86 protein-coding genes, 2 pseudogenes and 4 riboswitches (2 of these 92 running past the window's edge) are annotated in these 115343 nt (G+C 37.1%); of the genes and pseudogenes, 30 read left to right on the forward strand and 58 right to left on the reverse strand.

Annotated elements, in window-relative coordinates:
• The 9 genes from ACFSO7_RS02160 to ACFSO7_RS02200 all read right to left on the reverse strand — a co-directional run.
• Positions 1 to 1598 carry the 5' portion of a bifunctional 2',3'-cyclic-nucleotide 2'-phosphodiesterase/3'-nucleotidase gene (locus ACFSO7_RS02160; protein ID WP_377875083.1) on the reverse strand. 892 nt of this gene lie to the left of the window's left edge, so the window shows 1598 of its 2490 coding nt (coding positions 1–1598); its start codon is at positions 1596 to 1598; the stop codon falls past the left edge of the window.
• A 631-nt stretch (positions 1599 to 2229) separates the two neighbouring features.
• Positions 2230 to 3396 (reverse strand): HD-GYP domain-containing protein, encoded by a 1167-nt coding sequence (locus ACFSO7_RS02165; RefSeq protein ID WP_377874927.1) that lies wholly within the window; start codon positions 3394 to 3396, stop codon positions 2230 to 2232.
• A gap of 15 nt (positions 3397 to 3411) precedes the next feature.
• Entirely contained in the window at positions 3412 to 4041 is a 630-nt protein-coding gene (locus tag ACFSO7_RS02170; protein WP_377874929.1) for a response regulator, read from the reverse strand.
• On the reverse strand, positions 4034 to 5584 hold the full coding sequence (locus tag ACFSO7_RS02175) for a sensor histidine kinase (protein ID WP_377874931.1): 1551 nt from the start codon (positions 5582 to 5584) through the stop codon (positions 4034 to 4036). The genes ACFSO7_RS02170 and ACFSO7_RS02175 overlap by 8 nt, the downstream gene beginning before the upstream one ends.
• A gap of 189 nt (positions 5585 to 5773) precedes the next feature.
• Complete coding sequence (locus ACFSO7_RS02180) at positions 5774 to 6535, reverse strand: hypothetical protein (RefSeq protein WP_377874933.1); 762 nt, start codon at positions 6533 to 6535, stop codon at positions 5774 to 5776.
• Positions 6536 to 6557: 22 nt separating this feature from the next.
• Positions 6558 to 7079 (reverse strand): HMG-box domain-containing protein, encoded by a 522-nt coding sequence (locus tag ACFSO7_RS02185; RefSeq protein WP_377874934.1) that lies wholly within the window; start codon positions 7077 to 7079, stop codon positions 6558 to 6560.
• 19 nt (positions 7080 to 7098) lie between these two features.
• Positions 7099 to 7659: a signal peptidase I gene (gene lepB / locus ACFSO7_RS02190; RefSeq protein ID WP_377874935.1), complete on the reverse strand. Its 561-nt coding sequence runs from the start codon at positions 7657 to 7659 to the stop codon at positions 7099 to 7101.
• Between the two features lie 134 nt (positions 7660 to 7793).
• A complete protein-coding gene (locus ACFSO7_RS02195; RefSeq protein WP_377874936.1) occupies positions 7794 to 8576 on the reverse strand; it encodes a hypothetical protein in 783 nt (260 codons plus the stop codon).
• Between the two features lie 34 nt (positions 8577 to 8610).
• Complete coding sequence (locus ACFSO7_RS02200) at positions 8611 to 9369, reverse strand: hypothetical protein (RefSeq protein WP_377874937.1); 759 nt, start codon at positions 9367 to 9369, stop codon at positions 8611 to 8613.
• Positions 9370 to 9886: 517 nt separating this feature from the next.
• Here ACFSO7_RS02200 and ACFSO7_RS02205 point away from each other — a divergent pair.
• Positions 9887 to 10105, forward strand: a complete 219-nt coding sequence (locus ACFSO7_RS02205; RefSeq protein ID WP_377874938.1) for a DUF1659 domain-containing protein — start codon at positions 9887 to 9889, stop codon at positions 10103 to 10105.
• 41 nt (positions 10106 to 10146) lie between these two features.
• Complete coding sequence (locus tag ACFSO7_RS02210) at positions 10147 to 10362, forward strand: DUF2922 domain-containing protein (RefSeq protein ID WP_377874940.1); 216 nt, start codon at positions 10147 to 10149, stop codon at positions 10360 to 10362.
• Positions 10363 to 10434: 72 nt separating this feature from the next.
• Here ACFSO7_RS02210 and ACFSO7_RS02215 read toward each other — a convergent pair whose 3' ends face one another.
• The 3 genes from ACFSO7_RS02215 to ACFSO7_RS02225 all read right to left on the reverse strand — a co-directional run bounded on the left by ACFSO7_RS02215 (position 10435) and on the right by ACFSO7_RS02225 (position 15150).
• A complete protein-coding gene (locus tag ACFSO7_RS02215; protein ID WP_377874942.1) occupies positions 10435 to 10635 on the reverse strand; it encodes a hypothetical protein in 201 nt (66 codons plus the stop codon).
• 172 nt (positions 10636 to 10807) lie between these two features.
• A complete protein-coding gene (locus ACFSO7_RS02220) occupies positions 10808 to 12241 on the reverse strand; it encodes a S8 family peptidase (RefSeq protein WP_377874943.1) in 1434 nt (477 codons plus the stop codon).
• A 374-nt stretch (positions 12242 to 12615) separates the two neighbouring features.
• Complete coding sequence (locus ACFSO7_RS02225; RefSeq protein ID WP_377874945.1) at positions 12616 to 15150, reverse strand: phosphodiester glycosidase family protein; 2535 nt, start codon at positions 15148 to 15150, stop codon at positions 12616 to 12618.
• Positions 15151 to 15508: 358 nt separating this feature from the next.
• Between ACFSO7_RS02225 and ACFSO7_RS02230 the strand changes: the two genes are divergently transcribed.
• A complete protein-coding gene (locus ACFSO7_RS02230) occupies positions 15509 to 16855 on the forward strand; it encodes a hypothetical protein (RefSeq protein ID WP_377874947.1) in 1347 nt (448 codons plus the stop codon).
• 95 nt (positions 16856 to 16950) lie between these two features.
• On the opposite strand, the gene ACFSO7_RS02235 is transcribed toward ACFSO7_RS02230, so the two are convergent.
• A complete protein-coding gene (locus ACFSO7_RS02235; protein WP_377874949.1) occupies positions 16951 to 18192 on the reverse strand; it encodes a polysaccharide deacetylase family protein in 1242 nt (413 codons plus the stop codon).
• Positions 18193 to 18852: 660 nt separating this feature from the next.
• Between ACFSO7_RS02235 and ACFSO7_RS02240 the strand changes: the two genes are divergently transcribed.
• Complete coding sequence (locus ACFSO7_RS02240) at positions 18853 to 21849, forward strand: Ig-like domain-containing protein (protein WP_377874951.1); 2997 nt, start codon at positions 18853 to 18855, stop codon at positions 21847 to 21849.
• A gap of 565 nt (positions 21850 to 22414) precedes the next feature.
• Positions 22415 to 23206, forward strand: a complete 792-nt coding sequence (locus ACFSO7_RS02245; RefSeq protein WP_377874952.1) for a S1 family peptidase — start codon at positions 22415 to 22417, stop codon at positions 23204 to 23206.
• Positions 23207 to 23371: 165 nt separating this feature from the next.
• Here the strand turns inward: ACFSO7_RS02245 and ACFSO7_RS02250 are convergent, their stop codons facing one another.
• Complete coding sequence (locus ACFSO7_RS02250; RefSeq protein WP_377874954.1) at positions 23372 to 24949, reverse strand: hypothetical protein; 1578 nt, start codon at positions 24947 to 24949, stop codon at positions 23372 to 23374.
• 121 nt (positions 24950 to 25070) lie between these two features.
• Positions 25071 to 25155: riboswitch (cyclic di-GMP riboswitch) on the reverse strand.
• Positions 25156 to 25335: 180 nt separating this feature from the next.
• Here ACFSO7_RS02250 and ACFSO7_RS02255 point away from each other — a divergent pair.
• The 3 genes from ACFSO7_RS02255 (at position 25336) to ACFSO7_RS02265 (ending at position 29571) form a co-directional block, all read left to right on the forward strand.
• On the forward strand, positions 25336 to 26835 hold the full coding sequence (locus ACFSO7_RS02255; RefSeq protein WP_377874956.1) for a CAP domain-containing protein: 1500 nt from the start codon (positions 25336 to 25338) through the stop codon (positions 26833 to 26835).
• 702 nt (positions 26836 to 27537) lie between these two features.
• On the forward strand, positions 27538 to 28893 hold the full coding sequence (locus tag ACFSO7_RS02260; protein ID WP_377874957.1) for an arsenic transporter: 1356 nt from the start codon (positions 27538 to 27540) through the stop codon (positions 28891 to 28893).
• Between the two features lie 21 nt (positions 28894 to 28914).
• Entirely contained in the window at positions 28915 to 29571 is a 657-nt protein-coding gene (locus tag ACFSO7_RS02265; RefSeq protein ID WP_377874959.1) for a DUF2642 domain-containing protein, read from the forward strand.
• Between the two features lie 296 nt (positions 29572 to 29867).
• On the opposite strand, the gene ACFSO7_RS02270 is transcribed toward ACFSO7_RS02265, so the two are convergent.
• The 3 genes from ACFSO7_RS02270 to ACFSO7_RS02280 all read right to left on the reverse strand — a co-directional run bounded on the left by ACFSO7_RS02270 (position 29868) and on the right by ACFSO7_RS02280 (position 32136).
• On the reverse strand, positions 29868 to 30593 hold the full coding sequence (locus ACFSO7_RS02270; protein WP_377875085.1) for an amino acid ABC transporter ATP-binding protein: 726 nt from the start codon (positions 30591 to 30593) through the stop codon (positions 29868 to 29870).
• Between the two features lie 33 nt (positions 30594 to 30626).
• Positions 30627 to 31274, reverse strand: a complete 648-nt coding sequence (locus ACFSO7_RS02275; protein WP_377874961.1) for an amino acid ABC transporter permease — start codon at positions 31272 to 31274, stop codon at positions 30627 to 30629.
• 79 nt (positions 31275 to 31353) lie between these two features.
• Positions 31354 to 32136: a transporter substrate-binding domain-containing protein gene (locus tag ACFSO7_RS02280; protein ID WP_377874963.1), complete on the reverse strand. Its 783-nt coding sequence runs from the start codon at positions 32134 to 32136 to the stop codon at positions 31354 to 31356.
• Positions 32137 to 32474: 338 nt separating this feature from the next.
• Here ACFSO7_RS02280 and ACFSO7_RS02285 point away from each other — a divergent pair, with 338 nt between their 5' ends.
• The 3 genes and pseudogenes from ACFSO7_RS02285 (at position 32475) to ACFSO7_RS02295 (ending at position 34795) form a co-directional block, all read left to right on the forward strand.
• Complete coding sequence (locus tag ACFSO7_RS02285) at positions 32475 to 32957, forward strand: sigma-70 family RNA polymerase sigma factor (protein WP_377874965.1); 483 nt, start codon at positions 32475 to 32477, stop codon at positions 32955 to 32957.
• 146 nt (positions 32958 to 33103) lie between these two features.
• Positions 33104 to 33856 (forward strand): annotated as a pseudogene (locus ACFSO7_RS02290) (HAMP domain-containing protein); the annotation flags it as partial.
• Positions 33848 to 34795, forward strand: a complete 948-nt coding sequence (locus tag ACFSO7_RS02295; protein WP_377875087.1) for a methyl-accepting chemotaxis protein — start codon at positions 33848 to 33850, stop codon at positions 34793 to 34795. The pseudogene ACFSO7_RS02290 and the gene ACFSO7_RS02295, both read left to right, overlap by 9 nt.
• Positions 34796 to 35212: 417 nt before the next feature.
• Here the strand turns inward: ACFSO7_RS02295 and ACFSO7_RS02300 are convergent, their stop codons facing one another.
• The 3 genes from ACFSO7_RS02300 to ACFSO7_RS02310 all read right to left on the reverse strand — a co-directional run bounded on the left by ACFSO7_RS02300 (position 35213) and on the right by ACFSO7_RS02310 (position 38752).
• Positions 35213 to 36901: a M3 family oligoendopeptidase gene (locus ACFSO7_RS02300; RefSeq protein ID WP_377874967.1), complete on the reverse strand. Its 1689-nt coding sequence runs from the start codon at positions 36899 to 36901 to the stop codon at positions 35213 to 35215.
• Between the two features lie 102 nt (positions 36902 to 37003).
• Positions 37004 to 37870 (reverse strand): arginase family protein, encoded by an 867-nt coding sequence (locus tag ACFSO7_RS02305; protein WP_377874969.1) that lies wholly within the window; start codon positions 37868 to 37870, stop codon positions 37004 to 37006.
• A 189-nt stretch (positions 37871 to 38059) separates the two neighbouring features.
• Positions 38060 to 38752 carry an ArsR/SmtB family transcription factor gene (locus ACFSO7_RS02310; RefSeq protein ID WP_377874971.1) on the reverse strand — a complete coding sequence of 231 codons (693 nt, stop codon included), beginning with the start codon at positions 38750 to 38752 and terminating at the stop codon, positions 38060 to 38062.
• Positions 38753 to 38822: 70 nt separating this feature from the next.
• Between ACFSO7_RS02310 and ACFSO7_RS02315 the strand changes: the two genes are divergently transcribed.
• Positions 38823 to 39296 (forward strand): DinB family protein, encoded by a 474-nt coding sequence (locus ACFSO7_RS02315; protein WP_377874973.1) that lies wholly within the window; start codon positions 38823 to 38825, stop codon positions 39294 to 39296.
• Between the two features lie 324 nt (positions 39297 to 39620).
• Here ACFSO7_RS02315 and ACFSO7_RS02320 read toward each other — a convergent pair whose 3' ends face one another.
• From ACFSO7_RS02320 to ACFSO7_RS02330, 3 genes are all read right to left on the reverse strand, one after another.
• Positions 39621 to 39806, reverse strand: coding sequence for a hypothetical protein (locus ACFSO7_RS02320; RefSeq protein ID WP_377874975.1), 186 nt, complete (start codon positions 39804 to 39806; stop codon positions 39621 to 39623).
• A 16-nt stretch (positions 39807 to 39822) separates the two neighbouring features.
• Entirely contained in the window at positions 39823 to 40737 is a 915-nt protein-coding gene (locus tag ACFSO7_RS02325) for a hypothetical protein (RefSeq protein WP_377874977.1), read from the reverse strand.
• Between the two features lie 146 nt (positions 40738 to 40883).
• Positions 40884 to 42128, reverse strand: coding sequence for a hypothetical protein (locus ACFSO7_RS02330; protein WP_377874979.1), 1245 nt, complete (start codon positions 42126 to 42128; stop codon positions 40884 to 40886).
• A gap of 459 nt (positions 42129 to 42587) precedes the next feature.
• Here ACFSO7_RS02330 and ACFSO7_RS02335 point away from each other — a divergent pair, with 459 nt between their 5' ends.
• Positions 42588 to 43064, forward strand: coding sequence for a YbaK/EbsC family protein (locus tag ACFSO7_RS02335; RefSeq protein WP_377874981.1), 477 nt, complete (start codon positions 42588 to 42590; stop codon positions 43062 to 43064).
• A gap of 46 nt (positions 43065 to 43110) precedes the next feature.
• On the opposite strand, the gene ACFSO7_RS02340 is transcribed toward ACFSO7_RS02335, so the two are convergent.
• A complete protein-coding gene (locus tag ACFSO7_RS02340) occupies positions 43111 to 43620 on the reverse strand; it encodes a CBO0543 family protein (RefSeq protein ID WP_377874982.1) in 510 nt (169 codons plus the stop codon).
• Between the two features lie 150 nt (positions 43621 to 43770).
• On the opposite strand from ACFSO7_RS02340, the gene ACFSO7_RS02345 reads away from it, so the two are divergent.
• Positions 43771 to 44634, forward strand: coding sequence for a processed acidic surface protein (locus ACFSO7_RS02345; RefSeq protein WP_377874983.1), 864 nt, complete (start codon positions 43771 to 43773; stop codon positions 44632 to 44634).
• A gap of 340 nt (positions 44635 to 44974) precedes the next feature.
• Here ACFSO7_RS02345 and ACFSO7_RS02350 read toward each other — a convergent pair whose 3' ends face one another.
• Entirely contained in the window at positions 44975 to 45526 is a 552-nt protein-coding gene (locus ACFSO7_RS02350) for a flagellar basal body L-ring protein FlgH (RefSeq protein WP_377874985.1), read from the reverse strand.
• Positions 45527 to 45691: 165 nt separating this feature from the next.
• Here ACFSO7_RS02350 and ACFSO7_RS02355 point away from each other — a divergent pair, with 165 nt between their 5' ends.
• Positions 45692 to 46333, forward strand: a complete 642-nt coding sequence (locus tag ACFSO7_RS02355; protein ID WP_377874987.1) for a spore coat protein — start codon at positions 45692 to 45694, stop codon at positions 46331 to 46333.
• Between the two features lie 160 nt (positions 46334 to 46493).
• Here ACFSO7_RS02355 and ACFSO7_RS02360 read toward each other — a convergent pair whose 3' ends face one another.
• The 7 genes from ACFSO7_RS02360 to ACFSO7_RS02390 all read right to left on the reverse strand — a co-directional run bounded on the left by ACFSO7_RS02360 (position 46494) and on the right by ACFSO7_RS02390 (position 54411).
• On the reverse strand, positions 46494 to 47696 hold the full coding sequence (locus tag ACFSO7_RS02360) for a Ger(x)C family spore germination protein (RefSeq protein ID WP_377874989.1): 1203 nt from the start codon (positions 47694 to 47696) through the stop codon (positions 46494 to 46496).
• Positions 47697 to 47740: 44 nt separating this feature from the next.
• Entirely contained in the window at positions 47741 to 48844 is a 1104-nt protein-coding gene (locus tag ACFSO7_RS02365; protein WP_377874991.1) for a GerAB/ArcD/ProY family transporter, read from the reverse strand.
• Between the two features lie 70 nt (positions 48845 to 48914).
• The gene (locus ACFSO7_RS02370) at positions 48915 to 49148 is read right to left on the reverse strand and encodes a hypothetical protein (protein ID WP_377874993.1); all 234 of its coding nucleotides are present in this window, start codon (positions 49146 to 49148) and stop codon (positions 48915 to 48917) included.
• Positions 49149 to 49338: 190 nt separating this feature from the next.
• Entirely contained in the window at positions 49339 to 50934 is a 1596-nt protein-coding gene (locus ACFSO7_RS02375; protein ID WP_377874995.1) for a spore germination protein, read from the reverse strand.
• Positions 50935 to 51104: 170 nt separating this feature from the next.
• Positions 51105 to 51887: a transposase gene (locus ACFSO7_RS02380; protein WP_377874997.1), complete on the reverse strand. Its 783-nt coding sequence runs from the start codon at positions 51885 to 51887 to the stop codon at positions 51105 to 51107.
• A 360-nt stretch (positions 51888 to 52247) separates the two neighbouring features.
• On the reverse strand, positions 52248 to 53606 hold the full coding sequence (locus ACFSO7_RS02385) for a DL-endopeptidase inhibitor IseA family protein (protein ID WP_377874999.1): 1359 nt from the start codon (positions 53604 to 53606) through the stop codon (positions 52248 to 52250).
• A gap of 256 nt (positions 53607 to 53862) precedes the next feature.
• Complete coding sequence (locus ACFSO7_RS02390) at positions 53863 to 54411, reverse strand: glutathione peroxidase (RefSeq protein WP_377875000.1); 549 nt, start codon at positions 54409 to 54411, stop codon at positions 53863 to 53865.
• A gap of 169 nt (positions 54412 to 54580) precedes the next feature.
• Between ACFSO7_RS02390 and ACFSO7_RS02395 the strand changes: the two genes are divergently transcribed.
• Both ACFSO7_RS02395 and ACFSO7_RS02400 read left to right on the forward strand, forming a co-directional pair.
• The gene (locus ACFSO7_RS02395; protein ID WP_377875002.1) at positions 54581 to 54889 is read left to right on the forward strand and encodes a YciI family protein; all 309 of its coding nucleotides are present in this window, start codon (positions 54581 to 54583) and stop codon (positions 54887 to 54889) included.
• A gap of 221 nt (positions 54890 to 55110) precedes the next feature.
• Entirely contained in the window at positions 55111 to 56052 is a 942-nt protein-coding gene (locus ACFSO7_RS02400; RefSeq protein WP_377875003.1) for an aldo/keto reductase family protein, read from the forward strand.
• Positions 56053 to 56112: 60 nt separating this feature from the next.
• On the opposite strand, the gene ACFSO7_RS02405 is transcribed toward ACFSO7_RS02400, so the two are convergent.
• Positions 56113 to 56862: a glucose 1-dehydrogenase gene (locus ACFSO7_RS02405; RefSeq protein WP_377875004.1), complete on the reverse strand. Its 750-nt coding sequence runs from the start codon at positions 56860 to 56862 to the stop codon at positions 56113 to 56115.
• 230 nt (positions 56863 to 57092) lie between these two features.
• Between ACFSO7_RS02405 and ACFSO7_RS02410 the strand changes: the two genes are divergently transcribed.
• Together ACFSO7_RS02410 and ACFSO7_RS02415 are read left to right on the forward strand one after the other, a co-directional pair.
• A complete protein-coding gene (locus ACFSO7_RS02410) occupies positions 57093 to 57569 on the forward strand; it encodes a VOC family protein (protein ID WP_377875005.1) in 477 nt (158 codons plus the stop codon).
• Positions 57570 to 57994: 425 nt separating this feature from the next.
• Positions 57995 to 60238, forward strand: coding sequence for a YcdB/YcdC domain-containing protein (locus tag ACFSO7_RS02415; protein WP_377875007.1), 2244 nt, complete (start codon positions 57995 to 57997; stop codon positions 60236 to 60238).
• Positions 60239 to 60351: 113 nt separating this feature from the next.
• On the opposite strand, the gene ACFSO7_RS02420 is transcribed toward ACFSO7_RS02415, so the two are convergent.
• From ACFSO7_RS02420 to ACFSO7_RS02430, 3 genes are all read right to left on the reverse strand, one after another.
• Positions 60352 to 61530 carry a hypothetical protein gene (locus tag ACFSO7_RS02420; protein WP_377875009.1) on the reverse strand — a complete coding sequence of 393 codons (1179 nt, stop codon included), beginning with the start codon at positions 61528 to 61530 and terminating at the stop codon, positions 60352 to 60354.
• Positions 61531 to 61724: 194 nt separating this feature from the next.
• Positions 61725 to 62600 (reverse strand): sugar phosphate isomerase/epimerase, encoded by an 876-nt coding sequence (locus ACFSO7_RS02425; protein ID WP_377875010.1) that lies wholly within the window; start codon positions 62598 to 62600, stop codon positions 61725 to 61727.
• A gap of 216 nt (positions 62601 to 62816) precedes the next feature.
• Entirely contained in the window at positions 62817 to 63572 is a 756-nt protein-coding gene (locus ACFSO7_RS02430; RefSeq protein ID WP_377875012.1) for a hypothetical protein, read from the reverse strand.
• Positions 63573 to 64012: 440 nt separating this feature from the next.
• Here ACFSO7_RS02430 and ACFSO7_RS02435 point away from each other — a divergent pair, with 440 nt between their 5' ends.
• Positions 64013 to 65167, forward strand: a complete 1155-nt coding sequence (locus ACFSO7_RS02435) for a sulfite reductase subunit alpha (protein ID WP_377875014.1) — start codon at positions 64013 to 64015, stop codon at positions 65165 to 65167.
• A 1393-nt stretch (positions 65168 to 66560) separates the two neighbouring features.
• Here ACFSO7_RS02435 and ACFSO7_RS02440 read toward each other — a convergent pair.
• Both ACFSO7_RS02440 and ACFSO7_RS02445 read right to left on the reverse strand, forming a co-directional pair.
• On the reverse strand, positions 66561 to 68099 hold the full coding sequence (locus tag ACFSO7_RS02440) for a penicillin-binding transpeptidase domain-containing protein (RefSeq protein WP_377875016.1): 1539 nt from the start codon (positions 68097 to 68099) through the stop codon (positions 66561 to 66563).
• Positions 68089 to 68649, reverse strand: coding sequence for a sigma-70 family RNA polymerase sigma factor (locus ACFSO7_RS02445; RefSeq protein WP_377875018.1), 561 nt, complete (start codon positions 68647 to 68649; stop codon positions 68089 to 68091). The genes ACFSO7_RS02440 and ACFSO7_RS02445 overlap by 11 nt, the downstream gene beginning before the upstream one ends.
• 225 nt (positions 68650 to 68874) lie before the next feature.
• Here ACFSO7_RS02445 and ACFSO7_RS02450 point away from each other — a divergent pair, with 225 nt between their 5' ends.
• From ACFSO7_RS02450 to ahpF, 4 genes are all read left to right on the forward strand, one after another.
• Positions 68875 to 69246, forward strand: a complete 372-nt coding sequence (locus ACFSO7_RS02450) for a VOC family protein (protein WP_377875020.1) — start codon at positions 68875 to 68877, stop codon at positions 69244 to 69246.
• Between the two features lie 298 nt (positions 69247 to 69544).
• Complete coding sequence (locus ACFSO7_RS02455; protein ID WP_377875022.1) at positions 69545 to 69952, forward strand: nuclear transport factor 2 family protein; 408 nt, start codon at positions 69545 to 69547, stop codon at positions 69950 to 69952.
• A 339-nt stretch (positions 69953 to 70291) separates the two neighbouring features.
• Positions 70292 to 70861: an alkyl hydroperoxide reductase subunit C gene (gene ahpC / locus ACFSO7_RS02460; RefSeq protein WP_377875024.1), complete on the forward strand. Its 570-nt coding sequence runs from the start codon at positions 70292 to 70294 to the stop codon at positions 70859 to 70861.
• Positions 70862 to 70874: 13 nt separating this feature from the next.
• Complete coding sequence (ahpF, locus tag ACFSO7_RS02465) at positions 70875 to 72404, forward strand: alkyl hydroperoxide reductase subunit F (RefSeq protein ID WP_377875026.1); 1530 nt, start codon at positions 70875 to 70877, stop codon at positions 72402 to 72404.
• Between the two features lie 147 nt (positions 72405 to 72551).
• On the opposite strand, the gene ACFSO7_RS02470 is transcribed toward ahpF, so the two are convergent.
• The 7 genes and pseudogenes from ACFSO7_RS02470 to ACFSO7_RS02500 all read right to left on the reverse strand — a co-directional run bounded on the left by ACFSO7_RS02470 (position 72552) and on the right by ACFSO7_RS02500 (position 84359).
• Entirely contained in the window at positions 72552 to 78257 is a 5706-nt protein-coding gene (locus tag ACFSO7_RS02470; protein ID WP_377875027.1) for an S-layer homology domain-containing protein, read from the reverse strand.
• A 136-nt stretch (positions 78258 to 78393) separates the two neighbouring features.
• Positions 78394 to 78594 carry a hypothetical protein gene (locus tag ACFSO7_RS02475; RefSeq protein WP_377875029.1) on the reverse strand — a complete coding sequence of 67 codons (201 nt, stop codon included), beginning with the start codon at positions 78592 to 78594 and terminating at the stop codon, positions 78394 to 78396.
• A gap of 503 nt (positions 78595 to 79097) precedes the next feature.
• A complete protein-coding gene (locus ACFSO7_RS02480; protein WP_377875089.1) occupies positions 79098 to 80045 on the reverse strand; it encodes a methyl-accepting chemotaxis protein in 948 nt (315 codons plus the stop codon).
• A pseudogene (locus tag ACFSO7_RS02485) lies at positions 80040 to 81224 on the reverse strand (HAMP domain-containing protein); the annotation flags it as partial. The gene ACFSO7_RS02480 and the pseudogene ACFSO7_RS02485, both read right to left, overlap by 6 nt.
• 434 nt (positions 81225 to 81658) lie before the next feature.
• Positions 81659 to 82693, reverse strand: coding sequence for a hypothetical protein (locus ACFSO7_RS02490; RefSeq protein WP_377875031.1), 1035 nt, complete (start codon positions 82691 to 82693; stop codon positions 81659 to 81661).
• Positions 82694 to 82731: 38 nt separating this feature from the next.
• A complete protein-coding gene (locus ACFSO7_RS02495; protein WP_377875033.1) occupies positions 82732 to 83874 on the reverse strand; it encodes a hypothetical protein in 1143 nt (380 codons plus the stop codon).
• A 65-nt stretch (positions 83875 to 83939) separates the two neighbouring features.
• Positions 83940 to 84359 (reverse strand): HXXEE domain-containing protein, encoded by a 420-nt coding sequence (locus ACFSO7_RS02500; protein WP_377875035.1) that lies wholly within the window; start codon positions 84357 to 84359, stop codon positions 83940 to 83942.
• Positions 84360 to 84603: 244 nt separating this feature from the next.
• Between ACFSO7_RS02500 and ACFSO7_RS02505 the strand changes: the two genes are divergently transcribed.
• The gene (locus ACFSO7_RS02505) at positions 84604 to 85158 is read left to right on the forward strand and encodes a DUF3231 family protein (protein WP_377875037.1); all 555 of its coding nucleotides are present in this window, start codon (positions 84604 to 84606) and stop codon (positions 85156 to 85158) included.
• A gap of 319 nt (positions 85159 to 85477) precedes the next feature.
• On the opposite strand, the gene ACFSO7_RS02510 is transcribed toward ACFSO7_RS02505, so the two are convergent.
• The 10 genes from ACFSO7_RS02510 to ACFSO7_RS02555 all read right to left on the reverse strand — a co-directional run bounded on the left by ACFSO7_RS02510 (position 85478) and on the right by ACFSO7_RS02555 (position 103071).
• The gene (locus ACFSO7_RS02510; RefSeq protein WP_377875039.1) at positions 85478 to 86545 is read right to left on the reverse strand and encodes a hypothetical protein; all 1068 of its coding nucleotides are present in this window, start codon (positions 86543 to 86545) and stop codon (positions 85478 to 85480) included.
• Between the two features lie 727 nt (positions 86546 to 87272).
• Positions 87273 to 87911, reverse strand: a complete 639-nt coding sequence (locus ACFSO7_RS02515) for a hypothetical protein (protein WP_377875041.1) — start codon at positions 87909 to 87911, stop codon at positions 87273 to 87275.
• A gap of 69 nt (positions 87912 to 87980) precedes the next feature.
• Positions 87981 to 89057 (reverse strand): hypothetical protein, encoded by a 1077-nt coding sequence (locus ACFSO7_RS02520; protein ID WP_377875043.1) that lies wholly within the window; start codon positions 89055 to 89057, stop codon positions 87981 to 87983.
• Between the two features lie 120 nt (positions 89058 to 89177).
• A riboswitch (cyclic di-GMP riboswitch) is annotated at positions 89178 to 89263 on the reverse strand.
• A 113-nt stretch (positions 89264 to 89376) separates the two neighbouring features.
• A complete protein-coding gene (locus ACFSO7_RS02525) occupies positions 89377 to 91374 on the reverse strand; it encodes a sialidase family protein (RefSeq protein ID WP_377875045.1) in 1998 nt (665 codons plus the stop codon).
• A gap of 170 nt (positions 91375 to 91544) precedes the next feature.
• Positions 91545 to 91629: riboswitch (cyclic di-GMP riboswitch) on the reverse strand.
• Between the two features lie 210 nt (positions 91630 to 91839).
• The gene (locus ACFSO7_RS02530) at positions 91840 to 93366 is read right to left on the reverse strand and encodes a stalk domain-containing protein (RefSeq protein ID WP_377875047.1); all 1527 of its coding nucleotides are present in this window, start codon (positions 93364 to 93366) and stop codon (positions 91840 to 91842) included.
• Between the two features lie 211 nt (positions 93367 to 93577).
• On the reverse strand, positions 93578 to 93946 hold the full coding sequence (locus ACFSO7_RS02535) for a VOC family protein (RefSeq protein ID WP_377875049.1): 369 nt from the start codon (positions 93944 to 93946) through the stop codon (positions 93578 to 93580).
• 53 nt (positions 93947 to 93999) lie between these two features.
• Positions 94000 to 94860, reverse strand: coding sequence for a helix-turn-helix domain-containing protein (locus tag ACFSO7_RS02540; protein WP_377875050.1), 861 nt, complete (start codon positions 94858 to 94860; stop codon positions 94000 to 94002).
• Between the two features lie 268 nt (positions 94861 to 95128).
• Positions 95129 to 97381 (reverse strand): S-layer homology domain-containing protein, encoded by a 2253-nt coding sequence (locus ACFSO7_RS02545; RefSeq protein ID WP_377875051.1) that lies wholly within the window; start codon positions 97379 to 97381, stop codon positions 95129 to 95131.
• Positions 97382 to 97880: 499 nt separating this feature from the next.
• Positions 97881 to 98486 (reverse strand): TetR/AcrR family transcriptional regulator, encoded by a 606-nt coding sequence (locus ACFSO7_RS02550; protein WP_377875053.1) that lies wholly within the window; start codon positions 98484 to 98486, stop codon positions 97881 to 97883.
• Between the two features lie 211 nt (positions 98487 to 98697).
• A complete protein-coding gene (locus ACFSO7_RS02555; protein WP_377875054.1) occupies positions 98698 to 103071 on the reverse strand; it encodes an S-layer homology domain-containing protein in 4374 nt (1457 codons plus the stop codon).
• 305 nt (positions 103072 to 103376) lie between these two features.
• On the opposite strand from ACFSO7_RS02555, the gene ACFSO7_RS02560 reads away from it, so the two are divergent.
• Positions 103377 to 106505, forward strand: coding sequence for an S-layer homology domain-containing protein (locus ACFSO7_RS02560; protein ID WP_377875055.1), 3129 nt, complete (start codon positions 103377 to 103379; stop codon positions 106503 to 106505).
• A gap of 136 nt (positions 106506 to 106641) precedes the next feature.
• Complete coding sequence (locus ACFSO7_RS02565) at positions 106642 to 107766, forward strand: hypothetical protein (RefSeq protein WP_377875057.1); 1125 nt, start codon at positions 106642 to 106644, stop codon at positions 107764 to 107766.
• A gap of 304 nt (positions 107767 to 108070) precedes the next feature.
• Here the strand turns inward: ACFSO7_RS02565 and ACFSO7_RS02570 are convergent, their stop codons facing one another.
• The 3 genes from ACFSO7_RS02570 to ACFSO7_RS02580 form a co-directional block, all read right to left on the reverse strand.
• Positions 108071 to 108346, reverse strand: coding sequence for a hypothetical protein (locus ACFSO7_RS02570; RefSeq protein ID WP_377875059.1), 276 nt, complete (start codon positions 108344 to 108346; stop codon positions 108071 to 108073).
• Positions 108347 to 108537: 191 nt separating this feature from the next.
• The gene (locus ACFSO7_RS02575; protein ID WP_377875061.1) at positions 108538 to 108858 is read right to left on the reverse strand and encodes a hypothetical protein; all 321 of its coding nucleotides are present in this window, start codon (positions 108856 to 108858) and stop codon (positions 108538 to 108540) included.
• 733 nt (positions 108859 to 109591) lie between these two features.
• On the reverse strand, positions 109592 to 113140 hold the full coding sequence (locus ACFSO7_RS02580) for an S-layer homology domain-containing protein (protein ID WP_377875062.1): 3549 nt from the start codon (positions 113138 to 113140) through the stop codon (positions 109592 to 109594).
• 68 nt (positions 113141 to 113208) lie between these two features.
• A riboswitch (cyclic di-GMP riboswitch) is annotated at positions 113209 to 113290 on the reverse strand.
• A 361-nt stretch (positions 113291 to 113651) separates the two neighbouring features.
• Here ACFSO7_RS02580 and ACFSO7_RS02585 point away from each other — a divergent pair.
• The 3 genes from ACFSO7_RS02585 to tnpB form a co-directional block, all read left to right on the forward strand.
• Positions 113652 to 114800, forward strand: coding sequence for a hypothetical protein (locus tag ACFSO7_RS02585; RefSeq protein WP_377875064.1), 1149 nt, complete (start codon positions 113652 to 113654; stop codon positions 114798 to 114800).
• A gap of 308 nt (positions 114801 to 115108) precedes the next feature.
• On the forward strand, positions 115109 to 115303 hold the full coding sequence (locus ACFSO7_RS02590; RefSeq protein WP_377875066.1) for a hypothetical protein: 195 nt from the start codon (positions 115109 to 115111) through the stop codon (positions 115301 to 115303).
• Positions 115300 to 115343, forward strand: partial view of an IS66 family insertion sequence element accessory protein TnpB gene (tnpB, locus tag ACFSO7_RS02595; protein ID WP_377875091.1) — the 5' portion only. 310 nt of this gene lie beyond the right edge of the window; only the first 44 of its 354 coding nucleotides appear in the window; its start codon is at positions 115300 to 115302; its stop codon lies off the right edge, out of view. Before ACFSO7_RS02590 ends, tnpB begins: the two co-directional genes overlap by 4 nt.

The following is a 115343-nucleotide window of genomic DNA, read 5'->3' on the forward strand; positions in this document are numbered from 1 at the left end:
TTAGCATCGTTAATCGTACCATCTAATTTATATTTTGCAGGCTTAGTTACATCCACTTGGAAAGTAACACCATCAATGATATCAAAGTTGTACACTTGGAATGCAGGGTCTAATAATGCTTGTTCTTCCTTTTTATTCGGATCGATTTGGAAGAATTTCGCTGCTGTCATTTCCATCCATTCTTTTACCGTTGAACCTTTTACTAAAATCGCCTTCATTGTGTTGTCATAAAGGTAAAGGTCACCAGCTGAACGGATTGTTAAGTCACCTTTTTTAATTTCAGTGAACTCATCTACACCGTTACGTCCTGCTTTGAATGGTGCACCAACAGAAAGGATTGGTGTGTCTTTGTATTCTGGTAAAAATTGATTAATGTACTTTTCTGTGTACCATTTTTGAGCTGCTGTTACGACTTGGATAGATGGGTCATCTTGTACAAGTGCAAAATAGCTGTGAATTGGCGCAGTAGTCGTACCTAATTTACCCATTGTGTACTCAATTGTTGCTTCATGGTCTGCTTTAATTAAGTCAACTAATTTTTGATCTGCTTGAACTAATTCTTTTTTCGCTGTCGCATCATAGATTCCTTTTGTTGAAGATTGAGAATCTATTACAGACCATTTTCCATCAACCTTTTTAATCGTTAAGTCGATAATACCTAATTTTTCTCCACCGTATGCAGCTTGTACAGCTGGCACGCCATTGATTGTTCCTTTTGCATTGTCAACTCCAGGAAGTGGGTTACCATCTTTACCTTTAAATAAGGCATCTAGAGATTTCACATCTGCTGCTGGGAATACTTTATGTGTATGTGAGAAAGTGATTGCATCAATACCTTTAACTTTACTTAAAGGATAGATTGCATCTTCTGCACCTTTGTTTGCTTCTGCAGAGCCGTTAAATCCAGAGTGTGTCATCGCAATAACGATATCCGCACCTTCAGCACGCATTTTAGGAACCATTTTTTCAGCTGTAGCAACGATATCTTTCGCAATTACTTTGCCTTCTAAATGAGCTTTATCCCAATCAGTGATTTGAGGAGCAACTAATCCTAAATAACCGATTTTGATTTTTTGATCAACACCATTTTCATCTTTTACTGTTTTTTCAACAATTTTGTATGGAGTGAATTGGTTAACATCATTATCTGGGTTATTGTCTTTGTCATCTTTGTAAACGTTCGCATTTACAAAATTAAATTTCGCATCATCGTAAAACTCGTCTAAGAAATCTAGTCCGTAGTTGAACTCGTGGTTTCCTAGAGTTGCCATGTCATAGCCCATTTCATTCATAACCTTGATGACTGGGTGAACTTGACCATCTTTTAACGGGTTCACTTTCGCAAAGTAAGTAGCAAGTGGCGTTCCTTGCATTGTATCTCCGTTATCTACTAATACAGAGTTTTTCACTTCTTCACGAGCTTGTTTAACTAATTGAGCTGTTTTTGTTAAACCATATTTGTTTTGAACAGCACCAGAGTAGTAGTCAAAGCTTAATAGATTTGTATGTGTATCAGTTGTTTCCATAATACGTAATTTAACTACGTCTTTATCCATTACTTCAGCGTAACTAATCGTTGGAGCGACTTGTGGAATCATGATTCCTAATGCTAAAGCAGCACTCGCAAGCGCTTTCTTTTTGTTTGAAATTTTTTTCAAGTGTGTTTCCCCCTATCGGAAATTTACTACTTTTTCATATTAGCATATTAGGAATCTAAAAAAAATACATTTAACTTGGAATATTGTAAAAAATTAAACTTAATTGTTAATTATTTGTAAAATTCGTTAGTTGTTTGTCAGAATATTTCTATTATTATCTATTGAATTTGAAATGGGATTGTGCCTTTTGGGTTACTACTTCACCGGGGGTCAGTCCCTCACTGCTTTAAAGCGATGAGGGACTGACCCCCGGTGGTTTAACGCGATAAAGGATTTTCCTTTACTGTTGGTGTCCTGATTAGTTTTAGTTCTTTTTTCATCGTATGGCTAAATAAGTGATTATTGGATAAATTGCGTTTACAATGTGGACAAAGCCACACTCCATTGTTATTACTACTATATGAATATTTTACACAGCCTTTGCAGTATTTTTTAAACAAACCCTTTTCCTCCGTTTTTCTTTATCTTTTTCCATCTTAACATCCTGCATGGTAGTGACGGTATTCGTATTCAGAATGGATTAAAGGTAATAATAAAGAATGATAGAAGAACTATACTTTAGGCTGACTCCCTATATAACATGCGAAAGTTTATAGTCCATTGTACTTATAGTATCTCTTTCTTGCAGGACCTGAATTAATGCTTGCAATATTTTAGGATCTACTTTTGTTTTTTCCAGTTCCTTTATTTCTAATAATGCTTCCTCTGTCGTCATGGATGGGCGATAGGCTCTTGGTTTAATCATGGCTAGGTAGCATTCGACTAGCCCTAGTACTTGTGCAAGCGCTGGTATCTTATTTCCTTCAAGTCCTAACGGATATCCCGAACCATTTGTACGTTCATGATGTTTCAAAAAAGCATCTCTTACCTTTTCCAACGACTTAAAATCTCCAAGTAATCGATGTCCAAAAATGCAATGATTTTGGACAAGCTTAAACTCATAGCTTGTCAGTTTTTCATTTTTCTCAAATAAATAATCCGGCCATTGGATCCTACTGACAAAATGCAACAAAGAGAGCAGTTCGATCTCCCAATCCTTTACATCATTGTTTGGTAGTCTCTTAATTATTTTTTTCATAATCATAGACATTTCTGTAATTTCGTTTCTAGTTGTCTGAGATTTCGTCTCAACAATAGGAACTAAGGCACTTAATACTTCAAAAATATGCTCCTTCATCTGTTTTTCTTCATTAAAACTAGTAATGCTTTTGACATTTCCAAAATGCTTGACCATCATAGATCCTATTAAAATACTCGCAAATCCGAATAAGATTTGGCATATAATTAATAAGGCATTCTCTTGAACAAACAAACCACTTTGGGAATTTTGAATACCAGTAAAGCTTATATATGAAAAAATATAAACCGCACTCCATACTTTGTAAGCCCTTCCACTTTCAAGTAAAGCTAAAACAATGGGAAAGTAGGAAAGATACATCCACATATATGGAAAATCTAAAGGATCGTACAGAGCAACAAATGTGAAGAGGACATAAACCATGACTGCGGAAATATGTTGTGAATGCACACTGAATTTATTTATTTTTTTATGTAAAAAAAAGAAAGCCCAGTGGAAAATCATCGTAAAGGTAAAGCCAAAAAAAATCATTTTAGTCATTTCACTTCGTAATATAAGATAACAAACGAATCCACTAATAGCTCCCACGCTCATAAGAATAGCCATGAAAAACAGTGTACGATCTCCACGATATTTTATTTCTTCATTAAATGTGGTCACTTCAAAACCTACTTTCTATGGGGTAATTTCTAATAGCCCATTTTTCAAGGCATATAAAACAGCTTGTGAACGATTGGGTTGTCCCGTCTTCCTCAATATGCTGCTGACATGCGTTTTAACCGTTGCTTCTGAAATAAATAGTTTGTCTGCAATCTCTATATTACTTAAATTATCGACAATACAACGGAACACTTCCTCTTCCCTCTCGGTTAAATTTAATCCGCTGTCTGATTTTTGGGACTGCATTTGTTTATGATTCACTTTTGGCTGGAAGCAGGAGTAACCAAGTAAGACCATTTGCATCGTTTGTAATATTTGATTGGGAGGGGTGTCTTTCATAATGTACCCATCGACTTCCTCATTGAGAGCGTTATAAATATCTTCACTATCATCATAGGCTGTTAGGATAATAATCCTTACCCCCGGTACTAAAGTTTTTAATGTTTGGCATTGGCTAATAATTGATTCACCTGGCATTTTCAAATCTGAAATAATTAGATTTGGTTGACATTGTTTGGCAACTTCAATAAGCTCTGTTCCATTAGAAGCTTCCCCAACGATTTCATATGAATCATCACTCCCAATGATCATCTTCATCGCCTCACGAACAATTTGATGATCGTCCGCAATCATTACTTTATGCATAATTCTTCATTCCTCCCCTAGGAATAATCGCTGTGATTTCCGTACCATTCCCCACCACTGACCGTAATGTAAAATGTCCACCAAGATTTCCTACTCTCTCTTTTAGTCCGCTTACCCCATATGACCTTGATGAATGTTCTTGATGACTTGATTGTTGAAATCCTACCCCATCATCTATTACTTTTATCGTCCATTGCACCATAGTTACCTCTACAAGTATCGAGATGAGGCTTGCACTCGCATGTTTTAAGATGTTATTAACAGATTCTTCAATAATCCGATACACAGCCTCTTCTATCTCAACAATCTCATCAACAATATTCCCTTGGCATTCAATGTTTATTTTTACAGAAGAGTTATAAGTTAACCGCTTAACTAATTGGTGAATAGCATCAAAAATATTAGTATCCCTTTGCTCTCCTTTTAAATGGGCGATAAATGATCTGACCTCATTTTGGCAGGACGAGGTTTGTTTTTCCATTGCTTCTATTAAATGATTTAGTTCATCAATTCTACCCTTTGAAAGATTACTCTTAATTTGAAAAATCTGTGCGGATAAGAAAAACAGCTGTTGCGCTAATCCATCGTGCATATCCTGTGCCATTTTATTACGCACTTCATCTTTCATCGATGAGGCAAGTTCTTGTTGAAGGACTAATAAATGCAAATGATTTAAAAAATAGGACAATAACATTCTTAGTAAAATAAAATCAAAGTGGCTAAATTGATTTTTCTTTTCGAGCGGAATAAGTAAGCCACCTATATTTTCATTAGCTTTGTGGACGCGTAGTGGATAAAACAGAAAGTTTTCTAGATCTCCAAGATAACTTTCGATCAAAACATTCTTCATTTTACGTTCTACTCTATAGGAATCATTTGATCGTAGTATCCTTGTGTAATATTGGATGTACCAATCATCTATGAAACTATTATTTTCATATAAACAAATATAACAACGATCCATTTTCATTAACTTCTTGATGTAAGTCTCAGTTATGTTATATAAAAGTTTCACAGATTGAATGGTGGCCAATTTTTTTGAAAAATGAAGGATGAGTGTTAACTTTCTAAAAACAGCACCAGCACTTCCCAAAATCGTGGCCATTAATAAATAGAATAAAAATCCCCAAAAAAAGTAAAGGGAAGATATCCCTTCAATAAGAGGACGTTCTTGAATTTCGAGTGAGAGAATGGTAGCAAGTATACAATAGATAAAAGTTGAGACAAGTGACGCCTTTTTCGAAAAGAGCATACTTCCGATAAAAAAGGTCGTAAAAAGATAATAAAGTTGTCCCAAATCTAATGAGTAGCAAACATTTAATATAACGAGACTCACAATCTCCAATACTACAACTGTGCGCCAGATCGTTTTTTTCATCCAATTGAAATGAAACCATGTCAGGAGGATATTAAAACCAATTAGCAGCGTCAACCCAAAGGAATATTTCTGATCCATTCTAAAATGGTATAGAAATAACGCCAATAGGATGACCCACCTTGTACTAATCAATTGCAGAATAAGTTTTTGTAAAACACGAGACATATTATTCTCCTAAATTTTCCAAATTATACTGTATTCTAGCACTAAAGAACCACGATAATCAATCCGATTTTTTGTAGGTAATTAGCTTTAAATGTCGAAAAGAACATTTAAACACAAAAAAGCCCACCAAACTTGTTGGTGAACCATTATTTCCGAATATTTTTGTCTACTCACGTCAAAAACTGGTCATTATTTTTTGTTTACTTCTGGTTTTGTCGACTCTTCATCTGGAGTTTTTACATTTACAAATTCGCCATTTGTCTGTTCTTTTGTTTGTTCTTCAGGTTTTGGCGTTATTTCCTCTTCTTTCTCATTTTCAATAGGTGGGAGTTCCTTCTCCCTTTCTGTATGAGTACCGTCAGCATTATGAGGTTGTTCCGTCTTTTCTGGCTCTTGAACAACTGTTTCTCTAGTTTTTTGTGCGGGAATATCTTTTTTCTCTTCATGCACTTTTAATTTTTCCCGCTCTTTTTTCTCTTCAAGTTCTTCTAATTGTTGCTGTCTTCTTAAGTTCTCCTGCTCAATATTTAATTTCGCTGCTTCTAATTGTGTTTCCAGTTGTAATCGATAATCTTCCTTTTCTTTCTCAGCAGAAAGAAAAATTTGTGATGAGAGCTGTTGATAATGATTTTGAAGTGATTGACGATATTGTTCAGTTTGGCCAGCTGTAAAATTTGTTAATTCTGGCTCAAGTTTTTTTACATTCCATTCAACCTCTGATTTTAGCCAATCATTTTTTAGTGCTAGCTCTTGTTCAACTAAACTATCAAGAGCATTGAAGCTTTCGTTTTTTTCGTTCGAATACAATTGGTCAAGTCTCTCACCCAGATCTAATTGGGCAAATGAAATATTGTAGGTCATAATAGTCATAGCTCCTACGATTGTAAATACTGCTAATATGTTCGGTTTATTATATTTGTTTCTCATTTTTATTCTTTCACTTCTTTTCATTAACAATAGACTCACCTCAAAACTATTGTCCAGATTCTTCGTTTTCAAGTTCCGCACTTGGATTACTTTCTACATTCTCTGTTTCCATTTCAACAGTCGTGTTTTCAGTCGGACCAGCTTGTTTTTCATTGTCTTTCATGTTTGTGCCACCTAAGTCTTGTTCATCTGAAGGATTTTTAAAGGGGACACTTCCGTTTTCAGTCGAAACGATTTCATTTTCTTCTACTGGCATTTCTATTAATTGACTATTAATCTCGGCAATTTTTTGGTTATATAGGGCCAACTCTTGCGCTTTATACTGTTCCACTTCACTAATAGCCCTTTGTTTGTCTTCGTTTAATTGCTTAAGTAATCTTTCCTTTTCCGCATTTAGTTCACTTTCCATATTGGAAACGGAGTTATTAACAATTGCGTTTACTTCCCTATTAAACCACTGTGATATACTAAGCTTCACATCTTCATTCGCGTATGCTGCCGTCATTGAAGAAAAAAGACTGACACATATTAATAAAGCACCGATAACTAGTTTTCTATTTTTCTTCAACTTGTTCACCTCAACTAATTTACAATTCTAAAGGCTTCATAATTTTGTAAAAAGGAAATATGGAAAACTTTGCATACCCCTTCACTAGGCTATCTGGCTGTGGGCCAATATTCGGGTCCCGACTATCCAGACTTTCTCCTGGGGTACGATTATCACCCATAATAAACATATATCCTTTTTCAACAACGACTGGTTCCATATCATTTGGAGTCCCTAATGCATAGACCTCTGGAATAGCCATATTGTTTACATATAGAACACCCTTTTGAATTGCGACAACATCACCAGGGATTCCAATCACACGTTTAACAATTTGGTAGCCCCCTTCTTCAACGATAACAACATCACCATAGGAAGGTTTGGATATAAAAGTAGACAACTTATTGACGAATAAAAAACTGCCATCCTTCAACGTTGGATCCATGGAATGGCCTGAGACTCTTGTAATACCGATGCAATTAGTTACAACTAAATATATCACTACTAATGTAATTACGAATTTTATCCATTCTTTTACACTATTCTTCTTTACTGAGGTGACTGACTCATTTTTGCCGACTTCCGTTTGTGTTAATTCCATTTCCACTTCACTCGCTTTCGCACCGTTAGTTAATTTTAGACGCACGTTTATTTTTAAAATATTTAATAATAAAGGTTCGGCTAAAATAATTGGGAAGTCTGAAGCCCAGGGAGGGGCTTCAGACTTATGGAATATTACTTGTTAATTCCGCTTACTAGAGCATCAAGTTCTGCTTTAGCAGCAGCTTCGATAGATGCACCTTTTTGTGTGATTTCACCTTTTTTCAATAATTCTAAAGCAGCAATAGATTCTGTGATTTGAGTACGCTTAGCACTGATTTGTGCATCAAGGTTAGCTTTCATTTCGTTAGTTGCAGCAGTTTGTTCCGCAGCTAATAATCCTTCTAATTCTGATTTTGCATCCTTAATTGCTTGGCCTAATGATTCAATCGCTGCATTTTTAGTTGCAGATACTTGATCATTTACAAACGTTAATGATGTAGAACCCTGAGCCTTAACAGCATTTTCAATTTCAGTTTGAGCTTTCTTGGCTACGCTTGTAACTACTGAATTTGTTACACCATTTGTCTTATTTACAAATTGGTCGAATTGATTGCTCATACCTGAAGAAATGGCTCCCTTTTTTGTATTGATTGCATCAATATGACCTTGTGCAGCAGTATTAATTGCACCATTTGCACGAGTTACCTCATCTGTTCCAGCAGTTTTAACATTTTGTACAGTATCACCTTTTAATTTATTCTTTTCTGCCTCTAATCCTTTCGCTAGGCCTACTCCATATTTAGTAAGTTCAGTAGCAGATTTTCCAGTTGCAGCATTAAACTGATTGTTATACCAAGATTGTAATTGCCCCCCAGCATCCGTGTTAGCAAATGCTGTACCTACTCCGCTTACTAATCCAAATGCTACTGCTCCTACAACGATTTTACCTTTTAAAGTTCCTAATGCGATTTTCATGTTTTCATTTCTCCTTTTAATTGTTTTATATTTTTTAATTTTTAATATTGTTATTTACCATTTGTTGCAGATCCTTTAATGCGGCATTTTCGATATTTTCACCTTTTGTGGCTATTGCTTCTTTTTGGTTAGTCTCAGCATTTTTTACTGCTGCTTCCACTTCTTCTTTCTTTACATCAATTTGCTGATCAAGATTTTTTTTCATCTCTTCAGTAGCAGTTTGCTGCTCGTTAGAAAGTTGTTTATTGAGATTTGTTTGTGTTAGTTCAATAGTCGTGTTCAATGTGTCTACAGCTGATTGCTTCTTTGATTCTATCCCTGTTACTGTTTCAGAAACTTTACCATCAAGCTCGTTTTCAACTTCTGATAAAAAAGAGTTAGCCTGATTAGTGATGTAAGCGTTGACTTCAACATTTTTTGTTTGGATATAAGAATCAAAATCTTTTTCTACCTGTCCGCCAATTAACTGTTCTTGTTTATCCCATACTTGACCAAGATAGATTCCGTTATAATTTTGAATTCGTCCAATCTTTCTATTTACCTCACTAGATGCCAAAGTAGTTATTCTTGTATTCGTATCGGTAATCAACTCATTCTTCTCTGCCTCAATCCCTGGCACTAACGATTTAGAATAACTATTTAACTCTGCTGTAGCGGATTGCTGAGTCTGTCCTAGCAAGTTATCATACCAACTTTGAAGCTTGCCTCCTGCATCCTGATTCGCCATGCCGGATCCAATTGAGATGGCGGAAACTGCTACAGCTGCCATTACTGTTATCTTTAACTTACTCATCACTACCCCCTCTTTTCGCATTTGCTTTTGATATTTGCTTGATGAGTTAATATTATCACCGTGTGAAAATTTACCATATCGAGCAACAGGGGGAAGTTATTGAATATTGGGAATGATTTGACGTCTCATACTGAAGGAGGAGTTCAATCAACCTTATGATTTTAGTAGTGAAATGGCTTGGTTGGTAGTTAACGTAGTGGACATCTATTAAATAGGAAATGGCTTGGTTTATGATGTCCGAGCTATTCAAAATTAGCCCGATGGATGCGGTGGGAAGTCTATATAATTTCGTCAATTGTGACAAAGTCCGATAGAATTGTGAACTTGTCCGATAGACGCCACTTTTTGTCCGATAGTAGGGGAGTGACTGTCCGATAGAACCCAATTATTGTCCGATAGATTAGTTTTGGCACAGAATTTATTTAGTAATTAGTGCATTTTTACAAAAATCCCCCTCCTTATCCTGTCTTTTTCCACCTAAACCTTATATATAGAAGGTGAAAGGAGGTGAGACAAGATGGCACAGTCAATGTTAATAGAATCAAGCTTACGTTTAGTGTATGAAACGGGGTTGAATGAGAAGGGTGAGCCGATTTACAAAGGGAAGACATACAACAATGTGAAGAAGGAAGCTTCTGTGGAGCAACTTTTTCAAGTAGCACAAGCAATTGGAACGCTTTCCGTTGATCCGATTCACGCAGTAGAGCGTAATGATCGCTCGGATATTACGGCTTAATGGCCAGGGTTTATTTTTCAAAAAGGAGGAGGTGAATGAGAATGGCAAAAACACTTGAGTTACAGTTTAGTACAGAGCTTGGCGGGACGGCACGTATTGCTGTGGACAACCCGAAGGAACCGATTGATGAGGCTGCTGTTAAGCAGGCGATGGAGAAAATTCTTGCGGCTGGTGTTTTCTTTACGGCTACTGGGAAATTTGTTGCTGTGAAGGGTGCACGCGTGATTGAACGTAATGTGACCGATTATGAAATCTAGTAATCTTAAGAAGGCCAGTTCCAGTAGTGGAGCTGGCCTTTATAGGTTCAATCAAACGTTTGATTGTATGGACTAATCATCCCCGCCTCCACCTGAATCACTATCACCACTGTCATAGTCATGGTCATCATAATGCGAAGAGTGATGATCATAATAATCGTGATCTCTATTTCCCTTTCCCCTTCCTGGCAAAAGGACTAATCCTATCACTGCTGCAATGATTCCAAAGAGCTCGTTTGCAGTGAAATATAGAAAAACACCAAGAATAATCAATAGAACCCCAATGACCTTTTTCAGAGTGATTCCCCCTAACAATTTAAATACTAATAATTATTCTTCCCTTCGATTATTTATCCTTTTTTTCGAAAAAATCGTTCAAAACCCACAGATTCAAAACAAAAAGAGCCAAGCACACGAATGACCGCTGCTTGGCTCTTTCCCTTAATTAATTCAAAGCTTCAAATGCATTTAAATGACCTGCGCCAAAGTTTCCTTTGTCTGTACCTTTTACTGGATCTACTGCTGTTTTATACAGTAAATCTTGTAATTTAGCTGGTGACATTTTTCCATGCTTAGCGATTAACAATGCCGCAACAGCTGATACTTTCGGAGTCGCCATGGATGTTCCGATTGACCAATACCAGCCACCGTCATCACTTGCACTTAAGTTGAACTCTGTTTCGAATAGGCGTTTGGCAATATATTCGTTAAATCTGCCTTCTGCGTCATATTGATCATATAATCTTGCATCTCCACCAACAGCTGCGATGTCAATAAATCCTGGGCCATAGTTAGAGTAGTTGGCTAATACGTCGTTTTGACCAGTTGCTGACACAGTTACAACTCCTGGAATTGTACCTGGAACTTCAAAACCAGCACCAACAAAGGATAATCCATCTCCACCATACTCTGCATTTAGGAAATCGGTAACAGCCGCTTTATTCGTTGCATTAATGCCATCATTTCCAGCAGCTACGACGACTAGAGATCCTTTTTCTGTTACATATTGCACAGCACGTTTGTATGCCTTGAAATCTGCAACGTCGTTTCCAAGACGTTGTTTCTTACCTGTTTCCGGATCCGTATAAAATGCTTGTCCGAGGACGTCGAATCCACCTAAACTCATTGAAATGACATCAACTCCGTCATTTGCAGCAGCAATCATCGCTGCGTAAATCCAAGCAGATTCTGCCGAACCAGTACCAAACACGCGGTAAGAACGAATTCCAGTGTCAGGAGCAACACCTAACATCGCACCGTTCCCAGCAATAGAACCAGCTACATGGCTTCCATGACCATGCTTATCATCGAAAGCATTTGGGTCTCCTGTTTCGCTAGGCTCTGTTCCTTGGAATCCACCAGCTGGAACAAAATTCTTAGAGCCTGGCAATAGATTTTTTACTAAATCGCTATGGTCACGGTCAATGCCTGTATCAACAATACCGACCACTACATTGTGAGACCCAGTTCCAAGCTTGTAACTTTCCCCATTATTAGTAATACGTTGAATATCCCATTGTTTACTCCATAAAGGTGCTTTAGTAGTGTCTACACTTGCCGCAGCTACTCCCTCTTCAGCGATTCTGTGGGATTGTGGTACATTCCATGTAATGGATGGGTTTGCTGCACTAACATTTGCTAAGCCTTTTAATTTTGTAAAAGCCGTTGTTGAAGCTTTCACTTGTGCGAATCCAATTTCTGGGACTGTATAAACGACTTCCCCACCTAAACTATTTACTTCTTTTGCAAAATTAGCTGGAATACTATTTTGATTAAATAATACAGAATAGTATTCTGTTTGTGCTCCAGTTGCTAATGCTGCTGGAATAAAAGATAGTAGAAGTACGAGACTAAGTACAACTGATTTGAACTTTTTCATCCTTTTTTGCCTCCTATCAAATATTGACTTTCAATAAACTGGCATCCCCCTTTTTCAGAATAGAGTAATCATTCTAACAATTTATATATTTGTTCTTTTAATCCGGATTCCTTCTATAATCGTCCTACAAAAAACAACATGATTAGCGGCAGGATTCGATTTACTATTGATCTTAATCCTTCGAGCCAACTTTATAGCAAAAGTGGTTAATAATGAATTTGGTTCGTACCACCCATCCAAGTCGATTCAATCAATCGTTTGATTAAATAATGATTAAATCTACTCTTTGTGAGAAAATGTCTGATTTGCTCGAAACTTTTTTAGTTTATAACAGAAAAAAGAGCTACCGCCCAAAAGGCGATAACTCTTCGATTTTATTTCACTTTAAAAGCCCAATAGAAATCTTTCTGTACTGGTTTATCTCTTGTGGAGCGAACGAATTCGGTTACGACAATTTGATACTCCTTGCCTATTTCGTATCCTCCAAGTGGTGCTTCGATAAATACCGTCATCGGTTCAGTACCAGGTGTGACGGTGACTGGGAGACGGTTACCTTCCAAATCTTCAACGTAAATGTTTGTATTGTTTACCGTTGCTGGATTTAGTTCAGCATTAAAGGTAACGGTCCATTTTTTATTTACATTTACGATTGGTGTTTTCGTATCAGTGACAAAGTATTTTTCTTGGTTTGGTAATTCATACACGGCTTGTAGTTTATCTAAATAGATGGATCCTTTATTTTGCTTGGCAACATTAGGTTCTGCTATATAGACTCGATCAAAGGATAATGGGTATTTCACAGTGGTTGGAATCGTTGCCTGAACGTATTTCCAGCCAACCCAGTTTAGACCACCATCTTCTGTAAAATTCACTGTTAATTCTTTACCAGCCGCATCATATAGGCGACCTCTTAACCAGTGGTTTCCACCGTCACCGTATACCCAAAGTCCAATCGCCACAGGCTTTCCGCCCAGTGGGATTCGTTTTGCTGCAACCGCATAGGATGCAGTTGTGTCCTTTTTATTGCCAATGAAATTGTAGCTTAGCTTTAAGGAGCTTTTACCTTGTTTTGGCTTTTGAACGGTATTAAAAGCAAGTGTCGTTTCTGAACGAATGCTTTCCGAATTCCATTCTGCTGCTGATTCAAATCCGCTGATTAGTCTCGGCTGGTTACTAACTGTGACTGGGATTGTAACAGTTTTGCTGCCTAAAGTTCCAGTAATGGTTCCAGTACCGTCTTTCGAAGCTGAACGGAAGGTTCCATCTGGATCAATCGTACCAATGTCTCCAGTTACAGCCCAAGTAATGTTTGTCGAGTTAAAAATCACTGGTTTTCCGTCGACGTCAAATGCATTTGCTGTTACTTTTTGCTGCTCATCTTTTCCGATAAATAACTCACTTGGAGCAATTTCGAATTTGCTTGGTGAAGCAACTACCGTTACTGGCACTTTTACTTCTGTCGTTCCAAATTTCACACCAACAGTTGTTGTTCCTTCTGATAAAGCGACAAACTTATTATTTTCGATTTTTCCAATGATACCATCGGCAGTTAATTGGACTTTTTCATAATTTATAGGAATTAGGTTATTATAACTATCAAGAGCGTCTGTAATGGTAAAATCGACAGATGCACCGATAGCCAGTTTCCCTTCTATGCTTTGAGCTGCTTTAAATGAGACCGCATCTCCATAAGGAGCGTTACTGACAGCTTGTAAAATAGCGGAAACCTTCCGTTGCACTCCATCCTGTGGCTTATTGATTAGAGAAGCATAACGACTACCTGGAATTCTCGCTGCTAGAGTCGTAGAACCACCACCATCTAAATTGATAGCTTGATAGGCTCCAAGACTAACTAAATATGTAGCGAATTCCTTTAATGTCATTCCTTCACTGTATCCAGGAGTTCTGCCATCCACTGTGACAAAGAAGACCTTGTTCTTTGTAGAGTCTACTGCTACAGCTGTTCTTGCTGTTCTTTGCGTAGCACGAGGGCTAGCCGGATCAATCGTCATGTTGACTTTTCCGCCTTGAACGAGCAATGGACCGCTCGCTAGCATGAAGGAGGCGTCTTTCCATTTCTCTTCGACATCAATTTTAATAGAGACAGGGTCTCCTACCTTCATGTCTCTAATCTGTGCAACTTTCGTACCGTGGGCGGATAGGACAAATCCATCTTTCGGAATGACGGTACTTGACTCTCTTCCGTATGGTCTAATTTCTGTTACTACACCTGATATTGTGTCGCCAAAGGTTGCACCAGGATCAAGTGGTTTATCTAGTTTCTTTACGACTACTTCTAAGCCCATTGGACTTGTGCGTGTTTCACCGAAGCGGAAGCCGCTCGTATAAAGAATACTTTCATTTGTATTCCGATTACGGTTAAAAGAATCGATTTGTACAGTTTTATTATTATGCGTAACAGCTATATTCAGATTGAATTTATCAATTAAACCTTGTTTATTTTTATCAATACCGAAGGCTGCAGGAGTAAACATAAAATCATTATTGAGATTCGATACCGCTCCTAAACTCTCAATCTGATTGTTTTTTGCTAGTAGATAAGCTGGAGCACCAGTTGACATATTAAAAAATGATGCATTCACAGCCCCAACAACATGATGATTTTCAACAGTATTCGTCTTGGACAACTCTGTCACTGAGGATACTTTATTTATTGGATTGGATACTCCATAGTCGATCGTTGTGTAGGGATCTTGCAGATCAATATCAACCGTATGGATTGTTTGGCTTTTATCGGAGACAGTTGTAGAACGTTTGACTAGCTTAATACCGGGGGTAAGCTGTTGTTCCGAGCTTGAGCTCGTAGCCGCATGAACCGTTCCAACTGTACTAAAAGCTTGACTGAATACAAGACATAGTAAAGTCATGGAAACTATTAACTTCTTCATTACTGTAAAACAACTCCTAACTTCTATTCTGGCAATATACTTAATTTGGAAAAAAAGAGACTACTCTTCCCATTATAACGTAGTTTGCTATAAAACCAAGTAATTCGACATTATTTTCGTAATTTGGTAGTTTAGTTGATACTTTTTTCGACCCTTATAGGACATATGTAGGATTAAAAGTTCAAAAGTGGTGATATAGGAAAGTGATTGAAAATAGGATAGTTAATGGATAACTTTTCAAATGAAGGTTTTTTGTTCTTTATAAAGAATTTTTTCTATGAATCATCATGTGATTAGTGTATAATTATGATTATTATAACCAACTTTCATTCTATATAGCGAAAAAGGAGGGCTGGAAATGGTACCTAGAATATCAAGATTTATGAGAATGAAGAAATATCAGCGTAAGCGGGCTTTAAAAATATTTATGATAAGTGTGACTAGTTCATCCATTTTGTTAGGTGGCTCAAAAATGATTAGTCCAACGTATGGACAATATGTTGATACAGATCAGCAAGAAATGGAATTTCAAGCTTGCTTTATTTTTCCACAAACGGTCCTAGATCTTAAAGAGCAAGCTATCATGCTTAGTAAGGAGATGGAACAAGATATTAGTGCCATCTTGGCAAAAGCAGCAGAAATGAATGTAGCAGCAATCACCTTAACGATTAGTGGAGGAACTTCCGGCACTGGAGGAAACGACATCTCCCCTCCTTCGTATTCAGGAGACACTTCTTCAATTGAAGGACTCCAATCTCTTCAATCCCATTTTGATTCAATCATAAGTGCGTACGAAAGTAACATTTCCGCAAATCAACAGCAGATTAATGAATATCAAGGAATAGCATCACAACTGGAAGGAACGATTGGACAACTAGAAGCTTTAGCTTCCGAAATTTTCCCGAATGCAAAAGCACAAGCTGAAGCCAAAAATGCAGAAATCAAAGAAATCATTTCATTCCTAGATGAATCTGAAAAAAAGGCACTTGAGGAGTGCACATATGAACCTGACTTTTTTTCAAAAATTACTACTGAATTAAAAGGCTACTCAGCCACCAACGAAGATAAAATTGCCTCCCTAGATAGAGAAATTGAAAAAGCAAATGGCCAAATTGTCCAGGTTAAGGATAACATCCAGAAACTTAACGCAAACATTAGTAATCTTGAAAGCGCGAACCAAAGTCTAATGAGCGCCATAGTGGACATAAGTAATCGAATGTCAGATATCGCACAGCAAATTGAGGAAAGAATCCAGGAAGAAGAGAAATTGAAAAAAGAAAAAGACGAAAAGGAGAAAAAAGAAAAAGAAGCTAAAGATAAAGAGGAGAAAGAAAAGGCAGAGAAAGAGGCAAAAGAGAAAGCGGAAAAAGAAGCGAAAGATAAAGCAGAGAAGGAAAAGGCAGAGAAAGAGGCAAAGGAGAAAGCGGAAAAAGAAGCGAAAGACAAAGCAGAGAAGGAAAAGGAAGCTAAAGATAAGGAAGATAAGAAAGAGGAAGGCAAAAAAGAAGAGACTAAACAAGAGGAATCGAAAAAGGAAGAACCTAAAACAGAAGAACCTAAGCAAGAGCTACCTAAAACAGAAGAGACTAAAAACGAAGAACCTAAAAAAGAGGAACCTAAACAAGAAGAACCTAAAAAAGAGGAACCTAAACAAGAAAAAGCTAATCCAGAAGAGCCAGAGCAACAAGAGCAAAAATCAGAATAATTTAAAACATATATCTACTCAAAGAAAAAGAAACGGACAGAATGGGCGAAAACGCTCTCTGGCCGTTTCTTTTATATTACTCACCTAAACACATATTAATAAAATCCATTAATCTTTCTAATAAAATCAACATAAGAGTGATTAGGTCCTATTCCCTGCCGCTTTAATTTATAAGGGTGATCCCCTAGTTTAACATTTCCGGTTTCGGTTGTGAAAGCTAATCGGATACCAGCCACTTTTGCTGCTTCAATCGTCTCATTATCATATTGACCAAAGGGATACGCTAAATATCTAATCCTTGTTGGATCGTCGTAAATTTTGCCAATATAGTTCTTCCCTTCCACAAGATCCTCTTCTATTTCATCTTGTGATTTGGATATTAAATAGGGAATCTGTGTTTCCCTTTCGCGTAAATGCATCAACAGTGTATGATGTTGGAAATCAAAGACGTCCGTTGTTTGCCTCATTTGTTGAAAACCCATATGCTGCAGTATTTGCGGGTCCCATGGTAGCTCAGCTGACCTCGTTTTTCCACCAATCACAAATGAAACAGCTTTTTGATTATTTTTTTTCAAAATCGGGTAAGCATACATTAATTGTGATAAATAGTTATCATCGAAAGAGATTACAGCAACCTTCCCCGTTAAATTCTGTTTGTGAAGTAAATAATCCTCTAACTCATCTAAAAGAATAGTTCTCCAGCCGTTATTCTTCAAATAATTCATTTGAAGCTCAAACGATGAAACTTTAATGACCATCGCATTTGTATTGAAAGGTGTGTCCTCTGGTTCCTCAAGCATATGATGGTACATCAAAACAGGTATTCCTGTGTCCTCATAAACATTACTGCCATGTATATATCCAGATTGACCCGCCACATTAACTAAATACCAATCCCCTATTTTCTTTACAATCGGGTAACGAATATTTGTATTAATGACAGCAATCGGTTGGCTACCTTTTGCTGTTTCTTTAAAAATGAAAGTTGACTTTTTCGTAATGACTACTTTGTTTGAATTTTTCCAAAGTGTAGGTAAGATAAGCCCTTCATTTAAGACATTTTTTATATAAGCTTCCTTTTTCACGATTCCTGTACCATTTCCGAAAGGAAGATAATAATTAACTTCATCCTCATCTAAAACTTGGTACGTCTGACCTGTTAATAATTGACCGATGATGACCGATTTGCCATCGATTTGGTCGTATACCGGGACTGTTTTTTCGGTGGTAATTTGATTTATGTTTTCCGCCCCGTATGCTATTTTTTCAATTGATAGCATGGAAAAAACGATGACAAAACAGATAAACAATACTTTGAAACTACAATTCTTCCACATTTCTCCTCTAAAACCCTTTCTCTCTATCTAACTATTTCTAATATATAGAATCCTATCTCAATATTATAAACGAAAATCGTAATTATGCACTTAATTTTATAGAAAATTGTCGGATTTTGTCACAAAGAACATAAAAGTGGAAAGTACCCACTTATCGTTGAAAAGTAAAAGATAAACTGGTGTGAAGTTTGTTCTTTAACCTTCATGACAGATTGACTTTTGACTTCGAGTATTTGGTGCCTGGAGCTAGATAAAATTAAAAGGCATCAATTTTATATAAGGATGGCATTTGTACACTAAGGTTTGATATTGGGGACAACGTGATCTTCCATTAAATAATTTAAAAGCTTTCTTCAATTTAAATTTGATTACTTCATTTCATTTTATTTTACAAAAACTTTCTTAAATTATGCTCGGAATGACATTCATACAGCAGCTTATATAAGAGAAACTTAAAAAATTATCATTGATACGAATAATTAGAAAGCAAACTGTGGACTACTAAATGACAGATATGTTTTCGTCAGTTTAACTTCATTATTCTTTTCAGGTGGTGGTTCATTGCGCAAATAATTTGACGGTATTTTTGTCTACTTTGCACATAAACATTTATTTTTTGGGAATCATGTTATTGAAAACTTTGAAAGAAGGTGGATTATAGTGTTGCAAGTTATTCGTCACGAATTAAAGCAAGAAGGTAATCAAACCACGATTTATCTATACTTAGATCCAAGTTTGACCGAATTCGCTCGGGAGTTAGGCGAAAAAGGCTCCGATGAGGATTTAAATCGTTCCATAGCTAGTTACGTTAAAAAGAAATTTCCAAACCTAAAAGATGCAACAGTAAAGGTTATGGTTGGTTCCATGCTTGTTACAACGTTTGCAATGACTCCTGCTCTAGGCCTCTTCAAAGGTGACAAAGCAGAAGCCGCTGAACTAACAGCGCAAACAACTGCTGCTACAGGTGATTTTACAGACCTAACTGGAGTAACAGACCAAGAAACATTAGCTGCGATTAAGGATTTAAAAGAACGTGGCATGATTCAAGGCTTTGAAGATGGAACATACAAGCCTGGTGAAAAAATTAATCGAGGAACATCTGCACTTATGTTCTATCGAGCACTAGGATTAAAACCAACTGACACAGTAAAGTTCCCTGAAATTAATAAGGATTCAACCTTTTATGAAGCTGCACAAGCACTTGGTCAAAAAGGTGTATTTGAAGGATATAAAGATGGAAAATACCATGGTGAGCAAGCTCTTTCATTAGAACAAGCTGCTAAAGCATTAGTTAGCGCATATGGCTTAAAAGCCGTACCTGGAGCTGCAACACCAGACACATCTAAAGTTTCTACTTCCTTAAAAGAAGCAGTCACCGTCGCTTTCCAAAACGGAGTATTAACCCAAGCTGATATCGATCGTGCCAAAGACCAAGTTGATCGCGCCGACTTTGCGAAGTATGTAAAGCGTGGCTTAGATGTATATGAACAAGCAAATCCAGCGGTTGTAGACGTAGCGTCCGCTACTGTGACTAGCCCTACAACAACAGTTGTTACATTAGATAAAGCAAAAACAGGACTAACAGCTAAGAACTTTGCTGTTAAAGTAGATGGCAAAACCATTACACCTACTAATGTTGCTGCAAGTGCAGATGGGAAAACTTATACCCTTACTCATGAGGATTTAAGTGGGAAAGCCGGAAAAATCAATATTAACGGAAAAGACTTTGAATTTGATTTTGGTGCGCCATCAGTAAAAGAAGTAGCAGCAATTAATGCAAATGAAATACGTATCTCTTTTAACAAAGAGCTGGATAAAGCATCTGCAGAAACGATAGCCAATTATTCAATTAACAATATTGATTTAAAAGGCGGCGATACAGCTACACTTCAAGATGATAAGAAAACCGTTATTATTAAGCTTGCAGCAACTGGGGCAATTGGTAGTGAACTATTAACAAACAATACCCATTATCAAATAACGGCTAAAAAGGACATCCTACTTGCTACTGGTGATAAGCTAGGAGCGGATCAGGCGAATATTCTAGCCTTTAATGATACAGGTAAGCCAATTGTTACATCTGTAAAGCCATCCGAAAATAAAAGTATTACTTTAAGCTTTAATGAAAGATTAGACCCGGCTACGAAACCAACTGTTGTCATTAATGAACGAAATCTTACTGCTGCAAATGTGACCGTTAATGCAGATGGTACAGTTACTTTAGCTGCTAATGATCCAGTCATAGCAGGTCTAGAAAATAATAAATCCTACACAATTGTCGTTTCGGGGGCAAAGGATCTAGTAGGAAATACAATGGATCTTTATTCAACAAACTTCAATTATTCCATTGTCAATGTCGCTCCAGCTGTAAGTTCTATTAAAGTTGATGGCGAAAATGTCTTTGAAATTACATTTGACGAAAATCTAAGTGCAGATCTTGCTAATGGCTCTACCTTAAAGGTGTATAAAGGAACAACCCCACTGACTCCAGATGCAGTGACAGATGTCAATAATGATAATAAAACGTTTAGAATTACATTACCATATGGCTCTGTTTATGCTGCTGGTGAAGACTCTTCTGACATAAGGGTTGTCCTCGAAGGATATAAGGATGCTCAAAATAATGTCGGAGTTAATAAAGAACAGACCGTTTCATTTGTGAAGGATACCATTAAACCAACAGTCCAAAAAGCTGAATACAAAAACGGTGATGTCACATTAACATTCTCTGAAGCACTAGGAGCTAAAGCTGCTGCTAGCTATTCGGCTAATATGTTTGTCACTGACTTAAATGGAGTTCGTTATGATGTGAGAACAACTTTATCAGCATCTGGTGCAAAAGAATTATTGGCACCAAATGCGATTACAGCAGGAGCTAAGACACTTGTTCTTGATGCTTCCAATTTACCTGATGGCGCATATACATTAAATGTCCAAGCAGGGGCATTCTCAGATCAAGCGAACACTCCTAATGATAATGCAACACAAAATATTTCCTTTACAAAGGGAGCAGCAGCTACAACTGATACAACTGCACCTGCTGTAGTTAACGTTGCTGAAAAGAGTGGAACAAAAGGAGTCTTCACTGTTGAATTTGATGAACCTGTTAAAGGTGGCGCTGTTGTAGGGTCAGCAACAAACCCTGCTAACTACCTAATTAATGGTTCAGCAATCCCATCTGATTCAACTATTTATTTAAGTACGGATAAGAAGACAGCAACGGTTACCTTACCTGCTGGTTCAATAACAAGTTCTGGAACTAAGTTAATTACGGTTAAAGATGTTCATGATTTAGCAGGTAATATGATGAACCAAGTGACTGTAACTGCATCCTTAACTGATAATTTAAAACCAGAGTTAAAATCAGCTTCCATTAATGCTGCAAATAGCCTTGTATTAACCTTCAGTGAAGCATTTGGCACAGCTGCAGGTCAGCCGGTTGATGCTGGTGACCTATTGATTAAAGTAAATGGTGCAACAGTTCCTGATGCACAAGTCACAAAAGATACAGCCGATCCAACAAAATATGTCATAACATCTCCAACCATGAGCTTTGCTACAGGAACAGTTGAAGTTGAAGTAAAAGCAGATGCAGATGCGGTAGATATTAGCGGTAATACGATTAAAACAGGTACAAAACTAACAGCAACACGATAATGGGACATGGGGACAGTAAACTGTCCCTCTTGTTCATAACTATTTTTGTCTGATGAAATGATAAGAAATGAAGTCCTGTAGAGAGAAATTCTACAGGGCTTTCTTCTTTTTCTATGTACGAATTGTTACAATATAAAGAGATGAACCATGATAAGAAACATTTACTATAAACGATAATCAAATGGTTAAGAATTACTCGATGAACCATCATTAGTTGAAAAGTGGAGAAAAAGCATAAGGGCTTGTCGTTCCAATTGAACATGCGAAGGATTTACTAGATTAATAAAGGACTTGTTGGAATATTCCCGCAGATTTTTCTTTTTATGGAAGTATTTGATTTTGCAAACAATTAATCAAAGCAATCTCACCTCCTTTATTCTTTATTATGCACAGAGAAAATTGATGAATCTAAAGGAAGCTTGCCCCATATTTGCCAAATAATTAAACATTTATTAGAAGAACGTTCAACAGCGTAATTCCATATTGGACTTTTCTTTTTTAATGCATGAATACTGAAAGGATTGTTACAATAAGAGTAGAAGAGTCTTGAAAGGAATTTGTACAAATGAACAATGATGCAAATGAAAAGGATTTAATTGATGATGAGCCACCGTTAGAGGATTTTTTTCTGGTTGAGGAAGTGGATGAAAAGACTATTCGGCGTAGGAAGCGAAGGGGCTTTTTTCTAAAAACTGGTGCTATTGTTTTGGCGTTTGTGTTTTTAATAAATGGTTTAGCCATTTGGACTGATGTCATTAATATCCCGGCGCTTGAGTTTGTTAAAACGTCATACCGGTTATCCCAAAAAGAATCGATTCAAACTGCTAAACAAGCTGTTGTTAAAATTGAAGGTAATGGTGTCAAAGGCACTGGCTTCAATATAAATGAGGATGGACTCATTATTACGAATTCACATGTTGTTGAAAAAATGATCTCGATTAATATTTATTTTCAAAATAATAAGGTTTTTAAGGGTCGGGTGATTAAAAATAGCCCTGAACTTGATATAGCCATTGTAGAAATTGATGGTGAGAATCTACCTATATTGAAGCTTCAAGAGACACAAAAATGGAAAGAAAACGATCATGTCTATATTATTGGCAATCCCCTTGCCTATACACAAATTGCTAATGAAGGAAGTATTAAAGGGATGGCCATGATGAATGACCGATCCACACCTGTCATGACCATAACTGCTCCAGTATATAGAGGGAATAGCGGTAGTCCCGTGTTGACTGAGGATAACGAAGTCATTGGGGTTGTGTACGCTACTACTGTTCCAAAACTCTTGGGAAATGAAAAAGCTTCAGGTCTGGTTGTTCCGATTGAGCTAGTGAAGGATCTTTTAGAAAAGTAGGAAAAGATAACCTAAGGATTATAAATTCAGAACCAAAAAATCCCCCACAATTAAGGATACACTAATTAATACGAAAATTCTAAATAAGAAAGGCACTCGCCTATTAGACTCTGCTAATAAGGGAGTGCCAATTTAATGTAGAGCTACTTAGACAGAGGCAGACTTCTAAATCATTTTTTTATTCAGCCCTGCTCTTTGCTCTTCTCTATTCTTTAACTCTATTTGATATTTAACCAACTCTGTTACATCTAATTTCTTTTTCCTGCTCTCATTAACAATCACATGCATGCTTTTTGAAGTATTAATGTTTTTTTTAACAAAATCAGCTATCACTTTCTTGTCTACATTCTTCTTCGTTAACATTTCTACAGCATCCGAAACCGTCTTTACTATATCACTATACTTTTTCGCATGAAATAACTTATTGACAATGGCTTGATACTGCCCTATTACGTTACCCACTTGCCTTGAGTCTGGCTTGCCATTGAACATTCTGATGGATTGGGCTGTCTTGTTTACCTTTGCTAGTTCTTTGGTTGCTTCTTTCCAATCCTTCAGCTTTCTTTCCATTACGCGTTCAGCCAGATTAGCTTGATTTTTTAAAATTACTGCTTCCGCCTTTGCTTTGATCTCTGCTTGTACCTTGGCTTTAGCTTCGGCTTTCGCTTTGATTTCAGCTTTAATTTTTGCTTCAGCATCTGCTTTTATTTTAGCTTCAAGCTCTGCCTTTGCTTTGGCTTCAGCTATTTCCTTCGCTTCCTGTTCCGCCTTTGCTTTCGCCTCGGCTTCTGCCTTTTCCTTCGCTTCTTGTTCTGCTTTAGCTTTTGCCTCAGCCTCTGCTTTCGCCTTGGCCTCTTCTTCCGCTTTCGCTTCAGCCTCTGCTTTTTCTTTAGCATCCTGTTCTGCTTTCAATTTTTCCATCTGGTTTATCTCTTCTTGGCTCGGGCCACTTGGTATGGTAGGGGGAAGCTTAACCCCTACAGGTGGCATTGGTTCTTCAATTGCATTAGGGTCAGTGGTTTCTTCTTTCCCATTTTGGTCTTCAGATTGAATAGACGAAATCAAAAAATCCATTTCATCAATTACGACTATCATGCCCTCTACCACATTAATTGAATAGTCTGTTAGTTGTTGTTTCCCATCTTTATCCCAAAATGTGACTTCTGTTGCCCCTTCATTTTTAAAATTATTTTTACACTCCTCTAACGTCCTATCTAATTCAACTTTCTTAAATCGGAATATAACCTTTAAAACGATATCGCCTTGATCCGTTGTTAAATAAAGAACTGTATCAGTAGAAACAACTATTTCATCCGACAATATTTCATTTAAATCATTTTTAACAACTATATTCGTATAGTTACTCTTCTCGAGATCCAATTTTATTTTTTCGACTGTTTTTCCAAAGGGACCCACATCAATTTGAACTTCCTTTTCTAGTTGAAATATGTATTCTCCGCCATCCATTATGACTTTAAATCCATCTTCAATCACTACATCATCTGAAACATCATTACCAGATAAATCTTTAACAACAATAGCGATATTTGGATTTAACTCTTTCCATTTCCCTACTGTCATAATGCCTTGACTATTATCTAAAATGATTTTTTTTGTTGGGGATTCTTCATTAGCAAAAGCCGAAGCATTAGAAAAAATAATAGCCGACAGTATACCATTGACTATCATCTTTTTTAAAAAATTTCGTCTTTTTTTCTTTAGTCCATCGTTCAAAAAAATCATTATTCGGTCTCCCCAACAGATTATTCTTCGTGTATAGAAATAAAAAAGCCTATCACTTACCCTAAGTAAAAATCTAAATTCAGGGATGAATGATAAGCAGGTATTTTTATTCTATTAAAATAAAGGCAACCCGGCGATCATTGTTCCATGACTTTAGACCCGTAGCTTTGCGTCCCTTCCTTTCGAAAGGTTTGCCAATTTATAAGCGGAAGCAAACTTGTAAGCCCCGACATTACGATAATTACTTTCATTCTACCATTACTACCCTATTTAAGAAAGTGTTTTCAGGAAGAAAATCCCATACAAAATTTTACATTTAACTAGAGTTATTTTTCCGATAATTGTCATGTTCATAGTATAATAGAAGGAATGAGAGGTGAATAAAATTGAAAAAATGGTTGAACATATGGCTCACCTCGGCACTTGCCATATTGATGATCGCAACAGTAGCAAGGAATGAGCCAATAAGCCTTCCCTTGAAAGATACGAAAATGTCTTGGAGCTATTATCCTGAGGGCTCGCCAAAGGGATTGGTTGGAATTGCATCACCAGTCATTTCCTATCAAATTAACATCAAGGGTGCAGATGATGATTATCAACTCCAAATGCTCCTTAACGGAAAAAAAGTGAAAGCATCCTACGATCCAAAAACAGGTCTCTTAACCTATAAACCAAATAAACTATCTGGAAAACAAACCGTCAATGTCCAATTAATCGTCTATGAGGAAAAAGCCCTCGACATTTCCTGGAATTTTACTGTCGACACAAAGACGATCAATCCATTTTTGGAAAAAGATATGAATGTGTTATCGACAGTCCAAGAGGAAGCCGTTCAGCAAATCAATTCCTACCGAACGACATTGAAATTGAACACCATTTCAAAAAATCCAGTCCTTCAAAAGTCATCGCAAGCTCATTCGAATTATCTTGCAGCTCAAGGAGATTCCGGGCATGATGAATTTTTTGGAGTACCCGGATTTACTGGAGAAAACCCATGGAATCGTGCTGCCTATTTTGGATATTTAGGGACTGTTGGTGAAGGCATTACGTATAAAAAAGTGTCAGGACATAGTGGCATCGTCGACTTGATGGATGCACCTTACCATCGATTAAGCATCATCGACCCTTTCGTTGAAGAAGCAGGGGTAGGATTTAACAAACAAGGTGATATCGTTGTCAATTACGGAAATCCTACTTTAATGGACAAGCCATCCCAAATTGTCCTTTATCCACATAATGGTCAGAATAACGTGAAGAACAGCTGGTTTGTTGCGGAAACTCCCAATCCGCTACGTTTTTATCAGCTTAGTGACATTTTTGTCGGTTACCCGATTAGCTACGCCTATTTTTCAAAAAACAAGAATGATCAATTAATTGTCGAAAAAGTGTCTTTGACAAATGTGGCAGGTAAAGCTGTGCCATTTTATCCAGTCACTCCATCGATTGATGACCACGGACAACATCATGTGTTTATCATTCCAAAAGCGCCGCTTCAGCCAGGTACCAAATATAAGGCTGTCGTAAGCGCCAAAGTAAAGACAGAAAATGGAACAAAGGATGTCTCTAAAATCTGGACCTTTACAACGGCTGGGAAACTGGCTATCAAAGATATTTATTTCATCAAACATGATCGAGTCAATTTCATTCAAGTCGACACTTTAAGTGGCGACGATCCGAACCAAATTGTCACCATAGAGAAAAACGGCAAGAAATACCTGGAAAATAGACATCATCAGCAGGTCACCTACAAAACGATTACACCAGGAACCTATGTATTGAAAATAAACAGTCCTCTATTTAAAGAGGTAAAGAAATATACGATTACCATTTCAAAAAATACCGCCAAACGCATGCAGAACGATGGCGATTGGGTGGTGAAATGGTAGAGAGCACTCCTAGGGGTGCTTTTTTATTTGGTTGGGCAAGTCGAAGGAGGCAGAAATTAGGTCTAATTGTGACAAAGTCCGATAGAATGGTGAACTTGTCCGATAGCACCCGTGGTTTGTTCGATAGGCTCCAGTTTTTGTCCGATAACAGCAGAATCCAGTCCGATAGACTTCAATTTTTCAACCAGATGTTGTTTTTTCCAGTAAGAATACTGTAATTTTGCCTTCCGTCCCCTCTATTAAATCCTGCCAACGATTTCTTGCACCTATCTGCACCTGCTCACCTTCATTTTATGACCTCCGACCAACAAACTCTCTATGTTTTCTCCCACTCTTAACGGGCAGTAAGATCCCCAACTCAAGATTCTACGAGCACAAAGAAGATAGGTGGGGGTCAACTGCCCGTAAAGGTCCGATTGGTTCAACTAACCATCAGTGGGGAATGAAGCCGACTAAGAACACTACGTCCTGTAGCAACTTCGGCACTAGCACTTCCTGTACGTCGATAAACCCCACTGATAGAAGTTTCACTTTCTCCACATCTATCTCTATTGGATATTTTCCCTAGTGTGACAAACATACATTTTAAGAGATTTGGTTATATAACCAGTCCTCCCTATAACTGGCTGAATATAGATATAGGGAATAGGACATGTAGAGATATTTGTCTTATAACATTTAATAAGAAAGGAGAATTTTTCAATGACAATCATGATAGGAATGACAATTTTCGTTTTCGTAATGACTATGCTAGTCATTTTCTGGAGACCAGGGGGAATCAATGAAGCATGGCCAGCTTCCATTGGCGCTGGGATTATCTTTCTAATGGGGATAGTATCACGGTCTGATGTGGTCGATATTATAAGTAAAATAGGAGGTGCCTCAATCACGATTATGGCAACCATCGTAATGGCTGTCATATTAGAAAGCTTTGGTTTTTTTCACTGGGCAGCTGCCAGACTTGTTACTTTGTCTAGAAATTCAGGATATCGTCTTTACTGGTACATTCAGCTGTTATGCTTTTTAATGACCCTTTTATTTAATAACGATGGCAGCATCTTAATCACGACTCCGATCTTAATTTTACTTTTAAAAAATCTTCGACTAAAGCCACACCAAATGATTCCCTACCTGTTGAGTGGAGCATTGATCGCGACCGCTTCAAGTGCCCCGATTGGAGTAAGCAATATTGTCAATTTAATCGCCTTAAAAATTGTCCACATGTCACTTTACATGCATACCGCGATGATGTTTGTACCAGCTACATTAGGATTATTGTTTATGTCATGCCTCATGTTCATCGTTGTAAAGAAGAACTTGCCGAAAACCTTGCCTAGCAGCACTCATGATATCGAGGAAAGTTTTTTCACAAAACATTTCCATCCACTAAAAGGAACCATTTCCGTTGAAACAAAGAGTAAACGGACAAAATTCATGTTAAAAGTGCTCCTATTTGTTTTTATCATGCGATGCCTCCTCTTTGTTGCTTCATTCTTCGCTATCCCGATTGAAATCGTCGCAGTACTTGGATCGTTGGCATTGCTTTTATGGCGCTGGTACACCCTCGGAACAAATCCTTTAGATATTTTAAAAAAGACGCCATGGCATATCCTCATTTTCGCTTTCTCCATGTACGTCATCATTTATGGATTGCATAATTCAGGTTTGACCGACCTACTAGTTAAATTTTGCGAACCAATTGTCAACCAAGGATTGCTCCAAGCAAGCTTTATGATGGGTGGATTAGTTTCTATATTGTCGAACATTTTTAATAATCATCCTGCCCTAATGGTTGGGACGATTACCTTAACGGAAATGGGCTTGGACCCGATCACGCTAAAAACCATTTACCTTGCCAACATTATTGGCAGTGATATCGGTTCCCTGTTATTACCAATCGGAACACTCGCTTCACTCATTTGGATGCATATCCTAAGACAAAATAAAATCAAAATTAAATGGAAGGATTATTTAAATGTCTCATTAATCGTAATACCACTCGCAACCTTCGTTACGTTATTTCTATTATTCTACTGGGTGCAAATCGTTTTTGCTTAATATAAATTGGAGGAGATTCGATTGAGTAAAAATATATTAAAATATATAGGGAATCAAGTAAGTGTTCACGTATCGGGAGGGAACCAATTTAACGGAATTTTGACTGATCTTGGGCAAGATATTCTCGTCTTATATAATGGTAGACAATTCCTTTATATTCCCCTTTCTCACATTCATCAAATTCAACTTAATATCAATACAGAAGAGCATGTGAATCAACCGACCGAAGCTTTTTTAACGGAAGAGATGGATCCGGTCACGTTTCAAAAAGTATTAAACAATGCGAAAAACTTCTCAACTGAAATAGCTGTCGTCGGAAGCGAAACCTTCCATGGAGTCATAAAGAATGTGTACAATGATTATTTCACCTTTTATTCTCCCATCTATAAACTCATGTACATTCCAATCAATCACTTAAAATGGCTCATTCCCTACGCTAAAGGAACTACACCGTATACAATGACGAACGCAGATCCACCGAATATCCCTTTACTACACACGCTCGAGGAGCAATTACGAACGGAAATCGGCAAATTAGTTGTGTTCGATGGTGGAGAAGACCCCTTTAAGATCGGTTTACTAAAAAACGTCGAACAATCCATCGTCGAACTAACCATCGCCAGTGGAGAAGCTGTATTTTTAACCATTGATCACATCAAATCGGTCCAACTGCCGTAATGAAACAGACTACATTTGTTTTTTTCAAAAAAAAGAGGCTTTCGTTTTCCCCGAAAGACCTCTTCCTCAAACATTTAACTCTTAAAAGATGTACCTACCATTATCATATTAAAAATGTATAGGGAAAGTACCCCTTTTTGGTAAGAAAAATAAAATCAGAAAGAGTAAATCTGGAAAATGATTTACTCTTTTTCTTTGGGTGAGTTTTTTAACATTTAAGAATTTGTTTAACAAACACAGTGAAATCCTCTGCCCATTTTCCTGAAATCATCCAAATTTATTGACCACAACCCCACTTACAATACCGAATCCAAAAATTCCTTTGTCCGCTGTTCCTTTGGTTGAGAGAATAAATCTTTCGGATGTCCGACCTCAACGATTTTTCCATCATGCATATAGACGACCCAATCGGCTACTTCGCGTGCAAAACCCATTTCGTGTGTGACGACAATCATGGTCATGCCTTCTTCCGCTAGCTCCTTCATGGTGGCAAGAACTTCCCCTACTAGTTCTGGGTCAAGAGCAGAAGTAGGTTCGTCAAACAGCATGATTTCTGGCTTCATCGCAAGCGCCCTTGCAATGGCGACGCGTTGCTTTTGTCCACCTGATAATTTGGAAGGATAGACATTTTCTTTATCAGATAGGCCTACTTTTTTAAGCAGTCTGATCGCATCTTCACGCGCCTGATCCTTTGGTATATTTTTTACATAAACAGGGGCTTCCATTACATTTTCAATAACCGTTTTATGCGGGAATAAATAGAAATGCTGAAACACCATTCCGACCTGGCTTCGCACCTTATTCAAGTCATGCGTGTGCTGTTCAATTTGCTCCCCAGTAATAAGAATATTTCCACTATCCTTTAATTCAAGGAAATTCAAGCAGCGCAGGAGTGTGCTTTTTCCAGAACCACTGGCTCCAATCAAGCAAACCACTTCGCTTTCTTTCACTTCCATATCAATATCCTTTAGGACGTGGAGCTGGCCAAATGATTTATTTAATTTTTCCACTTTAATTTTCATCGATTTACTCAAAATTCGGTCTCCTCCTTTCCTTTAATCACTGCTGGCCATTCGTTTTTCCATTTTTCTAACAAGAATCATGAAGAATAAAACAAGCACTAAATAATAGACAGCAACAATTAATAAGAAGGTCATATAATCATAGTTATTTGAACCGTACGTTGTCGCCACATTGAATAGCTCGTACATTCCGATAAAGGAGGCGAGCGACGAATCTTTTAAGGCAATGATGAACTGATTTCCCAAAGGCGGCAGTGCCCGCCGAAAGGCTTGTGGAAGAATAATTCGCCTCATCGTTAATTTAACCGACATCCCAAGCGATCGCCCAGCCTCCATTTGCCCTATATCGATCGACTGGATTGCTCCTCTGAAAATTTCAGCAATATACGCCCCATTATGGAAGGCAAGACCTAATACCACTGACCAAAACTGAGAAATATTCAACGACGTTAATCCAAAGTAAAAGACAAATATTTGTACAACCAACGGAGTGCCCCGAACGAGGAAAATGTAAATATCGGCAATCCATTCTAAAACCTTTACCTTAGAAATTTTGAAAAAAGCAAAGAAAAGTCCAATAAAAATAGCGATAAAAATAGAGACAACCGTCAATTCAAAGGTTAATAGCATCCCTCTCAAGAAAACAGGATACGTATCAATAAATTTAGTTAAAAAATCCAAAAGCCTACCTCCTTCCGATTATTATTTTTCAAAACCATATGCCAGGAAGGAGTTCCTAGCATATAGTTGTTATTCCGTATTATTCCTTCTCAGGATCGACCGTGATATCTTCACCGATATATTTCTCACTAATTTTCGCTAATGTGCCATTTTCTCTTAATGTTTCAAGCGCTTCGTTCACCTTTTCTAGCAGCTTTTCATTTCCCTTTGCGATCGCAATCGCTTGTTCACTTCGGCCGAGCAATTCTTTACCGACAATCTTCATTCCTGCTCCGATCGCTTCTTTACCTGTAATAAAATCGGTAATTACGGCGTCATGCTTTCCTCTACTAAGTGCCTCTAAAGCCGTCACATCGCTATCATAATATATGATATTTTTCGAGATGGGACCTGCGATATCCGCATAAGTTGAGCCCTTTGAAACGGCAATTTCTAAATCCTTCAAACTATCAAGCGTTTCGTTCGAACTATCTGGACGAACAAAAACTTGCGGGCCAGAATAATAGTATGGGGTAGAAAAATTCACTTCTTTTAAACGCTCTTCATTAATCGTGTGACTCGCAACCGCTGCATCAAAACGCCCTGACTTGACACCTTCCACAATCCCACCAAATTTAAACTTTTTCTGAACCGGATCCAATCCTAGCTCCTTAGCGACCGCGTTGCCGACATCAATATCAAACCCAGACATTTTTCCTTTTGCATCGGTCACACTAAACGGCTTAAATTCACCTGATGAAGCAAAAGTAAATTTCCCCTTCTCTGCCAAATCCATGCCATCCGTTGATCCGCCCTTCGAACCGCATGCAGTTAATGCCATGATCGAAGCCCCTATCAGTATCCCTTTCAGCCACTTTTTCACTGTACTGTTTCCCCCTCTATTTTAAAGTTTCTCTTTACCATTCCTATGCATTCTTTTTTGTAAAAATCACTCTATCAACGCTATTTATTTGCCAAGCCCCTTACTATTGGAGAAAACTGACAAATTACTAGAATGGCAACTTTTTAAAAATTATAGTTATCTCGACGGAATAACTGAAAACGCTAACTAAATTAATTTATTAGTGGCACATTAGTTTATTTAATTAAAAAATCGCCCTCATAACTGAGAAAGAGCAATTCGATAAAAAAATAGATTCTAGATATGGTAGAAGTACCCGGGAATACAAAGAAAAGCGCGCTTTCCGAAAGGTAAAGACAGTGGAAAACTTTGAACAACTACTTTCAAATTATGAACCGATGATATATAAAATCATCCGTTCACTGAACATTTACAAAAACCATCAAGAATTCTATCAACTTGGGCTCATTGGTCTTTGGGAAGCCAGCAACCGATTTAACCCTACCAAAGGAAACTTCACAAATTACGCTTACACGTATATAAAAGGGCTGTTTCTTACTGAAATGAATCGATCGAAAAAACATGAAGAGAGAACGGTACGCGCAGAGGAGGATTTTTGGGAATTAATCGAAGATACCCATTTCGACGATTCAATAACAAAAAAGCAACTTCTCCCCTTCTGTAAGTACTTAACCGACAATCAGAAAAAATGGCTTTTTCTTACATGCGTAAGTAGTCTTTCAGTTAAGGAAATCGCCGAAAAGGAAAATGTCTCTCTTTCTGCTGTGAAAAATTGGCGGGCAGGTGCGCGGGAGAAATTGAGAGTCGTGATGAATAAATGATTGCATTGGTCAACCGAGATCTTCGGTTGGCCTTTTTGATGGCTCAACTTAGCTGGTCTTCTATCAGTGATATTTTCCCACTTAAGATAGCGTAAATTTTTCCGATATAACATAGTGAAAAAAATACATAAAGGGAGACAAACAACATGAAATTCACCGTTGGGAGAAAATTGTATGCCGGCTTCTTGGCTGTAACGCTTTTACTAGCATTAATTTCCTGGGTCGGTTATGCACAAATGGCATTTGTCGATAAAGTCTATACGAACTTCCTAGATGACCGCGTAAAACAAATGCTTCTCATTAAAGATATGAATAGTACGATGAATTATCAACAGGTTACCGCAAGAGGCTATTTATTACTAGCAACCGAAAAACAATTGGAAGAATACAATTCTGCCAAACAAGAGTATTCAAAAATCACAGCTGAACTAGAGAAAATGATGAAGTTTCCTAAAGGAAAAGAATATTTTCATTCCCTTGAAAGGCTTGCGATCAGCTATGACAACAATGTCCAAGAAGCCTTTGCTCTTAAAGATCAAAATGACGAAGGATATCTTGGAGTTATGAAAACGAAAATGGCTCCACAGGTTGAGGCTTATTATAAACTTTCCGGAGAATTTATGAAGTTCCAACAGGATCTATTAATGAAAGAAAAGGAAGAAATTGAACAACGAGTTGCAACTGTAAAATTAATCATTCTTTCAGTCAGTATTTTTGCTGTCGTTTTAGCAGTTGCGATTGCCTTCTTTATTGGTCGTGCGATCACAAAGCCTATCCTTCAGGTTAATTCACAATTAAAAGAGATTGCTGAAGGTGAAGCAGATTTAACAAAAGAAATAACTATAAAGTCGAAAGATGAGCTAGGTGATTTGGCTCATTATTTTAACCAAATGATTGCCAACCTTCGCACACTCATTCGACAAGTGGCGGTGACGACTGAACAAGTCGCAGCAAGCTCCGAACAATTAAATGCGAGTGCGGAAGAAACCTCTAATGCTACCGAGCATATTACGTCTGTCATTCAGGACGTGGCTTCGGGTATTGAGAAACAAGTGAAAAACACAACCGAAAGTGCCAACTCGATCCAAGATATGGCTACAGGTATCCAGTCCATTTCGAAAAATGCGCAACAAGTATCGAATTCAATGGATCATTCAACTGAACTGGCCAACAATGGAAATCAATCCGTTCGCCAAGCTATTCAACAAATGAACGCCATTAGTGATACCGTTGAAGAACTTAGTCATTCTGTAAGAAATTTAGGTGCTCGGTCGAATGAAATCGGCAACATTGTTGAAGTGATTTCTGGAATAGCCGCTCAAACAAATTTACTTTCTTTAAACGCTGCCATTGAAGCAGCCCGTGCTGGAGAACACGGAAAAGGCTTTGCGGTCGTGGCGGATGAGGTCCGAAAACTAGCAGAACAATCCGCACACTCAGCCAAACAAATTACCGATCTTGTCGAAGCGATTCAAAGCGAAACAGAAAAGACTGTTTCCTCCATGATCGACGCATCAAGCCGGGTGTCCCAAGGAATTGAAGTCGTCAATGAAACAGGCGAATCTTTTGGGAAAATCGTCGGTTCCATGTCCGATGTTTCCTTACAAATCGAAGAAGTATCTGCAGCCGTCGAACAGCTTGCTGCTGGTGCTGAACAAATCGTCCAATCCATTAACGAGGTGACCAAAATTTCGAATGAATCAGCCACTGGAGCGGGTAGCGTCGCATCTGCATCCGAAGAACAACTAGCTTCCATGCAGGAAATTACCGCATCAGCTACTTCACTATCAAAAATTGCCGAGGATCTGCAGGTTTTGGTAAATCGATTTAGAGTTTAGTTTGAGGGAACCGGCTTATCGGTCAAAAAGGAGTGCTAGCTTTGGGCTAGGCACTCCTTTTTTTACTACAAAAGTGCGGTTGTCCTTTTCACACGAACATACTCTTAGTTTTGTCCATTATTCGCAGTACTCCATGAGGACCGAATGTGAGGGGGCGAATAGATTCCACCTCCTATCGGACAAGTTCAACGTTCTATCGGACTGAATTCCTTTTCTAACGGACAAATACTCCTTTCTATCGGACAAAAATCAAAGTCTATCGGACAAGTTCACAAATCCGACACAAAATGAAGCTGATTTGAGCAATTTTTCAAACATAACAGCCTCTAAAAATAACTCGCTTCAAAAAAACGTCCACCACAAAACAAATAGCCCTACTATCCATAGAATAGTAGAGCTCATTTCCAATTTGCTAGTCTAAAACCCAGTCTCCCCCAATTTCTCCTCCACAAACCTCTTCAATTCCACAAATGTACTCTCTTCAAACGGTGACTTTAAGTTCCCTGCCTCGATCAGCTCAGAGAACGATTTACTTCCACCTAAACGGCACAGTTGCATATATGTTTCCCATGTCTCGCTCCAATTTTCATTAGCCATACGCCAAAATTCAAGCGCACAAACTTGCGCGAGCGCGTAGTCGATGAAATAGAACGGAACTTCATAAATGTGGATAATTTCCTGCCACATTCCACCCTCATGTAAGAACGGAATATGATCGTTGTCGCGGTCAGGCATGTATTTTTTCTCAATTCTCGCCCATAAATCCTTTCTCTCTTGCGGCGATAATTCTGGGTTTGCATATACTTCATGCTGAAACTCATCCCCAGCACACATTCTAGGTAATTTAACAAGACTATCATTCAATTGAGCAAATCTATGTTTCTCGGAATCTTCTTTGAAAAATTTCTCCGCCCACGGCAACACGAAGAACTCCATACTCATCGAAAAGATTTCTGATGCTTCCATCGTTGGGAAGAAATATTCTGGCTGCTCTTGTTCTTTAAGGGCTAAATACGCCTGAAACGCATGACCAACCTCGTGCACTAACACCCTAATATCATTGGATGTCCCATTGAAATTAGCAAACACGAAAGGTGCTTGCTGCTTCCATAGATATGTGCAGTAACCGACATTTGCTTTTCCATTTCGATTCACTAAATCAAATAAACCTCTATCAGTCATTTCCTCGTAAAATTCTTTCGTCTGTGAAGATAGTTCACTGTACAGCTCTCTTCCTTGCTCAACAATCCAGTCTGGATCGCCCTTCGGAGTAGGATTACCACTTGGGAACTGAAATCTTTCATCATAAATCTTCACCCTGTCAACACCGATTCTTTGACGTTGCTTCTCAATAAGATCGGATGCTAAAGGAACGATATGCTTCAAAATATTCTCACGGAATGCGGCCGCAGAATTGGCATCCCATCCCGTTCGATTCCATCTCAAGTAGGCTAACTCGGTAAAGGACTTAAACCCGAGCTTTTTGGCGATGGAGTCTCTGACTTTCACCATTTTATCGTAAATTTCATCGAACACTTCCGCGTTTTGATTGAAAAATACATACTTCGCACAAGCAGCGCTTTTTCTTACATCACGATCAGGATCAGTTAAATATTTATCCATCTGAGAAAGCGATCTTTCCCCGCCATCAAAAGGAATTTTTGCCGTAGCAATGAGCTTCTGATATTCACTCGTCAGCCGGTTTTCTTCTGCTAAAAGATCCATCACATCAGGAGAGAAGATTTTCACTCTCGATTCCGCTACACGAAATAACTGACTTCCCAACACTTGCTCCAGCTCGGCTCTAAAAGGCGTTTCTAACAGGGCACGATAATACTGAGAATCAACACTTTCATATTCAGGACTTTTTTCGTTAAAAAAAGCAAACTCCGCTTCATAAAAAGGATCCGTCGTATCCAATGTATGTCTAATATGGGCAATCGTCTGAGCGGATTCAAACTCTTTTCTCAGCTCATTGATTTTCCCAACAGCTACAAGCTGCTCCTTCGCACTCGCAGCACCTTTAAAAACTTCAATAAGTTGACCCAGCTCCTGCTTTACTTTTTCAATATCTGGTCTTATATAAGCAAACTCATTAAATTTCATGTGTTGTTCCTCCAATTAAAAACTGACTATATAGTTTATATTAACGACATTTTGAGAAATTCGCAACATTATTGTGTGAATTTTTCGTATATATAAATTCTATCAAACCACCCTTTGCGAAATCACATCTACGAGCAAATTTGCTAGTCTCTCCGTCAATTCGCCAGATGGATCCTTCAAAGGCGAGAACTCCGTCAATTCTATCCCAATCATTCTTTCATCATTTAATAACTCTCTTAGTACCATGTGACATTCTTGAAAAGTCAATCCATCTGCACTAGGAAAATAAGCAGCAGGCATTTCACTTTCTTTGATCACATCGACATCGAAATGAATAAAAATTTTCTTATTGGTTGGGAGCGTTGCCTTAAATTGCTGGATACAATTTTTTGTCCCTTCCTCACGTAACTCCTGCAATGATACCGTTTGGATCCCATCCAGTGATACTGGGAGAACGGAAAAGTCATGGCAGCCAATGACCGAAAAGGATGAGTAATTTACGGTGGCTGGTTTCTCCCAGAACATATTTTCATTGGATAAAAGCCACATCCCCATCGTTGCTGCCCCAACTCTCATATCATGTTTAGGGATAAAATTGTCCACATGGGCGTCCACAAGAACAACATGAAGATCCTCCCCATAATGGTTACTTAAAAAAGAGGTCGTACCAACAATGATGCTGCAATCTCCGCCTAGAATAAATAGAAAAGAATCTTTTTGATAGATTTCCTGCAAAGAATTCACTGTTGCGTCCCAAACCATTCTAGGAGATGGCCAGTTTAATATAGGCGGTGAAATATGTCTTGGCATACAATCTGGTAGCTTCACATTTCCTGCGTCAATGACTTCGATATTTTTTTCTAAAAATTTGTCAACTAACCCGGACTTTCGGATTGCTGATGGTGTTAATTCAGGTCCCGACACATGCCCACCATAAACAGAAGGAATGCCAAATAACGTCAATTTCATTTAAAAATCCTCCGATCCATACAGATTCTTTCTTCCAATACCCTTAATGGACTATTTAGTCTATTTAAATTATAAACTTTCATAAAAAAAAATAAAACAAATAGAGTGTGAGATCTTATAAGATTCCACACTCTATTTGTTTTCGAAATTTTTAAGTCACGGGTCAGTGGTGACATTTATTAGCTGACTCTAATTTCCAAGCACTATCCCAAACTGCTCCTGCATAGCGATTGTGCCTTTCTTTGTTAGAACGACAGCTCGACTTTTTTCCACTTTTGCTATCCATTCCTGATCAAAAAAACGCGTGGCTATTGCAGCACCTAGCCAGCCAGCAATATGATAGCGTCTTTCACTCCAGTCCAAACAAGGCTTGGCAAAAATTCTCCGTTTCACATTCGCCTCTTCCATATTAATGCCAAATTGATTGAACCATTTTTCTCCTTCCTCCGTTATTTGATATTCCCCATCTACAAGAATGACGATATTCTTCTTTAATAAAGCATCTAATACTTTCACGCCGAGCTCTCCCGCTAAATGGTCATAACAGGTTCTAGCATAGCGAACTTGTTTTAGCTGACTGGACTGCCTTAATGATCGGACTTGAACAGCCGGTGCGATTGTCCCTAATTTTTCAATCACCTCGGCCACCTCTTCATTGGCAATGCGGTAATATCGATGTCGACCATGTTGCTCGGCAATGAGGAGATTTCCTTCGACCAATTTAGCTAAATGGGAACTAATGGTTGGATGTGACACTTTTGCCATATACGCTAATTCGCTAGCTGGCAGTGCCTGACCATTCATTAAGCAATCTAAAATGATAGCCCTTGTCGGTTCAGCAATTAATTTTGCAATAAATGAAATATTCGGATATACATTCATATTTCGATGTTACCCTAAATGAAATCACATTACAATGAATCTTGTAACGATTATTTAGGAGGAATGTTGAATGAATGCTATTGATCTATGTATATTAAATTTACAAGAAACACGTCGCCGCTCAATCAAATTATGGAGATCTATTCCCGATAGCTTAATCACATGGAGACCCGATAAAGATGCCATGTCCTTTGGCGAAATGATTCGTCATACATGGAGCGGATCTTATAGCTATCACATGATTATAAAAAACGGCGGCTCCCTTCAAACAAAATCACCTGCCCCTTACGCTCAGGAAGAAATCGTTTCAATTGAAAAAGAAATTGAACTATCGGAGCCGTATTTTGAGGACTTTATCGCATATATTCGGACTCTTTCAAGCGATGAATTAGAGACAAGACTAATTGATCGAAGTGATGTCGGCTATCAAAGATACTTAGGCGACATGCTTTTACGAATTGCCTATCATGATGCTGTACACTCTGGTCAAATTTTACAATACTTAAGAATGGTCGGTTTGGAGAGACCTTTGATTTGGGATTAGAGTAAATAAATTGGGGAAATGGTATTAGTTTTTTGGCCGCATAGGTTAGATAACCATGGAGTTGGTTGGATATGTGGGGGATTGAAGCTCATTACTAGTCGGAGCACCCCAAAAATAGCTCGCTGTTCTTTCCATAAAAACAAAATCCCCCCATTTGTACATGGAGGACGGCTTGTAAATATCTCATTCATTCTATCGAACAAATCGTGGTGTCTATCGGACTGTGAAAGCGTTCTATCGGACAAAAATCGAAGTCTATCGGACAAGTTCACATTTCTATCGGACTTTGTCACAATTTCATTGGACCCCTGTCTTTTCTAGCAATTACACCAGGAGAAATCTAATCAAACGTTCGATTGAAATGGTGCAAAGTAACGCTCCAATCCATTCAATCAATCGTTTGATTGAACAAATAGATGAGCAAGCACTTCGATTTCTACCGGTTATTCCACCTGGTATATTTTGCCCCTTTTGGAAATAGCAAAGCCATGGAATCCTATCAGTTTCCATGGCCTCATTTTGATATTTAGTTTGTGAACCACTTATAAAATGCATCAGACTCAATTAATAGATACGGAGCTAAAGTTGCTTGGAATTTTACTGTCCCTTGTTTGGAAGTATCAACATTCTCTGCACGAGCTCTCCAGATTTGAGATGGGCTAGCATAATATTCTTTAGCCGTAATAACACGGTAATAAGTAATTCCATTCACAATTTCCTCAGTAACGGTAACCTTACCAACCTTTTCTTCAAATGTTCCTGTTCCACTGCCCATTAGGATTTCGAATACTCTAAACCCTTGTGCATTTTTATAAAAATTAATTTCTTTGTTTGTTGTTTTAAAAGTGCTTCCATTAGGAGTCGCTTTAAATTCAACAGCTCCTGTAAAGTAAGGAGGGCCTGCCGGTTCTTCAGGAACTACTTCTTTATCCACTTGTGTAGCAACTACTTCTAATTTAATATTACCTGATTTGCCTTGGAACGCGATGTCATTATTCCCATGTGGCCAGCTGACGTAAATCTTAAATTCTTCTTTTTCAGATGCTGGCTTAAATGTATTTGTATAATCCACTTTCACCCAATTGTTATCGATTTTTCTTTTCATTTCAAGAACGACTGGTGTAGTAGAACCTTGTGGAAACAAGTCTCCACTAGGAGTTAAATTTACTTTATATTCCACTGGCACTTCTGTATTGTTTTTGTTAATGGAGAAGCTATATGCTTCAACAGTGTCCATTCCTGGATATAATTTTTCACTCAAGTTAAATTGAGCATTTCCAATGGTTGTTCCTTGCGAATTAACCGTGTCCACTTCGAAACTTGCCGCCTTAGCCACATTGCCATCACTTGTAAAACTCTTAGAAAAATAAGCCACCGTACCCATAATAGAAAAGGCAACCAAGAATACCGCAAATAAACTGAAACCTATTTTCTTTTTCAAAATAATTCTCCTCCTATTTCAGTTGTTTCTAATCCATTTTTTTGTAAAATTTAAGCCATCGGAAATTTATTAGTTTCTCTAAATTCTTTATACAAATCTAATTAATTCTTAATAAAGAACATCTGGTTATACTTTTCCCCAATCTCCTAGTTATTTGAGAATGTTACCGTTACACCTTTATCTGAACTAGCTGTTTTAGCAGTAAATACAACATCCGCCGATCCAGCTGCATTCATAACGTCCCAACCACTTAATCCACTAAATACTTGAGCAATTTTAGCTGCAATGGCTGCATGGCTATCACCCTTAGCTACAACCACTGTTTTTTCGACATTTTCACTACCATCACTAAAAGTAACAGTTAGATTTCCTACCTTGTTTATTTTTCCATCAACCGTTAATGTGTTAACTTCTTTCACTCCAGGAAGAGCTGGGCTTCCATCTTGTTGGTTCGTTTGCGTTGCTTTTACGTCGGCGCTAGTAGGTCTATCCTTTGTAGCTGAGATACTTACATTCTTGAAATCTTTCATTTCTTTGGAAGTAAAGATTACTTTCGTTCCCTCGTTTCGTACGTCCCATGCTGCCAGGAAATTTTTTATCGGTTGTTGTTTTATTAAGTTTACTGTAAGATCCTCTACTAAGTTCTTAGCAAGACGAACACCATCAAATCTGTGGTCTTCAGCTGGTAAGTAATCATAGATAGTTTGTAGAATAGTCAGATTCGCTTTTTCGCCATCATTAAATTTAAATATCCAGCTAGCATTTCCTCCTGCAGGCTTACCTTCTGCAAATTCATATACGACAATTTCAGACTTCCCGTCGATCCCTGCTTCCCCTTTAACCGTTTCTACCAAATTCCCACCGATCACATTAGGGTCCTCAACCTGAGTCGCTACAACCCCTAAATGGACATTACCCGTTTTCCCTTGGAAAGCAATGTCGTTCTCGCCATGCGGCCAGCTGACGAAGACTTTGAATTTTTCTGTCTCAGACTCTGGCTTAAATGGATTATTTTGATCCAAGTCTACCCATTTATCACCCATTAGTCTTTGCAACTTTAAGACTACTGGTGAACTGTTATCTTGCGGGAATAGATCCCCACTAGGAGTTAAATTTACTTTGTATTCAACTGGCACTTCCGTTTGATTTTTATTAATTTGGAAACTATAAACCTCCATTGGCTCCATCCCAGGCAATAACTTTTCACCTAGATTAAATTGGCCACTACCAATGGTTTCCCCTTTGGAATTCACAGCATCTACTTCAAACTTTGCAGCTTGGGCTACGTTGCTATCACTTGTGAAGCTTTTTGTATAGTAAGCTACTGTGCCCATAATCGAACCGGCTACAATTCCACCTGCTAATAAACTAATGCCAACCTTCTTTTTCATTAAAAAATCCCCCTAATTTTCATATAATCTACCTTTTCTCTCAATCTATCGTTTTTTAGGTTTCTTTCCCCCTTTGTTAAAATGCTTGTCCAGAATAAATATGTTCTTAATGAAGAACGATTATTTTTATTATAGATTGAATTAAATTATATTTCAAGGGGTTAATCCTAAATTTGTTCTTTATATTGAACAAATGAACAACGGAACTATTTCTGCACTTTTCGAGTTAATCTAACAAATTTCGTTCTATCGGACAGATTATTGCTGCTATCGAACTGATTTCCATTCCTATCGGACAAAAATCGCATTCTATCGGACAAGTTCACAATTCTATCGGACTTTGTCACAATTTCATCAAACTTATTCACAATTTCCTTGGACAAAAAACCTAACTATCGGACTTTGCCCCGTTATATGTTATAATTCCCCACAATACGATGCGAAGAAAGGATGAGTAGGATGTCAGTTGAGAGTGTGAAAGAATTTTTCAAACAGTGGAATCGTGAGTTCGATGTGATGGAGTTTGAGTCTTCAAGTGCTACCGTGGAGCAAGCGGCAGAAACGATTGGTGTCATTCCTGCTCGAATTGCCAAGACCATTTCCTTTAAAGGAGAGGGCGAAAAGGCGATTTTGATTGTGGCCGCTGGTGATGCAAAAATCGATAATAAGAAATTTCGCGATACATTCGGCTTCAAAGCACGAATGCTCACACCTGAAGAGGTGTTAGATCAAACTGGACATGCTGTTGGTGGGGTTTGTCCATTTGGATTGAAAAATGATCTCGATGTTTTTCTCGATGTCTCAATGAAACGCTTTGAAACTTTATACCCAGCATGCGGTAGTTCAAATTCTGCCATCGAATTAACTTTAAAGGAATTGTCTCAATTCTCATCGGCGAAGGATTGGATAGATGTGTGCAAGGGTTGGGAGGAATAGCCAAGTAGAAAGTTCCGTCTTAACGAACAACGACTAAGACGGAACTTTAAACATCTGCTTTTTGATGGTCAATGTTCAGCAATTGATCCTTAAAAAACCATTTATAAAATGCATGTGATACATAATAGGTAAACCCAATCGTAATAAAGCTCCAATACCAGGTCCAATTTTTGTATCGAATTAACTTTGTATATTTCAAAGCGAGGATTTCAAGACCTGTAATAACTGAAGTATGGCAGAAAAAGTAGAGAGTCTTAATGAAGTAATTTCCTCTTTCAGGGTAATAAATATTAAAAATAACACATAATGCGGGATAAATATAATATTCAAAACAAAAACTCGCTTTGTTTGCTTTCTTAAAAAACGGTCGATACGGATATTTAATTAAGTTTTTCTCCACAACGAGTAATCCAAAAAACCATGTGATGACCTGTTTAAATAGAAAAGAAACTAGGGCATGACGAATTTTATTTTTCGGAACAAATTTAATTAACAAAAACGTGACGATGATATAAGCGAAGGCGATGATTGTTTTTTCTTTATAATGATTGGTCATTCTGAATCTCCTTAGAAAATTGAATGTGTCCGAAAGGGCACTTTTTTTATTGTTTTTATTATCCACATTACTTTAGGAAAATATTTTCACATCTTTAGTTTTTCTTGAAGGGAACATTATTAAAGACTTCAAATTCCAAGGAGGTAACGAATGAATTTCATAAGAGCTTTCTTGATTTATCTAATCTCGTTCCAACTTTTGTTTAGTGCATCTTCTGCATTGGCAGCTCCTCCCGAAAATGAGCTAAACGCTTATTTAGCGCAAATCGGTTGGACGAAACAGGAGTTACTGGATTACTTGGATTATTATGAAATTCCGTTAAATGAATTTGAATCAGTCGAAGACCTTAAAATGTTCTTAGGAACGCCTATTAATAGTGAAAATCTTCAGGAGCTTTTAACAAGATATAACTTAACGGAGAAAGAGCTTCAGGATCTTTTGAATCATTTCGGTGACTCGTTGGCCGAATACAAATTTATTGAGGATCTGGATGTGACGGTTGATTTCTATGTCAACCACGATGAGTACATGGCTGATATTGAAAATGAATTAGCGGAAATTGGTATAACAGAGGAAGAGTCTGAGCGATTTTTCGAATATTTGTCCTTAGTTGAAGAAAAAAACAAAGATCAACTGGATCAAATGTATATGATGGATTCAAATATTGAAAAATTCATGGACGTGACGGATACCTCCGAATTAACGGATGAGGAATTAGATGAACTAGTACAAATTTTGACCGAATCTATTTCATTGTATGAAATTCAGGTGAAATTCAAAGTGGATCAAAAGGAAATTTCACTTAAAGAATTACTAAAAATGAAAGAACTACCTAAAAACTTATTAACCACGATCTACAGTAATTCTGGGGAATTGCTCATTGATTTTACTGTACCTGAATGGTTAATTGAACCGGGCGAAGAAATGATTCATATCGGTGAGCTTTCCGATGAGTATGTTGATTATTTACATGAAGAAAAATATGAAGAAGCTTCTGAAAAAGGGTATAAATAAAACTGCACCACCAGGCTCTTGGGCTTGGTGGTGTTTACACTTATACGGTGAATCATTCTATCGGACTCAAAATGGCTCCTATCAGACAAGTTCACAATTCTATCGAACAAATCGGATCGTCTATCGGACAATTCAGCAATTTTATCGGACTTTGCGCCTTAATTCAACCAAATGAAGCCCACCAACTTATGTTCAATCAAACGTTTGATTAAACTAGCTTCCGACTACTCCCACAAGACTTTAGATCGTTTCAATCAATCGTTTGATTAATACGATTTTCGTTCTACTCGCAACAAAAAAGCCAGCTAGAGATTCCCCCACTTAGCCTTCACAAACCTCCCTATTTAAACCCTTCTGCACCAACTAACCAAATTTTTGAGCCATCCGTATATTTACCTTTACTGTCGGTAAGTAAAATAATGTACCCTTTTTTTGACTTGTGAGTGGAGACAGCCACATCATAGTTACCTATTCCTTTAGCAAGAATAATGGAATTAGGGTAATTGAATACCTCACCCGTTTTTGCTTTTCGCCACTTTCCTTTTTTGTTATTTAGCTGATACGTCCCATTACTATTAATGGTAAGCGTTCCATTATAAGCTCCCTTTGTATACTTACTCTTTTTGTATTGACCTGTATCTTTGTAAAAATAATCAATCATCGTACCTGGAATCCAAAGCTTCCATTTTCCGTAAGAAAATCTCGGGTTTACTACTACTGGCTTAGCTTTTGTGGTAGATTTCTTAGCTGGACTTGTGGCTGGACTTTTTAACTCAAGATTTTCAGACCAATTCTCTGTTTTCACTGGATCTGACCAAGCTTGGGAATGTTGAGGTGGTAGAAAAAATAGAACCATTATGGAAGATAGAATGACATACAGAAACCTTTTCAAACGAATCCTCCTTTCTTATTATTTGGTTATATTCCTTCTATATATATGCGCATTATAATATTTGAACACCATTCATACAGCCCGAGCAAATATTGGGCGAATATCTCCCCTTGATTGATACATAATAACAATGGCTTTGCCAATATCGTTAGGAGGAGATCAAATATGCTTCAAAACCAACAAGGTCAAATGCACCAAAATATGCATACAGGAAATGTCCCTCAACAAATGAATCATGGTGGTCACGAACTATTTGACGTACATGAGGTTCTATCGGGGGCTGTCGGAACGTTAAATCAATATACATTACTCCGTCAACATGTGAAGGACCCAGAATTACTCGATATTCTCGACCGCCAATTTCAATTTATGCAAGAGGAGTACAATATAACTTTACAAAGTTTTCAAACCGGTCAGGACCCATCCAAACCAACACAAAGCTATAAAATGAACCAAGGAAATGACTTCATTTACGGTATGAAACCAGCTCAGCCTAAAAAACCATGGCAATCCGCTGCAGAAATTTCGGATGAATTCATTTCTGGCTGCATGCTAAATTCATGCAAAACAGGAGCCTCAGCGAAAGCAATGGCTGCACTAGAAGTAACTAATCCCGTTGTTCGCCGTGTACTTGCTGATTCCGTCCCAAATTGCATTGAAATGGCCTACGAACTCTCGATTTATCAAAATAAACATCATTACTATCAAGTACCACAGTTAGCACAGCAAGATATGACCCAGCTGCTAAACGCATTCGCACCTACACAGAAGCAAATGCAGATGCCAAATAACAATATGAGTCATTAGAACGGTAAAAGTGAAGCAAAGTGAAGCAAAGGGACGGTTCTTTTGCTTCCTTTGTACCACTTTGCCAAATTTTACATTATTTTAAATTCCATCCAAGGTTGAAAAAAGGAAGCAGGAGAACCGTCCCCCTGCTTCCACCCCTGCTTCCAGCTTCCCCTCATTATTTCATTTCTTCTAAGAAAGAGTTACCGACCGTACCTACACGACGGATTTTCACGTCAATTTTGATATTTACTGGCAAGGTTTGAAATTCGTTATCCCAATTATTTTTTAATTTTTTCCATGCTTTTGGATCTGCTCGATGGATAGCTTCTCCAAAGCCAAAAATATCTTTTTTATGTTTTTCTTGTATTTGTTTTATAGACTGTTTAAACATTTTTTCAATTCTTCGTTCCTCTATTTTCTCTAATTTTGAAATGTTCTCCAGTTTAGTAAGATCGATATCACATTCTACTTCTCCGACGTTGTATTCTGCTCGATATTCAATATTAATTTCTGGTTGCCCATTTTTCACTTTACCTTTCATTTTTGCATTTGGGTTCACAAGTTGTAGGACGGCTTTCCCACCTTCAGGACAGGTTATGTTCACAACCGTACTTTTCGTTTTGTTAGTTATGCTATTATAAGTTCTGCTTTGCTTTTCATCTAGCCAACCAACCAATTTATCTCTATCAAATACCGCTAATTCTCCAAAGAACAATCGTGCTGAAGGTTTTGTCATTTCTACATTCTGTTTACTGAAAGAAGTTTTTTCATCACCTTCTATCGCCATGTGAACACCAGTTAACACCGGTTGTTTTCCGACACTTACCATATTTTCAATCAGTTCATATAAAGTCACTCCACTTGTCGCAGACCAAGCTTTTGATGACACTTTAAGGGCATTAAATAATTGATTGGCAGGTATCTTTTCTAAAGGTGTGAGTACCTTTAAAATATCTTCTGCATTCCTTCCTTTTGCTACAGTGATGTAAAAATCTGATCTCAATTCCCAGTCTCTCGAGATAAGATCTAACGGTTTTCCAATACCTTCTCTTGCTAATGATTCTCCAATCACGAGTATTCTAAGATGAGAAGGATAAATTCTCCTTGGGGATTCCTTTGTCATTTTTCGAAATGCTTCAAGCATGGTTTCCCCTTTCGCTTGAAAGATAATAACTGGTGATTGGCCACTTGCTCCTTTTGCCGCTACTTCTCCTGGATTGACCACTTGAGCCGTCACAAGATATTGACCATTCATTGTGCGGTCGATTCCAATCCCTAACGTAATGCTAAGTTCATTTAATTCTCGACGGTTCCAACACCCTGTTGTTAATAATAGAAAAGTAATAAGAAGAAAAAGTAGATTTAACTTACGTTTCATAGACCAAACTCCTTTCGAACTACGGAAAAATAAATGATAAAACTTTAAACTAATTTTTTCCGTAATGTACTGACTGCTAATAAAAGAAAAGGAAGAGCAAGTCCATACGTTGAAACGTATAGTGGCCAAATTTCTTTGTCAAATGTAATTGATTTAATAACATTGGGATATAAAATTAAAGAAAGTGAAACTGCGATTACCCCTAATGGAAGGGTAAGTGGCCGATAATCTTTTAGATTAAATATTTGTGCAAGACCTATAACAGACGCATAAAAATAAAGCGACATTTTAAAATAAATAGTAAAAATCCACATGGTGGCCACTATTGCTTCTATCCGTTGGAAAAAATCCCCTATATTTATCATTCTAGCCAAAGCATAACTTGGATACATCTGTCTTGCACTGTTCTCAGGACCTAAACACAAAATAACTAGAGTAACAATGAGAATCAAACAGATTCCTCCTATAAGTATTCCAATAAAAAAGTCTTTTTCAGCTACTTTAGGTTGATTCACTGAAACTGGAAATATCATTAGCAATACAACCAAAGGGAAAGAAAAGATACTTGTAAAAAGAAGAACAGCACGTATCATGGGTTTTATTCCTGCTTCGAAAAAGGGTTGAATGTTTTCAAACTTATATTGAAAAGGAGGTAAAAATACTGAAACCACTAGAATGATGAATAAAATAAAAAAGAAAGGAAATAAAATTTCTCCAGTTCGAGCTAAAGTTTCAATACCGAGGCGAATTCCCATTATTAAAATGCAGGAAAATAGTATTATTGTTGCTTCGATTGGCGTATCAGGCATGATTTGTGTTGTCAAGAAATTACCAACATAAAATAATAATGCTGAAGTTGAGTATAGCGAAAAGAAAACAAACGTTAGAGAAACAATCTTACCTATCCATTTTCCAAGCACTGTTTCAATGATTTCAACCAGTGTCATATTGGGGAATTTTCTGCTTATAGAAATATATAAAACCGCCAATAAAATACTAATGACTACACCGATTGCAACTGCGATCCATGCATCTTGTTTTACCTCTTGAGCCAGAATTGCTGGAATCACTAAGATAGTCGTACCTATAGAATATAAAATCACTAATATTCCAAATTGTCGTGCACTAATTTTGATGTTTTTTTCCATATTCTAACTTCCAATCAATATTTAGTATTCTTAATGTTATCAATGATCCATTAGAATAATCGCCAGTTTTTCACTTTAATAATTGATCAATCATATTAGAGAGCGGTTGATAAATAGCAATTATCCATTCTAGTGGATTGGGAATCTTCATTTCCAGCACTTGGGCAACGCTTAACACGATTCCGATTAGTAACAGTATTGAAAATATCCATAATTCTTTTTTTAATTTTTTTCTTAACAGAGGAGGAACATCTATCGCAATAATGATAGCAACGATTACCAAAATTCCTGCAACAGCCACCATATTCGTAACTCCTCCCCTTTACTTTTTTCAGATCGCAAATGAATCCATTTACTTTTGTTTATTAAATTCTGTATATCGCTCATAATAAAGTCTTTCGTCATCAAACCCACTTTGGTCAAACGCGGACGATGTACTAGTATCGATCAGCAACAGAACGTCCGAGTTAATATTGACCCTTATCTCACTTTTGTTACTTTTTTCGAGGTGGTTTCGGGGCCGGACTATGTTCTCGTCTAATGTTCTTTTGGCTGATTAAACGTGGGCGGGAAGTCATTTTCCACAAGGGTTTTCGAATAAGCGTATCCTTAATGTCATCATGGATAAATGGGCCAAAAGGGCTCATATAAGGTACTCCAAATGAACGTAAGCTGCACATATGGAGTATAAGTGCAATAAACCCAATGAGTATCCCGAATAAACCAAAGGATGCAGCAAGTCCCATCATTGGGAAACGAAGTATTCGTATAGACATAGACATGGCTAAGGAAGGTAGGATGAAGCTTGAAATGGCCGTGATAGCTACGACGATTACCATGGCAGCCGACACAATTCCAGCCTCAACTGCGGCTGTCCCAATCACCAGTGTCCCTACAATGGATATAGCTGAACCTATAGCCTTTGGCATTCGTAAACTGGCTTCTCGCAAGATTTCAAACGCCCCCTCCATCATAAGTGCTTCAATAAATGCTGGAAACGGAACCCCTTCCCGTTGAGCAGCTAGACCAATCAACAGACCAGTTGGTAACATTTCCTGATGAAAAGTGGTGATTGCAATATATAAGGAAGGTCCCAAAAGCGCTATAAAAATACTTAAATAACGAAGTAAACGAATGAGAGTGCTAATATCTGAGCGCTGATAATAATCTTCGGCAGCGTGTATGAAAGAGACGAAGAGCGCCGGAACGACCAGAACAATGGGAGTTCCATCCACTAATATGGCGACTTTCCCTTCTAAAAGTTCAGCAGCAATTACATCAGGGCGCTCTGAGTAATAAATAGTCGGAAATGGAGTGTACGTTTCATCCTGTATTAATTCCTCAATATAACCACTTTCTAATATCCCATCTATATCAATTCGATCTAATCGCTTATGCACTTCTTTGACCACTTTATCATTCACAATTCCATCGATATACATGATTGCGACATCGGTTTTGGTTAATCTCCCAATTTGTTTCGATTCGATCCATAGATGAGGAGTTTTTATTTTTCGACGGACTAGTGCCGTATTGAAACGCAAATTTTCCGTAAAACCTTCCTTCGGCCCTCGAATAACGGTTTCCGTCGTGGACTCCATAATACCGCGGGTTTCCCCCCCGCGCATGGAGATTATGAAACCTTGTACATATCCATCCAACAAAAGAATAGCATCCCCAGATAATAGGGAAGTAAATAGAGTGCCGAATTCCGTAACATCTTTAATATCTCCCACTGCAAGGATGCGACTTTTCAATACTTGTAATACACTTTGATAAGACGAAATCATTTGATTTTGATAGGAATCAATATCTAACATAAGTGATTCCAAAATAAAATTCTGAATGGAATTCGTATCGACCATTCCATCCGTATAGATAATACCAGCTGCTATCGATTTCTCTTTGCCAATTAGTATCTCTCTAATCACGATATCACTGCTATTTCCAAGTATTTGCTTTATATATTGAACATTTTCTTTAAGACTTTTCACTAAATGCTCATCTTCCAAATCCTTATTTAAATCATCATGCTCGAATGAAAATTGACCAATACTGGCCTTTTTTCTGCTTTTCTTAAAAAAACTCATAATTTTATCCTCTCTTAAGAGTAATTTATTTCTTTAATATTCATTTTTTACCATTACAACATTCTTTATTCTTGGGAAGCAGAGGGACGGTTCTTTCGCTTCCAACTAAGCTTTCAATGAGTCCACAAAAAAAAGGAAGCAGAGGTTCTTTTGCTTCCTTCTTTCTTTATCTATGCTTTAAAAATAAGATTAGATGAAACTCCTAAAATTCTTGCTGCTTGGCGTTGTGATAAACCATCGATCTGTTTTATTTTTTGGAGTAATCCATTTCTTTGTTGCTTAGGTAAACTTTTCACTTGAGCTATATCAATCATACCCAGCACCCTCTTGATTTCTTGTCTTGCCTCTTCATCTGGTAGTCTCCTTTTATTCACTCTATCCTCTAAGCATGTATCATTATTACATCTTTCATTAAATTCCTTAAATCTTTCCTTGGCGACCGTAATATCGGGCGAAAACATATTTAAAATAAATTCGTCATCAAGCAACTTCCACGGATAAGTTTTTTTATCGTAATAGCTTTGATAACTACTCCATCTCCATTCATCTATCAAATTAACCATTCTAGCCTTTAATGGATTTTGGTGGATGTACCTTATAACTGTAAGTAGGTACCTAGTGGTCTCTACATTCTCACTTTTAAATCGATCCTGAAATAAATGTCCTGTTGTATTATACTTCCAGTTATAATACCAGACATAACTAACGCCTAACCGTTTCATTGTAACGGAAATATCCTCAGTACCTTCTTTCAAAAGAAGATGGACATGATTACTCATTAAACACCAAGCATAAACACTTATTTCCGATTTCGATTTATATTTTTTTATTATTTCAAGAAATCTTATACAGTCGTTTTCATCATGAAATATTTCTTGCCTGTTTGCACCTCTTAACATAATGTGATATATTCCGCTCCTACTTTTAACTCTAGCTTCACGAGATATTTTCATCACCACCAGCTATTAAAAATTTTTTTAATGGATGATTCGATTAGAAAAATAAGAAGGTCAAAATCGTGGTCGTCTTGATGACGATTAACTTAAATGAGATACATCGGAGCCAGCATTAGAGATTACTTTTAAAACATTTCGGTCTTTTGGATATGAATGGGAGTAATTTTCAGATGACAAGAAATTCATCAATTGGAAGAAATACTTTGAGGACTATTAAAACATAAAGACAGTCATACCTGGCCTGATTTCAATTCCATCATATACCATTCCCCCAAATTTTTCACCACTTTGAAAAATTTATCGACTAAAAAAAGGAAGCATGAGAACCGTCCCCACGCTTCCCCATGCTCCCAGCTTCTAAAAAAGTGCCACTCTTCCAGCCTTTACAATTTTAAAATCCATATATCCTACTGGCTGCACAAGGAAATACAAGTTGTTCTCCCCATTTACTAGTGTTCCTTTGTAGCTTGGATCGAGCTCTACATTTACCTTCACGATAAATTCTACTTGCGCTTTACCTCTGCCAATTTCGATCATGTTTACATATTCCATTTTTTTGATTCCTTTTTTGAACGCTTCAACGTTAAAGGATGTCGTGTCTAGGAATAAGTCCTGAGTAGCTTTCGTGTTTTTTAACAGAAGCTGCACAAAGTTAAAAGCAGGGTTCACATTTCCTGGAATGTCTAAATTCCAGAAAGGTTCTTTACTAATTTTCCAGCCTATTTTTTCATCATATTGGTATTCCACTAAATAATCTTGCTTTTCGGAGGTTTCACCAACTGGAACGGATAGGAGAAATACACTTATATTTTTCTCTGATTTTATTGGTTGAGCCGTTGCTTTCGTCCACTGTAATAACGAGCCGCCATCCGCTTCGATTTGTGCCATTTTTCCTTTATACTCGATGATTCCTCGAGATTGAATAAATTCCTCTGCTGCCTTTTGCGTTAAAGAAGCTTTTAAGTAAGCTAACAATTCTGCCTTCGTATCAATTTGGCTCGATAGATATCGATATGTCTTCCCTTGGTACGTAAATGTTCGATATTCTCCATTTCGGTACTCTCCACCTGCCTGAACGAAACTCGATGCTTTTGAAAAATTGGATGCCAGTTCCACTGCCTGTTTGTTCGTTAATTCTGTCGATTGTTCAAGGGCTGGTTCCTTACTTATTTTCCAACCTACCTTATTCACTTCTTGATACTCAATAAGATAATTTTGATTTTCTTTCGTTTCTTCTACTGGAACGATTAATCGATATACTCTACTATTTTTATCTTTTTTCACAAATTGAGCTGTTGCTTGTTCCCACTGCAATAAAGAGCCGCCATCTGACTCAACCTGAGCCATTTTTCCCTTGTACTCAATAATTCCTCGTGATTCAATAAATTTCGCCGCGGCAGTGGAAGTTAACGTTGCATTCAAATACGCTAACAACTCTTTTTTCGTATCTATACTTGAAGCTAAATAACGATACGTCTTTCCTTTATAGCTGAAGGTTTTATACTCTCCATCCTTGTAGTCACCACCACGTCCAACATAACTACTCGCTTTGGAAAAATTAATGGCCAGTTGCAGAACCTGTTTTTCGGTTAAATCATGTTTAACAGGTGCTACTACCTTTGGCAGTTCCTTTGCCAAAGCGAAATTCGTATTCAATAAGAGTGGACCATTTAACATCGCAATCACTAATCCAGCAGCAAGAAATTTTTTATTCATTTTTATAACCTCCAAAAGATGCGTTTTTTATTTTTACATCCTTTAGACGATGAAGTTTGGAGATCGGGTGAAGTTTTTTAAAAAATGGGTATAAATTACTAAATTGTCCCCGACCTACGTGAGGTGATTAGACTTAATCAGGCATTTTATGTCTTACCGGAACATCAGAAAAGGGCTACCTCCAACTCAACAAGTTAACCCCACAAAAAAAGAAAGAATCCAAATTTAATTGGATTCTCTCTCTTTTACTAGATTATTAGTTAAGCAATTGCTCGATGTCTTCTTTTATATCCATTGGATCAACTGTGGATTCGTAACGTTTGATAACGTTACCCTTTGTATCAACGAGGAATTTAGTGAAATTCCATTTAATCGAATCACCGCTTAAGTATTCTGGATGCTTCTCCTTCAGGAAATGTACTAACCCGTTTGTACCAGGATGAGATGGATCAAACCCTTTGAACGGCTGTGACGATACGAGATAAGTGAATAATGGATGAGCATTGTCATCTCGTACATTTACTTTCTGAAACATTGGGAAAGATACGCCATAGCGGAGAGTGCAAAATGATTGGATTTTATCATTCTCATCAGGTTCTTGCCCAGCAAATTGATTACAAGGGAAACCTAAAATTACAAGGCCCTTTTCTTTATAAGAATCATATAAACGTTGTAAATCTTCATATTGATATGTATATCCACATTGACTAGCGGTGTTAACTATTAAAATCACTTTGTCTTTATATGCTTCTAAATTAATTCTCTGCCCATTTATTGCAACAGCTGAAAAATCATAAATGCTCATTCTTTACCTCCAAGGAAATTTGTGAATTAAAATTGCATTATGAATATTCTACTATCTAACTATTGAAATAGAAAATTTAAACTACTAGTATTAAATGCTAAACTACATATAAATATGACAAGCATCATGTATAGAACCTTTACATCAAAAATTTTAGGAGGCTAAGAACATGAATATCGATATGTCCACGCATACAAGATATGTCATTTTATTAACAATGAATTCCGGGAGGGAGCTTTCGGAGGAACTAATTAAAGAACATGTGGCTTTCTTGCGTAATTTGGAACAAAACCATCAACTAGAATTATGCGGACCGTTCACAGACTATCGTGGGGGTATGGTTATTATTCGTGCTGCATCGTATGAAGAGGCAAAGCGAATCGCCGAATCAGATCCATTTGTTTCAAGTGGTACAGAGTCTTACGAACTTCGTACATGGCAACTTTCCAATGAAGAAAACAATCATTTATTAACATAAACTAACACAGCTCACACACTGAAACTCTAATACTTGCTAATTTTTTTTAAAAAGCAACAAGTCATTACTCAGCACTCATCCGCTTTGTAATGGCTTGTTGCTTCTACTATCATTTTCGCTTCCCCAAAGTGACAAGCGTCAACAATTTATTGTATATTTAAAATATTAAATTATTTCTAAACTAGAATATCACAAATTAAAGATAAGTGGAGGTTGGTAGGATGCAATATCGTCGATTAGGCAATTCTGGATTAAAGGTTAGTGAGATTAGTCTTGGAAGTTGGCTTACTTATGGAGGGTATGTGGAAGAACAAAATGCCGTATCATCGATTGATTTAGCCTATGAAATGGGTATTAATTTCTTTGATACTGCAAATGTTTACATACGTGGTGAGGCAGAAAAGGTAGTCGGAAAGGCACTTAATAAATATCCTAGAAGCTCCTATGTGTTGGCAACAAAGGTGTTTGGAAAAATGGGTGATGGTCCGAATGACCAAGGGTTATCACGAAAACATATTATCGAGCAGTGTGATGCAAGTCTAAAGCGACTTGGCATGGACTATATTGATGTTTATTATTGCCACCGATATCACCAAGAAACACCGTTAGAAGAAACCTTACGCGCATTAGACGATCTTGTTCGTCAAGGAAAAGTGCTATATATAGGCGTCAGTGAATGGACCCCTGAGCAAATCACCGAGGCCGTTCATCTTGCTGACAAGAAACTATTCGATCGAATCATTGTAAACCAACCGAATTACAGCATGCTCCATCGTAATATTGAAAAAGAAATCATTCCGGTGAGTGAAAAACACGGTATTGGTCAGGTAGTGTTCTCCCCACTTGCCCAAGGTGTCTTAACCGGAAAATACAAAAAAGGCGAGCAAGTACCAGAAGGAACCCGCGCAGCTCAACAACATTTAAAAATTTCGCAGCTAACAGATAATAATCTTGATAAAGTAGAACGACTAAAAGGAATAGCAACGGAAGAAAATCTTACACTTAGTCAGTTAGCACTAGCATGGATATTACGTCAGCCAAATGTATCAAGTGCCATTGTCGGTGCAAGCCGCCCAGAACAATTAGCTGAAAACGTAAAAGCATCAGGTGTAAAATTGTCTACAAACACCGTTGAGAAAATTAATGAAATTTTACATTCTTAAGTGAAAGAGAGACAGGTTGGTTCCCTGTCTCTCTTTCACTTACCTAAATGGTACCTAAAGCTATTCCTCATAAATCATCTTTCTGGTCATCCCTCCATCAATGGTGAGATTGGTTCCTGTTACAAAATCATTCTCTTTCCTTGTTAAAAACAAGCAGGCTCTAGCAATATCGGATGGTGTTCCCACTCTTTTGGAAAAATGCTGCTCGTGATCAATATCTCTTAATTGTGAATAATCCCCTGTCTCAATCCAACCTGGAGATATCGAATTTACTGTAATTCGTTCCTCACTTAATGAAGCTGCTAGTGCATGAGTTAGCGCGACTATTCCTCCTTTCGTAGCCGCATAAGCCTCTGAATGAGGTTCTGACATAAAGGCACGAGTCGATGCAATATTGACGATGCTTCCACCATCTTCATTTTCTTTCATATATTTTGCCGCTTCCCTTGAGCATAAAAACACACTTCGTAAGTTTGTATTTAGGATGTCATCCCAGTCTTGGACCGTTACTTCATATAGAGATTTAAACAACCCTTTTCCAGCATTATTTATTAAAATATGTATGGCTTGGTAGATTTCTTTAATGGTTTTCATCAATTGAACCACATCTTCTTCTTTTCTTACATCTGTTTTGACGAACAGCGCTTTCCCACCGCTATCGATGATCTTTTTTGCCACTCTTTTTCCAGCTTCTTCATCTATATCAGCTAGAACGACCTGAGCTCCCTCTTCTGCATATTGATAAGCGATCCCCTGCCCAATGCCATTTGCAGCACCAGTAATAATCACTACTTTATTTGAAAAATTCATCCTTATCAGCCTCCCTTTACTTATTGTGTTCACTGTTTCCGGGTAAATTCTGTTTCATGTATCAAGAGCTTCCTAAGTAAATGCGATAATTTCCTTCATATTAAATGAAAATGCTCACGTCAGTAAAGGTGATTAAGCTCTCCTACTAAAGTTGTAGACAAATTCCCTACTAATAAACGGTTTCGCTAGTCTTGAAACAAATTAGAATGAATACCAAGGAGATGATAAAAATGAAACAAAGTAGATTATATGAAACACATGTGTATACAAAGAACCTTGAACAGGCCGTTGAATTTTACGAAAAGAAGTTAGAATTAGAATTAGCTTATATCATTCAAGAAAGAGGAGTTGCCTTTTTCTTTTTGGGCGAGCCAGGTAAAAAGGAGTTTTTATTAGGTATCTGGGAAGTACCTGAAAACAAATTTCGACCAAATCATTTCGCTTTTTACTTACCAATGGATAAATTCATGGAGGTACCTTCATTTTTAGAATCAAAAGAAATTGAAATTCTTGGGGATTTTGGATTAGACAATTCTGAACCTATAGTCCATAGCTGGCAACCTGCAGCATCCTACTATTTTAGTGATCCCGATGGAAACTCTTTAGAATATTTAACATTGCTTGAAGGGGAATCACGACCAGAACTAGGAGCGATTCATTTAAGTGAATGGCAGAAAATAAATAACTTATCAACGATAAAAGCATAGGAACGGTTTTAATAGGTGAAAATCTGAAGTTTTCGCGTAAAGGGCACAACTAGTGGAGGTGATTGCTAATTGTGTCTTTTTTTTATTTTATATGCCAGGTCTAATCGCAAAGTTTTAAATTACCGGAGAAGAATGAATTCGAAGTATCAGTTCATTGTTCCCTCTGAATGGTTATTCCTAGAACTTTTTTCAAACTGGATGTAGTACCTTTTGCATTTTTGAAACCTTTAGGGCATGGGACCTGTAAACTTCCTCCAAAAAACTTAGAATAATTTGAAACCTTTTCCAACCAAAGCCGTCTATATACTTGAAGCAATAATTGGTAAATAGAGGTACCTTTTACCTATTATTTAAAAAGTCGTAATAATTCAATTCCAGAATAATAGAGTAAATATGGAAGTTACTTGAGAGGGGAATTATTTTTTATGAAAAAGAAATGGTTAACAAGTTTAATGGTTTCAGCTGTTTTGGCAACTAGTGTAGGGCCTATTACTAGTCTTGCCGCTGAACAAAAGGTTAATGAAATGCAAACGGTAAATACTGCTTCTCTTGAAGAGGCGCAAAAAAATGCAAAGATTACAAAAGAAGAAGCCATTGAATTAGCGAAGAAGGTTGCAAAGGATCTGACTGGCTACAAGCTTGAGAATGTTAACTTTAATGCCTATGGAAATCGAACCATTTGGGACGTTAACTGGTCCCAACGTGGGGAAACCTACAAAGCTATTAATGTTTCTGTTGATGCACAAACAGGTGATATCATAAACTTTCATACTTGGAATGATAGTGAATTAGATAAAACATTCCCTCCAAAGGTAACGTATGACAATGCTGTTGAAATTGCGAAAAAGTATATGAATGATCTCTACCCCGAAAAAATGAAAGATATTGTACTAGATGAAGATTTTAAAAAATACATGAGTAGCCAGCCTTATAGAGATCGAAGAACACATGAAATTCGCTTTTATCAGGTTGTAGATGGAGTACCATTCCAAAATAACTCTGTTAATGTATCTGTTACAGGTAATGGAACGGTTCGCTCTTTCGGATTCAGTTGGAATAAAAATGTAAACTTCAAAAAGAAAGAAAATATCATCTCTCTTGAAAAAGCCAATTCAATGGTCAAAGATTCACTTGACGTAGAATTGCGCTATCAGCAAAACTATAACGGAAATCCAGATTCAAAGAATGTAGCTAAATTAATTTACGCACCTAAAATGCAAAATTATCAGTATTATGGCGGCTTTTCCTATATGATTGACGCAGAAACAGGGAAATTCATCAATGAGCAAGGTAAGGCTTTAGATGAAGCGGCTATGGCGCCATCGAACACCCCTCTTTCTGACAAAGCTTCTCCTAGACCAGTATTGCAAACAGAGTTAACACAAGATGCTGCTTACAAACTAGTCAAAGAAGCTCTTAATCTATCAGATGATTTTATTTTGGATAATGCAAGCTATAGTGAAGGTTCTCGGGATAATCAATCTGTATGGTCCTTCAATTGGCATAAAAAGGATAATCAACAATCCTATATTGGAGCTGCGATCAATGCTAAGACTGGCGAAATATTAAACTTCAATAATGATGCTAGATTTTATAATAGAGATAATACGGATTTTACAGTAAATATTACGAAAGATCAGGCTCTAAAAACGGCAACAGATTTGGTTAAAAAAATCGCTTACGATAAAGTTGATTCTTTATATGTAACCCCACCACAGGATCAATACTATAACAATGATAAGAAACCAAAATTCTACACCATTTATTTCGCTCGCAAGGTGAATGGAATACCTGTTCAAGACCAGGGTGTTACAGTATCCGTTTCATCTGAAACCGGAGAAATAACGAACTACTATCAAAATTGGCGCGATCTAGAGTTTCCTGATCCAACAAAGGTCATCGATAAAGCGCAAGCGAAAGATGCATATCTTTCCAGCTCTAATGCTAAATTAAACTATATGGTCCCGTTCAATCCGACTGAACAGACTAAAACAATGGACGATGCCATTCTAGTATACCAAGCTGGAAACAACTATTCTTTTAAATATTTAGATGCTGTGGATGGTAAATGGAAAAACCCTGATACTGGAAAGGTCGTCAATGACGGAGAACCAGTAACAGATATTCAAGGTCATAAATTTGAAACAGAGCTTCAAACAATGATTGACTACAATATTTTTGATGCTGAAGATGGAAAAGTGAATCCAGAAAAAATAGTCACACGTGGAGATATGGTGGAAATCATGTTAAGAGCCATTGGAGAATATGGATATTGGTATGACGAGTCACGTCCAGTTGCTTTTAAAGATGTTAAAATGAGTTCTTCCTATTACCCTTATTTACAACGTGCATTAGATCGCGGAATCGTAAAACAAGAAGGAGACAACTTCGAACCAGATAAAGCAGTTACACGCGAAGATGTAGCCGTATTCCTAGTTAGATCCCTTGGATATGATAAACTTGCTTCAACAGATGGAATCTTCGCAGAAGACTTTAAAGACAAGGATCAAATCAAGTACAAAGGCCATGTAAGCCTAATCAAAAAATTAGGTATCATTAATGGCAATGAAGATGGAGAGTTTATGCCGGAGAAAACCGTAACCAAAGCCGATGTTTCCGTCATACTTTACCGATTCTTAGATAAGTATTCACAATTGAGTGGCAGGTAAGGATTCCTCAGGGAGGTTCTCATTTCCTTAATGAGAACCTCCCCATGATCCTTCCAGGCAGATTACTTTTTTGGTTAAACGTTTTGCCTGTTTCTTTTAGATTAATACTTTTCCTAATTTATATATTTCCTTCTTGCCAAATACATTTTTAATGTATACTTAGCGGCATCTGTTAGATTCTCATTTTCCAAGAATTCCTTGATCGCATTATTTTTGATCGGAATGGTAATAAGACCATCTGTTTCAAGCTCTCCATCTTTCGCGATACTGTAAAGCTCATTAATTTTATCCATTTCAAGCTCCATTTTTACATAAGAAGTTAAACCTAGTTCGAAATTGGACATTTCGATAAATAAATCCATAAATCTTTCGTCATTAATAAACCTATGATGTTCCTCACGTATTCCAAGCTCTTCCCTCAATCCACGATGAAGACATTTAATAAGACTTATGTCACTTCCCTCTCTATCGGTTAAAGTTAGCCCTTCATTCATCGTTACATGCCAGAGGCTTTTCGTTGAACCCTCTTTTAAAAACTTTGATCTTTTTGCAAAGACAATCTCTTCCCCATTTGGAGTGGATAATATGACAAATGTATTCATTCCAAACGAAGTCGTAAATGGAGCATAACTGTAGAGTTCCTCTATTTTTTCCAATTTACTTATCGGATGATTACTTTCTTGTAACTCCTTATAGATGGACCGGAAGACCAAATGAGTAAAATAATCTGTCTCAAATAGATCTAGTCTTAAGGATGCATTTTCGTCGTGGTCTGTCTTTCTTTTCCTATGAACACGATAAACACCATATTTTTTCCCATTAAAAATAGTGTTCTTTTCCTCCAGTTTTCGGATGATTGATTCTGAAACCAATTTGCTATGCTTAACAATCAGTTGAGGAAGAAGATCAATATTGGTCATTGCTTTTAAATCCTCAAAGGTGGTCTCACGATTAAAAGACGTATTAGCAGAAAAATGAAAATCCGGATCTAATAGTTGGATACGCTCCTTATACTCACTTGGGCAATCTATAAATAGTTTTTTATCAGTCTGCTCAACTAAAATATCATGTAATTCATACGTTGGATCTGCATGATCTAATGAGACAATCTGCACATCACCCACTGATAATAAACTCTTACCCACAAGTTCTTTGTTAAATCTGTACTTCTTTACCTTCCCTTTCAAAAAAACAATAAAAAAATCAAGTAATTTCCCTATAACAATACCAATAAGAATCCAAAAAACTTCCGAAGCACTTGAATCTTGTATTTTTTCTATAAAATCCTTCATTATGATCTCCTTTTTAATTACAAACATTTGCACTTATAAAAATAGTATAAATTCCCATCAGCTTAATTTCTACAAAAATACAAATCCACTGAGATCTGTCCCTATAGATCATCCAAAAGCGATATTAACAAGCCTAACTACTTCATTTTACAAAATAAAAACAGAGGGTCACTCCCCCCTGTTGACTAAATAAATTATTCACCAATAAGTTCCTTCACTGAAGAAAAACATATATCCAGTTCTTTTTTAGAAATTAAAGATGGGTTATGTTCAAAAGTTACATGAAAAAAAGAGTTTCTATCTGATAAATATTTTAAGTATTTATAGGAATCGCCATATTCAGGATGGTCACTTTGGTTTGGTAGAACTGGCAAATGACGCTTTACATTTTCACCAAAATAAACATTACTATAATGTACCAGGTATACATAATCTTTGATTTTATCCATCCATTTATATGGATCAAAATTAGGAAATGTTCGTTTATGATGCTCCATTCTTTGTGTATCAATTACTAGTTGCAGATCTCTGTATTTATTAAACATATTTACAAATATATCTTCGAATCCCCCAAAGAAATCATACTCAAGGACAATCTTTTGATGATACTTTCTCTGGAGAACACTTAAATCATGGAAAAGACGTTCACTTGCAATTTTAAAGTCTTCTTCTTTGATATCTTCATTATAGTAAAAAGCGTGCTCTGGTGGACCTGTCCAGTATCTTCTATCCACCACTGTTTCATAAATTGGTGGAAATGGATAGTGCAGTAGAAGATAGTCAGCACCAAATTCAGCTGCAAGTTTTACCTGTTCTTCTACTTTTATTAAAACTTCAGAATATATATTTTTATTGAATGATATAATTTCAGGTAGGGTCTTCTCATCACCAAAAACAGGTGTATGAATGCCGAATTTTATCTTTTTATTTTGACAAAAAACAACTAGCTGTTCTAACTCAGATTTATTAGGATATTGAGATATCTCGATACCTTTTATATCGTCGCTACTATATTTCCCCCAAAATTCCTCACTAAAATTATTCCACATTCCAATTTGCAATCTTCTCACAATTATTCTCCTCAAAAAAATAACAATTTAGAAAATTATAGTATTTATTGTTAGTTATTACAATAATCAAAAAAGTGGACTCCTCTAAATTCCACAGTGATCCTTCTCTGGGTTTCCATGTGCTTTTCGACTTTCCATTTGATTTTTTCTTTTGACATTTGCACTCAAAAAGCTCAAGAGTACCAGTAAAACCACCCCCATGTTCCTTGGATCCTTCTATTCCAAATAACCATCTTCCTTGGAATATTGGATAAATCGATCACCAAGTTTTTCTTTATATATTTTAAGAGATTTTTCACATTCGTCTAAGGATTGGTTTATTTCCTTAAATATGGTTTCATTGATTTTTGTTACGGGTTTGCTAGTAGATTCATTCAACCTATCGACAAATCCATACAATTGCGTTTGGAATTTTTTTATCTCACCTGACAGTATCGTAATTTGATAGTATACAAATCCATCAGCGTGAGCTGCTTTTCCTTCAAAACGGTTACAAATAATTTCAAGATCTGGTTTCACTTGACCACGAATTTTTTTATAATCATCCTTTGTATCAAATTCAATCACAATATCCTGAAAGACTCCTGAATCTGAGAATCGTTGTAAATTAGTATGTAATTGCTGCAGGTAGTTTCTAAATTTCTTCATCTCAAATGTGATCGAATTGATTTCTAGAACCGTTGCTCCAAATCCCTTGATGAAATGGTCCTTTTCTTGTTGGTGAAGCGTTTGCTCAATTTCACCTTGTGAAAAACGAATCGTCATAAATACTCCTATTAAAGTGATGATCCCCCCAAAAACGGCTCCCCAAAACGCTAAAACATCCACAGTCTCCGCTTTAGCTGGATTCCCAATCATCGGTGGCCAAATCACCTTATAATAAAGAGGCAAAAGTAACACTAAGAAAAGCGGAAATGCCCATTTTAGGACAAAAAATACAGTCAACCACTTACTTTTTCTCTTTTTTCTCATCAAAACTCCTCCGTTTCCAGACTTAATTTTATTTCTCTATTTTAAGCATATGAACCATGAAGGCTATTATCAGTGAACCTTCAAAGAAATGAATCCGCATGTATTATTTTTGTTAGCATGATTTTCATAAAACAAAAGTCATTATCCAATACTTTACATATTGCATTTATTATTATATCAAACTATTCAATAACTTCCGGCCGCTTTTTTCTATATTTGATGGTACCTAGACCCTATTTGGTTTAACATTATATTAAAACTCAGGGACAGTTGAAAATGCGAAATCCATCCCTGTGTATCTAAAAAGAAGCAAGAGAACCGTCCTCCCTTGCTTCTCTTTGCTTCCGCCTATAAAATGACACAATAATGATAAAATTCACATCTAAATTCCCTATCGAAGTGTTATTATAGGTATATAACTAACATATGGAGGTTTACACATGCAATCAACTTCAGATGAAAAAATGGTTCAAACATATTCTAGAACAAATCCGTTTGAAGCCAAAATACTTAAAAATTTCAACTTAAATGGGGAAGGTTCAAGTAAAGAAACAAGACATATTGAATTATCTCTTGAAGGTTCCGGTCTTACTTATGTACCTGGTGATGCCCTTGGCATTATGCCAGCTAATGATCCTGAACTAGTTGCTTCCCTAATTGAGGAAATGCAGTGGGATGAAAATACGAAAGTTAGCATCAAAGAGGAAACGCTTACGCTTAAGGATGCTCTAACCACTTATTTTGAAATCACATTATTAACCAAAAAAGTGTTACAACAAGCTGCTGCATATACAGAAAATGATGAGCTTCATAAGCTCCTACAACCTGAAAATGCAGCTGAAGTAAAGGAATATTGCAATGGTCGTGATTTGCTTGATATGATCCGTGATTTTGGACCATGGAAAGTGACAGCACAAGAATTCGTAAACATGTTAAGAAAAATGACGGCGCGACTTTATTCCATCGCAAGCAGCATTGCGGCTAATCCAAATGAAGTTCATTTAACAATTGGTGCTGTTCGCTATACGGCTCATGGAAGAGAACGTAAAGGAGTTTGCTCTGTTCTTTGTGCTGAACGAGTAAAAGAAGGAGATACACTTCCTGTCTTTGTTCAAGCAAATAAACATTTCCACTTACCTGAATCTGCTGAGAGCGATATTATTATGGTTGGTCCTGGAACAGGAATTGCACCGTTCCGCTCCTTTATCCAAGAACGTGCAGTGAATAAAGTAACTGGTAAGACATGGTTATTCTTCGGAGATCAGCACGCTGCTTCAGATTTCCTTTATCAAGGTGAGCTAGAAAACTACCAACAAACAGGTATACTAACTAAACTTGATACCGCCTTCTCTCGTGATGGCGCTGAAAAAGTCTATGTTCAACATAAAATGCTCCAACAAAGTAAAGAACTATTTGAGTGGTTTGAAAAAGGAGCCTATTTCTACGTTTGTGGAGATAAGGAGTATATGGCAAAGGATGTCAACGAAGCACTGATTACCATCATTGAAAAAGAAGGTAATATGGACCGTGATTCTGCAGAAGCTTATTTAAAAGATATGCAGAAGCAAGGTCGTTATCAACGTGATGTGTATTAATACTTTGTAAAACACTGAGGACGGTTTTCCTGTTTTCAAAGGCTACACACTTTTTAAGAAAGAAGACTGTTCTGAACAAAACATTTGATCAAGAGACTAAGGGAGTTGATTCATTAGAATCAACTCCCTTTCTTATTTGAAAACATAGGGACGGCTCTCTTGTTTTCAATGAAACCGAACACTGTATTTTAAGGTTTATTTATTATTCAAAAAAAGAAGTGAAGTGCGATAACACTTCTCACTACATCCTCTAGAGTTAGGATGACGTTTGTCATGAGTTGATTAATTAAGGAAAGCAGTGAAATACTCGCGTTCATTGTCTTTTTACTTGCGGATAACTGTGAAATACTTGCGTTCATTGTGTTTTTACTTGCGGATAGCAGTGAAATACTCGCGTTCATTGGGTTTTTACTTGCGGATAGCAGTGAAATACTTGCGTTCATGGGGTTTTTACTTGCGGATAGTAGTGAAATAATTGCGTTCATTGTGTTTTTACTTGCGGATAGCAGTGAAATACTCGCGTTCATTGGGTTTTACTTGCGGATAGCTTCGATATACTCGCGTTCATGGAGAGGTTACTCGCGGATAACTTCGATATACTCGCGTTCATGGGGAGGTTACTCGCGGATAGCTTCGATATACTCGCGTGCATGGGGAGGTTACTCGCGGATAGCTTCGATATACTCGCGTTCATGGGGAGGTTACTCGCGGATAGCTTCGATATACTCGCGTTCATGGGGAGGTTACTCGCGGATAGCTTCGATATACTCGCGTGCATGGGGAGGTTACTCGCGGATAGCTTCGATATACTCGCGTTCATTGGGTTTTTACTTGCGGATAGCTGTGAAATACTCGCGTTCATTGTGTTTTTACTTGCAGATAGCTGTGAAATACTTGCGTTCATTGTGTTTTTACTTGCGGATAGCTGTGAAATACTCGCGTCCATTGTGTTTTTACTTGCGGATAGCTGTGAAATACTTGCGTTCAATGAGAATTTCACTCGCAAAATCCCCTCTTTCTAATCCGTCCTCAAGCTATATCTTTTGACAGTACCGAACGCATATCCTAATTAATTGATTTGTTCTTTTTTAGTTTAGAGAATTGGTAGGATGAACAATTATCAGTGGAACCCACCCGCGGTCTACACTGAAAACTGAAACTGGGTTAGCAAACCAATATATATTTCGCACCATGGGGAGTATTTAATACCACTTTATAAGCTTTGAGAACCCCTAGACCCTAGCCTAGGTTATTTTTCCTCATAAAAAGGAACCGTCTCCATAGGAAACAGTTCCAATTTATTAGATCTCCACTTTTTAAGGGATTTACTTTATAAAACTGATGCTTATTATATTTCTTCTCTTTTTTTAGAACCATTTCTTAAGTGTTGATACTAGTGCCTCTCTTTTTTCAGTTGAAAATAAGCATCAAGAATTCTTTCACCAATGCTATTGTTTATTCTATGATCAAGTTCACTTCTATTATAGGCCCATGGGACAACCACAGAAAACGCCACTTCAGGTTTGTCATGTGGGGCATATCCAACTAACGTTAAATTAGATACTAGTTCCTCCAAGTGTGAAGAATCAGGACCTTCATAAAATGATGCTGACACTCCCGTTTTTCCAGCTGGTTTATATTCTTTATTGTTGAAAGTTCCAAAAGCTGTTCCTCCACTATCTTGCATGGTTTGTCGAAAACCTTCTTGAACTCGATTAATGAATTCCTCGTTCATGCCTATCGTATTAAGCGCTTCTGGTTTCAATGAAGAAATGACTAACCCCTGATTTTCTTGGGCTGATGATTTTTTTCTTACTTCTTTCACCATTTGTGGTTTCATTCGATAACCACCATTTGCAATGGTTGATACATACTGTGCTAATTGTAAAGGAGTATAGGTATCTAATTGACCGATCGATAAGTCTAGTAAATATCCAGGGCTTTCATTTTTTCCTAATGTACCACTACTTTCACCGGGTAGATCTACTCCTGTTTTTACACCTAATCCAAATAGATTGAATTGGTTGCGGATAATAGAAAATGATTCAGGCTTTATCTTAAATGGCATATCGTATTGATAATTAGCACCACCGATTGCCATCGCTGTTTTATACATATACACGTTAGATGACCTACTTAAAGCATCCAATTCATTAATGTTGCCCATGTTTTTCCAGGATCTCTGTGTCACTGAACCTTTAAATTTAATAGGCTCATCTAGAAGTACGGTCCCAGGTTTAATAACTCCTGTTTGAAATCCTGTTAATATGGTTGCACCAGTTATACTTTGGCCCATTATATAGGATGATTGATAGGTTCCTTTGACATAATCAGATAATTGGCCATTACCATTTCCGCTTTCCTCATATAGCTTTCCAGCTAAAGATAGAATTTCGCCTGTATTTGGGTCCATCATAACAACAAAGGCACGGTCTAGTAATTGAGTTCCCGGTAACTTCTTCGTTTTCATGATTTCGTCTTCTAAAATGGTTTCAACAGCTTCCTGGAGTTCCTTATCTACTGTTAAAATCACATCTTCCCCTTTGTATTCTTTAGGAATGACATCAGAAGGTGAGAGATCCCCTAGCACGGAATTTACTTTATTACCTAATAATTTTTTGCTATCGGGAATTTCCACTTTAGACTCTTGCTGTGATTGCTCATTTTTTTCATGATTGGAACTAGTTTCTTTTTCATCGACAGCCATTTCTTCCTTCTCAAATAAATTAGAAGTGAAAAGATTCACTGTAATCATTAATAATCCCAGACAAAAAGCAACTGTTAATATATTAGGAATGAGGTTTCTGCTGAAAATATATTTCTTACCTTTCGTACGCTTCCGAACTTTATTCTTCTGTTCTTCATTAAAATGGCTACCCTTTAAAACAGTATGATCCATAGCAGTCCGTAGATTTTTAAGTTTATCTTCCACTTTTTCCACCACTTTCTAAAATTTTTTTAAGCAAATCTCGACTTCTACGTAATCTCGTTTTGATCGTATTTGGGTTCAAGTCTAATAACGAACTCATTTCATCGATAGACAATTCCTCATAGTAAAATAAAATGATAGCCTCTCTATATTTAACCGGTAGCAATTGAACACATTCTGATAAGAATTCCTCTTCATCAGATTTTAAAACCTTATCTTCCGGAGTCAGTTCCGAAGAATTCAAGTCTTTGAGTTCCTTACTATTAAAGATAAACCTTTGAAAAAATGAACTTCTTAATTTGTCTTTACATCTGTTGATCGTTACACGATAGATCCAAGACTTATAGGAATTGATGGTATTGTATTCTTCTAAATGCTTATAGCAAATAACAAATACATCCTGTACCACTTCCTGCGCTTTCCCCCAATCCTGTAAATAGGTATAAGCTAATTTCGTTAATCTTTCGCCATACTCATCCATGATATCTTCTAGAAGATCTTCTTTAGCTGTTTCGGACAATTTAAAGTCCTTAATATTTTCTATCGACTTCACTATTTCACCTCATAAACTTTAACTACACCTAAGACGTGTTAGGTTTGTTTCTGGTTTCATTTTTTTAAAATACAGGGACGGTTCTTGGGAAAAGCACAGGGACGGTTCTTGCGCTTCCAACATGGTAAAAGTTGCTAGTTTCCAAACACTCATTTATAGTTAAATTAAATAAATTTAAGTAAAAAACTTTTAAAATAACAGTCGAATTAAAAAGGAGAAAAACAAATGAAATTAGGTGCATTTTCTGTAAGTTTAAACGTAAAAGACATTCATGTTTCCAAGGCATTCTATGAAAAACTAGGATTTCAATCTCTTGGTGGTGACATAACTCAAAACTGGCTGATTATGAAAAATGAAAATTGTATTATTGGGTTATTTCAAGGAATGTTTAACAAGAACATTCTAACCTTTAATCCAGGATGGAATGAAAATGCGGAGAATCTCGAATCGTTTACAGATATTCGGGATATTCAAAAACAACTTAAAGCTGACGGAATAACAATGCTTTCTGAAGCAAATGAAGCAACAAATGGACCAGCTCACTTCATGATTGAAGATCCAGACGGAAATCAAATTCTTGTAGATCAACATCGATAAGAAAAGCGCAAGCGCGCTTGTAAGCCCCGACAAGCAAATGCTTCGAAACCCAGAAAGTCGTTCTTTGACTTTTTGGGTTTCGAACATTTGACCTCGAGGTCGACAAGGGCTCGGGCGTCCTGTCGCATTGTCGACACTAGTACATCCTGTACGTCGGGGCTAGGCGCCGGAGCTAGACAATTTTCGAATTCCGAAAATGTTATACTTTTTACCTAGTAAAAAGAGGCGATTCAGAGCCTTTAAAAAATATCCTAAACTTCTATTCATTCTAAAACAGAATAATTCTTGATCGGAAAGGATGCTTGAAATGGATACAGAACAGTCGTTTTCATCGAACCTCTCACTTAAAGAAAAAGCAGTGGCTTTTCTACAACTCGTAGCATCAGGGAAGGTTCGTGAAGCATACGAGGCTTATGTCGGTCCTGACTTTCGTCACCACAACCCTTATTTCCGTGGCGATGCAGAATCGCTCATGCTCGCAATGGAAGAGAATGCCGTTCAAAATCCGCACAAAATACTTGAGGTAAAACTGGCGATTCGAGAGAAAGATACGGTTGCGGTTCACTCCCATATAAAACAGAATCCCGAGGATCTTGGAGGGGCTGTTGTACATATCTTTCGTTTCCAGGATAACCAAATTGTTGAATTGTGGGATATTGGTCAACCCGTTCCAGAGGATTCCCCTAATGAGAACGGAATCTTCTAACATTCTGGAGAACACATAGAACTTGGAGTGACAGAGACTCCGTTTATTAACGATTGTAAGAATTATTTTTCCTTAAAATAAATTACTTGGCCCTTCCAATTGGAAGGGCTTTTCATGTAACTTTCTCATTTTTTGCTGCAAAAAAAAATTGAAAATCCAAGTGAAGTCATTCTATCGTGGTCTTACTGTTGACAAAAAGTAAATCCTATATGATAATAAGTTTTGTATTATAATTATTTTAATTAAGGAATAATGATCATCATTATTTCCCTTTTAAAGTTATGACTTTATGTCCAAACTATTTAAGATCTAAAAACAAATCTAGGAGGAAGATTTATTATGTCACTAATTGGAAAAGAAATTCTACCATTTAAAGCTTCTGCTTACGACGCTGGCAGCGGCGAGTTTATCGAGGTTACTGAACAAAGCATGAAAGGACAATGGAGTGTTGTTTGCTTTTATCCTGCAGACTTTACATTCGTTTGCCCAACTGAGCTTGAGGATCTTCAAAACCAATATGCAGAGCTAAAAGGGCTTGGAGTTGAAGTGTTCTCTGTTTCAACAGATACACACTTTACACATAAAGCATGGCATGATCACTCAGAAACAATTAACAAAATCAAATATGTAATGATTGGCGACCCTTCACAACAAATTTCTCGCAACTTCGATGTACTAATCGAAGAAGAAGGTCTTGCTGATCGCGGTACTTTCATCATCGATCCAGACGGTATTGTACAAGCAGTTGAAATCAACGCTGGCGGCATCGGCCGTGATGCAAGCATTCTTGTTAACAAAATTAAGGCAGCACAATACGTTCGCAACAATCCAGGTGAAGTTTGCCCGGCAAAATGGCAAGAAGGTGCTTCTACACTGAAGCCAAGCCTTGATCTAGTGGGCAAGATTTAAGGGAGTGTAACCAATGATACTTGATGCAGATATTAAAGCACAATTAGCCCAATACCTTCAAATGATGGAGGGCGAAGTGCTGCTCAAAGTTAGCGCAGGATCCGATGAAGTTTCTCGTGACATGCTGGCACTAGTGGATGAATTAGCTACAATGTCATCTAGAATTAAAGTGGAGAACACAGAATTACAGAGAACTCCGAGCTTTAGTGTGAATCGTATCGGCGAAGACACTGGGATCACTTTTGCGGGTGTTCCACTTGGACACGAATTTACTTCATTAGTGTTGGCTCTGCTTCAAGTAAGCGGAAGAGCTCCAAAGGTCGACCAGAAAGTTATTGATCAAGTGAAAAACATTAAGGGCGAATATCATTTTGAATCTTACATTAGTCTAAGCTGTCACAACTGTCCTGATGTTGTACAAGCATTGAATGTAATGAGCGTCCTTAACCCTAATATTTCACATACGATGATTGATGGCGCAGCCTTTAAAGCTGAGGTTGAAAGCAAAAACATCTTGGCAGTACCTACAGTCTACTTAAATGGGGAATCTTTCGGTGGCGGTCGCATGTCACTTGAAGAAATACTTGCTAAGATGGGGAATGCTCCAGATGCATCAGAGTTTGCTGATAAAGATCCATTCGATGTTCTTGTTATTGGAGGCGGACCTGCGGGTGCAAGTGCAGCCATCTATACAGCACGTAAAGGTATTCGTACAGGCATTGTTGCTGAACGCTTTGGCGGTCAGATTATGGACACGCTTAGCATCGAAAACTTTATCAGTGTAAAGTCAACCGAAGGTCCTAAGCTTGCAGCAAGCCTTGAAGAGCATGTGAAAGAATACGACATTGATGTGATGAATTTACAGCGTGCTAAACGTTTAGAAAAGAAAGACCTCATTGAGGTTGAACTGGAAAACGGCGCAGTTCTAAAGAGCAAAACCGTTATCCTATCAACAGGTGCTCGCTGGCGCAATATTGGTGTACCTGGCGAGGCTGAGTTTAAGAATAAAGGGGTAGCTTACTGCCCACACTGTGATGGTCCATTGTTTGCCGGCAAAGACGTAGCCGTTATTGGCGGCGGTAATTCCGGCGTCGAGGCAGCGATCGACCTTGCAGGAATTGTAAATCACGTAACCATTCTTGAATTTAACCCAGAACTGAAAGCAGATTCAGTCCTGCAAGATCGCCTATACAGCTTGCCAAATGTAACGGTCTTAAAGAATGTTCAAACACAAGAAATTACCGGAACGGATAAAGTAAACGGCATTACTTTTGTTGAGCGTGAAACTGGATCTGTTAAGCATATTGAATTGGCTGGAGTATTTGTTCAGATTGGTCTTGTGCCAAATACAGACTGGTTAGGTGAAACCGTTGAACGTACTAAGGTTGGCGAAATTGTTGTAGATAATCGTGGAGCAACGAACATCCCTGGCGTGTTTGCTGCAGGCGATTGTACAAACAGTCCATATAAGCAAATCATTATTTCGATGGGATCAGGGGCAAATGCTGCCTTAGGTGCATTTGATTATCTCATCCGAAACTAATAACTAGTATAAAAAAAAGAAAGTCACTATACTATCTAATTGGTAGTAAAGTGACTTTCTTTTATTGTTTAAAAATAGAAACCCTGAGAAACTGTCCTTTTGGTCGCACCCTTGTTTTCAGGAAGCAAAAGAACCGTCCCTGCGCTTCTATTTCACCAAAAATTCAAGTCCATCCTTCAACTCAAACTCATGATTGGTTGCTGCTTCCTCGATGTCTTTGAAAGCCCAATGATTGGTTGGGGCGTCTGGGAAGGTCGGATTTGCGACTCCTTCTAGTGGACCACGGAGGAACAGACTGTTTAAAACTTTGACAGCTTGCGCACGTGTCAATTTTTCATCTGGATGGAATGTTCCGTCTGCAAATCCGTTCATGATTCCTGTGCGGCTAATACGTTCAATGCTATTTTTAGCCCAGTGACTAGGTTGAACATCTGTATAGGTAATGACTGATTTGTCCGATTTACAGAATGCCGCATATTGAGGATTTTTCGCACAGTGCTTATCAATCCACCGCATTGCTACTACCGCCATTTGGGCACGTGTGATGTGATCATTCGGTCCAAACTTCCCATTGTTATAACCTAAAATGATTTCTTGTGAACGAGCAAATTCAATTTCATCTTTTGCCCACGATTTTGAGATATCGGAGTAATTAATACTAGAAGCTACCGGTATATTGCCTCCACTCAAAATCCGCGACATCATCGCTGCCATCTGTACCCGAGTAACGGACTCATTCGGACGAAAAGTCCCGTCTTTAAAACCATTTATATACTTGATATGAGTTCCAATTTCCTTTTCATTAACGATTGTCCAAGTAATGATATTGCTAACCAGTTCATTTCCTGTCAAATCTTTTATAGTGGTCTTTATTTTATGAACCCCAGCTGCCAATCCATTCTTTATCTCATAAGACCAATTTCCTTGCTTATCAGATTGTACGTTAGCCACCCATTGGTCATCAATGAAAATGGCTACATTCGTCGAAGCAATTGTTTTCCCTTCTACATTGAAAGGTTTACCTGCGATGACTTCACTTTTCATTGGTGCATTAATTTGGTTAACGATCTTTTCAACTGGTTGGCTCACTCCACTATCCCCCCCTGAATTAGTTGGTGGTGTAGGAATCGGAGTCGGAACAATATCTGATACCTGGAAAAATGTAAATGTACTAAAATGATCAATACTGAATTTTAATCCAGCAGGAAGTCCATTTTCATAGATAATTTCTCCATTAGTACCAGGAACGATGACTTCTTTCGTTCCATTTGTATGCTCGATAAACAGTCTCAAGTTACTCACATGCTGAGCAGTCAAATTCATCCCCTTAAGTGGCAGGATGATTTCTGTTTCAAATCCCGTGTAGTTCGTTTCAATCTCACGTGGGATGTCAAGCACTTGAACAGTTTTATTACTGCCTGCTGCTACTTGCATCATAGATTTGGTTCGATCAATCACTTCCTGTTTCTGTTCAGAAGATCTCATCGGAACAATTCGGAAAAACAAATCGAGCCCTGCATCAGTCATACTAGATAGCGACGCTTGTGGTAATTGGACGGTTCCTTCCGGTGTTACAATGGTTAGGCTGCCATCTAATTTCCTTAAAGCCTCCAACGACATCTCAACAGCTTGTTCATCTGCTTTTATACCTGTATTTGGAGTATCGTCAAAATGAAGAGATACATCCCCACTGCCAAGATTTGCAGATTCAGAGATAATAAGCTTATCTACCCGCTGGAGTGGTTGACTGCTAGAATCATTCAATGTTGTTCGAGTGACCTCAATCCCTTGAGTGATTTGCTGACCTCCAAGTGTTACATGATTTCCCGATGTTTCTGTTACTTTATTTATGTTGTAACGTTTTCCTTTTACAACTAAGAGGAAGGTCCGTTCAACTTGTCTACCTTCGAACAGCAACTTCGCTGTTAAAATAACACTGGTGTCCTGATCTTGGCGATTAACATCGACGACATATTCTCGGACACTACTTCCTTGAGTAGGCACTAGCGAATCCGAAATGTTTAACACTTGCGGATTACTTGAAGACCATACGATAGGTGTAGTTAATAGTTGATCAACTACGAACACAGGTTTCGTGACACTCTCCCATATATCTCCTTCCGAAAAGCGGATTTTAATTTTAGGGAAAACATCTACTTTCTTTGATGGTTCTGTTTCATCTCCATCAATAACCTGGGTTGCATAATAATTAATATCTGTCGGTACTGCTGTAAAAAGAGCTATCCCACTTGAATCCGCAGTACTCGATTGAATGAATTGGTCATTTTTATCATAAAGCACGATTGTTGCACCTGGTAAAGCATTTTCAATTGACACGGTTTTGGCATCGTCCATACTACCGTGAATGACAAGATCGTTAACGGCTCGGGCACTCACATTGACCGGTGCTGAATTCAAACTAATAAGCGAACCCATAGACTGGGTTACATAATACCCTGTTCCCACTTCAACATTTGTAAAAGTGAGTAAACCATTATCATTTGCTTGCTCAGTGTAAACTAATTCGTTATTACGATCATAAAGCTTCACCGTTGCTCCAGGCTGAGCACCTGTTACAGTGACAGTCTTTTTCCCGCCAGTGCTTCCACGGAGATCTAAATCCTCAACCACATTTATGGTTGCGGCTGGCTGTAATTGATTAGGGTTCACGACATTTTCCGGTAAAGAACCGATCGTGCCAGTCAGCTGAATACTTCCACTTGAGTTCAAATCTTGGTCATTTAAATTCCAAGTAACAGGGATCGTTCGAGTACTATTGTTATCTAAATTTGCATCTACAGTTGAACCAAGTAAAGAGATAACGGTATCTGCATTTGTTCCTTTAAAAATTTTAACCGTAATTGGACTAAACGATTGGATGTTTTTTAGTTTTTCTAGAACAGTGATAACGAGGGCGCTACTTTCCTTTTTATCAGGAGCTTTTGAAAAAATAGTTAGGACATCATCCTTTAGTAAGGTCAGATCATCAATCTGCCAATTACCGTCCTTATCTGCCGTTGCCGTACGAGGCTCACGGTCTCCAATCTTAATCGTTACTACCGCACCTGCCTCAGCAGTACCGATTAAAGTCTTGTCACCTTCACGAACGGGAGTCGGGCTCGTCACTACAGGCTGAGCACTTTGCCCTTGCTCTGCTAAGTTAACAATGATCGTCCAAACTTCTTTCGTATCGTTTTCAGCCGTAACTGTATAAAGCTTCTGCACGGTAAAATCATTGACTGTGACACCACTTTGCTGAGCGATCTCCCCTATTGTTGCTGTTGCACCTTCAGAAAGAGTAAACTCAGCAATTAAATTCGTTACGTCAGCATCATAAGGAAGTTCGATTTGAATCTGATGATTTGCTGGATCTATAGAAGCTGTCGCACTCAAGCCTTTAAAGGCATAGGTCAGAATTTCTGTCCCGCTTTTAGGTGCTGGACTAACTGTCACCTCTCCACTAGCTGTGAAGTGGCTGTCATTAGACACATCTTCAGGTAGATTTACAAGGGTTCCAGTAAATACATATTGGCCAGCTGTTGTTCCATCATAGCTTGGTACTGACTCTTCACTCCAACTAACATTAATTTGCCTTGGATCGCCTTCGGCTAATTGTACCGATACTTTGGCAGGAAGTTTAGCTTTCGCTTCAACAAGACTCGTTCCATTATCTACTGTGACCGTTGTAGGATCAATACCCGTCACCTGAATCTTAGTCGGCTTCGTATTATCGCTAATATTAAAATTGCTGCTATCCATTGCTTCGTTGCCATAAGCATCAGCTGCTAGGATATTAATTGTATAGTCACCTAGAGCTAGATCGGTAGTTGGTGTAAACAACCAATTCCCTGAGCTATCTGCGACTAAATTCTCTATCCAAACAAAATCCTCATTCGATTTTTCCAGCTTCAAGGAAAGTGAGGCACCTTTCTCCGCTTTTCCAGAAAACACAGGCGTCAAATCAGTTGTTTGGGAGTTTTTTGCTGGTAATAAAATAGAAACGTCAGTGCTAGAATCAATAGTCAACTGCTGTGTAGCGGTGGCACTATTAACGGTTGTAGTAACAGTGTGTGTACCGTCCGGAATCGGTGATTGGTCTGGAACCTCCACCTTCCAGCGTCCATTTTGAGCAGTAGTTGTCATTGATCCATGATTTACTATATTAACAGTCACAGTCGAGCCATTTGCAGCATTCGTATTACCACGAAGTGTCGGGCGATTATCATTAATCGTGACCTTATCCCCGTTATCAATTGTAATAGTCGTTGCCGAAACACTATGCATTTTTGACGCCACAGCTGTGTTTCCAAATGCATTACTTACAATGGCTGTAATCGTATGTGAACCTGAGGATAGCGGCTTTTCAAGTGCCGATAGACTCCATTTACCATCCGAACCAGGTTTTACAAACTCTGTACTAACACCGTCAACTCTCACCTCTACCAACTCGGTCCCTGTTGATGTACCAGAAATAACTGGTTGTGCATCTCCGGTTATTGAGCTGATTGCAACCGCTATGGGATTGATGGTTGCACCTTGTTTATAGGTAAGTTGTTGTTTTGTAATAGCATATGGTGTCTTGTTGTTACCGTTTTCAATCCACTCCGTAGTTAAGTAATATACTTTATTGTTTATTGGATTACTAAGGGTAATCTGCTTAGTCCACGTACCAGCATCAATACTAGATTTATAACTAGTCCCCAAACTGTTGCTAGTCTCACTTACGTACAAATTAATCTCAAAATTATTTCGAGAAGTCGTTGAAGCAAATGTTCCAGAAATGGTTGGATTAGTAGAACTTGTTGTTGCAACAGCACCACCATTAATCGTCAATGTATCGGTATTCCCTTCAATCACAATATCTTGCTTAGCAGTAGCCATTTTCTCCCCAGATAATGCAGTGACTGTTGCCTTATGTATACCATTGGAAGAATAAATCGTATCTGGGAGCGTATAGTTCCAAATATGATTTGTAACCTGTAAAGTTTCTTGGAAACCATTATTGATAGAAATGGTAACTTGTCCACTATCAATAGAGGTCGTACCGCTCATTTTTTTATTCGTACTGCTATAGGACTTGCTCGAACCTCCATCAATGGCAACACTTAAAGGTTGTTCATTCAATTTTACTACTGATAATCCTTGGAAATTGACAGAGCTACCATTGTTACTACCAGTATCCATGAACTCTTTGTTAATAACAGATAGGTTAGCCGCTTTTGAAGTTCCAAAAAATAATTGAATGTCTGAATTGCCAGTAATCCCAGGAGCTACTTCTGCAATCCGGGAAATAGGTACTTGAAAATCTAGAAAATATTGTCCGTTTTCAGCTTCCACAATTTGCGTTCCGGGAACAGTATTTCCACCTACTGTTGACGTCGCATAAATAGGTTGAACAATAGACCCGTCTGCATTAGCGACATATACATAATCTGTTGCAGGTGATTTCCCATTCAATCCAATCGTAGCTTTATGTTTGCCCCCAACAGCTAACTGAACAAGCCACACTGAGGATAGAAAACCGCCTTTGCGATCATAAGGGTCACCTTTTAGGCGAAGTCTTACGAAGAAGTCATCACCGTCCGAGGCCACAAACATCGACGGTAAAGCCCCCTTCTCCCGATCTACTCCACTAGTAATATCCACATCTATTGGGTGAACATCACCCGCCGGATCCAAAATTACACTACCTCCACTATTTGTATAAGGTGAAAAGGTGGTTGGCCAGGCAGAAGGATTATCTCCTAAAGTTGAGATTCCTTGTGCATTTGCCAGAACCGATTGGCTCGGTAAAATAGTTAGCAGAAATAGCATCACAGTGATTAGTACATGCATTATTTTTTTGTGAACCATAGCATCATCCTCCATTCCTTTAAATTTATTAGAAAATATCCTTTTATTATTTTCAAAGTTTAATAAAACAACATTTATATAGGGATAAAGTCTTTCAGTATTATATCACGAAGGTTCGACAAATAGTTACAATTTACTACAAAGTTCGTGGATTGAAAATTTGAAAATCGATCATACAATTCGTATGGTTAAATCTTCCTGGATCTACTACAAAGGGAGCATGAAAAGGATGATCAAAATGGCTCATTTTCATCGTTTCAAATTTTGAGATAGAAGGATTTTCGCAATAAATATCTGCAGAACCGTCTCCATGGTCCTCTTTGTCTCTATTTGTCATCTCTAGAAACTTATTGTAAACTACAGTTATGTAGGAAATAAGCACTGGGAGTTGTTTTGAGAATGGAAAGGATTAATTGTTTTACCTGTCGTCATTTTAAAACAACTTGGAACATAAATTTCCCACGGGCATGTGTGGCTTATGGATTTAAAACCAAGGAAATTCCCTCTACCTATGTTAAGAGAGTTTCCGGAAGTCCATGTGGACATTATTCACCTAAAACTAAAGCGTAGATTAAGATTTTAATATACCTCAGGAACAATCCCCACGGTCTCTCGGAAATGGAACTCCCTCCTTCTCAAAAAAACACAGGGACGGTTCTCGCGCTTCCACTTCCCCACATCAAAAATTACTACTTATATGACATTCCAGCAAATTACTTATATAAACTCGATTGGCACTAGATCTGTTTTTAATACTTTTCCAAAAAAGGAAGCAGGAGAACCGTCCCCCTGCTTCCAAAAAAAGAAGCAAGAGAACCGTCGTCCCTTGCTTCATGTGATTCATAGTTTAAAAACCTCAACCGATTTCGATAGATTCTTCATCATGCCTTCTAATTCCTGAATTAGAGATGCGACTTCTTCCATAGAAGCGGTTTGTTCTTCTGTTGTAGCGCTGATTTCTTCAGTTGTGGCGGCAGATTGCTGTGCGATACTCGATATGTGCTCAATAGAAGAGAGAACATCGTTTTTCGCTATGTCCACTTCCGAGATGTCTTTCTTTAATACATCCACTTGAAAAATGACAGTTTCAACGGACGATTTCATATCATAGAAGACATTTTTTGTATCTTCAATTGCACTATTTACGTTTTTCACCATTTGCCCAGCTGTCACCATATCTCCACTTGCGCTTTCAATAACCGAAGTAATGTCTCTGATGATTTCTTGAATTTCTTTCGTGGAACGAGAGGATTCTTCGGCAAGCTTCCGAACTTCGTCAGCAACGACCGCAAAACCTTTCCCATGTTCACCTGCTCGTGCTGCTTCAATCGCGGCATTTAATGCTAGCAAATTCGTTTGTGCGGAAATGGAATTAATGGTCTCGACAATAACCTCAATCGATTTCGATTTATCTGAGAGCTCACTAACGCTGCTTGCAACGTTTTTCGACATTTCTTGGTTCTTTTGAAATGTCTCATCAAGGTACATCACGGTTTGTGTACCAGATTCATTTTTAGATTTCATATTGTGAGAATGTTCAACCGTTCTTTTCAAGACATCCGTGATTTCTTCTACCTTCACGGATAAATTTTGAGTGATTTCCAAACTTTTTCCGCTTTCATCTGCTTGATGTTCAGCACCTATTGAAATTTCTTGTATACTCTGTGATATTTCCTGGCTAGCTGCACTCACTTCAAGGGCAGAAGTGGAGATAGTAGCGCTTGTTTTCTCAAGATGATGGACCATATCTTTGATCCCAGATACAAGATGCCTGATATTTGAAATCATCGAATTGAAGCTGTTTCCAAGAATTCCGAATTCATCTTTTGATTGAACTTCAATCTGAGCGCCAAGGTCACCTTCGCTTACCTTTTGGAATTCCGTCATAAGACCCGTAAGAGGCTTTTTAATAGAACGAATGAAGAGATAACCAACTACAACAATCAATAGAAGAACCACAAGCAATGTGATGCCAAATGATGTAAGAAGATGGGTTCGTTCAGCATATAATTCCTTTGTATCTGCAACGATAACAAGCTTCCAATCCGCTTCTGAAATAGGGTATATACTTACAAGTTTCTCTCTGTCTTTGTATTCCGTTTCCTTGTATTTCCCACTTTCCTTATCCCATAGGTAGGAAATGGTTTTACTAAGAGAATCAGATTCTTCATTCACTTTTTTTCCTTTTTCATTTTCAGGAGATAGAATCATGCTTTCATCCGGATGAACAATATATGTCCCATTTCCACTGATGAGAACAGGAAAACTATTCTTACTAAGGTTGATATCCTTCAATATTTTTTTGATATTGGTTAGGAGAATGTTATTCCCAACGGTTCCAACTGGATTCCCGTCATCTCCAATAGTAGGTGCTGCTACAACAACTGCCGTTTCTCCAGTTGATCTTGAAATAATCGGGTTGCTGACCACCACATTCCCGGAAATTAACGGTTTCCAATAATCGCGATCGGCGATACTAGCTTCTTTTATAGAATCTACGCCTCCCTCATCATTTGGAGAAGCAATGATGGTACGCCCGGAAGCATCGGTTGACCACTGTGCATCGTAGACACCTTCGTCCCGTTCTTTTATTTTCCACCAATTATAAGCTGTGTATATACTTCGCTCTTGATCAGAAAGTTGTTTCTTTTTCAAAACAGTTGTATTTGCCATAGCATCCACTTCGATTTTTTTCCCTTTGAACCATTGATCGATCTCTTTCGCCTTGCTGTTTCCGCTTTGATGGACGCTATCATTTGTTTTCTTTTCGAGTGTTTGGTCGAGTGCATTGTAACCCAAATATGCCAGGATAAGTAACGGGAAAATCGATACGATCAAGACAAACACCAATAATTTGTTCGCAAATTTTAAATTCTTTAACATGATACGCCCCTTATTGCCATTCTTAGGCTTTTTTAAAAGACAAAACGAGTAAAATGTAACTAGGTCTAATTGACTACTAACCATAATTATAATGTCGTTTTTTGTAAAAACAAGTAGAATTTGATGTTTTCTACAATGGAAATAGTTTTCTACAAATACATACAAACTACCGGGACGGTTCTCATGGTTTTCCCCATTTATTTTCCTTGACACTTACTGCTGTAAAAATTCCGAAAATGCCAATGGAACCGTCCCTGTGGCCCTAAAGGATATACTTCAAAAACAAAAATAATGTGGGGAAAGCAGAATTTGACCAGTCGAACCGGTTCTCATAGGGAGCAAAAAAAGGACGGTCACATGTAAATCATGAGACCGTCCATATAGAACTTATAGAATATCTTCTTTCACATCAAGAAGATTCTAATAGTTATTTATTTAATTAGTATTTTCTTCGTTTCCTATTAGATAATACTGATCACATTTATTATCAGTTATAATATCCGGTTCCGTGTTTACGTTTATTTTATCGGGGTTACCTTATACTCGATACCCATCACTTTTGCATCCGCTTCCTTTTGTTTCTTCGAATAACGTGTCATGAATGTCAAGGTACCGGTTTGTTTTGTTTCCTTGATACTAATATTATATGTAAGCTCAACGTAGTTCCAGCCTGGGTCTTTGTCTCTTGAGATTTTTACCTTTTTACCATATTGCTTATACACTTGTGAAATACTTGAACCTGGCTTTATTCCTCTACTCGTTACAACGTTAAAACCCTTTTTCTCAGATTTAAAATGTTGGTAATCTACTCCTATGACACGTTTTTTAGTATCATAATCAACACCCAAGAAATAGGCCATTGCAGGTGTTGGATCTCCAGATAGATAGCTAGTTTCCCCATTATGAGAAAAAGGTTCAATAGGGATGTTCTTATATGTTTTCTTAAAACGCCCTACCATGTTATTAATGTTCTCGTTAAGACTAATCCCCATTAAGGTAACATCCTTACTACTTAAGACGATACTATTTGTTGTAGCAGGCTTCTTAGGTGTGGTTGGCGCTTTTACAGTTTCCTCACCAGCTAAAGGCTCACTTTTAATCGTATATTTACCGTTTGGTGAAAGTGTAATGGTGTAGCGCATAAGTAGTTTATCATTCATTTTAAACGAGCCTGCAAATCTACTTTCATTATCATAGGTTATGATAAATTTATAGGTATGCTTACTAAGTTTATCGCTACCAAATGCAGGGACTAACGCATGATTCCAACTAGAATCAAACAATTTCCCTTGCTCGTTCATAATGATAACATTGCTATTAACAAGTCCATTTCCCAAGGTGAGCGGGTTTATCGTTACTATGGAAAAATTAGTTGCATTTTTATAATCCATATAATTCGTCCCTAGCATGACCATTGCAAGTTCAGACTGACTTGATTGTAATTGGGCTCCAGTAATTTGCATGTCCCGTTCTGGATCATCACTAGCAAATGTGCTCGTTGCGGATATACAAACTAGTAGAATAGATAAAAATAAAATCCTCAATTTCTTCAACTAATAACCTCCTAATTACATTTTCTTATCTGTTACAGTTATAATTCTTCATACCCCTCCACATAAATAGTAAAAAAGTGTCCTAATGCATTTTCTAAATATTTATAAACCAAACCATCTTGATAAACGACACTAGAATTGGCAAGTCCGTTCTCTGACTTAACCATATTACGATCAAGCTGCTTAATGATGATTTCTGGTTGGACTGACGAAGCAGTTATTATTAATTCATTCAATAAATATAAAAATTCTCGTGAAGGTTCTCCGCCACTAAAATGCGAAACTCCGACATTTTCCAATTGATCACTTCCATCATAATCCAAGTTAATCTCATCAGTTAATTTATACATATATCCAACTGATTTTGATGGATCTTTATAGTCAGGGATTAGTTCAAATGCGCTTAACGGTATTTTGTAACCGGTCTTATTTGCAAGACTTGTAAAAAACTCACCCGGAGATTGTCCAGATAAATGATTATCTACTACACTACTGGATTCGGTTGTGTACTGTGGATTATCTTCAGCCCATTGCATCCAAGGTTCATCTTCGTTAAAATTCATATACTGTTCCTCTGTGGTGAAAGAATGAAAATTTTCCCCTTCAATATCAGGTTTTTGCAATGCTAAAGCTAAATACCAATCCTCTTTAAAAACAAATTCTTTTGTTCTTAGATCAACTACCCGTAATTGATTAGAATAGACTGTTAGCTTAAAATCACCGTAGTTCAAAAATAACCAATTATCATAATCTGATTGATAATATTCATCTTCAGGACTAGGTTTTTCAATGGAGTCTGGTTCACCCCAATTTTCAATTATTTCTTCTTTACTCATCAATAAAGTGACCCCGTTAATATAAAACTTATGATCTTTCTCTTCAATAATAAAATCTCGGTTCGATACGGCATTCTCATCAATCGGAGTATAGGTAACTTGTTCATTTCCTTTAGCTAACGTCTTTCCTTCTTGGGCTTTAAGTAGTAGATCTAATGTCTTTTTATCATTAGGTTTTAGCCCTAATGCTTTTTTGAAAATATCTATTGCATCATCATAACTCTCTTTTTCAAGGGCATACATTCCATCCTGTAATAAAGCCTCATACTTCTTGTCATCCTCTGACTGACACCCAATCAAGAGAAAAAGAGAGAAAATAAGAGGTAACATCCATTTTTTATTCAAACTACATTCAACTCCCTAATAAAACTTTACTTTCATTGAAACCGCCGGCTTCCACAGAATTATAATTATATTAATCTGTTTAATAGATAAATTGTATATGGTGTAACCAAACCAATAGCTGTGTACAATCCAGGAGTATACGTTTTTAAAATAAGTGTCTGTAAGATATGTACCAGGTTATGTAAAAGTACAAAAACCAAAAAACTCAAAAATAGGATTTCAGCCCAACCGCTTTCGATAAATTGAACTTTTAAGTATACGATTGTGGAACCAACAAAGAATATTACAACATCCCTTTTTGCAAATGAATGTGAATTTATATTCCAAAATTTCCAAACCAAAGTTTTCAAACGGTTATTAGAGTTTTCTACCAGATGAGATGTTTTCCGAGACCAGTTTTCTACACTGATCATTTCTTCAAAATCATGCAACATAAAAATGACCAAAAAAAGCCAAATGGCATTATGAATTTCAATGAAGAACATCATGTACCTCCTTAAATAATATCTTTACGATAGTACCATAAATTGTTATTTTTGGATAATTTAATGAACAATTCATTGAACGATTTACTTTGTTGAAAAATAGGAGTTAACAAGAACTTGTTAACAAATGGTTTGGGGTAAATGTCCTTCACTTATAGATGTAGGTTATAGGCGGTACCACTGAATAAAATATCTTTCTAGACAAATAATATGTCTAGTTTATAACTAGACAGGAGGAAGTCGAATGGTAAATATATTGGAAACAATCATGGATGCATTGAAATCTATTACAGTTCAAGATGAAGATCAACCTCTTCATGTCGGAGAAGTGATGTCTTGCTGGATTTACTTAGCTGGACTTGAATTAGCTAAAGTATCTGTTCAAGCTGGTATCAACACGACGACGGATGATGAGTTAAAGACAATACTTGAAGAAGATATGAAACTTGGGACAAGTCAAAGGGAAAGACTGCGTGAATTCATGATAAAGGAAGGGATTACTTTACCTCCTTCCCCTGAAGAATTGCCAAAATCAGACCCTCACACTGTTCCCCTTGGTGTCAAAGTAACAGATGATGTAATTGCAAACGAATTATCTTTAAAAATCATTAGTTTAATCATGCGTGCTGCTGGTGCTGCTTCCGAATCGGTTCGTACGGATGTTGGTTTATTGTTTGTTCAGTTTCAAGCAGAAAAATTAGCTTTCGCAACTAGATTAAAACATTTGATGCGCAAACGCGGATGGATTAAAGTACCACCGTTTTATGTTCCTCCTGGTTCACAACAACCATTAAGGTAGGAGCAGTGGAGAAGTAACATATTAATTGATATGAAAAAATATCAACTTTGTTCCTTAAAAACTATAGGTAAACTATCGTTCTGTAAGGTACTTATATTGGTGAACATTTTTACCATGAAAACAAGGATCACTCCTACATAAAAATAGAGGACTAATCTTTTTATCGCTATCTAACATCCGATGCCATGTATATGTACTTCACATTTGGAAAATGGTCCTCATTTGTCTTTTGTCGGAGTCTGAAACCCAATATAGCACACAAAAGAGGCTGCCTCTAAAAGTAATCCTTCCGAGTGCAGCCTCTTCATTTCATATTCTATTATTTTTTTTCTACTAACCAATCACTTTGAATTTTCCAAGTACCATCGCCAACGTTAGTGAATGTTGCATTAATATTTTTATAACCGCCGTTAAATCGCATAGTAAATGTGACGACATCTCCTGCAGTTGGTTTGCTCCATGAATAAATCAAGTAGCGTAAATAAACCATTTTATCTTCTCCGCCACTATTTAAATATACTGCATTACCATTCTGAGTTCGCGGGCTATCCGCTTGGAAAAACGAAGTTGTAAGTTTTAGTTTAAGTTGGTCAAAATTTGTTGCACCCTTTTCCACTTCATAATAAACATATCGAGACGCTACTTTTGCATTAAGGTCATTTTGTAATTTATTAGCTTTATCCAGCAATTCAGTTTTACCATTGCCATTTGGCAATCCATTCACATATGTCATTAAATTATTAATTAAAGTTTGAACCTCATCTGACTGAGCTTTTGAGAAGTTGCCTTTGTTAAAACCGGTGCCGACATTATCCAATGCAGCTAAAGCATTGCTCGCTACTTCATACGTTGTATTGTCGATAGGTACCTCTTTGTCAACTTGAGTGGCTGTAACCTCTAATTTGATATTCCCAGTTTTGCCTTGGAAGTCAATGTCATGGTCACTATGTGGCCAAGATACAAATATTTTATAGCTTTCCGTAGCATTTTCTGGTTTGAAATTTGTTGAATACTCAACTTCTACCCAATCATTATTAACATTTCTTTTTAAAGTCATTTTCACTGGTGAACGATTATCTTGTGGGAATAAATCTCCACTAGGTGTTAAATTTACTTTGTACTCTACTGGAACCTCTGTGTCATTCTTTTTAATTTGGAAACTATAGACCTCTACTGGATCCATCCCTGGGAATAGTTTCTCGTTCAGATCAAATTGTGAATTCCCAATGGTTTTTTCACTTGAATCCACAACATCGACGTTGAAGACAGCAGCTTTGGCTATATTCTGATCACTTTGGAAGCTTTTTGTAAAATATGCCACAGTCCCCATCGTGGCTATTGCTAAAACAAAAACAGAAAACAAGCTAATTATTAACTTCTTTTTCATGAATCTTCTCTCCACCTTTTCATAATTCATTTTGAAATATTAATAGTTTTACCTTTTCTTTATGAATTAGAAATAAAGAACTCCCTCCTTATAAATCTATTTTTCAACTTTGGGATTTAAATGTCATTTCCCCTTTGCATTTCCCTTAAGATCCCAATAGTTAGAATTAACAATAGAAGCAAATCTCCTCTAAAGAACATTTTGTTCTTATAAAAGAACATTAATTCAATTATAGCTCATCCAATAACTCAATTCAACATAAAGAACAAATTCTATACTTATAAAGAACATACCGGTAACAATACCTATTAACACCTGCAGTGTCGAAGATTAAAACATAAATATTTTTTAAAGAATATAATAATATAAGGTTGCAACTGTATATCGTTGGGGTTGTTGGTGGATACTTTTCTTCCGTTGTTGGTAGGAGGAGATAATCTTGGAAACGTTTCTTAAATTCTGCTAGAAGGAATGAGGGGAGCAGTACGCGAAGGGATAAATGGGTGCAGTTTCTTGGGAGTGGCAGAAACTTTAATTAAAATAGCGATAATTTTATTCGAATCACTAACCTTTAGTTGTTATTCAATTGAACTTAGCGGTCAAACATTAATGTTTGACCGCCATCCAAGAAAACATATTTCGTATCTATCCATCCATGTTCATCTGAAATACTATTAAATTTAGGAATGAATGGTAGGTTTCATCAATAATCTGCCTTTGTCGTTTTCTAATTGTTCACTTTAAAATTATACCAATCTTCACTATCTCTGTAGTGAGGATCCGTGTACAAAATAATTTCAGATACTTGCGTTCCTTCTGGAATGGAGATCCATACGGTACCTTGATTTTTACCATTTGGACGTAAATTCGCTGCTTCAAAAGTTCCTTCATTTAAAGTTGTAGAGGCATCGATTTCGGCCCCATTCTCGTTATAAAATACGAAATTTCTTTCGGTAAGGACACTACTCTGTAATTCACTGCCACTAATATTCTCAACAGATAGATCTAATAATATATAATCAAAAAGGGTATCGAAATATTCAGCATCCTTCTTAGCCGATTTCTGGTTCATCTTGCTAAAATTACTACCACTATCCGTTTCAAGATCTGAATGGTCTGTTACTGTTTCTATTCTAAAATTATTGACTATTACTTTTGCCAGTTCTTCCTTATTTCCCTCAAAGTCTCTTTTCGATAAATTGATTTCTTTTCCAAATTCCGTTTGAACCTCTTGGGGTTCACTTTTCTCCTGCTTCTCTTCTACCTTTGGCTCTTTCTTTTCTTTTACTGGTGCTGCTGTTTCCTTTTCACTACAGCCGGCAATCACCAGGCTTGATAATAGTAAAGCCGCAATCATTTTCTTCATTAAATATATTCTCCTTTTCATATAGTTTCGGATGGTACTTTACACCCAAATAGGTTCCTTCCAACATCTCTAATATTGTATTTCCTTCAAGCTATTTCCTTTGACATACTGAATTTTACGATTAGCTGAGTCGACTGAAACAATAGTGGCTCCTGATTCCCAAGAGACATCTACCTTTAAGTCTTTAACTATTTTCCCATTAAAATCATATAGTGAAAGAGATTCTTCATCATAGTTTGCACCCACGATAAGCTTTCTCTTTAGATCAACATCGTACACTAGGTTTATCTTTGTAGGAGTATTAACTGTAGTATTTGTTGCAAAATCATAATAGACGGAGGCATCCTTCTCATAGTCATTCACAACCAACCCACTTTTTACAACTTGATAGTTGCTACCATCACAAACACTTGCCCCATAAAGCTTGGAAACTAGCTTTGTTAGCTGCTTTGCACCTTTTCCATCTAAACCACTCTTAAACAACTTTTTGTCTTTGATAAAATAGATCGAATCCTTCTCAACCCAAAAATCATCAACAGCACTTAAAATAGCATTTTTCTTCTTCCCATCTATAGAAGCCTTTATTACCGTGAATTTGCCCATTTCACTATTTTCTATTCGAGCATAATAAATATTAGCTCCCACTACTTCAAAGGATTCTACTGTATTGGATGAAATCCAATCAGGTGTGACTTTCATGACTTTACCAGCACTGTTTCTTTTATATATTTCAAGAATTTCAGCACCGCCGCCACCACAACTACCACCCATATACATACTCATGCCAAGAAATTTTGTATAATATAGTTCTTTTCCGACAGCTTGAACATCTTGTAATGGCCGTACGTTTCGAGTAAACATATCTTGTTTTTTATAATCCTCAGCAGTAGCAGGGCGATCATTGGTATAAAAAAAACCACCCATTAACTTTCCTAGCTTGTCTACCTCCTTTAATTCATAAACACTATCTTTTATAACTAACTTCGATTTTCCGTTAGGTACTGAACTATAGATACCTGGGACCGTGCTTTGATCACCTTTAACGGTAAAAATGGTTTCTTGTGTTGCTGCTGTTGCGGATATTTGTGATATAGCAAGCATGGAAAGTACAGTTGCTGCAATCAGCTTTCTATTCATCTTTTTCATATCCAACTTCCCCCTTTTCCTATTCTTTTGAAAACGCTTATTTAACCAATCAAAAAAGCCCAGCAAACCCGTTCACCATACGGGTATTTGCTCGGCTGCAAAATACTTCCATTCAAAAATAATTGCAACCCGGCGATCATTGTTCCATGAACTTTAGACCCGTAGCTTTGCGTCCCTCCCTTTCGAAAGGTTTGCCAAATATGAAACTTTATTACTATAACATTAGCGAATAAATTCTACCATAATACCCAAATTTATGTAAGTAATTTCTCCTTTTTCTTAATAGGTAAAATATTACAACCATAGGGTGTCAGGCACCCTATGGTTTCACCAACCTACTCGCATACTTGATCACACTATTTTCACCAACAAAAATATATTTACCGTATGCTTTAATCCCGTCCAGCATTCTTTTCGTGCCATTCGTATCAAAATTAGAGTTTTCAATAGGGATTGCAACTTCTTTCCACTTTACTCCGTCCTTTGAGACATAGTAAGCATTGTAGGGTACATATTCCCCATTAATTTCCTTAAACGAGTCGTTGAAAGCATAAAAATAACCATCAAAAGTAGTAAGCAATTCAATGTTTGCTTCACCTATATTTGTCTTCACCTGTAACCACTTTGTTCCGTCCTTAGACACCCATGCATTGGATAAATTATATCGACTAACGGCGACATATCGTCCACCCGTATAGGTCATCCAGGCGTCACTTAATTTAATGGATTGAACGGTTGTCCACTTCGTTCCATTTGTCGATTTCATGATTTTCGTATAACTATTTCCATTATTATGCACCTGGAAGGTACCAACTACTTGCTTGCCATCCCAAATCATGGAGGTCAACCAATAATCATCAAGACCTTTGATATGTGTCCATGTAAGCCCATCCTTCGAGGTGAAAGTACCGGTTGTTTGATCTGTCGCTACAAAAAATTTCCCAGTCCAGAGAATATTCCTTAGTTGCCCATCCTTTCTCATAGAGGGAATATTCACCTTTTTCCAATTGACTGCATCAGTTGATACATAGGCTCCATAATGACCGACGGCAACGAAGCGGCCAGCACCCCATGCGACATCATATAAGTTCTTCCTCCACTTTCTCCCTTCCATTGCAAACGGATTGCTACTCGTCCACTTTACACCATCATCTGTATAAATTGCCGTTCCATCAAGCCCTACAGCAACCGACCTTTTTCCATTCGTCGCAATTCCGCCTAATTCAACGTTATAAACCGTACCAACTAACCGATAGCTCCACTCTACACCATCCTTTGTGAAAAAGGAGTATGTTCCATCCGTATAATTTCCTGCCGTGTTCGAACCAATACCTGCAAAGCCTCCTTGGACCGGATAAAGAGTATATACGGTCGTATCTAGCTTCGGAAGATCATGACGCTTCCACACAGTACCATTGTTCGAGGTATAGGACACATTTTTATAAATTCCATCGCTCACACTACTATAGCCAACTGCCATAAAGCTGCTACCATTCGAAACAACGATACGTAAAGTAACTCCACTTGGAGATTGCTGTTGCTTCTTCCAGCTGACCCCATCGCTCGATGTATAGATGCCATTGCCGACACCTAAATAATGATCCTTAACCCAAATAAAATCATGAATGTTTTTCGATGGATCCCACGTATTCTTTTTCCATGTATTTCCGTCCTTTGATGTCAACATAATTTTATCATCATCACTTATGACAAAATATGTACCATTTTCAAAATCGACCCAAACCCAGCCATATTTATTTTTAAAGGTATGGATGACGGTCCAATTTTCCCCATCTTTAGAAAAATAGGCATGCTCGGTGCCTTGAGCTACAAAACCATGATCACCACCGACTACTTGCTGAATGGATTCGCCTGGAGAAAAATCAATTCGCTTCCAAGTTAATCCATCTGTGGAGATAAAGCTTTCAGAAGGGGTACGATAGGTATCCATATCAAACTGCGTGTTCGCTCCAAAAAGGACATATTTACTACCATCCCAAGCAATGGCTGTAAGATGGTAGTTTCCAAACCGTGACAGGGCCCTCCAATCTCGTCCATCCTTTGATTTCATGATTGCTCCGTATGGGCCGACAGCGAGATATTCATTTTTTCCTTTCGTCATTGCATACGGAGGATTGGAGCTATAGGTAGAATCGATGGTCCACCCGTCACCAGTCGAATACGGTGCTTCCTTTAACGTAATCGAATTCATTTTATTTGAATCGTTCTTCTCTGCAAAGCTCTTGTTATAAGGGATGAAAATTGCCAATAAAAAAATAAAACTGATCAGCCAACTTAGCCACTTTTTCCCATTCATGTTGATCCTCCTAGAAGATTTTTGATAACGATTGAGTGCCTGATACCATTTATTGCTTAAAATGTATACCCAATCTTTTGTTATTGCGAAAATTTAGCCAATAAAAAAAGCCTAGCAATCCCTTTCACTACGGGTATCTGCTCGGCCACACAATACTTCCATTCGGAAATAAATGCAACCCGGCGATCATCGTCATGAGACTTTAGACCCGTAGCTTTGCGTCCCTCCCTTTCGAAAGGTTTGCCAATTATAAAACTATTTGACTAGTATAATAAATTCATTCTATCATTTTACCTATTACAAAGGAAGTATTCGTGTAGAACTGGCTTTAGCCTTAGTATAGAAAGGTTTTGGCTGTGTTTGATCAAACGTTTGATTAGATGTGTAACCTTATGAACAAAAAGGGTGCCTAGCACCATTTAGATTCAAAAATATCTGCATGGTTCCTAGCACCCTAGTTTTTCATTATTTATTTACTAAACGAAGTAATTCATCAAAGCTTACTTCTAATTCACGATTTTTTACATTAAATAGAACATTACTTAATGTACTTGCGGAAATGTCCTGACCATCCTCTTCAATACTATAGTGTATTTGTCCCCTTGCTTTATTACCCTCTATTATTGAAGATACAGAAACCCGTTCCATTGTACTTGCACCATTTTCTACCGTTATCTTTATGATTTCCAATTCCGCTTCGTCCGGAGTTTCACTTGAAGCATAATCGCTGAATCTCTTAGTTGTAACAATGTATTCTTCTTCATTATGATCTTCACCTAAGATTTTCCCATTTAAATCTGTTATTGTCGATTGAACGAAGTTTTTATAAGAATGAAGAATTGCTTGATGTTCCATTCTTTCCGCAAACTTCACAGGCAGGAAAATTTGAATAGCATCTACAGGAATCATAGGAACATTGTTTACGAGAATCACTCTTGGATTCCCAGCAACATGTGATAGAGAATCTCCAATTTCTGTTTGAGATTGGCTTTCGACATCCAAATAGGTATTCTTATTCGTATAGAAAATAACTGTTTTCCCATTAAAAGATACCTTATACTCCACCCCCTTCTTCATTTCTGAAACATTCGCTCCTAGTTTAGAGAATAACTCTTTCAGAGGAAACATATTATATTTGTCTTTGAATATAGGAGCCACTTTAAATGTAATCTGTTTATTGTCTAAAATCAGTTGTGGTGTAATAGGCTTTTTTACTTGTGCATTGGCAATGTCAAAATTAAATATCACCTTTTTGTCTTTTACTGGTAGGGTTATTGGAATCCAAGCAGTTTTGGACACTTCAGCAGAAGTAAGGTACTCCGATTTGTTTATTTGAAATTCTCCGTAAAGAGTTGAACCAATTATCTTCCCTCTAAGAAAGAGACTATCCTGGTAACGTTTCCCCTTAGCTGAGGTATATTTGGTAATCAAATATTCTACCTCAGGCAGCTTTCCAGGAATTCGAAAAGAAGTGTAGGTTTGGTCATACGTAATTTGATCAAAAAAGCTTCCTTTTATTGCTTCGGCCTTTGTGAGGACCTTACCCTTTAAGTTAGTAGTATATTGGTTTTTTATTCTATCATTATAGGTTGTAATATGATATGTGATATAATCATCTTCATTTTCCGCGGTAACCTCGCTAGGAACGATCGATTCAAATGCTGGAAGCGCAACATATTCAAGCTTATTAATCGTTTCAATACTTTTATTTGAAGCATTTATTTTTGTTTTTCCACTAACCAAACCAAGCTTCGACTTTCCTTTGAATATCTCATACCCATCTTTAACCTTTTTGGGAGTTGTTCCCGCTGCTTGGAAAAGTTCCACTAAAGGGAAATAAGTGACATTGTTTTTAATTATAGCCTCATGGCTGAATTGGACTGTCCTCTGATCCATAATCACAATAGGCTGCTGATTTACAGTGGCGCTAGCGGGTATGCAAATCGAAAATGACAACAGAACCGTTAATAAGAATAGTAATCTCCTTTTCATCTTGTGAATTCTCCTCTGATAGTTAATTATTTTAGAAAAATATTGCTTTCCTATATTATCATAATTTTGGTCATATTTAGTAATCTATGCTCTTTTCTAAAATAATAGAAAGCATCGTATTTCCATATCGGAATATAATACTTCGCACCATAGGGATTACTATGTTCTGACCTAAAAAAGGATACCTTCAATTTAAGGTATCCTTTTCTTATTAAACTTCTACTTCACTTATAAATGCATGCGTATTGCCTTCTGTATCTTTAAAGAAAGTCATCCAAGTTTCTGTTCCTCCCATTTTTGCAACAATATGCGGTTCGTCAATAAAGGTTACCCCATCGTTTGTAAATTTCTCATAGGTTTCCTTTATGTTTTCGACTTGAAAGTAAATAACAGAGCTTGGATGTGAAAACTCTTCTTTCTCTGGTAAACTTAGAAGAATTCGAGTTCCGTTACAATCGAAAAATGCCATAGTATCAGTTGAAAAAAGTAAAGGTAGATTTAGAGCTTTATAAAACTGGACTGCTCTATTAATGTCTTTAACAGGTACACCGATTTGATTTATCCTTTGGATGTTACTCATTGACCTCTCTCCTTTATTAGTGTCTACCTTACAATAATAAAACATCGCACACATTAATTCTTATCCAAAATCACTTTTTTTCTATATTGAAGGGGAGATAAACCTGTTAATGTCTTAAAAATCTTGCTAAATGACACAGGGTTATTGAACCCTATTTCATATGTAATATCCGTCATGCTTAATTCCATATCCTCAAGAAGTTTCAAAGCTTTATGTATTCTCATTTCAGAAATATGTTGGTGTGGGGTTTTACCATATATTTTTTTGTAATTCCTCAACAGATGGTTCTGTGATAGGCATGCCGCACTTGAAATATCTTGTAAGTTTATTAGGTGATTATAATAGGATCGAATATAATCATGTGCAACAGTTACACGCCTGAATAATTCTTCACGGGTTGAATTTTTAATTGTGTTTAGAGATTCCATTTTATTCAGGGCATTAAAATGAGCAAATAACATGATCTGCATAAGATTGTGGTACTGCTCATCAAGCCACAACATATCGTCTGCGAATAAGTCATGGTCTCTTTGAAACTTTTCTAATTGTAACTTCAACATAGGAGTGAAATGATAAGTCTTCTCAAAAAATTCGACAGATTCCATGTTGTAGTCTGGGTCTGATAGAATAGCGTCTATTGACTTTATGATTGAAGGTAAAACCTCTTCTGCAAGACCATCTCTAAAGAAGATACAAAATGACTCCACTTCATTTTTTTCATCGATTGAAATGGTATAGGAGCCCTTATTAAGAAGTAGGTATCTATCTTCCTCAACAGAGAAAAATCCTCGATTCGTTTTGTAAAACGCTTTTCCATTAGTAAATGTTTTTATTGAAAGTTGTCCGTTTCCTTCCCAGAAAAACTGTTTGCTTTTGGCATGAAGAATATAGTTTTTAGAGCCTTTTTTACTCATATTGAAACCTCGGTAATCGTGAGATTTTATCTTTTTCAGCTTAAATGTAATTATAAATGAAATAATGGGAAAGGGTATATTAAATTGGGAGAATGGGTGAAGTGTAGCTATCTTATCCACTAGACCAGGGTGGCACGAGAAATTCCCATCGAGTTCAGGCGGCTGTTATCCAGTCCAATATTGACAAAACTATTAATATCAAGTAAAAAAGCCCTTAAAAAATAAGGGCTTTTTCGGTTAAATTATTGTAGTTTTTAAATTAAATTTTCTAGTTATTTGGGATTCCTACATCGACAGTAATCGAATAATATTCTTTCTCTTCGTTACCATTGGTTACCTCTAATGTTGAAACATAAATCGAAGATATTTGACTTGTTTTGGAGTATTCAACATTTGAATCTCCATCATTATAAAAGATTTTATAACTGTATGTTGTGCCGTCCAAAGAAGCTAAGGATTTAATTATATCGTCAACAGTTGCAGTTGAATTGACAGTAATTTCTTTATAATCATCGTTTTTCACATCAGTAACAATAATAGGATTAGTTGTTTTTAAACCTGCTTGAGCCACTTCAATAATATATGTATACATATTTTCAGTATCCCCATTCTCAGGAATGACCTCTAATATAGAAGCATTTAATATACTATTTGAGCTATCCTCGTAATTAACTAACTTTCCAGTCCCATCATCCTTTAATACTTTATAAGTTTGGATAGACTCATCATCTGAAGAGATAGCCGCTAATAAGTCTGCTACTGTTGTATTTTGTTTAATTGTGATCATACCGTAGCCATCACCATAATCAACGATTTCATTTATTACAGTTTGACTACTTTTTTCCTTTATTCTAGCATTTGATGAAACTGGATCTACTGGTGCATAACCAATTACTTTTTTATTACTATCAATGAATACTAAAACAATGTCATATTCAACTTTTGGACTAGTACTAGTTCCTTCAGTTGTACTATTTTCTTCAATTATTCTAGTTACTTCAGTTGTACCAGTTCCTGCCTTTTTAATAAAATAATCTTGTTCTGGTAGACTTGGAATTACTTTCATGTCCTCATAAATAGATTCTTTTGTACCCTTTACATGGAAAGTGAATACTATAGAATCCCAGGCTGTTCTAATTCCCTCCGGTGCTAAACTTTCTTCATCAATGGAAATCTTATAAGTTAAATGATCAGATGTAGATACAGTAACCCCATTGGTTACTAAAGTAAACATACCGTTAATTTCATTTACCATTTGAACAATTTCAGATGATGTGTCTAATGCATCATTCTCTGCATCTAAAATGGCTTTTCTATATACACCTAAATTATCAGCAATTGCAATATTTGAATCATTTATTGCAGTATTAATAACCGTTATATCAATATCCCCAGTAGTACCACTATCTTTAACAACTTCTTCAATTTTTTGTATAGCTAGTTGCTGTGCTGACAATTCAACAACTACAGTAAATGTTAGATTAACCGTTCCCCCTCTTCCATCGTTAGCAGTTACCGTAATGGAGCTAAGTCCTAGGGAAAGGCCAGAAACATATAAATCGTTTCCGTCTAACGTGGTAGTTGCAATACTTAAATCAGAAGATGTTACTGAATAAGTTAATATATCTCTATCTGCATCTGAAAATACCGTAGACAAATCTACTATCTTTATGTGATCTCCTAAACTAATATTTTTATCAGCAATGTTACTTGCAACCGGTAAACGGTTTGGTGTTGGAACTGGTGTAGGATCTGTTTCTGGCACTGGCGTCGGTTCTGGCGCTGGTGCAGGTGGCGGAACTGGTACTGGCACTGGTATCGGCGTCGGTTTTGGTGTTGGAACCGGTTCAGGATTAGGTACTGGCACTGGTGTTGGCTCTGGTTGTGGTTTAGGTTTAACCATCTCCTCAACCTTTAAAAATGAACTAGTCACCTTAGCAACTGTTTGACGATCTGCAGTCCCTTTGGGATTAAATGTATTATTGCTATAGCCATTTAATAACTTTGCTTCTACTGCATACGCTACAGCGTCTTTTGCGAAATTAGAAATTTGATCCTTGTCGGCAAAGGCTAACTTCGCCCCTTTTCCAGTTACATCTACTCCTAAAGCTCTAACAAAGAGAGTTGCCATCTGTTCTCTCGATAAGTTTTCACCATTACCAAATTTCCCATTACCATATCCATTTATTAATCCAGCTTTGGTTGCAGCTTCTACATATGCGTATGACCAATGGCTAGTTGGCACATCAGAGAAGGTCGCGGTAGCTGGAGGACTACTAACATCTAAATTAAGTGATCTTGCTAAAATTACTGCAAATTCTTGTCTGGTGATTTTTCCAGTTGGATCAAATTTTCCATCACCTTTTCCATTTATGATCCCTGCTTCAACTAATTGTAAAATCGCATCCTTGGCGAATGAACCATTAATATCTGTTAAATCAGTCCCTGCTGCAAGTGCTGGTATACTATTACTAGATATCAACAATGTCGCAAGGGCTACTTTAGGCAGTACCTTTTTCATAAGTAATCCTCCATCATATTCCTAAATTAATAGACTTTATAAACAAGAGATAGTTTATCATCTTGCATCCACCTTTGTATATAATTTCTAAGGTTTGATAGAGGACTTTTTTACTATATAAAAGTTGTTTTTTGCTTAGCGTACAACCTTGACCGATGATGCCGGCACCTCAATATCACGAAAGCAGTGAATTACTCCCTTTCAAGGCGAATTTACTTACGGAATTCCCTTTCTACTCCGTCCTCAAACCCAAATCCACCGATTTTGCCTTTTGTCGGTACCGAGCACCATATTCCCCATAGAAATATAAAAAAAGAGAAGTGCGCGAACACTTCTCCCAGCAACATCTACCGTTCAGGGTAGTCGTTGTCAAAGTTGTTTATTTTTTTCTAGCCCCCTTGCATAATACGACAAGGATAAGGTTGCCCGAAAGAAATAAGCATCCACTTCATTCACCATTCCCTTATGAAAATCTCAAAAATTAACCAACCCCGTGGTCTCATTCAGAAGCAGGCACCTCAACCATCCCATACAACAAAAGGTGGAGAATTTCATTTGCAAGATCATCAGGATTTTTTAATCCTGTAAATAATTTAGTGAATATAAGTCTTTCAATCATGCCGACTAAACATTCAGCAACAACACTCATATCTATGTCTGCACGGAAATACCCCTCTTGTACTTCAAAGTTGAGGTTATCTTCGATTTGACTGGCTAATTGTCTTTTCATTTCTTCCGCTTCAGTTGAAATATAAAAACCAATTCGGGTTAGTTCGGGATTTTCCAAGAAAAAAGTAAAAATTCTCGATAGTCCTGCTGCAATTTTCGCTGGGACAGAAGTCAAGTCCATGTCTGGTTCTAGACGGCTGCTCTTCGTAAAATCAAATAATCTATTACGGAATAGATCATCTAATTCTCGAAAGATAGCTTCCTTACTTTCAAAATAAAGATAAAAGGTGGGTTGAGTGACTTTCGCTCGTTTGACGATGGTACTGATTTTAGTTGCATAATAACCAATATTAGCAAACTCCTCAGCAGCAATCTTAAGTAACAAGGCTCTACTCTGTTCTCCTATTGCACCCTTTTTCCTTCCCCTTTGTCCCATGAAAAAACATCTCCGTTTAGATAAATTATATTAATATAGAGTATTGCCAGATGGAATGAATATTCAGTCAAGTTAAGTTGTAAAAACTTTCTTAAGTAGAAAGAAAAGCCCTAGAGAGGTCTCTCAACAGGGCTCTTTCATAATTTATAAATATCTATAAATAGTTACAAATTACACCAAATATTATTAGTATGAATGATGACCACACAATTTACTGTTTATGAATATACAACTTTTCTATTTCCTGAATAGATAGAGCCTTATCATACATTCTGAAATTGTCAATATCACCGTGCAGCGCATACCAAGATTCGTTCATCCACCCGATGTAAAATGGTCCAGAGTTGGAAACAGATAGATCAGCAGGAGTGCTTAGAGCGATCGAACTTACTAAGCTACCATTAATATAACCTTTACTCTCTGTCTCAGAAATCGTAAATGCTACATGCACCCACTCTCCCAATCGAAAGGGATTAGAAACTATTATTGATTGATTCGGAGTTCGATTGTACCATAGGTCTGCCTTTTCCGATCTAGTATAAATATAACTACTTATACCACCTTCACCACTTTTAGCAAAAATGGCATGATTTCCGTAAAACTCAAAATGATTATCATCGTTATACTCACCATAGTAATTTTTCATACTTAACCAGTAAGAAACCGTGACTTCATTGTTCAATTTTAGCGAATCATTTTGGATAATGCTAACTGCACCTTTTTTGTTAACACCGTTAAATGAAATCGCTCTTCCACTTGGTCCATCATTAACAAAATTAATGTTACTTGGATTTACGAGAGTGACTTCATTTCCACTACCAGAAATATCTGCTAGTGGACCATCAAAGTTCAGGTATAATTTCAACGAGCTTGCTTGAAGCTCCGTTACCTTGACTACGACTACTGGTGCGACTATATCGTTAATATCAATCTTTATAGTATCAGTTCCAATCTGTCCAAAACTCGAAGTGAACTTGTATTCGCCTGGTTGTTGTGGGTTGAATTTATCACTATCTTCCCAAGACAATGGAATCATTGTGTTTTCCCCATTTGTAAGAGGTACCACTAGTTGTTTAGGTAAAGAAGCAAATATTTCTTCTTTATCGAAATATTCCTTTTCCGGTATTGTCACAGGGGTGTAGGGCATAAGACTTGCTGTAACATAGAAACGGGCAGTCGCTTGGTTTCCAGCTTCATCCGTAACTATGAGTTGATATGAATTAACCTGTTTCAATTCAGTTCCCGAAATAAATGGAATATAACTCCCACCACCAATAGAAATTTTTCCTATTCCCTCTACGAATTCTGGGATCACTTTGTCCTTGTATTCACCGTCTTCTACCACACCCGTGATGGCAGGAGCGGTTTTATCGAAAGTCACTTTACTGCTATTCGGAAGCTGGCTATTTCCCACACTTACATTTTTTCCATTCGCATCTGTCATATCAAAGCTAAATGTGACATCACCTTCAGTATCTGCAGCATTAAAAGTATAGACAATATTCCAAGTCGAATTGTCCGCATCATCCGCATCTGTTATTTCTAAATTGTTTTTACCGTCATGTCCTCCAATGGATATTATCCCATTAGAAATAGTAATATCCCGCTCTGCCTTGATCTCAATTGTTGCTTTATCACCCAATTTTGCTAAGGCTGGATTCACATTATTTGTTTTGATGATTAGTTTTTCTAAATCTAATGTGCTACTAAATGTTTTTATATCCACACTAGCAACTGAAGAAAGATTACCAGCACCATCTTCCGCAACTACATATGCGTTATAATCTGTATTTGCTGTTAATCCACTGATCTGAATGGTTAATTCTAATCCCGACATTACTGCCTTATTACCCTTTAATGCCACAGCTTCACCTGCACTATTTAGCCCAGCCTTGATTTGCAAGTTACTTGGCGTTTGTGCATCTGCTGGTAACACCATATAATACACTTCTCCAGATTCATTCGATGTTAGTTTGATATCAACAGATGCTTCGGTAATATTGGTTGCTGTAACTCCAGAAATACTTGGAGCTGTTTGATCTATATAAATGTCTGTTTCACTTAGTGTATGAATCTTATATGCTTTAATTTTATTGTCGCTATCTACTGCAGCGATGTAGAGCTTTTTCCCTACTGATATTCCATCAATAATGTCTTCATTCATAGCTGGCTCTATTCCGTCAAAAATATCATCTATTTTTGGAGTTGGATCGTTAGCATCCATATCAAGGATTTTAAACATCAGTTTCGAAGCACCAACAGGAAGATCGTCAATCATAAATTTAATCCCAGCTATGGTACCGGGATTGACCGTAACATTCGTTAGCACTGGAGCAATATCAATACCTTTTAAAACCAATGCATTCATTGTAGCTGTTAGGTTTGCTAATGTCTGATCTACTTCTTCTTGAGTTGCATCTACCTTTTCAAAAATAAAATTCGCAGCTGTTAATGCAGCATGAAAAGGTATCCAAGTAACCTCCGTATACTCTGATTGGATCTTAGCTTCAGCGATAGCGATTTCCGTACTCAAAGCCTCTTTATTTACAGGGGTTTGACCATGATTACTTAAAGTAGTAACCCCCACACTAGACACTGAAGAGACATTTCCAGCACTATCTTCCGCAACTACATATACCTTATAATCTGTATTTGTTGTTAAACCACTAATATAAATGGTTGCTTCTGATGCCGATGATACTGTCTTATTACCTTTTAATTCTACAGACTCACCTATACCATTTTGGCCAGTTTTGATTTGGGCATTACTTGGCGCTACTGCTTCCGCAGGTAACACCACATAATACACTTCCCCAGTTTCATTCGACGTTAGTTTGATATGAACAGATGTTTCGGCAATATTGGTTGCTGTAACTCCAGAAACGATTGGTGCCGTTTGGTCTCTTGGAGCTGATGGAGTACCCTCATCATTTCCAATTGGGCTAGAAGGTTCTGGTGTTGTAACAGGTATAAGATCTGGGTTTGATTTACCCCCAATTTTAGCGAAGTTGGCTTTTATTTTTTCATAATTAGCAATGATGTCCTTCGCTTTCATTCCTTCTGGTAAAACAAGGTTACCTACTTTTGCTTTTTCAATTAAAGTAATCTTTACTGCAGCGTTTTGTACTTCAAGTAATTGAATTTGCCCTATGATCTTTAATAAAACTTCATGTTGCTGTTGAACGATGACTTGGTTGATGTTCGCTATTCCATTTATGGTTACAGGGTTTTTACCTGCCACAATCAATTGCGAAATGTCGCCATTAATCTCCATATTTTCTGCACCTGGTTGAAGAATGACAGTCGAGATTTTAGCTCCAGAGGCAACCGACATCCTCACATTAGAAGAGGCATTGACTTCCTTTATCGATGTAGATCCATTCACTACAACGTCAACACCATTTCTATTTAATTGGACAATCCCTAAATTAGCCTGTTCAAAAATCACACGATTTGTATAATCTACGGCTACTTTATCAGGTAAAATCGTTTTACTATAAAATGGATCACCGCTTGCCTTCGTATATGTAGTACTTGCCTCATTGTGAACAGTCGTGTTACCTTCAACAGTTATGGTTTGAGAGTGAAATTGGTTTTCTACTTCTTTTCCGACGTCTAAGTTTCCTTTTATCGTTACATTTTTAATAGAAACATAGTCTCCACTAATTTTCATATTACCGGAAATGACTGCACCCTTTGCGTCTAATACCATTTCATTCGTTTTTGTACCGTATTGAAGTAATTCTAATTGAGTAACATTCGTAATCATCCCGTTATTTACATCAAACTTCATGACAGCATTTTTCAACGCTAATTCGTTTGATTGATTAAAAAGTGATGCCAATGATGAAGCAACTTTATATTCGACTCCATTTACGGTAACTGTATCATTTGTCACCTTTTCTATCGTTTGAACTTTAGCTATTGGATCTTCGTGTAGAATCTTTTCAGCTCGGTTGATAAAGGTCGCTATCTGGCCACGGGTTACCGTTTTAGGTGTACCGAATGACGTTTGCGAATAGCCATCTGTAATTTGGTGATCGATCAATGCTCCTACATACCCACTGTACCAAGCATCGGGATGGACGTCAGAGAACTTTCCAACTGACTCTTTATTTTCTTTCAGTTTATAGGCTAAAGAAATGATTTTTGCTAGCTCAGCTCTAGTGATAGGTTCATTCGGGTTAAATGAATTCTCGGTTTTCCCGCTAATAACCCCTGCCTCAACTAGTGCAGCGATAGCTTTATAAAACCTGTCCCCTTGCTTCACATCAGTGAAACCAGGATCTTTCATGATTTTTCCATTCAAGGACAAGGAAGAAGCAATCATTTGTGCTGCCTGGCCACGGTTTACTTCTTGTGATGGTTTAAATGTCCCGTCGCTAAATCCATTCATGACACCACGATTTGCTAAGTCAGTTACCGCATCATAATAGTAGGTTCCGCTTTTTACATCAGGAAAATCCTTGTTACTAGCTTCTGTATGAAGCACATTAAATGGCACAATCGGCATTGTTGTACTTACAACAACCGCAGTTGAGACAGCTGCTATTAGAAATTTATTAAACTTTAAAGTTCTTTTCATTTAGCCCTCCAAAACGACTAGATTTCTATTAATAGAAAATACAATAAATATATTACTACAAGGTAATATATTTGTCCTTTATTTTACTACTTCATAGTAATATATTTAAAAAACTAGGAAACGTCTTACTTCACTGAAAAAAGCGCTACAGGTATTATCTTAATACTTTTATAATAAGAACTTTTTTGAACTACCCATCGACACCTTTCGTCGAAAATAGTCACTATTCTACCACCCTCCCTTCTATTTGTAGTATGATAGATTGGTAAATAATTCTACCAATGGAAACTAGGAGGTATGCAAATATGAATTGGAAGAAATTTAATTCCATTTTAGTGACGACTGCCCTCGTCTCTTCAACATCCCTAGCCACTCATGCTTTTGCTGAGGAAAAGCAGCTGACTGATGTAAAAGTGGGTCACCCTTTCTATAAAGAAATTAAAGCGTTAACAGATAAAGGTATTATTTCTGGTTACCCGGATGGCAGCTTTAAACCGAATGATCCGCTGAAAAGAAGTCAAGTCGCTTCTCTCTTTACCCGTGCGCTAAAATTAGATTCCACTAAAAGTGACATTGTTCTTAAATATAAAGATTTGAAGCAAGGTACATCCATTTACAATGAAATCGCAGCATTGATGAACAAAGGTGTCATCGATGACAAGCAACCGACTTACTTCGAACCAAATAAACCTCTTACACGTGATGTGATGGCAACTTGGCTCGTGCGTGCTTTCAATTTAAAGCCGAACGCTGATATCGCTGTTCCGTTAAAGGATTTAGATAAAATCGAAAAAGAACATGTGGAAAATGTAAAAATCTTATTCCAAAACGGAATCACCTCAGGAAGTAGTAATGGAAAATATGACCCGAAAGGCTCTGTCACACGTGGTCAATTCGCTGTATTTATGTATCGTGCGATGTATTTAATTGATTCCATTGATCCTCTTCAAGATATGACGCTTGATCTTAGTGAAGTATCCAGCATTCCAAAGACAGTAAAAGTAAAATATAAAAGCGGTGAAGTGGCTGATTTGGATGTGAAGTGGAATACAGAACCAAATACCCTTTCCACTCCTGGCATATATGAGCTAACTGGAACCGTTGCAGGAACAAACAAGAAACCTAGCTTGAAGGTAAAAATCGAGGACCGACCACTTGCTTTACAGGAGTTCAAAGTTTCAGGCTTAAAACAAGTTCAGCTAGTCCTCAATCATACAAGATACAATGAGGCAGCCCTAAAGCAAGCGGCTAATTATAAGTTTTTAGATCAAGAAACAAAGATTGAAAACATCCATATCAATGGCAAAGTCGTCACGTTGACTTTTGAAAAACCTCAAGTGAACGGTGCACGAACTGTCTTATTTATGGGAAAAGAAATATTCCCAACTGATCACCAAATTGATGTGAATTTCACGGATACGACCGCACCAACGATTGAATCCGTCGAATCCTATAGTAGAAATAAACTAAAGGTCACTTTCTCTGAGGCATTAAATTTAGAAGCGAAAACGGGAGAAATCATCACTAATCGCAACTTCCTATCCGCATTTAAACTTAAGGACCAAACAGTGAAAGAAATAACAGCATTAAATAGTGGAAAAGAAGTCATTATCGAGTGTAAAGACAACTTAAAGGATGGTTCATACCTACTTGAGGTAAGCAATGCGCTTATGGATTACGCAGCACAGCCGATTCAAGCAACCGCCTTTCCATTTGCGATCACTTACAAACGTACTTATCCAACAGTGAAAAAAGTGACGGACGTTTACCCAAATCAATTTACTTTGCAATTTGAGCAGGAGGTAAACTTAGCTTCGATTAGTAATATTGAAAAATACTTCCACCACACGAGTAAATCAATCAATGCCGAGGCTGTTTACAAAAAAAGTCCAACAGAAATTGTTGTTCTATTTAATGAAAAGGATCGACTCACTAATGGAACGCCTGTTTTCGTTGATGCGAATGCAATAAAGGATTTATGGGACGACAGTAATTTTTCAATTGAAACGGTTGCTAATCTTGCTGTGGATCAAGCCGCTCCAACGGTTCAATCGATTGTGCTTCTTCCAGAAGATAAAGCTTCAGGAAGTCTAATCGAATTAAAGGTCGCCTTTTCCGAGCCTGTTGATCCTAGTACGGCAAGTAAACTAGCAAGCTATAAGCTGACTAATATGAAGAACGAGGCAATCGAAATTAAACAGATTCGTAAAGAATTGAAGTATACGAACCAACACTATATTCTCACATTGGATAAGCGTTATGGGGCTTTTGCCAAATCAACTTATTTATTGCAGGCTTCTAATATCAAAGATTTGTTCGGAAATGGTACAGATATCCTTTCTTACTCATTTGAGACTGGAAGCGAACAAGCACCAGGCAATTTCACTGCCAACCTTTTACAAGAAAATAATCGTGTGACAATTGCTGTTAATTTTAACAAAAAAATGAGTACATCTGGACAGTACTCCATCTTGGACTTAGCTAAATACGAGTTAGCTGCGAATGGTACAAGTTATTTACTAGATACGATTAACAAGGATGATAGTTTCAAAGTAGATATTCACGCGTTCGATAATGGAAAAGCGGAAATTGTGATAACTAAAATGGGTGCAAACTCGCCGAAATTAACAACTTTCTTCAATGACCTACAAAACGCGATTGTGAACAAAACCTTTAACCAGCTCGGTCTAAATGTGGCGATGGTTGCAGATGCTAATGGAAACACGACAGAAAGCTTCACGAATAAAATCACGCTTTCGTCCCAAGCGAATTTTACAACAACCAATAAAGCAATAGCGGTTAGTGAAAATGAAATTAAAATCACCTTTTCCGATACGATTGAAAACTTCAATCCTATGGATTTCATTGTTTTCGTAGACCAAAGTGGTGATCACCAATTCCAGGCAAGTGAGCAAATTTATCCAAATGATATTTTACTTTCTACCGAAAACGGTGCATCCACGATCACCTTTAAGCTGGAAAGCAAGGACACATTAAGCGGTAATGCCAAGCTAAATAAGAAAAAACTATTCATCACAGCAAAGAGCAATCCAGAAACAACCAATTTATTCGGTCAAAAAATCACCCTTAGCCAACAAGAAGTCATCGATCAAATTAAACCGACCCTGCAAAAAAATGGCTCAAAGGATAAAGTGATTGTTGAAAATCATACAGATGCTAAGAAAGCCATCGTCTCTCTACATTTTAATGAAGACATCGATCCGAACACTGTTACTAGACTTTCCTTCAAAGTCGGAAATGGGAAATATGAAGTTGAATCGGCTAAAGTTACAGGTAATATTGTAAGCTTAGTAGTGAAACTAAATAGCGGACAAGTGAAGGATTTAAATGGAGAATATGTCGAACAGCTTTCGGCGATTAGTGATATGAATAATCTTTTGGTTAGTGATATTGTGACGAAGATTGAGAATTAAGAAATGGGAAGTCCTGTAGTTGCTACAGGGCTTTTTAGTTTTTCTTTTCTTAATTTTTATAGCGTTTTTTTATTTGATGAATATTTCCAAATAAAGTATTATTTCCATATTCTAATAGAAGAAGGGAGATTTCATTTTGAAAAAGAAGTTTACTATTTTTGTATTTATTTTTACACTACTTTTTTCTGTAACAAACTTAGATGTACTTGCGGCATCTAAAGCTCCTACTATTGAGCAGCTTCAGAAAAAAATTACAGAGTTAACTAAGCAAGTAAAGAATTTAACCACTAAATTATCTACAAAAACAAAAGAAGCTACTAAGTTGGTGAAAGAAAATACAACACTACATAACCAGATCAAAAGTAAAGATGACACAATTATGAGTAAAGAAAGTGAAATAGGTATTCTTAAAGATACTATTGAAGATAAAAATAAAACCATAGAACTACAAAATGAGAGAATCAGGCAATTCGAGCAGCTTAATAATGCTGAAATAGTCTACACGGATAGATACTTAAATGCGGGTAATGATGTTAAATGGTATAAATTTAGAACAAGTTTTAATACTATTTATTTAACTCAAAAGGCATTTGAAAAATACAATTATATTATAAATCTTTCCGATCGTTTATTAAGTGATGTTGGTGGATATTATGGAATTACTAAAATGGATGAAACAGTATCCACGTATATTTGGTATGAAAATGAAGTAACTATGAGTGAGGAGGATTCACTTTCATATAATGATAGACTAAAGAGAGTTTATATTGATGCTTCACGAATTTATCCTGCGAGAAACACTACAGAAGATTTTGTAAGTGTCTATGTACATGAACACGCTCATGTATTTCAAACAGCCATTTTTACAAAGGACAGGACTAATATTGTAACTTGGTTACATGAAGGTGTACCTGATTATGTCGATAATCAATTCCTTGATTATGAAAAATACGGTATACCAAGTAGTCACCTAAGAAGCAATGGTTTTAATAAAGATAATTTTAAAGATGCCATTATTCAAAACTTAGAATATAACAATGAACCTATGTTAACAAAATTACCAACTAAAAGATTTGTAGCTTATCAAACATATCAATCATTCATTTATTATTTAGAAAACACATATGGCCATAAGAAATTTCTAGAGTTCTTGAAAGATGCACATAAGAATCAAAATATAAATGAAGTGTTAAAAAATCATTTCGGTATAGATGAATATCAATTGATCAAGGAGTGGAAGAACTATTTCTCATTAAATTAATTTCCACTAATATGTTTTATCGTCGCAGACGTTTGAATAAATTTACTAATAAGATGGCGCTTTAAGAAACGATGCGTTGAATTGAATCTACACAAATTAATTGAAAGTAAGATAGATATTAGGTAATTAACTAGCACATAAAAAAAATAATACAGCTCACCACATGCAGTGATCGGCTGCATTATTTTAGATGTAGGAATGGAAAAATTGCTCATTCTAGTAAATGGATTTCTTCTTAAAGATTTTAGGATAGTAGTTTTCTAGAGGTAAAAATTCGTGGAAAATAAAAGATGCTGAAGCTTTGTTACTGACGGTAAAGCTCTCTAAGTTTACGCTCATGTTGAGTGACTTTACTAGCTAAATAATCAAATGATTCTTGTGACTCTGTCAACTCGACTCGAAACCCATCCATCTTCTTCTCAATCCGATCAAGACGCTCATTTGTTTCTTTAGATTGATTTGTCATACGAAGGTCCATTTCATCCAATCTTGCATCTATAGCTGTTAGTTTGTTTTCCACTTGGTTTGAATGAACTTTTAATACACTAAGAATTTCTTGCAAAATATTTTCCTCTTCCATAGTTTAGATCCCTCCTCTTATTCCAACAATTATACAGTACGAATAGATATCTTTCCATAAATATTAGGTGCAAGACACTTTCCCGATAGAGATATCCACTCTCTGATAGTTTCAATCAAACGATTGATTGAAACTGTACCTAGATGGTGCCTGACACCTAATACTTTAAGTCTATATGAATAGGATTTCCTTTAATTCACTAATAGATCTTCCCAATTAATTGTAAAAGAATCACCTTGTGTAGTAATAACAAATTTTTCATTTTCCTTATCAATGGTTATCCCACTAACGTAACGATAACCATTAAATGAAAATCGTTTCACTTCTACTCCTTGTGAATCATAGGCCACGAAAATTAACTGAGACATATTACCATTATCATCATATGGCCAATATGTATAGCCTTCCCACGAAATTCCTATTATTTCGCTAGCGAGATTACCATTTTCATACCCGAAAGAATGTTTATATCCTTCTGGTGCTGTAGGTACTGTATAAGGTAGTCTTGTCATTACAGTTGGTATGCTATTCTCGTCTTATACTTTTTTAGTTTTATAACGAGCCTTCACCGTGCAGGCGGCTTTCACCGCACACGGCGATCCGTCAGAAGTCTACTTTTTTGTTAAAAGATTACTACTGACTGAGTTTCTTCGCTCCTATCCGTTTTGTCCTCCTACCATGTTACCATGATAGTAATAGTGGCAGATAATCATCACTACTATAAACCCGCAGCCATCTTTTTGGCATCATAGGTGCTAATCCACCTCTTCCGAAAAGACTTCAAACGTTCCGTTATGTCCATCCCTTATTTTTACAGCCTTAGGTCTCCACTATTCAGGAGTGAGAACGATCAGTTTAACAGTCAATTGCACTGATCGCCTTTCCATCATTTATGATGGAAGGATGAATGCCGAACTCCTAGCGTTTCGCGGCACACACTACCTCACCCTGCCTACATGGATTCGTCCTCCTAACCATAGCTGCCTTTTAAAGAACCCCGCCTCACCTTCATGAGTACGACTTCACCTGACTTGACCCTTTCAGCAAATTAGTGCATCACTGGATCCAGGAGGATTAGGCACTTGCTTTAAAAGACTGTTTAGCAAGAATAGGAATTTCACCTATCAATTGGACGATAACAGTTAGAAAAACAACTTATCATACTAGCTTGATTAACCTATAAATCATATTAGTTGTTAGTCCACTTTTTTCACTAGATTACTAGCTTATAAAGTAACGTTTCGTTTAGTTTTGTTGAGGAGTAACTGTCTGAGCTATATTTGGGGTAAACTTATTTCCAACTAAATCGATTAACTTATCATTTATCGTAACCAATACATCTTTTGTTATTTGACCATCACCATCAGTAGTGATGAGAATACCTGGTTGATTCCCCGGAGTTTCTAAGTCGATATCCTGTCTATATACGGCTGTAAAGGTGTCTATAATAGCTTCAGTTCCAGTTAGTTGGATTGCTTGTTTTACATCCGTATGATCTGGCAATTCAGTACCTTCTGTTGTGCCTAGAATTTCGGATAAATTAATCGTAATGGTTTCTTCAAGACTACCATTCCCACTAAACACAAGGCTTGTAGTTGTTGGAGATTCATTATCTACCCATACAATATTACTTGTTGTTACTGTTCCAGTTCCGTAGTTATTCTTTGGTATGACTTTAACAGAAATATTTTTACCTACTTCTTTTTCCGTTATGGTAAAAGTTGAAGAAGTTTCTCCTTCAATCAGCGCATCATCAGCATACCATTCGTAGGTTGTGCCAGCCTCTACATCCCCATCTACATCATAATAATTCGAAACCACTGTCAATTCATTTCCGACTTTTGCTGTTCCTGTGATTATTGGTGATGCTGTTGGTGGAGTATTTTGGATAATTGTTTGTGTAACGGTACTATCATTAAATCCTGTTGCAACGACTTTGATAACGTTATCTCCAACAGATAATACACCAGCACGAATATGGAAACCTCCATCCACATACCAGCTATCTTTATTAATTTCAATTCCATCCACATATACGCTTGTAATGTTTTCTTGCCAATTTCGATTAATTGGTTGTTCCATGATTCTAATATCATGTTGAGTATCATTATTTGATGTATCAGCGATTAGTGTTACAAATGTTGACATCAATAGCTCTATCGCCTTTTGTACTTTATTTTGTAGAGCTGTTTTCTCATTGCTATCGGGTAATGATTGTACACTTTGAGCTATCATCATCATTACGAAACCATTTATTTCTGGCTTTAATTTCAGATCATCTACCGCTTTTGTTGGATCTACAAATAAAGAATCCACTAGCTTCTTGGCACCTTTCAATTGAACCGCGGAAAAACGACTTTTTAATGCTTTTGCCTCTTCTGTCTCCCCTTCGAATACTTCCTTTTTGATCATCCCACCTAATGCAAAATAGGCTTGTATCTGAAATTCCTCCAGTAATGCATTGTCTAGCACATCAAAATCTGGATTGCTATCATCCAACATAAATTCAACTACACTTAACAATACTTTTGCTTGATTCAATTCACTTAATTTTTTTAGCTCTACTTGAACTGCTGGGAAGTACCCATCAAGTTCTTCCTTTAATTTATTTAGCTCTTCCGCAGCCGTCTCCCCTTCCTTTTCAACTGCCATCAGCATCATAGAAGCAAACGATCCCTTAATATAGGCTGATTGAATTTTTTCTATCGAACTTAAATCCGCTATAGCATTTTTCACTTCTGCGAATCTTAATTTAGTAAGTTCAAGTAAAGTAGCGATCTGGTCATTAGCTGTGACGATTTGATAGACATTAGAGGTACTTGATTTTTTCCCACTTCTATCTACTGCATAAACTGTATAATAGTAAGTTTCCCCTGGCGTGACGGTAGTATCTGTTGCTGTTAATAAAGATTTATCAACAGGACCAGCTACTTTTACAGCATCTGTCATTCCATTTGGGTTGGTGGTACGATATACCTCATAAAATGCTACAGTAGATGTTGAACTAGCACTCCATGTAATCGTATTTTTAACTCCACCTAATTTAACTGTGTCTGTATCTGAGCTAATTACAGTCACATTTGCAACTGCAGGTGGAACCGGTCTATCAACTGGTGGTGTTATATCATGGTCACCTGATCCACCACCAGTACTTGGAGCTGGTGTTGGTGCCGGTGACGTTGGTCTTGCATCAGGGTTTGCTTGACCAGCGATTTGGTTGATATTTTGTTTGATTAGGTCAAAGTTTTTGATAATGTCATTTGCTTTTGTACCTTCTGGCAAAATAATATTTCCAACTCTCGCTCCTGAATTGATGGTTAAGTTAGCTTCTTTATTTTGAGCGATTAATTGTTGAATTGTACCAGTTGTATTTAAGACGATAGAAGCCTTACCAGCGAGTTCCACATTACCGATCGTTGCGGAACCATTAAATATTATTGGATTAATATTCTGGATAGTTAATGATAAGACATTGGCATTTAATTCCACATATTCTGCACCTGATCCTACTTTGATTGATGGAATGACAATCCCTTGGTCAGCTGCAATAGTCGCATTAGCATATATGCTCAATTCTGATACATTCGTTGTCCCTCTCGCCTCAACTCTCACACTATCTTTATTAACGTCCAATTTTCCTATATATGAGTTACTTAATAAAATATTTGCGAAAAAAGTCGTTGCCACTTTAAAAGCATTCATAGATCCTTTCGCTTTTAAAGTTTGATAGAATTTATCACTTGCTGCCGTTACCAGAGTTTCACCAGCGATTGTTGTTTTGCCTGAAACTGTTAGTTTGTCAGCAGCAAAGCTATTTGTTACTTCTTTTCCAATTACAAAATCGCCTTTGACTGTCAAATTTTTCACAGAAACGTTATCCGCAGAAACCTTCACATTTCCTTCGATCACACCATTTTTCCCATCAAAAACGAAAGCGCTATTTGCTGTTCCACCTGTTTTAATCTCTAAATCTATCACACTCTTAATGGCGCCATTCTCTGAAGTAAACTTTACAACGGCATTTTTTAAAACTGCTTCATTTGTTCCATTAAATATCGTTTTCGTCGCATCTGTTAATGTATATGTAGTTCCACTTAACGTCACAGTACCATCAGTAATTTTCTCAACAGTAGATTCTTTCGACACATTCTTCAAAACAGTACTTTCTGCACGATAAACAAATGCTGCCATTTGACCTCTTGTGACAACTTGGTCTGGTGCAAAAGTAGTAGGCGTTATCCCATCTGTAACTCCATTTACTACTAGTGTATTTACAAAACTAGCAAACCATTTATTTTTAGGTATATCTGTGAAAGCTGTTTTCGCCGGTGATGCTTTTAAGTTAAAAGCAAGCGTGAGCATTTTGGATAGTTCAGCTCTTGTTACTGTTTTATCAGGTTTAAATGTCTTTTGATCAAAACCGCTAATGATGCCTTTTTCTACTAGTGCCGCAACAGCTGGGTAGTACCATTTTCCTTCTGGCACATCATTAAATCCTATGTCTTTAATATTGGTACTGTTTAATCCTAGTGCCTTAGCTAGAATAGAAGCTGCTTCTGAACGTGTAAGATCTTTATCTGGTCTATATGTTCCATCATTAAAACCACCGATTACCCCACGTTCTGATAAACTCAATACTGCATCATAATAGTACTTTTCACTGCTTAAATCGCTAAACTCTTTGCCTGCTGCTTTAGCAGAAAGAACATTACTTGGTAAGATTGGCGCTACAATACTTGCCATAACTGCCGTTGAAGATGATACAACCAGAAACTTTTGGTAAGACCTTTTCAATATTTAAAACTCCTTTCTAATTCCTCTTTCAATTTAAAATCACACAATAAAAACCCCAATCATAATAGTCGATTGGGGCGGTTGCACCACTGACTCGATACATTCCTGGTGCCCAATTATAGAATGTATTTCATTGTCTCCCTGAATTTTGTATAAACACTATATTTACAGTGTTAACTTTAGCAAAATTTGTCTAATATTGAAAGATTTTTTCTTGAATGTTAAATAATTGATGAGGACTAGAAGTTTATTAGACGAACAAAAAGGAAAGTTTTTCACCATGATGAATACTCTCCTTTTTGTTATAATAAAGGATTTTTTTAAAAAGCTAAGAGTGGCAGTGAATTTTATCTAACTAAAGTACCATTTCCATATTCCTGGATGGTGCCTGGCGCCTTAATTGTTAATTAGTACGGCAACCGTGTCGTTTTCTCTATCTTAAAAGACATCGACATTTTTTGCCTGGGAAGGTACTATTATCCTTATCTATTAAAAACAAGGAGAAGATTACATGAAAAAGAAGATTACTATATTAACCTTAGTTTTAACTTTGTTAATTTCGGTACCAAGCTTCAATGTTTTAGCAGTTTCTAAATCTCCATCAATTGAACAGCTTCAAAGGCAAATAGCATCACTAACTAAGCAAATAAAGAATTTAACAAGCAATATTGCGACAAAGAATAAAGAAAATAAAGAACTTAAAGCCAATTTAGACAAAGTAACTGAGGAATTAAATAAAAGTAAAGATGAGAATATCAGCCTGAAACAGCAACTAGAAGAGAAAATCAATGAAATAAACGAGAAAAACAAGAAAATAGAAGAACTCATAAAAAAAGCAGATCAATTAAGTAAAGCACAAATTATCTATACCGATTCAAATAGAAATATTGTTTCAAAGGACACAACAGGTGCTATAAAGTGGTATAAATTTCAAACAACGATGACAACCATCTTTCTTACTGAAAGTGCCTATCAAGAAGTTGGCTATATACTTGATTTAGCAGATGAAGTAATAACCGATGTCGGCAGTTACTTTGGAGCAACAAAGTTACCACAAGGAGTAACTGCGTATATTTGGCAAAACGAGAAGGTTGCTCAAACGTCTTATGGAGAATATGTCGCTAGAGACAAAAGAGTACTTATCGATGTAAGTAAGTTTGCTCCGTATAATAATTCTAATGAAGAAAATTTTATTGGGGTTTTTGTGCATGAATTCGCACACGCCTTTCAAGATACTTACCAAAACTTTAATTCGATTAGAGACAAATTCAAATCAAATATGATGTGGATAAATGAAGGTGTTGCAAGCTATGTCGATGGTCAACACATTGATTATAGTAAGTATCATTTACCCAAAAATCAATTAACGATGAGGTATAAGTATAATAAGGACGTATACAAAGAAAGAGTTCTTGGATCAATGTCATATTTCGGAAAAGACATTAATGATTTAAAGGAACTGCTAGATGATTCTTTTTTTAAAGTAGATGCACCAAGTGAATCAATGATATATTATATTGAGGAAAAATACAGCCATAAAAAGTTTTTTGATTTCATTGAAGGCTTAAGAACTCAAAGTATAAATGATTCAATGGTTAAAAACTTCGGAGTCACAGAAGCCCAGTTTATTCAAGATTGGCGACAATACTACGGACTATAACCTTAAGATGAATAGCCCATCAGTTCTGATGGGCTTTCTTATAAATCGCACTCAGGCGTTAATTAGTTAATTTTTAGTTCTTAAGGATGATTTGACTTGATTGTTTTTCTGTTCGGTAAAAAAGAGAGCTTAAGGGGCTGTTGACAAAGTAGGAATAGAGTTCATCTCTATTCTTACTTTGTTTTTTTTATTCATTTTTTACGTCTTGGTCTCCTGTTTTATGTAAGCCCGTATTCAAACAACGCATATAAACTCACGGCGCCTCCTGGTACGATACTAGTATCAAATTTTAGGAGGTGCTTTTCCTTATGCCGCAAGAAAAATTAACAATTGTCCCCGTTTCTCTACATTCAGAAAACAAGTACACATTCCCTTTGACATCTCCGATATCCCATTCCTCTGGCTGCTGCACGATCAAAACAGCAAATGCTGAGGTCTCCTTTTATAACGGTATAGAGGGGCAGATCATCCAAACGATCATGAGGGAGTTGAAGCATTGGTGAAACATGATTATACGGATGTGAAAAATATCTTTATCATTTG

The organism is Bacillus sp. CGMCC 1.16607, from assembly GCF_042683745.1.
GTDB lineage: Bacteria > Bacillota > Bacilli > Bacillales > Cytobacillaceae > Pseudoneobacillus.

Bases quoted from the DNA above. Each gene is read 5' to 3' on its own strand.
- ACFSO7_RS02170 (WP_377874929.1), bottom strand. From the start codon at position 4,041: ATGCATAAAGTAATGATTGCGGACGATCATCAAATTGTTCGTGAGGCG.
- ACFSO7_RS02175 (WP_377874931.1), bottom strand. From the start codon at position 5,584: ATGTCTCGTGTTTTACAAAAACTTATTCTGCAATTGATTAGTACAAGG.
- ACFSO7_RS02180 (WP_377874933.1), bottom strand. From the start codon at position 6,535: ATGAAAAGAAGTGAAAGAATAAAAATGAGAAACAAATATAATAAACCG.
- lepB (WP_377874935.1), bottom strand. From the start codon at position 7,659: ATGGAATTAACACAAACGGAAGTCGGCAAAAATGAGTCAGTCACCTCA.
- ACFSO7_RS02195 (WP_377874936.1), bottom strand. From the start codon at position 8,576: ATGAAAATCGCATTAGGAACTTTAAAAGGTAAAATCGTTGTAGGAGCA.
- ACFSO7_RS02200 (WP_377874937.1), bottom strand. From the start codon at position 9,369: ATGAGTAAGTTAAAGATAACAGTAATGGCAGCTGTAGCAGTTTCCGCC.
- ACFSO7_RS02205 (WP_377874938.1), top strand. From the start codon at position 9,887: ATGGCACAGTCAATGTTAATAGAATCAAGCTTACGTTTAGTGTATGAA.
- ACFSO7_RS02210 (WP_377874940.1), top strand. From the start codon at position 10,147: ATGGCAAAAACACTTGAGTTACAGTTTAGTACAGAGCTTGGCGGGACG.
- ACFSO7_RS02220 (WP_377874943.1), bottom strand. From the start codon at position 12,241: ATGAAAAAGTTCAAATCAGTTGTACTTAGTCTCGTACTTCTACTATCT.
- ACFSO7_RS02225 (WP_377874945.1), bottom strand. From the start codon at position 15,150: ATGAAGAAGTTAATAGTTTCCATGACTTTACTATGTCTTGTATTCAGT.
- ACFSO7_RS02230 (WP_377874947.1), top strand. From the start codon at position 15,509: ATGGTACCTAGAATATCAAGATTTATGAGAATGAAGAAATATCAGCGT.
- ACFSO7_RS02235 (WP_377874949.1), bottom strand. From the start codon at position 18,192: ATGTGGAAGAATTGTAGTTTCAAAGTATTGTTTATCTGTTTTGTCATC.
- ACFSO7_RS02245 (WP_377874952.1), top strand. From the start codon at position 22,415: ATGAACAATGATGCAAATGAAAAGGATTTAATTGATGATGAGCCACCG.
- ACFSO7_RS02250 (WP_377874954.1), bottom strand. From the start codon at position 24,949: ATGATTTTTTTGAACGATGGACTAAAGAAAAAAAGACGAAATTTTTTA.
- ACFSO7_RS02260 (WP_377874957.1), top strand. From the start codon at position 27,538: ATGACAATCATGATAGGAATGACAATTTTCGTTTTCGTAATGACTATG.
- ACFSO7_RS02270 (WP_377875085.1), bottom strand. From the start codon at position 30,593: ATGAAAATTAAAGTGGAAAAATTAAATAAATCATTTGGCCAGCTCCAC.
- ACFSO7_RS02295 (WP_377875087.1), top strand. From the start codon at position 33,848: ATGATTGCCAACCTTCGCACACTCATTCGACAAGTGGCGGTGACGACT.
- ACFSO7_RS02300 (WP_377874967.1), bottom strand. From the start codon at position 36,901: ATGAAATTTAATGAGTTTGCTTATATAAGACCAGATATTGAAAAAGTA.
- ACFSO7_RS02305 (WP_377874969.1), bottom strand. From the start codon at position 37,870: ATGAAATTGACGTTATTTGGCATTCCTTCTGTTTATGGTGGGCATGTG.
- ACFSO7_RS02310 (WP_377874971.1), bottom strand. From the start codon at position 38,752: ATGAATGTATATCCGAATATTTCATTTATTGCAAAATTAATTGCTGAA.
- ACFSO7_RS02315 (WP_377874973.1), top strand. From the start codon at position 38,823: ATGAATGCTATTGATCTATGTATATTAAATTTACAAGAAACACGTCGC.
- ACFSO7_RS02320 (WP_377874975.1), bottom strand. From the start codon at position 39,806: ATGGAAACTGATAGGATTCCATGGCTTTGCTATTTCCAAAAGGGGCAA.
- ACFSO7_RS02330 (WP_377874979.1), bottom strand. From the start codon at position 42,128: ATGAAAAAGAAGGTTGGCATTAGTTTATTAGCAGGTGGAATTGTAGCC.
- ACFSO7_RS02335 (WP_377874981.1), top strand. From the start codon at position 42,588: ATGTCAGTTGAGAGTGTGAAAGAATTTTTCAAACAGTGGAATCGTGAG.
- ACFSO7_RS02340 (WP_377874982.1), bottom strand. From the start codon at position 43,620: ATGACCAATCATTATAAAGAAAAAACAATCATCGCCTTCGCTTATATC.
- ACFSO7_RS02345 (WP_377874983.1), top strand. From the start codon at position 43,771: ATGAATTTCATAAGAGCTTTCTTGATTTATCTAATCTCGTTCCAACTT.
- ACFSO7_RS02355 (WP_377874987.1), top strand. From the start codon at position 45,692: ATGCTTCAAAACCAACAAGGTCAAATGCACCAAAATATGCATACAGGA.
- ACFSO7_RS02360 (WP_377874989.1), bottom strand. From the start codon at position 47,696: ATGAAACGTAAGTTAAATCTACTTTTTCTTCTTATTACTTTTCTATTA.
- ACFSO7_RS02365 (WP_377874991.1), bottom strand. From the start codon at position 48,844: ATGGAAAAAAACATCAAAATTAGTGCACGACAATTTGGAATATTAGTG.
- ACFSO7_RS02370 (WP_377874993.1), bottom strand. From the start codon at position 49,148: ATGGTGGCTGTTGCAGGAATTTTGGTAATCGTTGCTATCATTATTGCG.
- ACFSO7_RS02375 (WP_377874995.1), bottom strand. From the start codon at position 50,934: ATGAGTTTTTTTAAGAAAAGCAGAAAAAAGGCCAGTATTGGTCAATTT.
- ACFSO7_RS02380 (WP_377874997.1), bottom strand. From the start codon at position 51,887: ATGAAAATATCTCGTGAAGCTAGAGTTAAAAGTAGGAGCGGAATATAT.
- ACFSO7_RS02385 (WP_377874999.1), bottom strand. From the start codon at position 53,606: ATGAATAAAAAATTTCTTGCTGCTGGATTAGTGATTGCGATGTTAAAT.
- ACFSO7_RS02390 (WP_377875000.1), bottom strand. From the start codon at position 54,411: ATGAGCATTTATGATTTTTCAGCTGTTGCAATAAATGGGCAGAGAATT.
- ACFSO7_RS02395 (WP_377875002.1), top strand. From the start codon at position 54,581: ATGAATATCGATATGTCCACGCATACAAGATATGTCATTTTATTAACA.
- ACFSO7_RS02400 (WP_377875003.1), top strand. From the start codon at position 55,111: ATGCAATATCGTCGATTAGGCAATTCTGGATTAAAGGTTAGTGAGATT.
- ACFSO7_RS02405 (WP_377875004.1), bottom strand. From the start codon at position 56,862: ATGAATTTTTCAAATAAAGTAGTGATTATTACTGGTGCTGCAAATGGC.
- ACFSO7_RS02410 (WP_377875005.1), top strand. From the start codon at position 57,093: ATGAAACAAAGTAGATTATATGAAACACATGTGTATACAAAGAACCTT.
- ACFSO7_RS02415 (WP_377875007.1), top strand. From the start codon at position 57,995: ATGAAAAAGAAATGGTTAACAAGTTTAATGGTTTCAGCTGTTTTGGCA.
- ACFSO7_RS02420 (WP_377875009.1), bottom strand. From the start codon at position 61,530: ATGAAGGATTTTATAGAAAAAATACAAGATTCAAGTGCTTCGGAAGTT.
- ACFSO7_RS02430 (WP_377875012.1), bottom strand. From the start codon at position 63,572: ATGAGAAAAAAGAGAAAAAGTAAGTGGTTGACTGTATTTTTTGTCCTA.
- ACFSO7_RS02435 (WP_377875014.1), top strand. From the start codon at position 64,013: ATGCAATCAACTTCAGATGAAAAAATGGTTCAAACATATTCTAGAACA.
- ACFSO7_RS02450 (WP_377875020.1), top strand. From the start codon at position 68,875: ATGAAATTAGGTGCATTTTCTGTAAGTTTAAACGTAAAAGACATTCAT.
- ACFSO7_RS02455 (WP_377875022.1), top strand. From the start codon at position 69,545: ATGCTTGAAATGGATACAGAACAGTCGTTTTCATCGAACCTCTCACTT.
- ahpC (WP_377875024.1), top strand. From the start codon at position 70,292: ATGTCACTAATTGGAAAAGAAATTCTACCATTTAAAGCTTCTGCTTAC.
- ahpF (WP_377875026.1), top strand. From the start codon at position 70,875: ATGATACTTGATGCAGATATTAAAGCACAATTAGCCCAATACCTTCAA.
- ACFSO7_RS02470 (WP_377875027.1), bottom strand. From the start codon at position 78,257: ATGGTTCACAAAAAAATAATGCATGTACTAATCACTGTGATGCTATTT.
- ACFSO7_RS02475 (WP_377875029.1), bottom strand. From the start codon at position 78,594: ATGACAAATAGAGACAAAGAGGACCATGGAGACGGTTCTGCAGATATT.
- ACFSO7_RS02480 (WP_377875089.1), bottom strand. From the start codon at position 80,045: ATGATTTCAAATATCAGGCATCTTGTATCTGGGATCAAAGATATGGTC.
- ACFSO7_RS02500 (WP_377875035.1), bottom strand. From the start codon at position 84,359: ATGTTCTTCATTGAAATTCATAATGCCATTTGGCTTTTTTTGGTCATT.
- ACFSO7_RS02505 (WP_377875037.1), top strand. From the start codon at position 84,604: ATGGTAAATATATTGGAAACAATCATGGATGCATTGAAATCTATTACA.
- ACFSO7_RS02510 (WP_377875039.1), bottom strand. From the start codon at position 86,545: ATGAAAAAGAAGTTAATAATTAGCTTGTTTTCTGTTTTTGTTTTAGCA.
- ACFSO7_RS02515 (WP_377875041.1), bottom strand. From the start codon at position 87,911: ATGAAGAAAATGATTGCGGCTTTACTATTATCAAGCCTGGTGATTGCC.
- ACFSO7_RS02520 (WP_377875043.1), bottom strand. From the start codon at position 89,057: ATGAAAAAGATGAATAGAAAGCTGATTGCAGCAACTGTACTTTCCATG.
- ACFSO7_RS02525 (WP_377875045.1), bottom strand. From the start codon at position 91,374: ATGAATGGGAAAAAGTGGCTAAGTTGGCTGATCAGTTTTATTTTTTTA.
- ACFSO7_RS02530 (WP_377875047.1), bottom strand. From the start codon at position 93,366: ATGAAAAGGAGATTACTATTCTTATTAACGGTTCTGTTGTCATTTTCG.
- ACFSO7_RS02535 (WP_377875049.1), bottom strand. From the start codon at position 93,946: ATGAGTAACATCCAAAGGATAAATCAAATCGGTGTACCTGTTAAAGAC.
- ACFSO7_RS02540 (WP_377875050.1), bottom strand. From the start codon at position 94,860: ATGAGTAAAAAAGGCTCTAAAAACTATATTCTTCATGCCAAAAGCAAA.
- ACFSO7_RS02545 (WP_377875051.1), bottom strand. From the start codon at position 97,381: ATGAAAAAGGTACTGCCTAAAGTAGCCCTTGCGACATTGTTGATATCT.
- ACFSO7_RS02550 (WP_377875053.1), bottom strand. From the start codon at position 98,486: ATGGGACAAAGGGGAAGGAAAAAGGGTGCAATAGGAGAACAGAGTAGA.
- ACFSO7_RS02555 (WP_377875054.1), bottom strand. From the start codon at position 103,071: ATGAAAAGAACTTTAAAGTTTAATAAATTTCTAATAGCAGCTGTCTCA.
- ACFSO7_RS02560 (WP_377875055.1), top strand. From the start codon at position 103,377: ATGAATTGGAAGAAATTTAATTCCATTTTAGTGACGACTGCCCTCGTC.
- ACFSO7_RS02570 (WP_377875059.1), bottom strand. From the start codon at position 108,346: ATGGAAGAGGAAAATATTTTGCAAGAAATTCTTAGTGTATTAAAAGTT.
- ACFSO7_RS02575 (WP_377875061.1), bottom strand. From the start codon at position 108,858: ATGACAAGACTACCTTATACAGTACCTACAGCACCAGAAGGATATAAA.
- ACFSO7_RS02585 (WP_377875064.1), top strand. From the start codon at position 113,652: ATGAAAAAGAAGATTACTATATTAACCTTAGTTTTAACTTTGTTAATT.
- ACFSO7_RS02590 (WP_377875066.1), top strand. From the start codon at position 115,109: ATGCCGCAAGAAAAATTAACAATTGTCCCCGTTTCTCTACATTCAGAA.